General features: G+C 61.5%; 82 protein-coding genes, 1 tRNA gene and 1 pseudogene (1 of these 84 cut by a window edge). 22 read left to right on the top strand and 62 right to left on the bottom strand.

Features of this window, described 5'->3' with window-relative positions:
- Window positions 1–381 precede the first annotated feature (381 nt).
- Window positions 382–1,125, top strand: a complete 744-nt coding sequence (locus BMY52_RS07450; RefSeq protein ID WP_090252863.1) for a hypothetical protein — start codon at window positions 382–384, stop codon at window positions 1,123–1,125.
- A 154-nt stretch (window positions 1,126–1,279) separates the two neighbouring features.
- Here BMY52_RS07450 and BMY52_RS07440 read toward each other — a convergent pair whose 3' ends face one another.
- The gene (locus BMY52_RS07440; protein ID WP_177169887.1) at window positions 1,280–2,152 is read right to left on the bottom strand and encodes a Fic family protein; all 873 of its coding nucleotides are present in this window, start codon (window positions 2,150–2,152) and stop codon (window positions 1,280–1,282) included.
- A 182-nt stretch (window positions 2,153–2,334) separates the two neighbouring features.
- Between BMY52_RS07440 and BMY52_RS07435 the strand changes: the two genes are divergently transcribed.
- A complete protein-coding gene (locus BMY52_RS07435) occupies window positions 2,335–2,982 on the top strand; it encodes a DUF938 domain-containing protein (RefSeq protein WP_090252860.1) in 648 nt (215 codons plus the stop codon).
- 18 nt (window positions 2,983–3,000) lie between these two features.
- Here BMY52_RS07435 and BMY52_RS07430 read toward each other — a convergent pair whose 3' ends face one another.
- The 22 genes from BMY52_RS07430 to BMY52_RS07325 form a co-directional block, all read right to left on the bottom strand.
- A complete protein-coding gene (locus tag BMY52_RS07430) occupies window positions 3,001–4,113 on the bottom strand; it encodes a PQQ-dependent sugar dehydrogenase (protein ID WP_090252901.1) in 1,113 nt (370 codons plus the stop codon).
- 28 nt (window positions 4,114–4,141) lie between these two features.
- Window positions 4,142–4,858, bottom strand: a complete 717-nt coding sequence (locus BMY52_RS07425) for a DUF429 domain-containing protein (protein ID WP_090252858.1) — start codon at window positions 4,856–4,858, stop codon at window positions 4,142–4,144.
- Between the two features lie 44 nt (window positions 4,859–4,902).
- On the bottom strand, window positions 4,903–5,991 hold the full coding sequence (locus BMY52_RS07420) for an SO_0444 family Cu/Zn efflux transporter (protein ID WP_090252855.1): 1,089 nt from the start codon (window positions 5,989–5,991) through the stop codon (window positions 4,903–4,905).
- Between the two features lie 29 nt (window positions 5,992–6,020).
- Complete coding sequence (locus BMY52_RS07415; protein WP_090252853.1) at window positions 6,021–6,953, bottom strand: OmpA/MotB family protein; 933 nt, start codon at window positions 6,951–6,953, stop codon at window positions 6,021–6,023.
- Window positions 6,950–7,720, bottom strand: a complete 771-nt coding sequence (locus tag BMY52_RS07410) for a motility protein A (RefSeq protein WP_177169885.1) — start codon at window positions 7,718–7,720, stop codon at window positions 6,950–6,952. The genes BMY52_RS07415 and BMY52_RS07410 overlap by 4 nt, the downstream gene beginning before the upstream one ends.
- A gap of 514 nt (window positions 7,721–8,234) precedes the next feature.
- Window positions 8,235–8,372: a light-harvesting antenna LH1, beta subunit gene (gene pufB, locus BMY52_RS07405; RefSeq protein ID WP_090252848.1), complete on the bottom strand. Its 138-nt coding sequence runs from the start codon at window positions 8,370–8,372 to the stop codon at window positions 8,235–8,237.
- A gap of 26 nt (window positions 8,373–8,398) precedes the next feature.
- A complete protein-coding gene (gene pufA / locus BMY52_RS07400; protein ID WP_090252844.1) occupies window positions 8,399–8,599 on the bottom strand; it encodes a light-harvesting antenna LH1, alpha subunit in 201 nt (66 codons plus the stop codon).
- 327 nt (window positions 8,600–8,926) lie between these two features.
- Entirely contained in the window at window positions 8,927–9,373 is a 447-nt protein-coding gene (locus BMY52_RS07395) for a cache domain-containing protein (RefSeq protein ID WP_090252842.1), read from the bottom strand.
- A gap of 45 nt (window positions 9,374–9,418) precedes the next feature.
- The gene (locus BMY52_RS07390) at window positions 9,419–12,595 is read right to left on the bottom strand and encodes an efflux RND transporter permease subunit (RefSeq protein ID WP_090252839.1); all 3,177 of its coding nucleotides are present in this window, start codon (window positions 12,593–12,595) and stop codon (window positions 9,419–9,421) included.
- Complete coding sequence (locus BMY52_RS07385; protein WP_218140408.1) at window positions 12,595–13,725, bottom strand: efflux RND transporter periplasmic adaptor subunit; 1,131 nt, start codon at window positions 13,723–13,725, stop codon at window positions 12,595–12,597. The genes BMY52_RS07390 and BMY52_RS07385 overlap by 1 nt, the downstream gene beginning before the upstream one ends.
- A gap of 36 nt (window positions 13,726–13,761) precedes the next feature.
- Window positions 13,762–14,244, bottom strand: coding sequence for a hypothetical protein (locus BMY52_RS07380; RefSeq protein WP_143050443.1), 483 nt, complete (start codon window positions 14,242–14,244; stop codon window positions 13,762–13,764).
- The gene (gene brnA / locus BMY52_RS07375; protein WP_090252835.1) at window positions 14,241–14,480 is read right to left on the bottom strand and encodes a type II toxin-antitoxin system BrnA family antitoxin; all 240 of its coding nucleotides are present in this window, start codon (window positions 14,478–14,480) and stop codon (window positions 14,241–14,243) included. Before brnA ends, BMY52_RS07380 begins: the two co-directional genes overlap by 4 nt.
- Window positions 14,470–14,733, bottom strand: coding sequence for a BrnT family toxin (locus BMY52_RS07370; RefSeq protein WP_090252833.1), 264 nt, complete (start codon window positions 14,731–14,733; stop codon window positions 14,470–14,472). The genes brnA and BMY52_RS07370 overlap by 11 nt, the downstream gene beginning before the upstream one ends.
- Before the next feature lie 47 nt (window positions 14,734–14,780).
- Window positions 14,781–15,185, bottom strand: coding sequence for a hypothetical protein (locus BMY52_RS07365; protein ID WP_177169884.1), 405 nt, complete (start codon window positions 15,183–15,185; stop codon window positions 14,781–14,783).
- A gap of 172 nt (window positions 15,186–15,357) precedes the next feature.
- Window positions 15,358–15,448 (bottom strand) — tRNA-Ser (locus BMY52_RS07360).
- Window positions 15,449–15,594: 146 nt separating this feature from the next.
- The gene (gene csrA / locus BMY52_RS07355) at window positions 15,595–15,798 is read right to left on the bottom strand and encodes a carbon storage regulator CsrA (RefSeq protein WP_090252830.1); all 204 of its coding nucleotides are present in this window, start codon (window positions 15,796–15,798) and stop codon (window positions 15,595–15,597) included.
- 160 nt (window positions 15,799–15,958) lie between these two features.
- Window positions 15,959–17,188: an aspartate kinase gene (locus BMY52_RS07350; RefSeq protein WP_090252829.1), complete on the bottom strand. Its 1,230-nt coding sequence runs from the start codon at window positions 17,186–17,188 to the stop codon at window positions 15,959–15,961.
- Between the two features lie 141 nt (window positions 17,189–17,329).
- On the bottom strand, window positions 17,330–19,945 hold the full coding sequence (alaS, locus tag BMY52_RS07345) for an alanine--tRNA ligase (protein WP_090252825.1): 2,616 nt from the start codon (window positions 19,943–19,945) through the stop codon (window positions 17,330–17,332).
- The gene (locus BMY52_RS07340; RefSeq protein ID WP_245740677.1) at window positions 19,942–20,418 is read right to left on the bottom strand and encodes a regulatory protein RecX; all 477 of its coding nucleotides are present in this window, start codon (window positions 20,416–20,418) and stop codon (window positions 19,942–19,944) included. The genes alaS and BMY52_RS07340 overlap by 4 nt, the downstream gene beginning before the upstream one ends.
- Window positions 20,384–21,424 carry a recombinase RecA gene (recA, locus tag BMY52_RS07335; protein WP_090252822.1) on the bottom strand — a complete coding sequence of 347 codons (1,041 nt, stop codon included), beginning with the start codon at window positions 21,422–21,424 and terminating at the stop codon, window positions 20,384–20,386. The genes BMY52_RS07340 and recA overlap by 35 nt, the downstream gene beginning before the upstream one ends.
- A gap of 129 nt (window positions 21,425–21,553) precedes the next feature.
- Entirely contained in the window at window positions 21,554–22,057 is a 504-nt protein-coding gene (locus BMY52_RS07330) for a CinA family protein (RefSeq protein ID WP_090252821.1), read from the bottom strand.
- Window positions 22,057–22,338 carry a PilZ domain-containing protein gene (locus BMY52_RS07325; RefSeq protein WP_177169883.1) on the bottom strand — a complete coding sequence of 94 codons (282 nt, stop codon included), beginning with the start codon at window positions 22,336–22,338 and terminating at the stop codon, window positions 22,057–22,059. Before BMY52_RS07325 ends, BMY52_RS07330 begins: the two co-directional genes overlap by 1 nt.
- A gap of 135 nt (window positions 22,339–22,473) precedes the next feature.
- Here BMY52_RS07325 and BMY52_RS07320 point away from each other — a divergent pair, with 135 nt between their 5' ends.
- Window positions 22,474–23,133 (top strand): protein-L-isoaspartate(D-aspartate) O-methyltransferase, encoded by a 660-nt coding sequence (locus BMY52_RS07320; protein WP_090252816.1) that lies wholly within the window; start codon window positions 22,474–22,476, stop codon window positions 23,131–23,133.
- A gap of 64 nt (window positions 23,134–23,197) precedes the next feature.
- Here BMY52_RS07320 and BMY52_RS07315 read toward each other — a convergent pair whose 3' ends face one another.
- Both BMY52_RS07315 and BMY52_RS07310 read right to left on the bottom strand, forming a co-directional pair.
- Window positions 23,198–23,632: a host attachment protein gene (locus tag BMY52_RS07315; protein ID WP_090252813.1), complete on the bottom strand. Its 435-nt coding sequence runs from the start codon at window positions 23,630–23,632 to the stop codon at window positions 23,198–23,200.
- Window positions 23,633–23,803: 171 nt separating this feature from the next.
- Complete coding sequence (locus BMY52_RS07310) at window positions 23,804–24,589, bottom strand: DUF2189 domain-containing protein (RefSeq protein WP_090252810.1); 786 nt, start codon at window positions 24,587–24,589, stop codon at window positions 23,804–23,806.
- 236 nt (window positions 24,590–24,825) lie between these two features.
- On the opposite strand from BMY52_RS07310, the gene mutS reads away from it, so the two are divergent.
- Window positions 24,826–27,408, top strand: coding sequence for a DNA mismatch repair protein MutS (gene mutS / locus BMY52_RS07305; protein ID WP_090252808.1), 2,583 nt, complete (start codon window positions 24,826–24,828; stop codon window positions 27,406–27,408).
- Window positions 27,409–27,552: 144 nt separating this feature from the next.
- Window positions 27,553–27,876 carry a ferredoxin FdxA gene (gene fdxA / locus BMY52_RS07300; RefSeq protein ID WP_063465319.1) on the top strand — a complete coding sequence of 108 codons (324 nt, stop codon included), beginning with the start codon at window positions 27,553–27,555 and terminating at the stop codon, window positions 27,874–27,876.
- Between the two features lie 121 nt (window positions 27,877–27,997).
- Here fdxA and ispF read toward each other — a convergent pair whose 3' ends face one another.
- The 11 genes from ispF to BMY52_RS07245 all read right to left on the bottom strand — a co-directional run bounded on the left by ispF (window position 27,998) and on the right by BMY52_RS07245 (window position 36,502).
- A complete protein-coding gene (gene ispF / locus BMY52_RS07295) occupies window positions 27,998–28,477 on the bottom strand; it encodes a 2-C-methyl-D-erythritol 2,4-cyclodiphosphate synthase (protein ID WP_090252805.1) in 480 nt (159 codons plus the stop codon).
- Window positions 28,474–29,202: a 2-C-methyl-D-erythritol 4-phosphate cytidylyltransferase gene (ispD, locus tag BMY52_RS07290; RefSeq protein WP_090252803.1), complete on the bottom strand. Its 729-nt coding sequence runs from the start codon at window positions 29,200–29,202 to the stop codon at window positions 28,474–28,476. The genes ispF and ispD overlap by 4 nt, the downstream gene beginning before the upstream one ends.
- Window positions 29,199–29,492, bottom strand: a complete 294-nt coding sequence (ftsB, locus tag BMY52_RS07285; RefSeq protein ID WP_090252800.1) for a cell division protein FtsB — start codon at window positions 29,490–29,492, stop codon at window positions 29,199–29,201. Before ftsB ends, ispD begins: the two co-directional genes overlap by 4 nt.
- Before the next feature lie 64 nt (window positions 29,493–29,556).
- On the bottom strand, window positions 29,557–30,837 hold the full coding sequence (eno, locus tag BMY52_RS07280; protein ID WP_090252797.1) for a phosphopyruvate hydratase: 1,281 nt from the start codon (window positions 30,835–30,837) through the stop codon (window positions 29,557–29,559).
- A gap of 12 nt (window positions 30,838–30,849) precedes the next feature.
- Entirely contained in the window at window positions 30,850–31,701 is an 852-nt protein-coding gene (gene kdsA, locus BMY52_RS07275) for a 3-deoxy-8-phosphooctulonate synthase (protein ID WP_090252794.1), read from the bottom strand.
- The gene (locus BMY52_RS07270; RefSeq protein WP_090252792.1) at window positions 31,688–33,346 is read right to left on the bottom strand and encodes a CTP synthase; all 1,659 of its coding nucleotides are present in this window, start codon (window positions 33,344–33,346) and stop codon (window positions 31,688–31,690) included. The genes kdsA and BMY52_RS07270 overlap by 14 nt, the downstream gene beginning before the upstream one ends.
- Before the next feature lie 118 nt (window positions 33,347–33,464).
- Entirely contained in the window at window positions 33,465–34,241 is a 777-nt protein-coding gene (locus BMY52_RS07265) for an energy transducer TonB (RefSeq protein WP_245740672.1), read from the bottom strand.
- Window positions 34,242–34,249: 8 nt separating this feature from the next.
- The gene (locus BMY52_RS07260; RefSeq protein WP_090252787.1) at window positions 34,250–34,675 is read right to left on the bottom strand and encodes an ExbD/TolR family protein; all 426 of its coding nucleotides are present in this window, start codon (window positions 34,673–34,675) and stop codon (window positions 34,250–34,252) included.
- 6 nt (window positions 34,676–34,681) lie between these two features.
- On the bottom strand, window positions 34,682–35,080 hold the full coding sequence (locus tag BMY52_RS07255; protein ID WP_090252784.1) for an ExbD/TolR family protein: 399 nt from the start codon (window positions 35,078–35,080) through the stop codon (window positions 34,682–34,684).
- Window positions 35,070–35,828, bottom strand: a complete 759-nt coding sequence (locus BMY52_RS07250; RefSeq protein ID WP_090252783.1) for a MotA/TolQ/ExbB proton channel family protein — start codon at window positions 35,826–35,828, stop codon at window positions 35,070–35,072. The genes BMY52_RS07255 and BMY52_RS07250 overlap by 11 nt, the downstream gene beginning before the upstream one ends.
- 131 nt (window positions 35,829–35,959) lie before the next feature.
- Window positions 35,960–36,502 (bottom strand): flavodoxin, encoded by a 543-nt coding sequence (locus BMY52_RS07245; RefSeq protein ID WP_090252781.1) that lies wholly within the window; start codon window positions 36,500–36,502, stop codon window positions 35,960–35,962.
- A gap of 881 nt (window positions 36,503–37,383) precedes the next feature.
- Between BMY52_RS07245 and BMY52_RS07240 the strand changes: the two genes are divergently transcribed.
- From BMY52_RS07240 to metK, 3 genes are read left to right on the top strand one after another with little or no spacing between them, the layout of a single operon-like run.
- The gene (locus BMY52_RS07240; RefSeq protein ID WP_370642776.1) at window positions 37,384–38,193 is read left to right on the top strand and encodes a glycine/sarcosine N-methyltransferase; all 810 of its coding nucleotides are present in this window, start codon (window positions 37,384–37,386) and stop codon (window positions 38,191–38,193) included.
- Window positions 38,193–39,029: a methyltransferase domain-containing protein gene (locus BMY52_RS07235; protein WP_090252778.1), complete on the top strand. Its 837-nt coding sequence runs from the start codon at window positions 38,193–38,195 to the stop codon at window positions 39,027–39,029. Before BMY52_RS07240 ends, BMY52_RS07235 begins: the two co-directional genes overlap by 1 nt.
- 57 nt (window positions 39,030–39,086) lie before the next feature.
- Window positions 39,087–40,244, top strand: a complete 1,158-nt coding sequence (gene metK, locus BMY52_RS07230; RefSeq protein ID WP_090252776.1) for a methionine adenosyltransferase — start codon at window positions 39,087–39,089, stop codon at window positions 40,242–40,244.
- Between the two features lie 170 nt (window positions 40,245–40,414).
- On the opposite strand, the gene hypB is transcribed toward metK, so the two are convergent.
- The 3 genes from hypB to BMY52_RS07215 are packed head-to-tail and all read right to left on the bottom strand — an operon-like array spanning window position 40,415 to window position 43,968.
- Window positions 40,415–41,221: a hydrogenase nickel incorporation protein HypB gene (gene hypB, locus BMY52_RS07225; RefSeq protein ID WP_090252774.1), complete on the bottom strand. Its 807-nt coding sequence runs from the start codon at window positions 41,219–41,221 to the stop codon at window positions 40,415–40,417.
- Between the two features lie 2 nt (window positions 41,222–41,223).
- Window positions 41,224–41,583: a hydrogenase maturation nickel metallochaperone HypA gene (hypA, locus tag BMY52_RS07220; protein WP_090252771.1), complete on the bottom strand. Its 360-nt coding sequence runs from the start codon at window positions 41,581–41,583 to the stop codon at window positions 41,224–41,226.
- A gap of 24 nt (window positions 41,584–41,607) precedes the next feature.
- A complete protein-coding gene (locus tag BMY52_RS07215; protein WP_090252768.1) occupies window positions 41,608–43,968 on the bottom strand; it encodes a Tex family protein in 2,361 nt (786 codons plus the stop codon).
- A 159-nt stretch (window positions 43,969–44,127) separates the two neighbouring features.
- Between BMY52_RS07215 and BMY52_RS07210 the strand changes: the two genes are divergently transcribed.
- Together BMY52_RS07210 and pdxH are read left to right on the top strand one after the other, a co-directional pair.
- Window positions 44,128–45,606, top strand: a complete 1,479-nt coding sequence (locus tag BMY52_RS07210) for a phytoene desaturase family protein (protein ID WP_090252766.1) — start codon at window positions 44,128–44,130, stop codon at window positions 45,604–45,606.
- A 6-nt stretch (window positions 45,607–45,612) separates the two neighbouring features.
- Complete coding sequence (gene pdxH, locus BMY52_RS07205) at window positions 45,613–46,251, top strand: pyridoxamine 5'-phosphate oxidase (RefSeq protein ID WP_090252763.1); 639 nt, start codon at window positions 45,613–45,615, stop codon at window positions 46,249–46,251.
- A 237-nt stretch (window positions 46,252–46,488) separates the two neighbouring features.
- On the opposite strand, the gene BMY52_RS07200 is transcribed toward pdxH, so the two are convergent.
- The 5 genes from BMY52_RS07200 to BMY52_RS07180 all read right to left on the bottom strand — a co-directional run bounded on the left by BMY52_RS07200 (window position 46,489) and on the right by BMY52_RS07180 (window position 51,687).
- Window positions 46,489–47,841 (bottom strand): vWA domain-containing protein, encoded by a 1,353-nt coding sequence (locus BMY52_RS07200; RefSeq protein ID WP_090252761.1) that lies wholly within the window; start codon window positions 47,839–47,841, stop codon window positions 46,489–46,491.
- Window positions 47,838–48,938, bottom strand: coding sequence for an ATPase (locus tag BMY52_RS07195; protein ID WP_090252758.1), 1,101 nt, complete (start codon window positions 48,936–48,938; stop codon window positions 47,838–47,840). The genes BMY52_RS07200 and BMY52_RS07195 overlap by 4 nt, the downstream gene beginning before the upstream one ends.
- Window positions 48,938–49,930 carry a hypothetical protein gene (locus tag BMY52_RS07190; protein WP_090252754.1) on the bottom strand — a complete coding sequence of 331 codons (993 nt, stop codon included), beginning with the start codon at window positions 49,928–49,930 and terminating at the stop codon, window positions 48,938–48,940. The genes BMY52_RS07195 and BMY52_RS07190 overlap by 1 nt, the downstream gene beginning before the upstream one ends.
- Window positions 49,931–50,005: 75 nt before the next feature.
- On the bottom strand, window positions 50,006–51,145 hold the full coding sequence (locus BMY52_RS07185) for a DUF5610 domain-containing protein (protein WP_090252751.1): 1,140 nt from the start codon (window positions 51,143–51,145) through the stop codon (window positions 50,006–50,008).
- A gap of 122 nt (window positions 51,146–51,267) precedes the next feature.
- On the bottom strand, window positions 51,268–51,687 hold the full coding sequence (locus BMY52_RS07180; RefSeq protein ID WP_143050442.1) for a hypothetical protein: 420 nt from the start codon (window positions 51,685–51,687) through the stop codon (window positions 51,268–51,270).
- Window positions 51,688–51,793: 106 nt separating this feature from the next.
- Between BMY52_RS07180 and BMY52_RS07175 the strand changes: the two genes are divergently transcribed.
- Window positions 51,794–52,735 (top strand): sodium-dependent bicarbonate transport family permease, encoded by a 942-nt coding sequence (locus BMY52_RS07175; protein ID WP_090252746.1) that lies wholly within the window; start codon window positions 51,794–51,796, stop codon window positions 52,733–52,735.
- A gap of 40 nt (window positions 52,736–52,775) precedes the next feature.
- Here the strand turns inward: BMY52_RS07175 and trpB are convergent, their stop codons facing one another.
- Window positions 52,776–54,005, bottom strand: coding sequence for a tryptophan synthase subunit beta (gene trpB / locus BMY52_RS07170; protein ID WP_218140407.1), 1,230 nt, complete (start codon window positions 54,003–54,005; stop codon window positions 52,776–52,778).
- A 162-nt stretch (window positions 54,006–54,167) separates the two neighbouring features.
- Here trpB and zapE point away from each other — a divergent pair, with 162 nt between their 5' ends.
- On the top strand, window positions 54,168–55,256 hold the full coding sequence (gene zapE / locus BMY52_RS07165) for a cell division protein ZapE (RefSeq protein WP_090252887.1): 1,089 nt from the start codon (window positions 54,168–54,170) through the stop codon (window positions 55,254–55,256).
- 27 nt (window positions 55,257–55,283) lie between these two features.
- On the opposite strand, the gene tilS is transcribed toward zapE, so the two are convergent.
- The 4 genes from tilS to rnhB form a co-directional block, all read right to left on the bottom strand.
- A complete protein-coding gene (tilS, locus tag BMY52_RS07160) occupies window positions 55,284–56,570 on the bottom strand; it encodes a tRNA lysidine(34) synthetase TilS (RefSeq protein ID WP_090252744.1) in 1,287 nt (428 codons plus the stop codon).
- Between the two features lie 6 nt (window positions 56,571–56,576).
- Window positions 56,577–57,533: an acetyl-CoA carboxylase carboxyl transferase subunit alpha gene (gene accA / locus BMY52_RS07155; RefSeq protein ID WP_090252741.1), complete on the bottom strand. Its 957-nt coding sequence runs from the start codon at window positions 57,531–57,533 to the stop codon at window positions 56,577–56,579.
- An 87-nt stretch (window positions 57,534–57,620) separates the two neighbouring features.
- Complete coding sequence (dnaE, locus tag BMY52_RS07150) at window positions 57,621–61,148, bottom strand: DNA polymerase III subunit alpha (RefSeq protein WP_090252738.1); 3,528 nt, start codon at window positions 61,146–61,148, stop codon at window positions 57,621–57,623.
- A 117-nt stretch (window positions 61,149–61,265) separates the two neighbouring features.
- A complete protein-coding gene (gene rnhB, locus BMY52_RS07145) occupies window positions 61,266–61,868 on the bottom strand; it encodes a ribonuclease HII (protein WP_245740671.1) in 603 nt (200 codons plus the stop codon).
- 184 nt (window positions 61,869–62,052) lie between these two features.
- Between rnhB and BMY52_RS07140 the strand changes: the two genes are divergently transcribed.
- The 7 genes from BMY52_RS07140 to BMY52_RS15390 all read left to right on the top strand — a co-directional run bounded on the left by BMY52_RS07140 (window position 62,053) and on the right by BMY52_RS15390 (window position 68,766).
- Complete coding sequence (locus BMY52_RS07140) at window positions 62,053–63,015, top strand: Gfo/Idh/MocA family protein (RefSeq protein WP_090252736.1); 963 nt, start codon at window positions 62,053–62,055, stop codon at window positions 63,013–63,015.
- Between the two features lie 53 nt (window positions 63,016–63,068).
- Window positions 63,069–64,163: a DegT/DnrJ/EryC1/StrS family aminotransferase gene (locus BMY52_RS07135; RefSeq protein ID WP_090252733.1), complete on the top strand. Its 1,095-nt coding sequence runs from the start codon at window positions 63,069–63,071 to the stop codon at window positions 64,161–64,163.
- Window positions 64,156–65,328, top strand: a complete 1,173-nt coding sequence (gene lpxB / locus BMY52_RS07130) for a lipid-A-disaccharide synthase (RefSeq protein ID WP_425429226.1) — start codon at window positions 64,156–64,158, stop codon at window positions 65,326–65,328. Before BMY52_RS07135 ends, lpxB begins: the two co-directional genes overlap by 8 nt.
- A gap of 51 nt (window positions 65,329–65,379) precedes the next feature.
- The gene (locus tag BMY52_RS07125) at window positions 65,380–67,251 is read left to right on the top strand and encodes a Na/Pi cotransporter family protein (RefSeq protein ID WP_090252727.1); all 1,872 of its coding nucleotides are present in this window, start codon (window positions 65,380–65,382) and stop codon (window positions 67,249–67,251) included.
- Entirely contained in the window at window positions 67,226–67,525 is a 300-nt protein-coding gene (locus BMY52_RS07120; protein WP_090252724.1) for a hypothetical protein, read from the top strand. The genes BMY52_RS07125 and BMY52_RS07120 overlap by 26 nt, the downstream gene beginning before the upstream one ends.
- Window positions 67,526–67,702: 177 nt before the next feature.
- A complete protein-coding gene (locus BMY52_RS07115) occupies window positions 67,703–68,560 on the top strand; it encodes a PH domain-containing protein (RefSeq protein WP_090252721.1) in 858 nt (285 codons plus the stop codon).
- Window positions 68,561–68,589: 29 nt separating this feature from the next.
- Window positions 68,590–68,766: a hypothetical protein gene (locus BMY52_RS15390; RefSeq protein WP_177169881.1), complete on the top strand. Its 177-nt coding sequence runs from the start codon at window positions 68,590–68,592 to the stop codon at window positions 68,764–68,766.
- A gap of 24 nt (window positions 68,767–68,790) precedes the next feature.
- Here the strand turns inward: BMY52_RS15390 and lpxA are convergent, their stop codons facing one another.
- The 13 genes from lpxA to rpsB all read right to left on the bottom strand — a co-directional run bounded on the left by lpxA (window position 68,791) and on the right by rpsB (window position 81,426).
- Window positions 68,791–69,579 carry an acyl-ACP--UDP-N-acetylglucosamine O-acyltransferase gene (gene lpxA, locus BMY52_RS07110; RefSeq protein WP_090252719.1) on the bottom strand — a complete coding sequence of 263 codons (789 nt, stop codon included), beginning with the start codon at window positions 69,577–69,579 and terminating at the stop codon, window positions 68,791–68,793.
- A complete protein-coding gene (fabZ, locus tag BMY52_RS07105) occupies window positions 69,576–70,025 on the bottom strand; it encodes a 3-hydroxyacyl-ACP dehydratase FabZ (protein WP_090252717.1) in 450 nt (149 codons plus the stop codon). The genes lpxA and fabZ overlap by 4 nt, the downstream gene beginning before the upstream one ends.
- Before the next feature lie 62 nt (window positions 70,026–70,087).
- The gene (lpxD, locus tag BMY52_RS07100) at window positions 70,088–71,134 is read right to left on the bottom strand and encodes a UDP-3-O-(3-hydroxymyristoyl)glucosamine N-acyltransferase (protein ID WP_090252715.1); all 1,047 of its coding nucleotides are present in this window, start codon (window positions 71,132–71,134) and stop codon (window positions 70,088–70,090) included.
- 5 nt (window positions 71,135–71,139) lie between these two features.
- Window positions 71,140–71,622 (bottom strand): OmpH/Skp family outer membrane protein, encoded by a 483-nt coding sequence (locus BMY52_RS07095; RefSeq protein WP_090252881.1) that lies wholly within the window; start codon window positions 71,620–71,622, stop codon window positions 71,140–71,142.
- Window positions 71,623–71,719: 97 nt separating this feature from the next.
- Window positions 71,720–74,023 (bottom strand): outer membrane protein assembly factor BamA, encoded by a 2,304-nt coding sequence (gene bamA / locus BMY52_RS07090; protein WP_090252712.1) that lies wholly within the window; start codon window positions 74,021–74,023, stop codon window positions 71,720–71,722.
- A 6-nt stretch (window positions 74,024–74,029) separates the two neighbouring features.
- Window positions 74,030–75,391, bottom strand: a complete 1,362-nt coding sequence (rseP, locus tag BMY52_RS07085) for an RIP metalloprotease RseP (protein ID WP_090252710.1) — start codon at window positions 75,389–75,391, stop codon at window positions 74,030–74,032.
- Window positions 75,391–76,602: a 1-deoxy-D-xylulose-5-phosphate reductoisomerase gene (ispC, locus tag BMY52_RS07080; RefSeq protein WP_090252708.1), complete on the bottom strand. Its 1,212-nt coding sequence runs from the start codon at window positions 76,600–76,602 to the stop codon at window positions 75,391–75,393. The genes rseP and ispC overlap by 1 nt, the downstream gene beginning before the upstream one ends.
- 108 nt (window positions 76,603–76,710) lie before the next feature.
- Window positions 76,711–77,532, bottom strand: coding sequence for a phosphatidate cytidylyltransferase (locus BMY52_RS07075; RefSeq protein WP_090252706.1), 822 nt, complete (start codon window positions 77,530–77,532; stop codon window positions 76,711–76,713).
- 3 nt (window positions 77,533–77,535) lie between these two features.
- Window positions 77,536–78,282 (bottom strand): polyprenyl diphosphate synthase, encoded by a 747-nt coding sequence (uppS, locus tag BMY52_RS07070; RefSeq protein WP_090252705.1) that lies wholly within the window; start codon window positions 78,280–78,282, stop codon window positions 77,536–77,538.
- A gap of 26 nt (window positions 78,283–78,308) precedes the next feature.
- Window positions 78,309–78,866: a ribosome recycling factor gene (gene frr, locus BMY52_RS07065; protein WP_090252702.1), complete on the bottom strand. Its 558-nt coding sequence runs from the start codon at window positions 78,864–78,866 to the stop codon at window positions 78,309–78,311.
- 5 nt (window positions 78,867–78,871) lie between these two features.
- Window positions 78,872–79,600, bottom strand: coding sequence for a UMP kinase (gene pyrH / locus BMY52_RS07060; RefSeq protein ID WP_090252699.1), 729 nt, complete (start codon window positions 79,598–79,600; stop codon window positions 78,872–78,874).
- An 80-nt stretch (window positions 79,601–79,680) separates the two neighbouring features.
- Window positions 79,681–80,559 (bottom strand): translation elongation factor Ts, encoded by an 879-nt coding sequence (gene tsf / locus BMY52_RS07055; RefSeq protein WP_090252697.1) that lies wholly within the window; start codon window positions 80,557–80,559, stop codon window positions 79,681–79,683.
- 72 nt (window positions 80,560–80,631) lie between these two features.
- Entirely contained in the window at window positions 80,632–81,426 is a 795-nt protein-coding gene (rpsB, locus tag BMY52_RS07050) for a 30S ribosomal protein S2 (protein ID WP_090252695.1), read from the bottom strand.
- Between the two features lie 206 nt (window positions 81,427–81,632).
- Here rpsB and map point away from each other — a divergent pair, with 206 nt between their 5' ends.
- The 3 genes and pseudogenes from map to dapC form a co-directional block, all read left to right on the top strand.
- Window positions 81,633–82,403: a type I methionyl aminopeptidase gene (gene map, locus BMY52_RS07045; protein ID WP_090252693.1), complete on the top strand. Its 771-nt coding sequence runs from the start codon at window positions 81,633–81,635 to the stop codon at window positions 82,401–82,403.
- Window positions 82,404–82,413: 10 nt separating this feature from the next.
- Window positions 82,414–85,123 (top strand): annotated as a pseudogene (glnD, locus tag BMY52_RS07040) ([protein-PII] uridylyltransferase).
- An 85-nt stretch (window positions 85,124–85,208) separates the two neighbouring features.
- Window positions 85,209–86,009: the 5' portion of a succinyldiaminopimelate transaminase gene (gene dapC / locus BMY52_RS07035; protein ID WP_090252691.1), read on the top strand. It continues 393 nt past the right edge of the window; only the first 801 of its 1,194 coding nucleotides appear in the window; it begins with the start codon at window positions 85,209–85,211; its stop codon lies beyond the right edge, outside the window.

Here is an 86,009-nt window from a genome sequence, read left to right as displayed (position 1 = left end):
TCATACCGGCACACCCCTCTATTGCTTGAGATCGTGCCGGTGATGATGTGGGATTAGCGGGGACTATGGAATATGGGGGCTACCGGACGGATACGGCGTTGTCACCTTGTGCTGACTTGCCCGGGTACTGAGCCATACATACGATTTCTGTCCGTCGACTCACAGTTTTGCGCTCGGGCTTCCTTCAGACATTCCCTCTGGGGTTTGCCCTTGCCGTCGGCTAGTAGTTCAGAGTGGACATCACAGGTGCTCCTACAGGGGGCTTTCACCCCATCAGTTCATGACCATGTCGGCCGTACACATCCCAATCCACTGGACCGTCAAAATGCTTCGCCTTTTACCGTCCGATGATTTGCCACGTTCGGTCAGGGAGAAAAATCAATGCCATCAACACTCCAGAACGTCATGATCGGTGAGGAGTTGCTCTCTGCAATGCGTCTGATCAAGACGGGACTTCGCGAACTCAACCGCATGGATGGATCTACCGACTTCTTCCACCTCCCGATATTGCTGCTCGCGTCCGGATTTGAGCGGATGATGAAGACGGCTTGCTGTTGTCATCATCTAGAAACAACCGGCAACTACCCGGACAGACGCCACTTCTCAAAAAACCCGAAACGCTCAGGGCAGCCTACACACGATCTGATGTGGTTGTTAGACAAAAGGGTTCGGCAGTGCTTTTCGGATAACTATCACGCGGGCCTCCCTGCAGCCCAGTCCGATGTCGAGTTCCTCGAGAAGGACAAACGCATGAGAAGGATGGTTAAAATCCTTTCAGATTTCGCGAAGAGCGCCAGATACTACAATCTCAACATCGTTTTCGGAGACGCCAATCCAGGGCCTTCTCCAGAGGATGAGTGGAAGAAACTGGAAATGGAAGTCCTTCGGGAAGATCCGTCTTGGACACGTCGAATCGGTGATCAAAAGGACGGCGACTCATTCCATAGACAGATCAACACGGCCTTGACCATCCAGTGCGAAAAGCTGGCACGTGCTCTTGCCCGCCTCTTCACCATCGGTGGCCTTGGAGCGCAGGCGAAGCAGATATCCCCACACACGCATCATTTCCTGTTTTTAATGGACGACCAGCTCGGCAAGACGGACTATGAAAGGATCCATATCTGAAAACCGAATCGGGGAAGGGCGGGTGTTTAGCCCACCGCCCTCGGAACAGGTGCCACGTCAGCCCTCCGGGCCGGCAAAGGCGCTCATCGAGATTGCGTTTCGGCATCCGGAGGTGATTCGGGAAGACCTCGAACTCAGGGGGTGATGGAGCCAGTCATTCGTCATCCCGATCTGGGTGCGGTTTGTGAGCGCTGTGCCGAAGGTTGCGCTTCGCCTGCTGCTCACTCGCCTGTTCAACCAGTTGCCGCGTTGCCTGGTAGGACCGCTGGCAGAACGCACGGAAGGGTGCCTCCTGGGCCTCGGCGGGCCAGACACCGGTTTCGGCTGTGAGCTGCCCGCTTGCCAGCTCGTATTGGGCCAGGATGTCGATGTATTCCTTGCGGTCGCGCACGTCGATCACCACCGGCAGATGGCCGGAGCGCAGCATCGGGATGTTGCTCAACAGACGCGCCAGGCGCCCGTTGCCGTCCCAGAACGGATGCACGTGGACGAACCCCAGGTGCAACCGGGCATAGGCATCGACCGCGTCCGTCTCGCTCAGGAATTCGTCAGCGAGCCGATTGAGCTCGGCCAGCCACCCCGCCATCAATGCGGGCACGTCTTCGGGCGAAGCGTACTCGATGAAGGTCTGGCGCTCCTCCTCGGTGACGGCATAGGTGCCGTTGGGCTCCACTTTCCAGGCCCCGCAGGGCTTGTAGATGTCCGCCACGAGTTCTGATTGCACCGCCCGGTGCAGGTCAAACAAGTGCGATTCGGTGACCGCCCCGCCCAGCGCGTTGTAGACCAGTTCGATGGCGCGGGCATGCCCCATCACCTCCTGATGATCCTTCAACGGCTTGCCGGAGACCGTCAGCCCCTCCTCGATGATGAACTTGGTCTCGCCCAGGGTGAGGCTGTTGCCCTCCAGAGCGGTGGAGGTATGGGTCCAGAGGTCGCGGATCTGGCTCAACAACGACTGTTGCAGATCGCGGTCGAGTCCACCGAGGGCTTTGAGCTTGGGTATTGGCAGCGCTTGAGGAGGATGCATGCACGGGGCCCTGCCCAATGGGGTTCCTGGTCAGTGAATCCGGATTGCGCGACGGGTATCCACCCGATTGGGAGCGTTGGGGGTATGATGCCCTGACTGGGGCGATTTTTCGAGGTTCCCTCATGCTGATTGCCCCAGTCGCCGCACACGCCCCACACCAATGAGCCCTGGAGCCTGACTTCATGTCCGCCAACGCTCGCCTGGATTCGCCCTCCTACCACGAAAACATCACCCCCATTCTGGGCGTCCTGCGGGATGCCCATGCGGATGTGAGCGGCCACGTGCTGGAGGTGGGCAGCGGCACTGGCCAGCATGTGGTGGACTTTGCCCGCGCATTCCCCGGGATCACCTGGTGGCCCACCGATGTGGATCCGCATCACCTGAGCAGTATTGCGGCTTGGCGGGAGAGCGCGTCCCTGCCCAACCTCAAGGCGCCGGTGCGGCTGGATGCGGGTCAGGCGGATTGGGGGCTGGGGCAATCGGATCGCCCGCCCGCGGATGGGTTTGCCGCGATGGTCTGCATCAATGTGACGCACATCTCGCCATGGGCCACCGCGGAAGGTCTGATGAGAGGTGCTGGCCAGTACCTTACACCCGGCGGTCTACTCTACCTCTACGGCCCCTACTCCCGCGACCGGACGCACACAGCGCCCAGCAACCAGCGGTTTGACCAGTACCTTCGGGCCCAGAACCCGGACTGGGGCGTGCGAGACATCGCAGACATCGAAACCTTGGGGCGGGAACACGGGCTATCGCTGCAATCCGTGATCGACATGCCGGTGAATAATTTCTCCATCATCCTGGAGCGCGTACCGGACGGTGAGTCTTAATCCAGCCCATCAGCGCCATCACCGGGCCGGCGGTGCATCCACCCGCAGCACGCGCCCATCCGCCTTGTCCGTAAGCAGGTAAAGGGCACCATCGGGCCCTGTGCGTACATCCCGGATGCGCTCACCCACCTCTTCGAAGAGGATTTCTTCGTCCACCACCTGCACCCCATCCAGGGTCAGGCGCCGCACGTGGTGTTCCACCAGCGAGGTGACAAACAGGCTGCCTTGCCATTGGGGAAAGCGATCACCGCGATACAGGGTCATCCCGGCAGGGGCAATGGACGGAGTCCATTGATGTACGGGATCTTCCATGCCCGGCAAAGATGTATGCGGGCTGATGATGGCACCGGAATAGTCAATCCCATGGGTGGCGGCAGGCCAGCCATAGTTGGCGCCAGGTTCGATGATGTTGAGTTCATCGCCACCGCGCGGACCATGTTCATGAGACCACAGGATGCCTGTCTGCGCGTCCCACACCAGGCCCTGCACATTGCGATGGCCGTAGCTGTAGATTTCTGGCAGGGCATCGTCGCGGTCAACGAAGGGATTGTCGGTGGGGACACTGCCGTCTTCAGGATTCAGTCTCACAATCGTGCCAGTATGACTGTCCAGTCGTTGGGCGTCCTCGCGATGATCATAACCATCGCCTAACCCGAGCACTAAGGTGCCATCTTCCAGGAAGGTCATGCGCCCCCCGTAATGTAACGGCCGAGATCGCCGCGGCGCCGCCTCAAACAGTATCTCCACATCCGTGAGCGTATTGGCTTTCAGTCGCCCCCGTATCAAACGTGTGGCATTGGCCCGCGGTGCTCCTACGGATTGAGTGAGAAACAGGTAGGGATGACGCTCGAAATCCGGATGCGGTAGTACCTCCAGCAAACCACCCTGTTTGCGAACGAGGGAATCCGGCACGCCCTCCACAGGCGCCGCTAAAAGCTGCCCATTCTCGATCACCCGCAGGCGCCCTGCCCGTTCGGTCACCAGCATGCGACCATCCGGCAGAAAGGCCAGGGACCAGGGATGCTCCAGCCCCGAGGCGACCGTCTCGATCCGGTAATCCCCGGCGCTGATAGGGGTGGCCAGCAGCATCAGGATCAGGATCAGTACCTTTTGGGTCAGTTGCGTGATCATGGTATCCACGTGTTCCGGGTAGGGTTCATTAAAACATTATTTCCATCCGTAATCCGGTCGCGTCCTTCTCGGGCATCTCGGGCAGTTGGATGGCGCGCCCTTGCGCAATCCGCGCCGCGGTCCAGAACACGGCGAAGGCATCCAGCAAGTCGTCCGGTGCGTAGCGTTCGTTGACCAGATCACTGCAGGCCGCCTCGTAGGCTCCTGGAAACGTCGCTTCCACTAACTGGTGTCGCTCCTGCCGCCCGACAGGGGTCTTCTTGTTGTGGGTCATGGCCAGCCCCTGATTCCAGGCCTGAAAGCTCAGTTCAGGATGCACCTCCCGTACCCAGGCCTGACGGTCATTACCCGCCTGCAGGAAGTCGTCCATGGCCCGGATCATGGGAATGATGTTCCAGGCCTGCCGGGACAGGGCCCGCCCCGCTTGCTGGCGACCAATGAGGCAGGCCTGCTCGTAGGATGGAGCCTTCATCATCACCCGCAAGGGTGCCGGGAATACGCTGCTGCCGCGCGGGCGACCCAGGCGCTGACGGGCCTCCCTATCGGCACGGCGAGGCGCCGCGTCTGCCAGGCCAATGGGGATGTCCGCACCCACCACCTGGGGACGGGGATCCAGGCGCAGGAGATCGCCCGGGTTCTCCAGGATCAGGGCGCGGATCGTCTCAGGGCACTGGGGATCACCCATTACGCACAACCATCGCCCCCGGCAACCATCCAGGCCCGCCACTTGCCCCTGATCTAGCATGTGAGTGGTTCAATCAGGTCCATCCCTTCATGTCTACACATGGCTCAGCTCCAGCGAGGCATCAGGACTCGGCGTACCGGGCGAATTGCCACAGCCAGAAGGATCACCAGAGCGGTGATTTCCAGCCACATGGGTGTCAGCTCACGGGCTGCCCCCAGTTGCTGAACAAGATCCAGGCCACTGGCCTTCACAATCAGATCCAATGTCAGCCCCAGTGCGATCGTGGTGGTCACGATGCCGGTCATGTAAAGTGCCAGAGCCTGATTGCCCATTTCCCGGCGCAAAACCCCCAGCGTGGCCATGCTGGTGATGGGTCCCGCCAGCAGGAAGACCAGCGCCGTGCCAGGGGAGACACCGGCCATCAGCATTCCCGCCGCCACCGGTGTGGCTGCGGTAGCGCAAATGTAAAGCGGCACCCCGATCAGAGCCATCACCAGCATGGCCAGCGGCCCACTACCCCATTGTGAGAGGGACTCCGGGGGCACCAGGGCCACCAGCGCACCGGCAAGGATCAGCCCAGCCAGTATCCAGGTGCTGATGTCATCCAGTAGATCGGAGAAGGCATAGCGCATGCCGGAGGCCAGGCGAACCCGCCACCCTGCCACGCCTGCCGCTGCAGCCTGTGGTTCAGGCTTGGGATCGCCGTCGCAACCCGTGTTGCAACAACCGCTGGAACAGCTGTCTTCCGTCGCGCTTGAATCAGGAGATTCGGGGCTCGGCGTCACAGTGGGGCGACTCAGGTTGACCAGCAGTCCAGTGGTCACGGCCGTTGTGACCGCACCCGCCGCCCTTGCCACCATCATGAAGGGGCCGAGCAAGGCATAGCTGATGGCCAGCGAATCCACCCCGATCCCTGGCGTGCCAATCATGAAGGCGGTGGAAGGCCCTCGCCCTGCCCCACCCCGGTACAAGGCAAGGCCAGTGGGGATCGCCCCACAGGAGCACAAGGGCAATGGCGCACCGATGACGGCAGCCCGGGAAATGCCCTTGAAGCCTTCCCCACCCACCCAACTCTTCATTCGGGCCTCGGAGAGAAACCCTTTGATAAGGCCTGCGATCAACAGCCCCAGGAGCAGCCATGGGGCGGCCGTCAGCGCCAGGTCCATAATGGTATTGAGTATTATCATGCCCATCAGTATAGGCAAGAATAAAACAAATCTCTTTACTGGGGCACCTCAAGCACCAGGCTCACGCGGCGGTTCAGGGCACGATTTTCCGGCGTGTCGTTAGCGACCCTGGGGCGTGTGTGGGCATGACCCGCAACGCGCAATTGCTCGGCAGGTATACCCAGTTCAATGAGTTGCCGGGCCACCGTGGTAGCGCGCAGGGAGGATAGCTCCCAGTTGGAGGGAAATCGCTCCGTATTGATGGGGACATTATCCGTGTGCCCCTCAACGATAATACTCAATGGCTCCTGGGCAAGAACCTGATAGACCTCCGCCAGAAGATCCAGGCCCGCCGCACTCAACTGGGCTGCACCAGAAGGGAACAGGATGTCATTACCCACTTCCAGACGTACCTGATGATCCTCGATGACCAGCTCCAGCGATTGTTCTGCCCCTTGGCTCGCCACCAGGCTGGCCAGCGCCTCGAGTTCCGGCGGCATCCGCAGGGGCTCGACAGGTTCAAGCAGGATAGGCGCCGGTACCGACTCAATACGAACAATCGGAGCCTCCTCCACCGTGGCCAAAGCCGGGAGGGTCTGGGTCAACAGTTCAGGCGCGGGATGGGATGCCGATGATATCGGCGGCGGGGCCGACTCCTCGAGCCATACGGGCATCCCAGCCTTTGAGGCGATGCCCGGAAAAGCGACCGGCATCACCGGATCCACCAGGGTTTGCTGGTATGCGGCTTCCGGTTCACCTTCCACCTTGGCGAACTGCTCCTTTAGTTCATCGATCTGCAGATAGGCCGCAGCCAGCAAGGCGGCAAACAGCGTTACCAGCACCAGCAACACATCCAGGTAGCCCACTGTCCAACCGCCATCCCCTCCCTGCCCTGGTTCTTCGAACTCAACGCGTTCCTGACCCCGGTAAGAGACCTCGGCGAGGCCATTCCGGTGGTCTGCAGTCGTGCGCCAGACAGAAGTCGTCATGCCCTCAGCCTCTCCTGTGATAAGGCTCTGAGCGGTGCCCTTGCCGGTTCAACGGCTTCATCGCGGGGAACGGACTCCAGAAATTCGTTGATCATGACGGGATGTTGACGCTCATGGAGCATCAGCACCGCATCCAGCAGGAAATTCATGTAAAGCAACTGGTGCCGGGATCGATCCTCCAATTTGAGGGCCAGAGGCTTGAAGAGGAGATTGGCCGCCAGCAGACCATAGAGCGTGCTCATTAAGGCAAACCCCATGGCCAGTCCCACGTATTCCAGGCCGGAGGTACCCAGGTTGCCCAACAAGGCCACCAGCCCCACCAGCGTACCAAGCATGCCGAATGCCGGGGCGAACGTGGCCATGGTGCGCAGGATGCGGATATCCCGATGATCCGACTCTTTCTGGCGGCGGATGCGCCATTGCAGCATGCGCAGCAGTTCGTCACCGCTATGACGGTCGAGGGCCAACCGGGCCCCGGCTCTGAGAAAAGGGTCCCCGATATCCTTGGCAGTATTCTCGGCGCTGCGCACCTGACCACGGCGACACAAATCGGCCACCTGAAGCAGACGTTTATGATCCTGGGTGGGCAGATGGACAACCGGAGGCTGTCTGAACAGTTCAGGCAGACGCTTGAGCAGGTCCATGACCGGTTTCGGGGAATGCCCGATGACGGAGGCTAGCCAGGTTCCACCCACCACAAGCAACAGCCCAGGGAGGTTGGCCCAGGCCAGACCCACGGTGGAGGCCAACAGGGTCATCAGGGCCATAAAGCCCAAGCCACCTAAAACCCAGAGAATTTTCTTGCGCATCGGTGCACCCGTTTGATGTTGTTTGGAACATCCGATGCACGGTGCATGCCATCTCGATCAGATCCTTCTCGGGTGGCAACCAATGGCCGCTCAGGATCGTCGATCAAGTTTTGAAGCTGCGTGAAGCGGCCAGGCCTTGCCGGTTTTCGGCCGCGCAGAAGAGGGACCGGCACCGATGAGAGGTGCAGATTTCACGTGGTGTCAGGGATTTGACGAAGTAGAGGCCGGTGGCGTCGGGGAGACACCGGAAAATTCGGGGGGCTGGAGATAAAGCATGCGCAGGGGGTTGCAATACCTGATGCTTTTAGTCAAACTCCTACCTACGCCCTCATCTCGCCACATGTAGGGAATACAAGGAAAGAAACGGAAAGAAAGTGGGAAGGTGGAGGAAGCCGATGGGCCCGATCAACCACGGGTACACCGGTCACTCCTCCACCTGTACCGCTGCCTCAAAAAGACAGCCATTCCGTTCTTAGTAGAACGGTCTCCACAGATACACCAGAAAGTGGGCCACAGCGGCCAGCACCATGAACACGGTGAAAGTGGTCTTGAACTGTTCGTGGAATTCTTGTGCCTGCTCTTCGCTCAGGCCGGAAATGCTGTCATACATGGTATAAACCCTCCAATTACGTCAGATTATTCAGCAACGGCTTCCGCGGACACTTCGTACGTCAGCGGGTTGTAGCTGTCATTGCTGTAAACAAAGGCGTGCACTACCAGAGCCACCACCAGCACGGTCATCAGGATCGGCATCAGCCAGGTACCTGGATTGACTACCAGCCACAGCTTCCAGTCGTCAGCGGGGTTGCTCGGCTTGCTCGCTCTGTATTCGCTCATGGGTAAAGCCCTCTAGGTTTAAAAACCGGATTTCTTGAGGAAATCGGTGATCTTCCAAGCACTGCCACAGTATTCGCGTTGCTGAATCTCGACTGCCTGAATCACCCGAACTGTAGCCTGGATGTAAGTCTACGTTGACGCGAAAAGATGTCAAGCAAACGATACAGCTTCCCGGGGCGAAGGCGAAAAAGCTTGCGCGAGGTCAAGTCCCGACCGGAGTGAGGCTGACTTGACTTGTATAACGAAAGGATGGGGCAGCACGTCCTGTGCCACCCCATGCTAGGTTAGCGCCGGCCCCAGAACGTTTCCCGGGGCTGGGCAATCAGGTTATTTGTAGGCGCCGACCCCGCAGAAGAAGCCCTCGTCGTTGCTCGCGATGTAGCTCGTCTTCTGCTTGATCTCATCAGTGCCAGGATAAGGCCAGTTGTAGTCCACCCAGCCTTCGCCGGACTCCTGGGCCAGAGTGACCATATCCTGGAACAGCAGATCGCCGTATTCGTTGAAATCGAGCAGGTTCTTGCCGGCCAGCTCGGGCTTCACCGCGTGCGACAGCATGACCCCATCCATGTCCATGCAGAACACGTAGAGATCCTTCTCCTGGAAGTCACCGTCCGGATCGGCGAAGGCTGCGAAGGCTGCCTCGCTACCCATCTCGTTGACGGCGCTCTGTGCCTTCTCGCTCATCGCCTTGGCTTCATCAGGGGTGGCCATCTCGTCGGCGAAGGCCGGGGCCATCAGGGCAGCGGCGGCAATACCTATCAGGATCTTCTTCATTTTTGTCTCCTCGATCTTCTCACTTTGTTGGCATGACAGACGGTATTACAAGTCGTGGCGTACGTCCATCGCTCGATGACTGCCCTTTGTCAAGACAAAGACAGAGAGGGCTGGCAGGAAGGTCAGGGTCACCACCGCAGCCCCCATCAGGCCGAACAGGACGATCACGCCGACGCCCCGGTACAGCTCTGTTCCCTCACCGGGCAGAAAGACCAGCGGTGACAACCCACATACAGTGGTCAGGGTGGTCATGGCAATCGGTCGCAACCGGGTCTGCACCGCCCGGGCCACGGCTTCCACCACGCTCATCTCAGCGCGCCGAAGATTCATCCGGGCTTGATCCACCACCAGGATCGGGTTGTTTACCACCGTCCCCAGCAGGATCAGAAAACCGAGCATGGTGATCATGTCAAAGGGCTGACGCAACGGCTGCAGACCGATGACGGGCAGCATGGAACCCACCAGATTCATCAGGGCGAGGCCGACGATACCACCGGCAATACCCAGAGGAATGGCCGTCATGATCAGCAACGGGAAACCCCAGTGAGAGAAGATGGCCACCAGCAGCAGATAGACGATGGACAGGGAAATAAGAAAATTGCCACTGAGGGCATTCCGGGTGGCCTCTAGCTGATCACTGGCACCGGACAGGGTCATGGTGATGCCCGATGGCACCTCACCTGCGTCGCGCATGGCCTGCACCAGATCGTCGCGGACCCGCTCAACACCGGCTTCCAGGGCCACGTCATCGGGCGGGATGATATTCAGTGTCACGGTGCGACGGCCGTCGACCCTTCGCACGGTGCTGCTAGCCACGGTTTCCTCGATACTCGCCAGGCTGGACAACGGCAGGGTCGCCCCCTGTTCCGTGTGCACCAGGACATTGGACAGCCGCACAAGACCTGGATCCCGCCCCTGCTCCCCGTAGAGGTAGATATCGATCTTGTCATCGTCAAGGAAAAAGTCATCCACGTAGGCGCCTTCCGTCATGGAGGCCACAGCAAAGCCAATCGCCTCGGTATCCAAACCCAGTTCCGCGGCCTTCTCATAATCGGGCCGAACCTCTATGAGCGGCTGTCCCAGGGTGAGTGCCGAAGGTTGGGTCTGGATACGGGGGCGATCGAAGATATCCTGCGCCCGCTCATACACACGGTTTGCCGTTTGGTAAATATCCTGCAGGTGGGTGCCGGATACATCCACGTTGATACTGCGGGTTCCGCCGTCATTGCTGGAGATGATCGAGCCCTTGGAGGCAAAGGCCCGCATTCCCGGGAAACCCTCGTAAAACCGGGTGATCTCATCCATCAGGGCCTCGATGTGCGTCGGGTCGAGGGTTTCCGAGATGATCCGCACATGGGTGGGCTGGACCTGCATATTCAGGTTGCGCAAAGGGGGTACGCTGGTCTCGCCCCGGGCATAGGCCTCGCCATCGGCGCCTACGTGCGGCAGGAAGTGTGCCTCCACTTCCTTGGCGTAGGATTCCATTTCCCGCAGGTTGTAACCGGGCGGTGCGTTCATCACCGCAAAGGTCTTGGGTTCCTCACCCTCGGGCAGGTATTCCGCCGGGGGCGTCAAAAAGACAATGATCAAGGCGCTGCAAGCCACCGTCAGGACGATTGCCGCAAGCCGCCGCACCGGTGTGGCGATCAGCCAGCGAACCCGGTGGATCACGAACCGCTCCCAGCGGGCGCCCAGCACATTGCCATCCTCATCCATCGGCAGATGGCGATCGTCACTGGCGAACTTCAGGCGGGAACTGAGGGTGGGAATCAGGGTGACCGCCACCACCATGGAGACAATGATGGCCGAGGAGATGGCAATGGCCACGTCCGAATAGAGCTGCCCGGCCTCTTCCTGGATAAACAGGATCGGCAAGAACACCAGCACCGTGGTGCTGGTGGAAGCCAGCACGGCTGGCCAGACCTCCTGGACCCCTTGCAGGGCCGACCTGAACCGGTCCAGCCCCAGGCGGCGATGACGCTCGATGTTTTCCAACACAACGATGGTGTTGTCCACCGTCATACCGATGGCAAAGGCGATGCCCGCCAGGGAAATCACATTGATGGTACGACCCGTGATCATGAGCCCGAGAAATGCCGCCAGGGCACACAGCGGGATGCCCACCACCCCCACAAAGGTCGCCCTGGATGAACGCAGGAAGGCATACATCACCAGGGTTGCAAAGACCGCCCCAATGCCCAGGTTGGTCCAGACATTGACGATGGAAGCCTCCACATAACGCACGTCATCGGTGTTGAGCGTGAGTTGCAAACCCTCGGGCTCGAGCAGTTCCCGATTGATTCGCTCCACCTCGGCGATCATGTTGCGCTTGATATCGATGACGTTGGAGCCGCTCTCTCGGCGCACCTGAAGGCCGATGACCCGCTGCCCGTTCACATAGGAAACCGCCTGCTGACGGGCCTGCCCCTGCTCCACTCTGGCCACATCAGACAGACGCAGAACGCTGTCTCCAGTGCGAGCGATCACCAGCGACTCAAGCTCCCGGGCAGTCTCGAAGCGACCCACAGTGCGCAGCAAGTACCGACGCTTGCCGGAATCCACTTCACCGCCGGAGATATCCTGGTTGCGCGCGGTGATGGCATCGCGCAACTGCAGCAGGCTGACACCCCGCTGGGCGAGTTCCTGCTCATCCACAATGATCTGCATCTGGCGATCGGCGCCACCACCGACCGTCACTTCCGAGACACCGGAGACGCCCTCCATGCGGGGACGCACCTCATCCTCGACAAAGTCCTTCATCAGGTCGATATCGAGATCCTTCGGGTTGCCCTCCAGCGTGGACACCCGGTAGTACATGAAGGCATTGGCGGAGAACGAGGCCGCCACCACCCGCGGTTCGTCCACGTTCTGAGGGTAGTCCGGTACCTGGGTCAGGGCATTGTTGATCTGGATCAGGGTTTCGGTGATGTCGACACCGAATGGAAATTCCAGCTCGATCTCGGATGCGCCGCTGTTGGCGCTGGAAGACATGCGGCTGAGGTTGGGCACATTGCGCAGATAGCGCTCCTGCTCGATCAGGATTTCCTTCTCGATATCCTGGGGCGTGGCACCCGGCCAGCGGGTCTCGATCGTCACGGTGCGGACCTCCAGATCCGGAATCATCTGCACCGGAATGCGCAAGGCAGCCGCCACGCCGAGAATCACCAGGATCAGGGTGATCACCGTCACCAGGATACCGTGACGGATAATGGCGGCGAACATCAGTTGCCTTCCCTTTCAGACAGCCTCACCCGCATACCTTCCTCCAGCACCTCATTGCCCCGCGAAACCACCCATTGGCCTTCCTTGAGGCCGTTGGTGACCACCACCCGCTCATCGTAACTGACACCAAGGCGGACGCGCTGTTCGGTCACACGGTAATGCCCCTTATCCCCGTCGTCCTGTTCGGCAACCCAGACCGTGGTGCGGCCCTCGGGATACCGGTTGATCGCATCCCGGGGTATCGACAAACCTTCCTCCCCCTGACGAATCCTGAGGAGGCCCGAAAGGGCGGTACCCGGCGGCAGGTCCCGTCCCTCCGGCCTGGCGGCCCGGATCAGGAAGGTCCGTGCCTGGGCATCATTCACCGGCACCACCGTGCGAATCTCTGCTTGCAGCGCTTCCTGGGCCCGGCCACGCAGCCATACTTCCAGCATGGTCCGCTCATCGAGCCGCCCATGAAATTCCTGAGGTACCCGAAAGTCCAGCCGCAGGTTCTCGGTGTCCACCAGTTGCAGGAGCTCAGATCCCGGATCCACCCACTCGCCCAGATCGCTGTAACGTTCGGTCACCACCCCATCAAAGGGCGCATCGATGCGATGGTATCGGACCACCGCCTGCTCGCGCCTCTCGGCTGCCTGCAGACGAGCCACAGTGGCCTCGGCGGTGGCCACTTCACTCTCGCGGGTGCCGATTTCGGTGCGGGCAATGTGGCCACCTGCTCCGACACGCTCCGCCTCCTCCAGTCGGCGACGCGCTTCGGCAAGTCGGGCCCGCGCCTCGCGTGTCTCGGCGCGGGCACTCTCCAGGGTCAGTTGCGCCAGTTCCGAGTCCAGTCGGATAAGGGGATCCCCCTGGTGAACCCGGTCACCTACTTCCACCATCACTTCATCCACTTGCCCCGGGACCAATGTAGACAGGGCCGAAGTTCTCAGGGCATTGACCGTGCCATTCAGACGCACCTCCTCAATGACCTCGGACTTCTCCACCCGTGCCAACTCAACTCCAGGCACATTGGCCAGTGCCGTCTGGGACAGCAGCATCAGGCACCCAAAGACCCAAAAGTAATACTCCTTGTTCTTTTCAAGGAAGATCACCACGGGTTCTACTGCCGCCACCATCGCCTGTGCCATCTGGCCTCCTCAAAATGAATCTCGTGCGCCGCATCCCTATTTTACGGCATGGATCGAGTCGCTCTTCCGTTTGGCTGTGCCGCTGGACCGGTCCAGCAGGGCATCCAGCACCGGCTGGCGGGCCAGGTCCTCGAAGAGGCTGAGCAGGTACTCCCGCTCCCCATGGGTGGGGTGTTCATTGAAATAGGCGGTGAGCCGCTCCCGGGCCAGTTGCAGGGGGTGGCTGCCGTCGTCGCGCTCCACCGGGCCGGCCAGCAGCGGCTCGTCCAGCAGTTGGTTGTCTTCCAGAAAGCGCACGAACACGCAGGTGATCACCCAGGCCACGGCGGCCTGGGTGATCTGGGCGTCGCGCCAGGCCACCGGATGCTCGGCGGTCCGGCCGGCCTCCACCGCCTTCTGGTATTCCGCTTCCAGATGGGCGGTCAGCTCGGGCTGGCTTTCCAGGTACTGGGCAATGTCCTGCTCGATAGGGGGCAGTGCCCGCTGCAGGGACTGGAGCAGGTTCTGGGGGTGGATCATGACTTATGCGCCGATTCTGCCTGCAGCCGCTCGACAAGCCACACCTTTATGATTGACTGCCGCGTGACGCCCACTCGTGCCGCCTCCCGGTCCAACGAATCAACCACCCATGCCGGAAAGTCCACGTTGATTCTCTTTTGCTCCAGATTCACGCGACGCGCGGTGGAAAGCTCCAGGTCATCAAGGATATCCTCTTGGCCATCATCGAATTTTTTTTCAAACTCCTTAGGCTTCATACAACTCCACCTCTGTTTTGCGGGAACGCCTGACTGAAATCAGACGGATACGCCCCTCCCGGTATGTCACAACAGCTGACCAATGCTTACCGTCGATCATGCCGATAAGGACAAATCGTGCCTCTCCCTCGGATTTTGCTTTTATTTCAAGGAGATATGGATCTCGCCAAAGCGCCTGAGCCGCTTCGAAATCGATGCCGTGCTTGTGCAAATTGGAGTTGCTCTTATTCTCGTCGAATTCAAACTCACACATGAGTATTAATTATTCCTTTTTTACTCTCAATGCAACTCGAACTCTGGTCAAGCAACCGGGCTGTCCAGCCACAGGGCCGGTATCCGCGCCCATTCCCGGGCGCCGGCGCCGTGGGGGACGGTGACGCCATCGATGCGGGCGCCGTCGTGCTGGGCGTCGGCGGCGATGAGCAGGATGAGAGCGTGGGGCTGTGCCCCTTCCAGCAGATGTCGGCGCAGGTCGTTGAGCCAGGTGTTCACCAAGCCATAGCGGGCCAGCAGGCCCGGTTCGGTGAGCAGGATGGGCTCGTCGATGGCCTGCAGCTCCTCGGTCATGGCGGGCAGGGTCCGGGCGATGAGTCGCTGCAGGTTCTGCCAGTCCCGTGAACCTGGGTCGGCGGCGTCGGCGCGCAGTACCAGGGACCAGTTGGGCGGGCGGGCCATGCCGTCGCAGACCCGGTGCAGATGACTCAACAGCAGTGCATCAAAGCTGATCCGTCTGAGACTGTAGTGGGCCGACCGTGGTGGACACAAGCTTGCGCCGGGGCCTGTTGGATTGAATCGCTGCGAGGGGAGTAACTGGGGGGACCAGTACCTGCGACTTCAAAAAAAAAGCCCCTGAATTCAGGGGCTTATATGCATCATATGGCGGAGAGAGAGGGATTCGAACCCTCGATGGGCTTTTGACCCATACTCCCTTAGCAGGGGAGCGCCTTCAGCCGCTCGGCCATCTCTCCGGGAGGGGGACTTCATTGAAGGCCAGTATGGTACCTTCTTGATAAGCTCCCGTAAAGACCGGAGTACACCGCCACCCGGAAAGGTTGGACGCCCTGCGAATCGCCCGCCCTGCCCCGTCCGGGTACGGTCACTCCACCGGCACTTTTCAGGGCTGGTCGTTACCAGCCACGTAATCATCGGGATCCTGCTCGCGCTGAATGCGCTCGTAGATTTCTTCCCGATGCACAGCCACATCTTTAGGTGCATTGATGCCGACGCGAACCTGGTTACCTTTCACACCCAGCACGGTCACGGTGACTTCATCACCGATCATCAGCGTTTCGCCTACCCGACGAGTAAGAATCAACATTTCCTTTTCTCCAATCTGAACTTCAATCACCTTGGTTTTATAGTAAACCAGACTCTATGGCCTGGTGCCGGTCGGCCATCATGTGCCGACTTCAACCTGGATAGACCTCAGGAAAGTGGATATATCCTCTGTCCACCCTCCCGGGCCCAGTCAAAACGCATTACGCCGCAGGTGCCCGCTCCAATTCAAAGGCATCGTGCAGTGCGCGCACCCCCAACTCCAGGTATTTCTCGTCCACCACCACGGAGATCTTGATTTCCGAAGTGGAGATCATACGAATATTGATGCCCTCTCCCGCCAGGGCCTCGAACATCTTGCTGGCAATGCCGGCATGCGAGCGCATGCCCACGCCCACAATAGAGATCTTGACGATTTTTGGATCTCCGGAGACCTCGCGGGCACCCAGGGCCTCGGCCCGGGCACGCACGATGCCCATGGCCTTGTCGAAATCGTTGCGGTGAACGGTGAAAGTGAAGTCGGTGGTGCCGTCGGCCCCCACGTTCTGCACAATCATATCCACCTCGATGTTGGCCTGAGCGACCGCACCAAGAATGCGGTAGGCCACGCCGGGCTGGTCGGGAACCCCCGTCACCGTCAGCTGGGCTTCGTTCTGGTTGAAGGCGATTCCGGAAATGAGCGCCTGTTCCATGCTCCCTTCCTCAAAGGTGATGAGCGTGCCGTCTCCTCCTTCCTGAAAGGAGGATAGAACACGCAACGGTACATTGTATTTTCCTGCAAACTCCACAGCGCGGATCTGCAGGACCTTGGATCCCAGGCTGGCCATTTCCAGCATCTCCTCAAAGGTGATGCGGTCCAGTCGCCGGGCCTGGGGTACGACACGGGGATCGGTGGTATACACCCCATCCACGTCGGTGAAGATCTGACATTCCTCGGCCTTGAGGGCGGCCGCCAGGGCCACGGCTGTGGTGTCGGAGCCACCACGGCCCAGGGTGGTGATATTGCCCGACTCATCCACGCCCTGGAAACCGGCAACCACCACCACCTTGCCGTCAGCCAGATCACGGCGCACCCGGGCACCATCGATCTCCTGGATCCGTGCCTTGTTGTGGGCACTGTCAGTACGGATGTGCACCTGGGCACCGGTATAGGAGCGGGCTGGGCACCCCTTGCTCTCCAGGGCCATGGACAACAGGGCGATGGTCACCTGTTCACCGGTGGACAGCAGCACATCGAGTTCTCGACCGTCGGCGTCACTGCGGATACTGCGGGCCAGCCCCAGCAATCGGTCGGTCTCCCCGCTCATGGCGGATACCACCACCACCACATCGTGGCCCTGGCGACGCGACTGACTCACGCGATCGGCCACGTGCTGGATACGCTCCACGCTGCCTACCGAGGTTCCGCCGTATTTTTGAACGATCAATGCCATATTAATTTACTTGGGTATAAGGTTGACATTAGACAACAGGCAGCGGGGTACACGAAAGCAGTATGTCCGCACCAGGCGCTGAAGTCCTCCATCCAGCCGAGGAACTGAGCCAAAAAGGGTGGCAACGCTCAAGACCAGCCATTAAAGACGTGACTCCACCCAACCCTTCACGGAAGCCAGGGCCTCGTCCAGTGCCTCCGGGCGATTACCGCCCGCCATGGCCATATCAGGCCGACCACCCCCCTTGCCACCCACCTGCTGGGCCACCTGGTTCACCAGTTCGCCTGCCTTGATGGTGCTGGAATGGCCTGCCGTCACGCCGGCCACCAGGCTTACCTTGCCATCGCGGGCCGTGGCCAGAACGATGATGGCCTCGCCCAGTTTGTTCTTGAGTTGATCCACGGTATCCCGCAAGGATTTGGGATCGGCCTCGTCCATACGCGCTGCCAGCACCTTCACACCATTCACCTCCACCGCCTGATCGGTGAGGCTGGAACCCGCCTGGGAGGCCAGTTTGGCCTTCATGGCCTCCAGTTCCTTTTCCAGGCTACGGTGTCGATCGAGTACCTGCTGAATCTTTTCGGTGAGGTCACCCCTACCAGCTCGCAGCATCCGTGCGGCCTCGTCCAGTTGCTTTTCGGTATCGTCCATATGGTCCAGGGCATTGTCGCCGGTGACGGCTTCGATGCGACGGATACCGGAGGCCACTCCACCCTCGCTGATCACCTTGAACACACCGATATCTCCGGTACGCTGCACATGAATTCCGCCACAGAGCTCCACCGAAAAGTCGCCCAATGAAAGCACTCGCACCTCGTCGCCGTATTTCTCGCCAAACAGGGCCATGGCCCCGGCTTCCAGTGCCTCCTTGATCGGCATGACGCGAGCCTCGGCTGGGGCATTGGCGCGAATGGCATGATTCACCATGCGCTCAATACGGGCCAGTTGCTCACTGCTGATGGGCTCGAAGTGGGAGAAGTCAAAGCGCAGGCGATCCGGGGCCACCAGGGAGCCCTTCTGCTGCACATGCTCGCCCAGGACCTCGCGCAGGGCGGCGTGCAGCAGATGGGTGGCCGAGTGATTGAGCACTACGGCGCGACGGCGTTCACCATCCACTCGGGCAGACACGGTCGCGTGGGTCTCCAGAGTCCCGCGCAACATGGTACCGCGATGGATGAACACTCCACCCTGCTTCACCGTATCATTCACTTGGAAGAGCCCATCCGGCCCTTCAATGAAACCGGTGTCACCCACCTGACCACCGGACTCCCCATAAAACGGGGTGACATCCAAAACCACACTGCCTTCGCTGGACCCGTTCAGGCTGTCCACGGGCTTGCCATCACTACCGGCCAGGCGCAAGACACGGGCCTGCTCCTCAATATGCTCATAGCCCACAAAGCGGGAGTCGGATATGCCCTTGGCCACCGTGCCGGCATCAGACATACGGAAGCTGCTGGCGGCCCGGGCACGATCACGCTGCTGCTCCATCTCGTGTTCAAAGCCGGCCATATCCAGTTCCAGACCCTTCTCCCGGGCGATGTCGCCCGTCAGATCCACGGGGAAGCCGTAGGTATCATAAAGCTTGAAAATCAGGCCACCGGGAATGGTCTTGTCAGAGACCTTATCCAGGCCCTCTTCCAGGTGCTTGAGGCCATGCTCCAGGGTTTCACGGAAGCGCTCCTCCTCTTGCAGCAGCACCCGCTCCACCTGCTTTTGCGCCTTGGCCAGTTCGGGATAGGCCTCCCCCATCTCTCGCACCAGGGGCTCCACCAGCCGGTGGAAGAAGGGATCGGTCATGCCCAGCTTGTGCCCATGGCGGGCGGCGCGACGAATGATTCGGCGCAGCACGTAACCACGGCCCTCGTTGGCTGGCATGACGCCGTCGGTAATGAGGAAGCTGCAGGAACGAATGTGGTCGGCAATCACCTTATAGGAGGGGGCATGGGTGTCGTCACTGCCCATGATGCGACCCACGGCATCCAGAAGGTTTTGGAACAGGTCGATTTCATAATTGGAGTGAACACCCTGCAGTACTGCAGCCAGACGTTCCAGGCCCATACCCGTGTCCACGGAAGGCTTGGGCAGGGGGGTCAGGGTGCCTTCGCTGTCCCGGTCGTACTGCATGAAGACCAGGTTCCAGATCTCGATGTAACGATCCCCGTCAGCCTCGGGCGAACCCGGGGGACCACCCCAGACACCCGGGCCATGGTCATAAAAAACCTCGGTACAGGGTCCGCAGGGGCCGGTATCCCCCATTTGCCAGAAGTTGTCGGAACCGCCACCCGGTTCATCACCAATACGGGTCACACGGTCCGCGGGAACGCCGATCTCCTTCACCCAGATGTCGTAGGCCTCGTCATCTGTTTCGTAGACTGTCACCCAAAGCTTGTCGGCGGGCATCTTGAGCACCTGAGTGAGGTACTCCCAGGCGTAGTGAATGGCATCACGTTTGAAGTAATCGCCGAAACTGAAATTGCCCAGCATCTCGAAGAACGTGTGATGCCGTGCGGTATAACCCACGTTTTCCAGGTCATTGTGCTTACCGCCAGCGCGCACACAGCGCTGCGAGGACGTCGCCCGCTGGTAGGCACGCTGCTCAAGCCCCAGGAAGGTCTCCTTGAATTGCACCATGCCTGCATTGGTGAACAGCAAGGTGGGATCATTTCCGGGCACCAAGGGGGCCGAAGCCACCACTTCATGACCCTTGGAGCGGAAGTATTCGAGGAAACTCGTTCTGATATCGGCGCTTTTCATATCTTGCCTACTTCATTCATGACCCGGCGGATGATTTCCGCGGAAAAACCCCGGCTCTGCAAAAAACGCATCTGCCGGGCGCGTTCCCTGTAGTCCCGGGGTGGCTCGCCGGCAAAGCGGCGCTCGTACACATCAAGGGCCTGAACCTGCCAGTCCACCTCTGCTGCTTGCAGGGCCTGGCGGGCCTGCGCCTCATCGATACCGCGGTGGCGAAGATCGGCGGTGATGCGCAAAGGGCCCTGGCCCTGGCGGATTCGGTAACGTACAAATTCACTGACGAAACGCGAGTCGCTGAGCCAGCCCTCGGATTCGAGATCATCCAGCACCGTTTCCACGCTATCCCTGGCAAAACCCCGTGCGGCCAGCTTGCCTGCGAGCTCATATCGACTGTGTTCGCGGCGTGCCAGCAGGCGCAGGGCGCACTCCTGAGGATCCTGTTCAGCCTTCGGCGGCTTCGCTTTCGCTGCTGTCACTCTCGACCGGTTTCCGCTTGGGCATGTGCTTCTCACGGATCTGGGACTCGATATCCGCGGCTATCTCGGGGTTTTCCTTGAGGAAGTTACGGGCATTATCCTTGCCCTGCCCGATGCGTTCCCCCTTGTAGCTGTACCAGGCGCCGGCCTTGTCGACAATGCCATCCTTCACACCCATGTCGATGACTTCAGCCAGACGCGAGATGCCCTCACCATAGAGGATTTCAAAGTGCGCCTCACGAAACGGCGGGGCTGTCTTGTTCTTGACCACTTTTACCCGTGTTTCGTTGCCAACCACCTCGTCGCCTTTCTTGATGGCGCCGGTACGGCGGATATCCAGTCGAACGGAAGAGTAGAATTTCAGGGCGTTGCCGCCGGTGGTGGTTTCGGGGTTACCGAACATCACACCGATCTTCATGCGGATCTGGTTGATGAACACCACCAGGGTGTTGGAACGCTTGATGTTGGCGGTGAGCTTGCGCAGGGCCTGAGACATGAGGCGTGCCTGCAGGCCTACGTGGGTGTCACCCATCTCGCCTTCGATTTCGGCCTTGGGGGTCAGCGCAGCCACGGAGTCCACCACCACCACATCCACGGCACCGGAGCGCACCAGCATGTCGGCAATCTCCAGAGCCTGTTCCCCGGTGTCGGGCTGGGATACCAGGAGATTGTCCACGTCCACCCCCAGTGCCTGAGCATACGTGGGGTCGAGGGCGTGTTCCGCGTCCACGAAGGCTGCAGTGCCGCCCTCCTTCTGGCACTCGGCAATCACCTGCAGGGTGAGGGTGGTCTTGCCTGAGGATTCGGGCCCGAAAATCTCCACCACACGGCCACGAGGCAGACCGCCCACGCCAAGAGCAATATCCAGGGCCAGAGACCCGGTGGACACCACCGACACATCGCGCACCACGCTGGAATCGCCCATGCGCATCACAGCGCCCTTGCCGAACTGCCGTTCGATCTGGCCCAGTGCCGCGCTCAACGCCTTTTTACGATTCTCGTCCAAGATCCTGCCCTCTCGATCATCCCTAGTCATGTGGTAAGGCGCCATCCACGGCGCCCCCTGAAACCATTCTGGAAAGCGTGGAAGTATCTCACACTCCCGCCCTCCGTCGCCAATCCCTGACACGGGGCTTCATCGGCTTTCCAACAGGGTTTGCAGGCCCTCCAGCACCCGGGCCACAGTCTGACGTCGTATCGCCTCGCGCCCCCCGTTCAGATGCAGGCACTCAGCATGCATGGACCGCCCCCTCGCGCCCCAGGCCACCCAGACGGTGCCCACCGGCTTGGCGGGCGTCCCGCCCCCAGGGCCAGCGATACCGCTGACCGCTGCGGCAAGATCGGCACCACAATGGCGAAAGACCCCCTCCACCATCGCCTGAACCGTCTCGCGACTCACGGCACCGGCGGTATCCAGGATCTGCTGGCTTAGCTGCAACTGCTCCCGCTTGGCGGCGTTGCTGTAGGTCACAAAACCCCGATCAAACCAGGCTGAGCTACCTGGAATATCGGTCATGACCTTGGCAATCCAGCCCCCGGTGCAGGACTCGGCCAGCGCCACCTGCCAGCCATGGGCCAGCAGGGCATCCCCGAGAACCCTGGCCCGGCGCTCCAGGATGGCATCATCGCAACTGATCATCACAGCATGCGCTGGATCTTGGTGGCCACCACGTAACCCAGACCTTCCGGGTCCACCCGCAACACCTCCACTTCCGCATTGAAAGGCGCCACCAGGGCCTTGATCGGTTCAATCGCTACCGTGAGCTGAGCCCCCAGCGGCAGTGGATCATCCAGATAAAAGGACAGGCCATTCGGGCTTAGGTCCCGCCCCAGTCCCTGATGCTCCCGGCCCGAATCCATTTCCTTCACCTTGACCGGATGATCCACCTGCAAACGCTGGAAATCACGTTTTTCATCCATTCCCATGTTCATGCATGCCCCCAGTTCATTGATGGATCGGTACGGGCCTCTACAGCGCGCCTGCGAAATACTATCATGCCGTGAGACACGAGCCTCCCCAGGCTCGATTCAGGCGTCAATGGGAGGTGCCGCACGATGAAAGACCCAGCCACCCGGCTCATTGAGCAGATTCGCCTCGATTTTGAGGCCACCGCCGACACCACGGGCCTTCAATCCCTCGCGCCCGAGGTGGAAGCGGCCCTGACCCGGGTGCCCCGACACCATTTTGTGCCGGCCAGACAACAGAGCCAGGCATGGGATAACACCGCCCTGCCCATTGGCCACCAGCAGACCATCTCGCAGCCATTCGTGGTGGCCTTGATGACACAACTGCTGAACCTCTCCCCCAAGGCGCGGGTGCTGGAAGTGGGCACTGGATGCGGTTACCAGACCGCCATACTGGCGGAACTGGCCAGGGAGGTCTTCACCATTGAGGTCATCCCGGAACTGGCCGAGAGTGCTCGCGAACGCCTGCGAACCCTGGGCTATGACAACGTCCATACCCGAGTGGGCGATGGTCATGCCGGTTGGCCGGAGGAGGCCCCCTTCGATGCCATCATCGTCACCGCCGGCGCCCCTCGCATTCCCGCCAGCCTTGAAGAGCAGTTGCGCCCCAACGGGCGGATGGTGATCCCGGTGAATTCCGACTGGCAAAGCCAGGATCTGGTGGTGGCCACCCGCAACGAGAGCGGAGAACTGGATTGCCAGCGCGTGCTGGCAGTGCGCTTTGTCCCCTTGGTAGGAAAAAAGTCCTGAGCACACCCCCACCGCCACGGGATGCCCCCGGGCGTGGGGGCACGGCCCCGGCAGGGCCGTTGGCTCAAAGGAACTGCGGTAGCTGCCGGCGGATATCCTCCGGATCCTGAGTGGTGAGGTTCTTGTCGATCTCACCGGCGATGGACTTCTGCGTGACCGCGTTCATGCAGCCGCGCAGCGCCCCCAGGAACGACGGGGCGGCAATGATGTAGAGTTTGGTGAACTGCCCCTTGGCACGGGCCACATTGAGCCGCTCACACAGTTCCCTTGCAAACCGATTGGCCTCGTGCTTTTTGGGCGGCGTCTCCTTCCCCATGGCGTGACGCCCGTCGCCGCTGCTGTCAAATGTTCGCCCCATCCGGTCGGCTTGCAGGTCATGTTCGTGTAATCGGGCCTCGGGATGCGTGAAATCTGCCTCTTCGACCAGGGGGCTGAAGGACTTTTCGGCACTGAATACTCTGGCCCGACTCGCATCCGCGACAATGACCCATGTTGTCATGGACGAACCTCCTATCTGCGTGACTGAAAAGGCCGGGCCGGAGCCCGATCCCGCAGCACCCGGCTGCGTCGTGAACGGGGATTGCGCGGGCTGCAAGAGCCGCCAACCACCCCCTAGGGAGAGACTAGACGATCCTGACCCGCTGGACAGCACCTTCAGCCAGACGGGCGCTTAAGCCGGCCACTGCACAAGATCCCGGTACGCACGCCACGTTGCATGCCCCAAGATTGGCAGAATGACCACCAGACCCAGCATCAGTGTACTCAGACCCACGGCAGTCAACCCCACCAGCAGGGTCGCCCATACCGCCATGGTGGCAGGGTTGCGCCGCACCACGCCCACACTGGTTGTAATACCCTCGATCAGATCACCACGACGATCGGTCACCACGCAAAGGGTCACCACACCGGTCACGAAGACCAGAAAAGCCGCTGCCGCACCGCTGACAACGAAAACACCCAGGAACATGAGACCTTCCAGGCTGGTGAACAAGGGAGACCACCCGGTTTGCAATCCCGCGGGCAGGCGATCAAACAACAGGGCCAGCATCAGAGACGTGAAACGAATCCAGGCAATCATCACCACTGACAGGAAGGCGATGTAAAGCCCTATCGTTACGGGGTTTTCACGCCATACCCGCCATGTGGCGATAAAACCGACGGATTGACCCTGTTCCAATAATCGACTGCTCTCGTAGATGCCCAGAGCCGACAAGGGGCCCACCAGCAGAAAACCCGCCACAAAGCTGAGAATAAGGAAAGGTTCGGCCCGCACACCCCAGAGGATCAGATAGCCTGCTCCACTGGCGATGAGGCCATAGATTAATCCGGGCAACGGGGCCTTCAGGAAATCTCGCATCCCCTGCGTGAGCCATTGGATCGGCCGGTCCGGTGGCACTTCGGGCAAGGCGGGTTGGGCAGGTGGGGTATCCTCACCGGTATTGATCGATCGGTCCATGTCATGGCCTCACTTCGCAAGGATCGGTGAATGCAACAGCGCTGATATCGTTATATAGACATAAATACTCAGGTTTGCTCATCCCTCCTATCCACTCGCTTCACGGCAGGGCCATTTAAGGGCATCATCCCGCCCATTGCGGTCCGCGGGCCACCGATGGCTGGACATCCTTCAGAACCTTTAACAACAAAAGGCATTAAGTGACCGAAGTAAAGAATCATTCTGCACACACCCCCATGATGCAGCAGTTCCTTCGCATCAAGGCTGAGCATCCGGATATCCTGCTGTTCTACCGCATGGGGGATTTTTATGAGCTCTTCTTTGATGACGCCACCCGCGCGGCAAGGCTCTTGGACATCACGCTCACCCGCCGCGGACAGTCCGCCGGGGCTCCCATTCCCATGGCAGGGGTACCGGTGCATGCCGTGGAGTCGTATTTGGCCCGGCTGCTGCGGCTGGGAGAGTCGGTCGCCATCTGTGAGCAAGTGGGCGACCCAGGGAGCAGCAAGGGTCCGGTAGAGCGCAAGGTGGTGCGCGTCGTCACACCCGGCACGGTGACCGAGGATGCCCTGCTGGAGGAGCGCCGGGACAATCTACTGGTGTGCCTTGGGGGCGATGGCGAACACACGGGGCTGGCCGCCCTGGATCTGAGCACGGGGCGCTTTCAGGTTCAGGAACTCACGGGTACGGAACCCCTGCTGGGTGAACTGGAGCGCTTGCGCCCGGCAGAGATCCTGATTCCCGAGGGCATGACCCTGCCAGGACCCGAGCGGACGGGCGTGCGCCGTCGGCCGCCGTGGCATTTTGAGGTGGATGCTGCCCGCGAATTGCTCACCCGCCAATTTGGCACTCGGGATCTGGCCGGCTTTGGCTGCGAGGAGATGCATCGGGCGGTGGGGGCTGCGGGCGCCCTGCTACAGTACGTCAAGGACACCCAGAAGACCGCCTTGCCCCATATCGATGGCCTGAGCGTGCAGAGTCGGGACGCTGGCATCATTCTGGATGCCGCCAGCCGGCGCAACCTGGAACTGACCGTCAATCTCTCCGGGGGCCAGGAAAATACCCTGGCCTCGGTGCTGGACCGCACGGTCACGGCCATGGGCAGCCGCCTGCTGGGGCGTTGGCTGCATCAGCCCCTGCGGGATCGTTGCACCCTGCAGGAGCGTCACGGCACGGTGGGGGAACTGCAGGAGCGACAGGCCTTTGAATCGCTCCAGATTCAACTGCGTGGGATTGGCGATCTGGAACGCATCCTCACCCGGGTAGCCCTGGGTTCCGCCCGCCCCCGCGACCTCACCACCCTGCGTGACTCATTGGCGGAACTGCCCAGTCTGCAGTCAGAACTGACCACCCTGGTGTCGCCACGCATCACGACCCTGGCTGGGCAGATCGGCGAACACCCCCAGGTGGTGGATCTGCTGCGCAGCGCCGTGATCGACCAGCCCCCGGTACTGATTCGCGACGGCGGCGTCATTGCACCGGGATATGATGCCGAGCTGGATGAATTACGCGGCCTGTCGGAGAACGCCGACCAGTTCCTGGTGGATCTGGAGCAGCGTGAGCGAGAACGCACGGGCATTGCGAATCTCAAGGTTGCCTACAACCGTGTGCATGGGTATTACATCGAAATCAGTCGCAGCCAGTCGGACAAGGCCCCGGAAGATTACACCCGTCGCCAAACCCTCAAGGGAGCTGAGCGCTTCATCACTCCGGAACTCAAGCGTTTCGAGGACAAGGTTCTGTCGGCGCGGGAACGATCGCTGGCGCGGGAGAAACAACTCTACGAGGCCCTGCTCACCCGCTTGCATGCCCCCCTGCCGGCGCTGCGGCAAACTGCCGAGGGGTTGGCGGAGTTGGACGTCCTGACCAATCTGGCGGAGCGAGCCGAGACGCTGAACTATCGCGCCCCGGAACTCACCGACACGCCGGGACTGCTGATCGAGGAGGGACGTCACCCCGTGGTGGAACAGGTGCTGGATGAGCCGTTCGTACCCAATGACCTGAAGATGAGCGACCAGCGCCGCATGCTGGTGATCACCGGCCCCAACATGGGTGGTAAATCCACCTACATGCGGCAGGCTGCCCTGATTGTGCTCATGGCCCATGTGGGCAGCTTCGTACCCGCCCGTCATGCCCGGCTGGGGCCCGTGGATCGCATCTTCACTCGCATCGGTGCCAGCGACGACCTGGCCTCGGGCCGCTCCACCTTCATGGTGGAAATGACCGAGGCCGCCAATATCCTCAATCATGCCACCGACCACAGCCTGGTGCTCATGGACGAGATCGGGCGTGGTACCAGTACCTTTGATGGCCTCTCCCTCGCCTGGGCCTGCGCTGAACATCTGGCGCGCAAAAACCGGGCCTTTAGCCTGTTTGCCACCCATTATTTCGAGCTCACCGCCCTGCCTGAGCAATTCCCGGCCATCGTCAACGTGCATATCGATGCCATTGAGCACGGTGAACGCATCGTTTTTCTGCATGCCTTGAAGGAGGGGCCAGCCAATCAAAGTTATGGCCTGCATGTGGCTGCGCTGGCCGGCGTACCCCGCAGCGTGATCCAGCGTGCCCGCGAACGCCTGTCGGAACTGGAACAGCAGAGCCTGGCAGGCACGGCGACAGACAGCCCCCAACTCAGCCTTTTTGGCGCCAACGGCGGATGCGCCTCCCCGGCACCGGAGCCCGAGGACCCGGCCGCAAAGGCGCTGCGCGAGGCGGTTGAAGCGCTGGACCCGGATGATCTCACCCCCCGGCAGGCACTGGAGACCCTTTACCGGCTGCAATCCCTGATCAAGCACGAAACCACGGGGTCGGTCAGTTAATGCCCCCTGGCAAAACCCTGTTTTCATGGGGGTAACGGCACCGAAATGAGGGGATATTGACGTTAAGCCAACTCAGGCCTCAGGCTTGACACACTGGCTGTTCTTAGCCTGCTCCAATCCCACCCATCAGAAGGGAGATGCGCGATGACATTTGTAGTACTGGAGAACTGTATCCGCTGCAAGTTCACGGATTGCGTGGAGGTGTGCCCGGTGGACTGTTTCCATGAGGGCCCCAACTTCCTGGTCATCGACCCGGATGAGTGCATCGACTGTTCCCTGTGCGAGCCAGAATGCCCTGCCGAGGCCATCGTGCCGGAGGATGAGGTGCCCGAAGGGCAGGAACATATGCTGGAACTGAACGCTGAACTGTCCCAACAATGGCCAGTGATCACCCGGCGCAAGGATCCACTACCGGATGCGGAGGAATGGAACGGAAAACCGGACAAACTGAAACATCTGGAACGTTAGCGCGCCCCCCCGTCAACGTGAAAGAACCCAGGTTCAGCGACAGAAGCGCCCTTCTCCCCCGAGGGGGAGAGGGCCCTGGCACGTGCCTCCCACCGTCTTTGCTCCCGGGTGGGACAGGGATTCAATCCCTGGTGAGCAGGACCACTGCGTGGGCCTCAATGCCCTCCTTGCGCCCCACGAACCCCAGACGTTCGGTGGTGGTGGCCTTGACGTTCACCCGGTCAACTTCCAGATCCAGATCCTCGGCGATGTTCGCCCGCATTCGATCCACGTGGGGTGACATTTTCGGGGCCTGGGCAGCGATCGTGGCATCCACATTGCCCACTTGCCAGCCACGCGCCCGGATCTGCCCCATCACCTGACGCAGCAAGTCACGACTGTCCGCGCCCTTGAAGGCCGGGTCCGTATCCGGAAAATGTCGACCGATGTCCCCCAGAGCCAACGCGCCCAGGATGGCGTCACTGATCGCATGCAACAGGACATCGCCGTCGGAGTGGGCCTTGAATGCCCGGTCATGGGGGATGCTGACCCCGCCAATCACCAGATGATCGCCCTCCATGAAGGCATGTACATCATAGCCGTGTCCGATACGCAGGTTCATGTCTCTTCCCGAATAGTGGATGCCCGTCTGCGCTCAGCCAGGTAGAACTCGGCCAGGCGCAGGTCCTCGGGGCGAGTGATCTTGATATTTTCGGCGCTGCCTTCCACCAACCGGGGGGCATGGCCTGCATGTTCCAGGGCCGAAGCCTCGTCGGTGACCATGAAGCCGTCCTCCAGCGCCTTTTCCAGGGCGCTGGCCAGGGTGGCCAGGCGAAACATCTGTGGGGTGAAGGCACGCCACAAATCGGCGCGGTCCACCGTGGCGGCGATGTACCCGTCAGGGGTAGCCCGCTTCTTGGTGTCCCTGACCGGGGTTGCCAGGATGCCACCCACGGGATCGTCGCGCAGGGTCTCGATCAGCCTCTCCAGATCGTCATCACTCAAGCAGGGACGTGCGGCATCGTGAACCAGCACCCAGTCCTCAGGGTGAGCCAGTGCCTCCAGCCCCCGCAGGGCATTCAACACCGAGTGGCAGCGTTCAGCGCCCCCGTCCACCACCTGGAGGGGTTTGTCGGTCACGGGGCACAGGGATGGGAAATAGGCATCGTCATGACTCACGGCCACGACCACACCCGCAATGCGCGGATGACGCAGGAAGATGTCCAACGTCTGCTCGATCACAGTGCGACCATCCAGCGGCAGGTATTGCTTGGGTCGGTCTGCCTGCATCCGGCTGCCGACACCTGCGGCGGGAATGACCGCCCAGAACTTTGGCTCAGGTTTCATCGATACTCAGGAAAGCGGTCACGGTCCACCACCTGGAAGAAGACCTCATCTTCGCCAATCATGCCCAGCTCACGTCGGGCGCGTTCCTCGATGGCGTCCAGTCCGGTCTTGAGGTCGATCACCTCGGCCTCCAGGGCCTCATTACGGCTACGCAATTGCTGGTTCTCCGCCTTTTGCGCCTCCAGGGTCTCGCGCAACTGCCAGACCTCGGGCGGATTGCCCTCGCCGAACCAGAGTTTGTACTGCAAGCCCACCAGCAAGACCAGCAGCAGTACGGTCAACCACTTCATGTTACTGTCCAGGCGCGGGGCGCCCCCACTTCCGCAAGCGCGGGAATGGGGGCGGGTGAAGGCTTTACTTCAGATGCGGGAAAGCCTGCCGACCGGCATAGCGCGCCGCCGAACCCAGCTCCTCTTCAATACGGATCAACTGATTGTACTTGGCCACCCGATCGGAACGTGACAGGGAACCGGTCTTGATCTGCCCGGCGTTGGTGGCGACCGACAGGTCTGCAATGGTCACATCCTCGCTCTCGCCAGAACGATGGGAGATCACGGCGGTGTAACCGGCGCCCTGGGCCAGACGGATGGCCTCAAGGGTCTCGGTGAGGGTGCCAATCTGGTTGAGTTTGATGAGGATGGAGTTGCCGATCCCCTTATCAATGCCTTCCTGAAGGATCCGGGTATTGGTCACGAACAGGTCATCACCGACCAGCTGCACGCGGTTGCCCAGTTTCTCCGTCAGCAGCTTCCAGCCGTCCCAGTCGCCCTCGTCCAGCCCATCTTCAATGGTGATGATGGGGTACTGGTCCATCCACCGGCAGAGGTACTCCACCATGCCGGCGGCATCCAGGCTCTTGCCCTCGGAGGCCAGTTCATAACGACCATTCCTGTAAAACTCGGAAGCGGCGCAATCCAGGCCCAGATGGATATCCTTGCCCGGGGTGAAACCGGCCTGATGGATGGCTTCCAGTATGGCCTCAATGGCCGCTTCGTTGGAATCCAGATCCGGGGCAAAACCGCCCTCATCGCCCACGGTGGTGGACAGGTGACGGGCACCCAGCACCTTCTTCAGTGCGTGGAACACCTCTGCCCCATAGCGGATGGCATCGGCCACATTGGGGGCGCCTACGGGCAGGATCATGAATTCCTGCATGTCCACATTATTGCTGGCGTGCGCCCCGCCATTGATGATGTTCATCATGGGCACGGGCAGCAGGTTTGCGCCCTCCCCGCCCAGATGTCGATAAAGAGGGTAACCGTTCTCCTGGGCATTGGCATGGGCAGTGGCCATGGACACCGCCAGCAGGGCATTGGCACCCAGACGCCCCTTATTATCCGTGCCATCCAGTTCGATCATTCGACGGTCGATGACCTCCTGATCATCCGAAGCAACGCCCAGCAAGGCTTCGCGAATCTCTCCATTGACGTTGGCCACCGCCTTTTGAACACCCTTGCCGCAGTAACGGTCGCCACCGTCACGCAGTTCCAGGGCCTCGCGGGACCCGGTCGAGGCGCCAGAGGGAACAATCGCGCGACCGGTCGCACCGGAAACAAGCTTGATGTCCGTCTCAACAGTAGGATTGCCGCGGGAATCCAGCACTTCGCGGGCATGGATATCGACGATCTCGGTCATGAGTGTCCTCTACTAATCTTGGGATGCGATCAGGAACTGATCTTCAATGAAACCCTGGCGCTTGGTGACTTCATCCAGCGCCTTGAGGGTGATCAACAGGTCTTCCAGCAGGGGCATGGGCCAGGCATTCGGGCCGTCGGAGAGGGCCTTGTCCGGATCGGGATGGGTCTCCATGAACAATCCGGCCACACCCGCCGCCACCGCCGCCCGGGCCAGCACCGGAACAAACTCCCGCTGACCACCGGAACTGCTACCGCGTCCCCCAGGTTGCTGCACCGAATGCGTGGCGTCGAATACCACCGGACACCCCGTCTGGCGCATGACTGCGAGGCCACGCATGTCGGAGATCAGCGTGTTATAGCCGAAGGAGACCCCACGCTCGCAGACCATGATGTGCTCATTACCCGTGGCTCGGGCCTTGTCCACCACGTTTTGCATGTCCCACGGTGCCAGGAACTGGCCCTTCTTGATATTCACCGGCAAACCCTGAGCTGCCACCTTCTGGATGAAGTTGGTCTGACGGCACAGGAAGGCTGGCGTCTGCAGCACATCCACGACGGCGGCAACGGCCTCCATGGGAGTGTCCTCGTGGACATCCGTGAGCACCGGCACCCGGATCTGCTGTCGTACCTTTTCCAGGATTTTCAGGCCCTCATCCATCCCTGGGCCGCGAAAACTTGTCACAGAGGACCGATTCGCCTTATCGAATGAGGACTTGTAGATAAACGGAATGCCGAGGCGATCCGCCATCTCCTTGAGCTGCCCAGCGGTGTCCAGCGCCAACTGTTCGCTCTCGATCACGCAGGGGCCGGAGATCAGGAACAGCGGCTGATCATTGCCAGCCTGGAAGTCACACAGATTCATAGTGCTCACTCAGGTTGGCCTTTTTTTCGTGCTGGAGCCGCGCGGCACGCACGAATCCGGAAAAGAGTGGGTGCCCATCCCGAGGGGTGGAGGTGAATTCCGGGTGGAACTGGCAAGCCAGAAACCAGGGGTGATCATGGAGTTCCACCACTTCGACCAGGGCATCATCCATGGATTTTCCCGAGATCACCAGACCCGCCTGGGTCAGGGTATCCAGGTACTGGTTGTTGAACTCATAGCGGTGCCGATGACGCTCGCTGATGATCTCGTTCCCGTACACGCGGCACACCAGGGTCTTGGGATCAAGACGCGCCTGCTGACCGCCCAGACGCATGGTGCCGCCCATGTCATCGTCCTCGGCGCGACGCTCCAACTCACCCTCGGCATTTTGCCATTCGGTGATCAAGGCAATGACCGGATGCGGTGTATCAGGCCGGAATTCGGTGCTGTGAGCATTTTCCAGGCCGGCCACATGACGGGCATACTCAATCACGGCCGCCTGCATTCCAAGGCAAATGCCCAGATAAGGCACTTGACGCTCCCGGGCATAACGCACGGCGGCAATCTTGCCCTCAACGCCCCGCTCGCCGAAACCACCGGGCACCAGGATGGCATCCACCTCGCCCAGCACATCATCATCGGAGTTCTCCAGCTTCTCCGAGTCGATATAACGGATATTCACCTTGGTGGACGTATGGATACCCGCATGGGTCAGGGCCTCGTTGAGGGATTTGTAGGACTCGGTGAGCTCCACATATTTGCCGACCATACCGATGGTGACCTCGGCCTCCGGGAACTCCATGGCATTGACCACGTTCTTCCAGTCGGAAAGATCTGCAGGCCGGGCCTCCATGTGCAGTTTGCGCAGGACAATCTCATCCAGCTTTTGGGAGTGCAGCCACAGAGGGATCTTGTAGATATTATCCACATCCACCGCCGAGATGACTGCCTTTTCCTCCACGTTGGTGAACAGGGCGATCTTGCGCCGTTCTCCCTCAGGCAAGGGGTGGTTGCTGCGGCAGAGCAGAATGTCGGGCTGAATGCCGATGGACCGCAGCTCCTTCACCGAATGCTGGGTTGGCTTGGTCTTGATCTCACCGGCGGCCGCAATGTACGGAACCAGGGTCAGGTGCATGAAAAGGGCATTCTCATGGCCCAGTTCCACTCCCATCTGGCGAATGGCCTCCAGGAAAGGCAGCGACTCAATATCGCCCACGGTTCCGCCGATCTCCACCAGGGCAATATCGGCCCCCTCGGCACCGGCCCGGATGGAGCGCTTGATCTCATCGGTGATGTGGGGAATGACCTGTACGGTCCCCCCCAGATAGTCGCCCCGGCGTTCCTTGCGGATCACGTTCTCGTAGATCTGACCGGTGGTGAAGTTATTGCGGCGGGTGGTACGGATCCGCACAAAGCGCTCGTAATGGCCCAGGTCCAGATCGGTTTCGGCCCCGTCTTCGGTGACAAAGACCTCTCCATGCTGAAACGGACTCATGGTGCCCGGATCCACGTTGATATAGGGATCGAGCTTGAGCAGGGTGACCTTCAGGCCGCGCGCTTCGAGGATGGTCCCCAGAGAGGCAGCAGAAATGCCCTTGCCCAGGGAGGAAACCACACCCCCGGTAATGAATACGTATCGAGTCATGAGTTGGTCATTGGATATGGGGTGACGGCGGCGAATCGCGCCGAATGGCACGCAAGGATACCAGAGGGGTCATACCCCCTCAACGCGACTTGCTCGAGTCACCGTCGGGACGAGGCCTTCACCAAAGGTTGAAGGAGACCGGGAGCGAGAACGTGAACGTGGATTCTCCCACATCGGCCGGCATGGCGGGCAAGGGATCGGCACGACGGATCATGTCCTCCACAGCTTGATCCAGCAGGCGATACCCGGAACCCTGCGCGAGCTCGTAGGAAAGTACGTGACCTTGCCGATCGATGGTCACACGCACCGTGGCCACCCCTTCCTGTCGCCGACGCTGAGCCTGGCGCGGATATTCCTTATGCCGTTCCAGCCAGGCGCGTAGCTCCCGGGCATAGTCCTGCTCCGCAGCGGGGTCTCCCCCGCCCTGATGGGCGACAGGAGCGTCGCGGGCCTCCTCAAACGGCGCCTCGTGCTCACTTTCCTCACCCTGGACGATTGCATCCTGCGGCTGATCCTCCTCGGACTCACTGAGTTGAGGCGCGGATTCGGTTTCAGGCTCAGGCTCAGGCTCAGGCTCAGGCTCAGGCTCAGGCTCGGGCTCGGGCTCGGGTTCAGGCTCGGGCTCGGGCTCGGGCTCGGGCTCGGGCTCAGGTTCAGGTTCAGGTTCAGGTTCAGGTTCAGGCTCGGGCTCGGGCTCGGGTTCAGGCTCGGGCTCTATCAACGCCTCCGGATCACCGAGGGTCTGGCCTGCGGGAGCCAGATCAATGACCACACCGGATTCACCCGGTGCTTCAGCACCATCGGGATCCATATCGGTGCGCGCCAGGTAGGCAATGACCGAGGCATGCAGCCCCACCGCCAGAGCCAGCGCAACAACCCATGGAAAACCTCGCATCCGCATGATCAATGATCACCAAGCACGGTGAGAAGCTGGACTTTTTCAACGCCAGCGTCCCTCATGAGTTCCATCAGATCCAGCAGGTCATGGGTGGTAGCGTCCTGATCGGCCTTGATGCGCACGGCGGGCAGGGAATCCGAGCCTTGGGCTTGCCGTTCCTCCTTGGCCTCCGCCAGACGCGCCTTCAGGGTTTCACTGTCCAACTCCTCATTTTCCAGGGCCAGGCGCCCGCCTTCGCCCAGCAAGACCAGCCAGCCCTGATCATCCATCGACTCATCGATATTCGAGCCGGGCGCCTCGACCTCAAAGACATCCTGGGAAGACAGGGCGCCAGCCACCATGAAAAAGATCAACAGCAAGAAAACAATATTAATCAAGGGGATGAGATGATTTTCATCCGCCTCGCGTGATGGTAACTCGGGAAGGTTCATCCGTCTTTACTCGCGGGCCAGCCGCATGGAGCGCGGATTGGCATGACGTATTTCGTCCAGCACATTCACCACCTGTTGCAAGGCCACACCACCTTCGGGCTGCACCACCACGGTGCGCCCGGGGTGTTCATCCAGATACTGCCGAATCACACCCTCGATCGCGCCATGCTCAACGGCCTCCCCTTCGATCCGCACGCCGGACCCAACCGCGATGCGCACCGATAGCGGGGGGTCATCCACACTGGTCGGTGCCTGCTGAGCGGAAGGTGTGCTCAGGGGAACCGCGCTCCAGTCGAGAAAGCTGGAGGCCAGCATGAAAAAAATCAGAAGGATGAAGACCACATCGATCAGTGGCGTCAGGCTGATCAGCGCCCGCCGACGCCGTGGTGGGGACTCAATCTGCATCGGAGGCCGCCCGCCCCTTCCAAAGTTTGATGCGGGCCTGTTGAACCGGGGTATCTGCCTTCTCCCTGTGGGCCTCCTCCCCGTGGGCGATGGATTCCGGTTGCCGCACGGTAAAGACCTGGGTCACGGCATCCTGCAGGCGGTGACGGAAACGCTCCAGCCATCGCTCCAGGCCATTGAGCACGGCTACCACGGGGATGGCAACGCCCAACCCTACAGCAGTGGTCATCAAGGCCACCCATATGCCCCCGGAGAGGACGGATGGATCCACCCGGTTGCCCGCTGCCTCCAGTTGCTGAAAAGCCACAATCATGCCCAGGACGGTGCCCAGGAGTCCCAGCAGGGGGGCCAAGCTGCCGATCACTTCCAGTACCCGGAAGTGCCCACGCAAGGTCTCCAACCAGCGACTGGCAACACGACTCACTTCTTCCCGAAGCAGGGGCTCAGACAGGGTCGGGTCGCGTCGGCCCTGGATGGCCACTTCCATCACACGGGCCGCGGGACTACGAGATCGGGCAAGCACCTCCAACGCCTGATCGCCCTGATGCTGACGCCAATGCGCCAACGCCTCATCAAGGCTGCGCTGATCTCCCAGACGCCACCAGTTGAATTGCCAAAGCTTGACAAGGATCACGGTGAGCGCAACAACAGACATGAGCAGCAGAATGACCACCACGGGGCCGCCAACGTCAGTGACCGTCTGCAGGGCGTGGAGAATGCCACCTGGGGTTGTATCATCTGAATTCATCGGAGTAAGACCTCGCGGAACCCGCCATCGCTTCGACAACGCAAGTCCGGCATGCTAATGGTGTTGCGAATCATTATCAACTATCAGGGTAAAAAAAACCGCCCCAGGAAACACCGGAGCGGCACAGGTTATCAAACCGTCAAGTCAAAGTCCGAAGCGATCTGTTTGAGCCACTGTTCCAGACGGGCCTCGGTCTGATCGCTCTGATTGTCCTGGTCCAGCACCAAGCCCACGAACTGGTCATCCACCACTGCCTGAGAGGTGTTGAAGGTATACCCCTCCGTGGGCCAGTGCCCCACCACACGACCACCGCGATCCGTGACCACGTCATGGATCTCCATCAAGGCATCCACGAATTCATCCGGGTATCCCACCTGATCCCCCAAGCCGAATAGTGCGACCGTCTTTCCGGAGAAATCCACCTCCTCAAGCGTTGGCATGAATTCCTCCCAACTCTCTTCCTCGCAATCAGCCGACAGGCCCGGTAACTGGCCGGAACCCATGGTGGGGGTTCCGAATATCAGATAGTCATAACCCGCAATTTCATCGGCAGAGACCCGGTTTACATTCAGGGGCTTTGCCATGGTTTCATCGTCGAACTTCTTCTTGATCATCTTGGCCACCTTGCGCGTGTTGCCAGAGGTGGTACCGAAAAAAATGCCGATGCGCGCCATACAGTTGCCCTCTTGGTAAAAAACGAATGACGGAGCGAAACAGAGCCTGGACATGCGTCCTGGAAACGTATCACCCGGAAGACCTCACTGAAGATAGGGGCAATTCCCATGCCAACCCTGGCAATAAGCGGGCCAGTCCCGTATGATGCTGTTTCCGCAGGTGATTTATTTCGCCAATGCAGTATCTGACGCTGGCGTGAGAGCGCACCACAACGGGGCATTTGTCTCAATGTCGGCTTCACGACATGGCGTATTCCAAGCCGCGTGCATGCACTTGGCACGGGGGTGAAATACGGGAACTTCCGCGTGAAGATTCAGTGAAACTCAGGGGGTCGACTTGCATTCTTCGGTAAAGTCCCCCAAGGTATTAGGGATGCATCAGCGCATAACCTTCAAGGTGCATACGGTGACCGCCACGCAATGCAGTGTGGTAATCAGCCGCGACCCGGCAGGTCTTTGGCGCGAGCAATAGCGTAGTCGACATTTACATGTATTTTGTCGCCTTATCGGGCGACCACCTGCCACCAAGGCGTCCACGGTTTTTCCGCACCCGGGCTACCTGCCCCGGAGGCCAACGAAACGATCGTGCCCCACGATCCGGCCGCGGCAACCGTCGCAAAGAAGACGCGCCCCGGCACCCATTGGGTGAATGCAGTCATCCGGGTCATCGCGACGCTTCACGGGACATTGCAACAAGTCAGCACAGAATGGATGGTGAGGGCGGACACCATCTCCGGCAAGCATCACGCCGGCCACACACCGCAGACAGGGTCTAACTCATTGGCCCGGTCATGGCGGTGTGGTCGATATCGTGAAGGCGCTCAAGCGCCGCACGATGCAACGCAGCAAAATCAAACACCTCAATGGCGGGGAACATCATTATGTCCAACACCATGTCAGACCAGGATTTCGGCGAGAAGCCGGTAGAACGTCGCGACACCGACAACTACGTGAACGAATACACCGAATCATTCGTCGACAAATGGGACGACCTGATCGACTGGGATAGCCGCGCGAAGAGTGAAGGCGACTTCTTCATCCAGGAGCTCAAGAAGCGTGGCGCCAAGCGCGTGCTGGATGTGGCCACCGGTACCGGCTTCCACTCCATCCGACTGCTCGAGGCTGGCTTCGATGTGGTCAGCGTGGATGGCGCACCCGAGATGCTGATCAAGGCCTTCGAGAACGGCCGCAAGCGGGGCCACATCCTGCGTGTCACCCAGGCCGACTGGCGCGAACTCAATCGCGACATCTATGGCCGCTATGATGCCGTTGTCTGTCTTGGCAACTCCTTCACCCATCTGTTCAATGAAAACGATCGCCGCAAGGCCCTGGCCGAATTCCATGCCGCCCTGAACCACGACGGCGTATTGATCCTGGACCAGCGCAACTACGACGCCATCCTGGATCACGGCTATTCCAGCGCCCACACGTTCTACTACTGCGGCGACAATGTGTCCGTGCATCCGGAGCACGTGGATGACGGCCTGGCCCGCTTCCGCTACGCCTTCCCGGACAAGTCCGTGTTCCATCTGAACATGTTCCCGCTGCGCAAACCTTACGTACGCCGCCTGATGCGCGAAGTGGGTTTCCAGAAGATCGAAACCTATGGTGACTTCAAGGAAACCTACCACGACACTGAGCCGGACTTCTTCATCCACGTAGCCGACAAGAAATATACGGGGAACGAATAATGACGAATCAGTATGAAGGTGCCGTCGCCACTGCCCGCGACTACTACAACAGCGAAGACGCCGACAACTTCTACCACCGCGTGTGGGGCGGCGAGGACATCCACATCGGCCTGTACGAGTCCGACGAGGAGGCGATTCCCGATGCCAGCCGTCGTACCGTGGCCCACATGGGCGACCTGCTGGGCGAGCCGACCCGCGACATGAAGGTACTGGACATCGGCGCCGGTTACGGTGGCGCAGCCCGCTATCTGGCCTCCACCTTCGGTTGCCACGTCACGGCACTGAACCTGAGCGAAGTGGAGAATGAGCGCGACCGGCAGATGAACAAGGCCCTCAAGCTGGATCACCTCATCGACGTGCTCGATGCCAGCTTTGAGTCCGTGCCGGCCGAAGACAACAGCTTTGACGTCGTATGGTCTCAGGACGCCATCCTGCACAGCGGTAACCGCGCCAAGGTCATGGAAGAAGTGGCCCGCGTGCTCAAGCCCGGTGGCGTGTTCATCTTTACCGATCCGATGCAGACAGACGATGCGCCCAAGGAGAAGCTGCAGCCCATCCTGGACCGCATTCATCTGGAGACCCTGGGCTCTCCGGGTTTCTACCGGGATACCGCCAAGAAAGTGGGTCTTGAGGAAATCGGCTTCGAGGATCACAGTCACCAGTTGCCGCGCCACTATGGGCGGGTGTTCAAGGAGCTTGAATCCCGTGAAGAGAGCCTTAAGGGCCTCATCTCCGATGACTACATCGCGCGCATGAAAAAAGGTTTGCAACACTGGGTTGATGGCGGCAAGGCCGGACATCTTTGCTGGGGCATTTTCCGCTTCCGCAAGGTCTGATTTCGGGCGATTATCCGACTTCAATCCTGAAAGACCATTACTAGGAGAAACCATTACATGAGCAAGACCTATCTTTTCACCTCCGAGTCTGTTTCCGAAGGCCACCCGGACAAGATGGCCGACCAGATCTCCGATGCGATCATTGACGCCTACCTGGCGCAGGATCCCAAGGCCCGCGTGGCCGCGGAGACCGTGACCCAGACGGGTATGGTGCTGATTGCTGGTGAGGTGAAGTCCACTGCCGTTCTGAACCTGGAAGACCTGGTACGTGAAGTGGTGCTGGACATCGGTTACGACAGCTCCGACAAGGGCTTTGATGGCAACACCTGTGCTGTGCTCAATTCCCTGGGCGCCCAGTCCATGGACATCAACCAGGGTGTGGATCGCAGCCGCCCGGAAGAACAGGGTGCTGGCGACCAGGGCCTGATGTTCGGTTATGCCTGTAGCGAAACCGACGTGCTGATGCCCGCTCCCATCCACTTCTCCCATAAACTGGTGCAGCGTCAGGCCGAAGTGCGCAAGAATGGCACCCTGCCCTGGCTGCGTCCCGACGCCAAGAGCCAGGTGACCTTCCGCTATGAAGGCGGCAAGGCCGTGGCTGCCGACGCCGTGGTGCTCTCCACCCAGCACGCTCCCGAGATCGAACAGAAGGATCTGCAGGAAGCCGTGATGGAAGAGATCATCAAGCCTGTGCTGGGCGAGAAGTGGCTGCACAAGGACACCAAGTTCCACATCAACCCCACCGGTCGCTTTGTCACCGGCGGCCCACTGGGCGATTGCGGCCTGACCGGCCGGAAGATCATCGTGGACACCTACGGCGGCATGGCCCGTCACGGTGGCGGTGCCTTCTCCGGTAAGGACCCCTCCAAGGTGGACCGTTCAGCTGCCTACGCCGCCCGCTACGTGGCCAAGAACATCGTGGCTGCCGGCCTGGCCGAGCGCTGCGAAGTTCAGGTCTCCTACGCCATCGGCGTGGCCGAGCCCACCTCCATTGCCGTGGAAACCTTCGGCACCGGCAAGATCGACGAGACCCGTCTGACGGAAATCGTCCGCGACGTCTTCGATCTGCGCCCGTTCGGCATCCTGACCATGCTGGATCTGGAGAAGCCGATCTACCGTCCGACCGCTTCCTACGGCCACTTCGGTCGCGAAGACCTGGGCGTGAGCTGGGAGCGCACCGACCGCGCCGACGCGCTGGCCAAGGCTGCCAAGTAAGCATCTGGCACCTGGCGCATCGGGCATCGCCCGATGCGCATTCAAGGCCGGGAGAGGGCAACCTCTCCCGGCTTTTTTGTGTCTGGCATATCTGGCCGCCCCTTCAGTGGCCCTGAACACGGCCCTGGATACACAGGTGCAAGCGAACGCCCCCCCGAGTCACAGGCCCCTCAGGACTTCATCAGTCCCGCCTGTTGCAGGCGGGACTCCAGTTCGGCCACGCGCTGGCGCAAGGTCTCCAGTTCCTGTCCATCCGATATCGCTCCCCGCCCGGAACACTGGGCCTCGAGCCACTGCACCCAGGCCTCCATCCCCTGCCCCGTGCGGGCCGATAGCTGAAAGACCTCCATCCCGGGATTGAGCCGACGGGCCTGTTCAATGCAGGCATCCATGTCGAAGTCCACATGGGGAAGCAGGTCCAGCTTGTTCACGATCATCACGTGGGCAGATTGAAACATGTCCGGGTACTTGAACGGCTTGTCATCCCCTTCGGTGACCGACAGGACCACCACCCGGCGGGCCTCGCCCAGATCAAAGGCTGCGGGGCAAACCAGATTGCCCACGTTTTCGATGAACAGGATGCCGCCCCGGGGTGGCTCCAGGGCTTCACAGGCGTGGCCCACCCCGTGGGCATCCAGATGGCAGCCCTTGCCGGTATTGATCTGCACGGCGGGCACCCCAGTCTGACGAATGCGATCGGCGTCGCGACGGGTCTGCTGATCCCCTTCGATCACCGCCATCGGCAGGCGATCCCGTAACCGCTCGATGGTCGCTGTCAGCAGGTGGGTCTTGCCAGACCCTGGGCTTGAGACCAGGTTCAGGGCCAGTACCCGTTCGCGCTCGAACCAGGCCCGGTTGTCTCGGGCATGGGCATCGTTGCGGGCAAGAAGGTCGGTTTCAACGGACACCTGGCGGGTATTCCCGCCATGACCTTCATGCTTGTGTTCCTCGTCACCACAGCCACACACCGTGCACATGATTATCTCCTCCGCATGCCCTCATCACTGACCTGAAGGTCCTTGACCTGCATCTCCTGGCCACCTTCGGCCTGCGCGGGACCGCCGCAGTGAGGACAGGGGGTCAGCCATGAGTCCATGGTGAAACAGTGCCCGCAGTGTCGGCAACACCCTCGGGCAGCAGGATGCTCCATATGCAGTTCGGCCCCTTCCGCCAGCGTCCCTTGGGTCACGGCTTCGAAGGCGAAATGCAGGGCCGGGCCATCCACCGCCGCCAGCGGGCCTATGGTCACTGTGACCGCATGGACCCGGGAAAATTTCTGCAAACGGGCCTGGTTTTCCAGGATGTGCAACACCTCACGGGCCAGGGACATCTCATGCATGGTCTCCCCCCCGGAGGGCGGATATCAGCCCTTGCCTGCGGCCGCCTTCAGGGCCGCGGCCAGGGCGCCCTCCGGCTCGGGCTCCCGTGATTTGCCACGAGGCGCGCCCTGCCCGGGGGCACTCTTGCCCTTTCCCTGGCCCTGGCGACCGGGCTGGGAGGCCTTCGGGTCCCGAGATGCCTTGCGCCCGCCGCGGCTCTCCTGCCCGGGTTCATCCCCCAGGCGCATGGTGAGGCCAATGCGTCGACGCTCCGGGTCCACCTCCATGACCTTGACCTTCACCACGTCCCCGGCCCGCACCACATCCCGGGGGTCCTTGACGAAGCCCTCGGCCAGGGCGGAGATGTGCACCAGGCCATCCTGATGCACACCCACATCCACAAAGGCCCCAAAGTTGGCCACATTGGTCACCGTACCTTCCAGCACCATCCCCGGCTCCAGATCCTCCAGCTTGTCCACCCCCTCGCGGAAGGCGGCCGTGCGGAACTCGGGCCGGGGGTCGCGGCCGGGCTTGGCCAGTTCGGCGAGGATATCCCGCACCGTGGGTTCACCAAAGGCGTCATCGGTGAAGTCCCGCGGGTCGAGGCCCTTGAGGAAGGCCTCGTCTCCGATCAACTGCCTCACATCCCGCTGGGTCTTGGCCATGATGCGCTTGACCACGGGATAGGCCTCCGGGTGCACCCCCGAGGCGTCCAGCGGGTTATCCCCGGATGGCACACGCAGAAAGCCCGCCGCCTGCTCAAAGGCCTTGGCCCCCAGGCGAGGGATGGCCTTGAGGGCCGTCCGGTTCCTGAAGGCCCCGTTCTCGGTACGGTGCACCACGATGTTCTCCGCCAGCGTCGGGCCCAGGCCGGACACCCGGGCCAACAGGGGCACGGAGGCGGTGTTCACGTCCACGCCCACGGCGTTCACGCAGTCCTCCACCACGGCATCCAGCTTGCGGGCCAGTTGGCTCTGGTTCACGTCATGCTGATACTGACCCACACCGATGGCCTTGGGCTCGATCTTCACCAGTTCCGCCAACGGGTCCTGCAGACGCCGGGCAATGGACACCGCGCCACGCAGGGAGACATCCAGATCCGGCAGCTCGCGGGAGGCACTCTCCGAGGCGGAGTACACCGAGGCCCCGGCTTCGGACACGATCACCTTGCTCATCCCGGGCCGTTTCAGGCGCTTCAACAGTTCCGCCGCCAGGGCATCCGTCTCCCGGGAAAAGGTCCCGTTACCGATGGCAATGAGCTCCACCTGATGACGCTTCACCAGCGTCTCCAGGGTGTGCAACGTGGCATCCACCTGATTCTTCGGCGGGAAGGGATACACGGTCGCGGTATCCACCACCGCACCCTCCGTATCCACCACGGCCACCTTCACACCGGTGCGCACGCCCGGGTCCAGGCCCATGGTGGCCCGGGATCCTGCCGGCGCGGCCAGCAGCACGTCCTCCAGGTTGGCGCCGAAGACACGGATCGCCTCTTCCTCCGCCAGTTCCCTGATACGGCGCTTCAGGGCCACATCCAGGTGGATGGAGAGTTTGGCCCGCCAGGCCAGACGGGCGTGCCGGGCCAGCCAGGCATCGGCGGGCCGCCCCTGGTCCGAGAGGCCAAAGCGACGCACCACGGCGCGCTCGCCGGGGGAGGCACCGGGCTCTTCCTTCTCACCCCGGGCCTGGGCCTGGCTCCAGGCCACCTCCAGGCGCAACACCTCCTCCGCCTGCCCCCGGAACATGGCCAGGGCCCGGTGGGAAGGCACCTTGCACAAAGGCTCCACATGATCGAAATAGTCACGGAAGCGGGCACCGGCCTGTTCCTTGCCCTCCACCACCCGGCTGACCATATAGCCCTTCTCCCAGCCGAATTGGCGCATCTCTTCAATGAGATCGGCATCCTCGGCAATGCGCTCCATGAAGATATGCCCGGCCCCTTCCAGGGCGGCCTCCACGGTGATCTCATCACGGGTGAAGCCGGCGGCCACCGCCTCCGGGGATTGAGCGGGATCCTCCAGCAGGGTATCCAGCAGCGGCTCCAGGCCATTCTCCCGGGCGATCTGCGCCTTGGTGCGGCGCTTTTTCATGTAGGGCCGGTAGAGGTCCTCAAGACGGGTCTTGGTCTCGGCGGTGTCGATGGCCTGTCGCAGGGTGTCGGTGAGCTTGCCCTGCTCCTCGATGGCCTTGAGCACCACCTGACGACGTCCCTCCAGCTCCCGCAGGTAGATCAGTCGCTCCTCCAGGTTACGCAGCTGCGTATCGTCCAGGCCGCCGGTGGCCTCCTTGCGATAGCGGGCCACGAACGGCACGGTGGAGCCACCGTCCAGCAGTTCCACGGCAGCGTTGACCTGGCTGGCCTGAACGCCCAGTTCCTGGGCAATACGGGAGGGTATGGAAGTCATGGGGCGCCATTACTTGAACAAAATGAGGGGGCAATCATAACCCACCCACGGCCCGGGTCCCATGGGCGGGTCTTCATGGAAGGGCGCGGGGCGGTACACCTTGCCAGCCACGGGCCGCCGGGGTAGCGTACCCATTCACCGTCATCTCCCGAAGAAATCATGAAGAAAAACAAGATCGTCATCATCGGCGCCGGCTTTGCCGGGCTGGCCGCCGCTGCCACCTTGGCCCGCGAGGGCATGGACGTCACCGTCATCGAGCGCCACGACATCCCCGGCGGCCGGGGGCGGCAGTTCTCTGCAAAGGGTTTCACCTTCGACATGGGACCGAGCTGGTACTGGATGCCGGACGTCATCGATGGGTTCTTCGCCGAATTCGGGCGCAAGAGTTCTGACTACTTTGAACTCAAACGCCTGGACCCCTCCTACCGGATCTACTTCGGCAAGGATGACTATGTGGAGATCCCGGCGGACGTGAAACAGACCGTGGAGTTGTTCGAGAGCATCGAGCCGGGTGCCGGTTTCCAGCTGGAACGATTCCTGGACGAGGCCGAGGTGAAATACACGGTGGGCATTGGCGAGTTCGCCAACAAGCCCTGCCTTTCCTTCATGGAATTTGCCCAGCTGCGGCTGTTGCGTTATCTCTTCTCCATGCATCTGCTGCGTTCCTACCGCAGCCATATCACCCGTTTCTTCAAGAGCCCGCGCCTGCATCGGATGCTGGAGTTCCCCATCCTGTTTCTGGGGGGCACGGGCCGCACCACACCGGCCCTGTACAGCATGATGAATTACGGCGATCTCAAGCTGGGCACCTGGTACCCCATGGGCGGGATGTATGAACTGGTCAAGGCGATGCATCAGTTGGCCGAGGAGATGGGTGCCCGCTTCCAGTTCGGCACCGAGGCCACCGGCATCGAAACCCGGGATGGCAAGGTGGTGGCCGTGAACACGGACCAGGGGCGTTTTGAGGCCGACTATCTGATCGGCGCCGGGGACTATCACCACGTGGAGCAGGATCTGCTCCCCGAGGCCGACCGCATGTACTCACCGGCCTACTGGGATAAACGGGTCATGTCACCCTCCTCCATCATCTTCTACATGGGCGTGGACAAGAAGCTGGAGGGGCTGCCGCATCATACCCTGCTGTTCGATGCCGACTTCGAGGCCCATGCGGCGCAGATCTACCAGGATCCTGCCTGGCCCACCGAGCCTGCCCTGTACGTGAGTGCCACCTCGCAGACCGACCCCTCGGTGGCCCCGGAGGGTCAGGAGAACCTCATGGTGCTTATCCCGGTGGCCGCTGGCCTGGAGGACACCCCCGAGACGCGACGCCATTACCAGAAGCTGATCCTGGAACGGCTGGAAGCCATCACCGGCCAGTCCATCCGCGATCACGTGGTGTTCTGCCGATCCTACGCCCACAAGGATTTCATCCACGACTATCATGCCTTCAAGGGCAATGCCTACGGCCTGGCCAACACCCTGATGCAGACGGCCATGCTCAAGCCCAGGCTGAAGAGCCGCAAGCTGGACAACCTCTACTATGCCGGCCAGCTCACGGTGCCCGGTCCTGGCGTGCCCCCGACGATCCTATCCGGCACCATCGCCGCCGAACAGATCCTCAACCAGTGCAGGAGTTGACGGCCCATGTCGCCCATTGACCATCGCCAGACCCGCCGGTCGTATCAGCGCGCCAGCCTGCGCCGTGCCGACCTGGCCCTGGACCCTTTTGAACAGCTGGCCGACTGGCTCAAGGACGCCGAAGGCGAGCCCGACGCCACGGCCATGGTGCTGGCCACGGCGGATGCCAAGGGTCGCCCCTCGGCCCGGGCGGTGCTGCTCAAGCACGTGGATGATCGGGGGCTGTGCTGGTACTCCGATGGTCGCAGCCTCAAGGGTCGGCAATTGGCAGAGAACCCCATGGCGGCCCTGCTGTTTTACTGGGCCGGGCTGGAGCGTCAGATCCGTGTGGAGGGCTACGTGGAACGCCTGCCCGCAAAGGATGCGGATGCCTATTTCCGGTCCCGCCCACGGGGCAGCCAGCTGGCTGCGGCCGCCTCGGAACAAAGCGGCCCGGTGAAGAACCGGGAGGCCCTGGAGCAACGTCTTGAGCGGGTGCAACTGCGCTATCCCCATGGGGATGTGACCCGCCCCGAGACCTGGGGGGGGTACCGGCTGGTCCCGGATACCTTCGAGTTCTGGCAGGGGCGGGACAACCGCCTGCATGACCGGTTTCAGTACCGGCTGCAGTACGAGACCTGGGAGATCCAGCGGCTGATGCCCTGACGCTCATCCATCACGGTGATGACCACACTGAGCCCTTCTCACCTTGACGTGAAAGCCCCCAGGTTCAGCTACGGAAGCTCCCTTCTCCCCTCGGGGGAGAAGGGCCGGGGATGAGGGGGTGAGGCAGGCACTGTGCTGGCCCTCGCCCCTCACCCCAACCCCTCTCCCCACAGGGGAGAGGGGCTCGTAACGTATCTTTCATCATCGGGGGTGCCTCACCGATGTGATGCATGAGAGTTAGTCCACCAGCACCAGCTTGCGGCCAAACGGTGCTGGCGTGGACTCATGCTCGGCTGGGACAACCCAGAGCACCGGCCAGTCCGGGCGGTACCGGGCCGGGCCCTGCAGGTCGGTGAGCACCACGCCCATGTCCGGGCGTTGCCGGTCCGCCTCCTTGAGCAGCGGCGTGAAATCGGTCCCCGCGCCCCCCTCGAAGACCAGATCCCGCAACGAAGACACCCCGGGCTCGAAGCGCTGCACCGAGCGCACGGCCAGATCCCCGATCACCAGGATCAGATTGGCGTCGGTGCGGCGCGTGATGGCCTCGATCTCGGTGGCAAAGCGCCCCAGCAAGCCCTCGTCGATGGACCCCGAGACATCCACCACCAGCACCAGCCGGGGGACGGCACGGGAGCCCACCATGCCCGGCTCCCAGGGCATGCGACGCCCGCCCGCCGTGCGCCCCTGATTGGCCAGGTAGGAGCGCGACGGGCGGGACCAGGACAGCTCGGGATGCCGGGTCAGACCACGGGTCAACTGGGTGCGCAGCACCTGCTCCCAGGGCACCCGCACCCTGGGCAGATCCGCGAGCAGGGAGCGCAGCATGGAGAAGGCACCGTCACCCGCATGGGCCCGGCTGATGCGCTCGGCCCACTCCCGGCTCTGCTCCGCCGCCGCCTCGGGTCGGCTCACATCCTCATCACTGGGAAGCAGATCCCGCGACTCCGCCCCATCCAGGCGCCGCGCCTGCTCGGCCCGGGGGCCATCTTGTCTCGGCCGGGCCTGTGCCTGGGCGCTGTCACGGGCATCCTCACCACCTTCACCCCCCGATGCCCCTTGATCCCCGCGCTGGCCCTGCCCTGAATCCCCGTCCTTGCGGCGATCATCCACCTGGCGATAGAGCCGTTCCACATCCCACTCCAGCAAGGCCTGTTCCGGGCCATAGCGTATCCCGAGCGACTCGCGCAGAAGGCGTTCCAGGGTCACTGCATCCCGGGGCAGTTCGAGCCAGTCCAGGTGACTCAGGCTGGTATTGACGATGGCATCGGCGCAGATGTTATAGAGCTGGGCGTCTACATCGCCCACCAGGCGTCTGAGTTCCTCCCGGCGCTGGGCATGGCGCAGGGCCACGTGCAGCACCTGGTGTGCCACCAGGCCCACCTGGCGCGGCAGGGGCAGATCCCCGAAGCCGGGCCCGTAATAGATGGTCTGACCATCATTGGCCGCCCTGACCGACTCCGGGAGTTCGTCCACGTCCTGGTGTTGCATCCACAGGGCCAGCCCCCCCGTGGACGGGGCGTACTCCACCATGGTCTGCACCGCTCCGGTCCCCCGGTGGCCAGCATGAACCGGGTCGTCGTAGCCCTTCATGCCCCTTGTTCCCGCTGGGCCATGTAGCGCTCATAGGCCGGGCTGGCCAGGATGGTGTTCTCCAGCCCCCGGGCCAGGCCCTTTTGCAGCAGCAGTTCCATGGTGAGGGTCTGGGCCTCGCGAATGGGCAAGGCCACATCGGCGCGGATATCCGGATACTGCTCGATGATCTCCAGGGCGCGGTTCATGGCTGTGGCATCCTCCACGGCGGCCAGCAGGCCATAGATCATGCCGTACAGGCCATCCAGGGAGCGCGGCAGCAGTTCCGCAGTGTCCGGCCCCGCATCCGCTGCCAGCAGCCGGGTGACGTCCACCCCCGACTGGATCTCCCGCAACACCCCGAAGAACTCTGCGGCATTGGCGGACCCGATGCGCCCCTGGACGAACAGACGCTTGGCCGTGTCGGAGATATCCGAGTGCAGCACGTTGGAGATATCCTCCCAGCCCCGCGGGCTTGCGCCGATCAGATAATCATTGGCGAGCTGGGTCTGGGTGTCATCCAGCTTGTCGGCCCGCACCTTCAGGTAGGCCATCACCTCCGGGGCAAAGCCACGCTCCAGGGCGTGTTCCAGGAAGGCGTCGATGGCTGTCTGCACGTTGAAGTGGAACATGCGATCGGCCAGGGCGGTGCCCATGTCGTGACTCACTGCCCCGTGAAAGCGGGCATTTCCTGCTGCCACCACCTGCCAGCCATCAGGCAAACGGTAGTGCCCCACGCGACGATCCAGGATGAGGGAATAGGCGGAGATCTGCAGGCGCTGATCGGCGGCGGTGAGTTCATCCAGGAACAGGATGCCCTCGGGCTGATCCGGCCCGGGCAGGAATTCCGGGGGAAACCAGACCGTACGGGATTGTTCCTCGTCGGCATAGATGGCCCCGCGGATGTCCACCGGCTCAATGGTGGTCAGGCGCAGGTCCACCAGGGGAACCCTGTAGTGCTCGGCCACTTGGGCGATGATGGAGGATTTGCCCACTCCGCGGGTGCCCCAGAGCATGGAGGCACGAAGCCGCAGTACCGGATCCGCGTATTGCTCGATCAGTGCCTGCTTGGCGGCGGCGATGGACACCGCCGGGATGTTCATGGGATTGCCCTGCATCAGTCGGGGACTCCTTCAGTGGATGGGCCCTGTTCCCAGGCGGTGGCCACCAGTGGCTTGGGCAGCGGCGGGATCTCCATCACCGGCACCTCGCGGGACCAGCTCAGGAAGATGGCCAGCAGCATCACGGGTGGCACGCCGGTGGTCCACAGGGGCACCTGACCATCCTGCCCGAAATCGCCCCAGTACAGGATGGGGATGGCGGACAGAATGGCCAGCATCCCCTGTATGGCCAGGCTGCGCTGAAAGACCACCCGCCAGCGCTGCCACTTGAAGCGTTCATGAAAGTGCGCGGGGGATTGGGACAGGGTCTGTTCCAGGTGTGCCACCGTGGCCAGGAAGCGCTCCTCGGCCTCGCGCGAACGCTCCGGCTCCCGTCGGGACAGCTTCACGGTGGCCTTCCAGCCGCCGGGCATGAGTTGCAGGGGTCGCCAGGCCCAGCCCTGCACCGCCAGCAGGTCACCGGGCAAATGAATATCACCTTGGGGGTGCCAGTCCAGGGTCAGCTTGGCAGGCAGACCCGGGACGGTGCGGGCATCAAACTGCAGGCGTCGCCCGCGTACGTAGGCCTCACCCAGGGTAAAGCGCCGCCTCCAGCCCGGCTCGGCATTGGGTGCAGGGCGGCGATACTCCAGGGCGTAACTGAGGGCCGCCAGCGTACCGGCCTGGTGCCGAAAGTGGTCATCTAACGGCACACGGGCGCACTGGGCGTACACCGAGGCCGCGTCTTCACCGATGACCTCCAGCGTGGCGCTCAGGCCCGACGCATCGGTCAGTGTGCGCCGCAGACAGAAGCGGCCACGGGCCGGGTTTTCCAGTTGCAGGTGTTCGGTGAGCGACAGGCTGGAAGGATCTTCGGGATGGTCATGGGTGCGGGGCTCGAACACCACGCACCGGTTCTGGCGATCGGTGGCCGCCAGATCCACCCGCCACTCGTCGCGGGCGAAGGGGCCAACCAGGGTGAGGATTTCGTGATGGGTCAGCGGGGTCACCGGGCCTCCAGTGGTGGTTACCTGGAATTATGACCGTGAAGTGACCCGAATATTCCCCGCCGTGTGTGCCCGATGCTACTGCCCCACCGCATCCAGCAGCCGCGCCATGTTCTCCTGGAATCGCTGTTGTTGCTCGGTGTCGGCTTCCTTGAAGCGGGTATCCTGCTCCACCAGTGTCTTCATGATCAGTCCGCCATCGTCCATGGGATTGGCCAGGAACTGCAGCGACGGCAGGTTGAACCGTTCCTGCATGGCCTCCATCAACTGGCCCAGACGTCGTCCCGGCATGGAGCGCTCCGGGGACTCCATCTGCTGGGTCTGCTCATAGCTCTGAGCCATACGGTAGGTCTCGGTGCGGGTCATGTTCAGATCCATGGACTGCAACTGGCTGGTGTCGAAGCGAAGATCCGGCAACATCTCGAAGGCCTGTTGCACATCCCCATTGAAGAACTGATCCGCCAACTGCCCCACATCACGCACCAGGTCCTCCACGGCCCGGAGTTCATCCGGGTTCAGGTCGCCCTGGATCGAGAAGCTGTAGCCGCTTTGCTCGGTTCGGCTGACATCCAGCCACCCCCGTGAATCCCCGCCCTCCATTCGGGCCTCGGCCTGGACACGGTTGTCCTGGGCACTCTGGAACTGGATGCTCACCTGGGCACCCGATTGCGTGGTGATATTGAGCTCCAGGCTCTCGGCGCGCTGATAGCGTTCCATCATGGACAGGCGGGTCATGCCAGCCAGATCACGATCCTGGGGGTCGAGCGCGAGGTTCTTCAGAGCCGCGAAGGTCAGCGCCTCGGTCTCATCCACGTCCGCCTTGATCTTTCCATCGAGCAGATTGAGACCACCCAGGATCTCACGGGCCTCCTTGAAGCCCTGCTCGACACCGCGTGTGGCCTGCTCCTTCAGCGTTTGCAGTTGCTCTTCACTGGCGCCTCGAGCTCGGGCATTGGCCAGCCCCATCTCCACAAAGCCAGCGATGCGCTCGGCCACCTTTTCGGGAGTGAAGTCATTGGCATCCAGACGCTTCATGCCCCCCAGGCTTTGCCCGGGGATCTGCTTGGCCAGGTTCTGCAGAATCTTGTTCTGCAATGCATTCAGGCTACGAGCGGAGCCATTGTCACCCGAAGCGATGCCCTGTCCCGCACCCTTGGCACCAGGACGGAAATCGGGGGTCTTGAGTGAGACCGGGAAGACACTGTGATCGATAGCCACGGCGACACACTCCTGCACTGGGGGGTATGGACGTGGTATCGGCAGCCGGGAGGGATTCTTTAGGGTGATCTGCGCCCTTAGCCGCGCACCAGGTCACCGGCCCGCGACATTGACTGAACAGATCAGCGCAGGACGCGGGCGCGCTCCCGCTGGCACGTCCTCGCAAAGTCATCAAATTGCTCACAGCGAGTGTGTACGAATACATGCTGATCCGCGTGGTAATCACAGCGCGTCTCAAAATTGCAGGTGTTTGAAAAATCATCCCAGTGCTGGCATTCCTCGACACACTCCTGCCCACCGACCCGGTGGATGCGTCGTTCAAATAGGCAGGCGTTATCAAAGTCGTCCCAGAACTGGCATTCCGTGATCACGATGGGACGCACACTGGATGGGGGGGGACCACACCAGACACGCACATCACCGCGCTGCCAGGACTCCCCCTCTTGAAGAATGACGGTCTGGGCCTGAGATGAGGCCACCACCCCAAAACTCAACGCTGCCGCAAGCAGCGGAATGATCGTGATGCGCAAGGAAGGTTTCATGGCCAGAGAGTGCCACCCGGTCGGGAAGGACTCAAGCCCCAGCACTGGCATCTAGCGGCCATTGGCCTCAAAATTCGCATCCCCTGAAGCTATCGCACCAACAACCATGCCAGATATTGTCGTCATGTTTTTCCTGCTTGGCCTGGTGGCCGGCTTGCTGAAATCCGATCTGACCATTCCCAAGGCCGCCTACGACACCCTCAGCTTGCTGCTGATGCTGACGATCGGCCTCAAGGGAGGGATGGCGCTGCATGGCAATATCAGCCTCTCGGTCATTCAGGATCTGCTCGCCGTGGCCGCGCTGGGAGCGCTGATCCCGCTGATGCTGATGCCCTTGTTGATGCGTGTCATCTGCCTGTCGGCGGCCGACAGCGCCAGCATGGCTGCCCATTATGGTTCCGTGAGCGCAGGCACTTTCGCCGTCGCCCTGGCCTTCGCAGAGGGGCTGAAGCTGCCTGTTAGCGCCGAAGTCACCCTCTATCTGGTGATGATGGAATTACCCGCCATCATGGTGGCCATCTTCCTTTATCGCCGCTACGGCGGTGCCAGCACGAGCGTCGGCATGCCCGGGCTGTGGCATGAAACACTGACAAACCGGGGTGTCATTCTTCTGGTGGGCGGAGTCATCATCGGCCTGCTCTACGGCCCCCAGGAAGGGGCGGCAGTCACCGACCTGCTCACCAACTCCTTTAAGGTGGTACTGGCTCTGTTCCTTCTGGAGATGGGCCTGACGGCAGCCGAGACCCTACGCCCTGTCCCCTGGCACCATTGGAGACTGCTGTGCTTTGCCGTCTGTGCCCCGTTCTTGCTGGCGGGTGTGGGCCTGACCACGGGACTGCTGCTGGGTCTGCCTGCAGGCTCTCTGCTCATCCTCACTGCGCTGACCGCCAGCGCCTCCTATATTGCCGCGCCAGCGGCCATTCGCGCCGCCATCCCCAAGGCCAATATCGGTCTGGCCATGCTGGCCGCCCTGGGACTCACCTTCCCGGTGAATGTCCTCGTGGGCATCCCCCTGTATTACCAGTGGGTGCAGTGGGTGGGCAGGTGAGCGTTTTCATGGCACCCCCACAGAGGAGATCAGGAAGACCTCAAAGCCCCAGCCTTTCAGCCACGAAGTCCGCGTCCTTGTCGCCGCGACCGGACAGGTTGATCAGGATGCGCGTGCCCGGCTTGGCCGCGCGTGCCGCCTGCATGGCCCAGGCCAGTGCATGAGAGGATTCCAGTGCGGGGATGATGCCCTCAAAACGGGAAAGATCCATGAAGGCCTTCAGACAGGCCTCGTCATCCATCGCATGGTACTCGGCGCGACCGATATCCTTCAGATAGCTGTGCTGAGGGCCCACGGAAGGGTAATCCAGGCCAGAGGCGATGGAATACACCGGCTGGGGCTGGCCTTCATCATCTTGCAGCATGTAGGAGTGGAAACCGTGCATGGTGCCGGGCTTGCCATAGGTCAACGTGGCGGCATGCTCGCCCAGACCCAGGCCACGACCGGAGGGCTCCACACCCACCATCTTCACTTCCAGGTCGTGCAGGAAGGCCGTAAACAGACCCAAGGCGTTGGAACCGCCCCCCACACAGGCCACCACGTAATCGGGCAGTTCGCCCTTCATGCCAAGGAACTGCTCGCGTGCCTCGCGCCCCACCACGGACTGGAAGTCACGCACCATCATGGGGAAGGGATGGGGGCCAACCACGGAGCCGATGGCATAGAAGAAGTTGTCCGGGTCCTTCATGTATTCCTCAAAGGCGCTGTCCACGGCATCCTTCAGCGTGCGTGTCCCTCGGTCCACGCTGATCAGGGTGGCCCCGAGAATCTTCATCTTGACCACGTTGGGGTGTTCCTTTTCGATATCGATCTCCCCCATATGGATCTCGCAGGGTAACCCCACCAGGGCACAGGCCGTGGCCATGGCCACCCCATGTTGACCCGCTCCGGTCTCGGCGATCACCTTGGTCTTGCCCATGTGCTTGGCCAGCAGGGCCTCCCCAAGCGCGTGGTTGATCTTATGGGCCCCTGTGTGATTCAGGTCCTCCCGCTTGAGATAGATCTCGGCGTTGCCACCGCAGTGCTCACTGAGCCGCCGAGCCAGGTAGATGGGGCTGGGACGGCCCACATAGTAGGTATACAGCTCGGCCAACTCATCCTGGTAAGCCCGGGTCTCACGGATGGCGAGATAGGCCTCGGCGATGGAATCCATGATGGACTTCAACTGAGGAGGCACGGCCTGCCCGCCATAGGGCCCGAAATGCCCATCACGGTCGGGCATGGGCTGGTCAAGCAGGGCGTGAAGATCAGTTTCCGGGGCTTTATTCATGGATCACAGCTCTCATTCACCAGATGACGAAACGGATAACCGCAATGCTAAACCCCAGCCCGGCCTCTGACCAGTCCTTTCCCATGGGATTCGCGGGGTTGGGTCTGCCGGTGGCTATGCTATGCTGCGATGCCGTAGTCCGGTCCCGATACAGCCATGCCCATGCCCCATCACGGTCGACTGCAACCCGAACACGCAGCCGGGCTCCAACTGGACCCCGGCCAGGAACGGGCCCTGGCGCGTCTGCAACGCATCACAGATGAGCTGGCGGCCACGCCCCGACCCAGGCGGCCCGGCCCGCTGGCCCGCCTGCTGAGGCGCAGGGAGGTACCGCAACCCGTACCCGGCCTTTACCTTTGGGGGGATGTGGGTCGCGGCAAGACCTATCTGGTGGATCGCTTCTTCGATGAATTGCCCTTCGAGGACAAGACCCGACTGCATTTTCACCGCTTCATGCAAAAGGTGCATGCCGAGCTTCGCGAACTCAAGGACCAGAGCGACCCCCTTGCCATCGTCGCCCGCCGCATGGCCCATGCCCGCCTGCTGTGTCTGGACGAGTTTTTCGTCTCCGACATCACCGATGCGGTCTTGCTGCACCGCCTGCTGGCAGGCCTGATGGAGAATGGGGTCTGTCTGGTAACCACCTCCAACCTGCCACCGGATGAACTCTACAAGGACGGCCTGCAACGGGACCTGTTCCTGCCCGCCATCCGGCTGATCCATGAGCACCTGGAGGTATTTCATCTGGATGGGGATGTGGATTATCGGCTGCGCAATCTTCAACAGGCGCAGATCTATCACACGCCCTCAGATGAGGCGGCACGTGAACAACTCGTGAACACCTTCGATACCCTGGCACCCGATGCGCCTCACGATTGCCGCCACATCCAGGTGGAGGATCGCAAGATCCCGGTTCAGCGGTGCGCGGATGGCGTGGTCTGGTTTCGCTTTGCCGATCTGTGCGAGGGTCCGCGCAGCCAGATGGACTACGTGGAGATTGCCCGGGAGTTCCATTCGGTGCTCATCGCCGATGTGCCGGTCATGGATCACACCATGGACAACGCCGCCCGGCGTTTTCTGGCACTGGTGGACGAATTCTACGACCGCAGGGTGAACCTGATCATCGCCGCCGAGGATCGACCGGAGGCACTGTATCAGGGCCAGCGGCTGCGCTTCGAGTATCAGCGTTGTGTGAGCCGGCTGCTGGAGATGCAATCGGAGGACTATCTGGCACAGCCCCATCGACCTTGAGGGCAGCCCGATATTCGCTCAGATGCTTCACCGCCTGCCCGCCCCAGCCGGGAGATCACAACACCACAGGCCCCAGACCACGGCAAGACGATCACCGGCATGAATCAAGGGGATGCGGTCCCGCTCCCAGGGAGGGATGCCTGCCTCCTGAAACAGCTTCTTGAGGATTCGGGTCTGCCCGCGCAGACGGCAGGTCTCGCCCCCACGGCGCAGGCGCACCGTCAGCGGAGGCTCCAGGAGGGCAGGCTCCAGCCCATGCAAACGCAGCATCTCCTGGGCCGATAGAGTGATCCCCAGCTCCGGCAAGGCCAGGTCCCGAATGCCGTCCCATGACCAGACACTGGCCGGGTCCAGGAGCGGCAAAGGCGCCATGGCATGAAGGCTGTCCCGATACCCCCTCACCTCGGCTCCAGGCCAGGTCACGAGCAATCCGCTGTCAGGGCCCACGTCCCGGATCTGCTGCAACAGGGCTTCCAGCCGGTTCTGATTGGGCGCAGGCAGCCCCTTCTCCCGCCACCATTCTCGCAAGGCGTTGCGTTGTCGGGGGCGGCGCAGGGCACGGATCGCCGGAATTGACAGTGTGCCTGCCGCCTCGCCTCTCAGGGTCTGCAGGTCCTCCCGCGCACGCTCCGCCAGCAGTTCCTGGGCCTCTGCCTGCAGTCCCGCAGCTCGAGCCAGCGTGGTATCCAGGGACGGCCAACGCTGGCGCAGTCGGGGCATCACCTCATGACGCAGCAGATTGCGGTCCAGCCCCAGGTCGCCATTACTGTCATCTTCCACCCAGACCAGACCATTTTCGCGGGCGTGGGCCTCAAGCATGGGGCGATCCATATCCAGCAGCGGCCGCCCATGCCAGCCCGACCCGTGGGGCTGCCAGCGGGGCATGGCCGAGAGTCCGGCCGGGCCGGCACCACGCAGGAGCTGGAGAAGCAGGGTTTCTGCCTGATCGCGGCGGTGATGGGCAGTGAGCAGGGCGTCACCGGGGGCCATCTGGTCGGCCAATGCCTGATAACGTGCGTGGCGAGCCGCGGCTTCAGGGCTTTGACCTCGATGCGGCCGGGCATCCACCCTCACCACATCCAGGGGCACTTCCAGAGCATCGCAAAGCACCTGGCAGTGTTGGGCCCAGGCATCGGCACGGGCATGAAGCCCGTGGTGCACATGCACCGCGCGCAACCCGGGGGAACCCACCCGCCCCCCCAGCTGTGCCAGCCCGTGCAACAGGACCACGGAATCCAGCCCCCCGCTCAATCCCACCAGCCATCGTCGTGCCGGCGGCAAACGTTCCACGGCCTGGGCAAGGGCCCCGAGCATGGGGAGTTACTCCTTGAACTGCCCGTACTTCATGATGCGTTGGTAACGACGCTCCACCAGTTCATCCACATCCATGCACTGCAACTCGTCCAGTGTCTCCTGAAGAGTCGCCTTCAGTGTCTGTGACATGGCTTCTGGATCCCGATGCGCCCCACCCAGCGGTTCGTCAATCACCTGGTCGATCAGGCCCAATTCCTTGAGCCGGGTGGAAATGATGCCCATGGCCTCCGCGGCTTCGGAAGCCTTTTCGGCGCTCTTCCAGAGGATGGAGGCACACCCCTCAGGCGAGATCACCGAGTAGGTGCTGTATTGCAACATTTGAACCTTGTCACCCACTCCCACGGCCAAGGCGCCCCCGGACCCCCCCTCGCCCACCACGGTACAGACGATGGGGGTGCGCAATTCAGACATCTCCATGAGATTGCGGGCAATGGCTTCGCTCTGCCCCCGTTCCTCGGCGCCCACGCCGGGATAGGCGCCTGGGGTATCGATGAAGGTGATCACCGGCAGTGAGAATCGCTCCGCCATCTGCATCAGGCGCAGGGCCTTGCGATAACCTTCCGGGCGCGGCATGCCAAAGTTGCGGACGATCTTCTCCTTGGTGTCGCGGCCCTTCTGGTGGCCGATCACCATGACGGGTCGATCACCCAGGCGTCCGATGCCGCCCACAATGGCCGGGTCATCGGCAAAGGCGCGATCCCCATGAAGTTCCTCGAATTCCGTGAGCATGTGCCTCACGTAATCCAGGGTGTAAGGCCTTCGTGGATGGCGGGCCAACTGGGCGATCTGCCAGGCCGTGAGCTTGGAGAAGATCGACTCGGTGAGGCTCTTGCACTTGCTCTCCAGACGGGCGATCTCGTCCTGGATGTTCACTTCCGCATCATCACCCACGAACCGGAGCTCTTCGATCTTGGCTTCCAGTTCGGCGATAGGCTGCTCAAATTCAAGGAAATCCGGGTTCATTCGATGACTTGTCGGTTGGTGTGGGAAAGGGGCATTGTACACGCGGGAAACTGACTCGTCTCAAGTGCTGTCTTCTGCCTCGAGACCTCAGCGGTAAACGATCCGTACCGCCTCCTCCCCCAGCAACTCCCGCAGGTGATGGATGAGTTCCTCATTCGGGCGCACCTGCCAACGGGCCCCCAGACGAAAACGGGCACTGGCCTGGTCGTTACAGTAGCTCAGGAATATGGGACACGGCCCCTCGCAAAAGGGCACCAGGTGCGCATGCAATCCCTCCAGCAACCCCGGGCTGGCATGACCGTTGACGGCCAGTTCCACCCGTTTGGCAAATTGTTCGCGGGCCTGATCCAGGTCCATGATCTGACGACAGCGCATGCGCACGTTCCCGCTGAACTCATCAATGCCGGCACTGCCCTCCACCACCAGCAGACGATCCTTGACCAACAGGCTCTGGTAGCGTCGGTAGTCGTCCCCGAACAACCCAACTTCCACTCGGCCGCTGCGATCGTCCAGGGTGAGGAAGGCCATGCGCCCGGAGTTGCCGTTACGGGTCCGGATGGCCACCACCAGGCCGGCAACGATCACGGTCTGCTCCCGCTGCCGGCCCCGACCGTAACCCCCCCCCTCCCCGTTGCCACCGCCGTTGCTGGGGGCACTATCGGCCAGATCGCTGAGCAGATCGGCGATGCGCTTGCCCGTAATCTGTGCCAGTTCAGCCTCATAGCGGATGATGGGATGCCCGGTGAGGTACAACCCCAGGGTTTCCTTCTCCGCCAGAAGACGGCTTTCTTCGTCCCATTCCGGCCACTGTTCGGTCGGGGCCACTTCCGGAGCCGGTATGACCAGATCCCCGAACAGATCCTCCTGCCCCATGCTCTGGTTCCGCAGGTGTTGTTCAGCGCGGGACAGGGCCTGGGGCAGCGTGTGCATCAATGTGGCCCGATTAGGACCAATGGAATCCAGGGCGCCGGCGCGGATCAGGGCCTCCAGGGTGCGCCGGTTGATCTTCTGGGAATCGGCACGCATGCACAGGTCATCCAGACTGGCGAACGGGCCGCCCTGGCTGCGGCTGTCCAGGATCACCTGGATGGCGGATTCGCCCACCCCCTTGATGGCGCCTAACCCATAAACGATGGTGCGCGCATCGCGCACGGTGAATTCATAGCTGGAGGCATTCACATCCGGAGGGATCACCTCCAGATTCATGGAGCGGCACTCGTCGATCAGGTTCACGATCTTGTCGGTGTGATCCAGATCGGCAGAGAGCACCGCCGCCATGAAGGCCGCAGGGTAATGGCATTTGAGCCAGGCGGTCTGGTAGGAGAGCAACGCATAGGCGGCCGAGTGGGACTTATTGAACCCGTAGCCGGCGAACTTCTCCATGAGGTCAAAGATGTAGGTGGCGGTCTCCGCCTGCACCCCCTTTTCCACCGCGCCCTTCTGGAAAATCTCGCGCTGCTTGGCCATCTCCTCGGGCTTTTTCTTGCCCATGGCGCGCCGCAGCAGGTCCGCGCCCCCCAGGCTGTAGCCGGCCAGCACCTGGGCGATCTGCATCACCTGTTCCTGGTAGAGGATCACCCCATGGGTAGGCTTGAGGATGGGCTCCAGGGCCGGATGGGGATACTCCACCTTGGCCCGACCGTGCTTCCGGTTGATGTAGTCATCCACCATGCCCGATTGCAGCGGGCCAGGACGATAGAGGGCCACCAGGGCGATGATGTCCTCAAAATCATCAGGTTCCAGGCGCTTGATGAGATCCTTCATGCCCCGCGATTCCAGCTGGAAGACCGCCGTGGTCTCCTGGCGCTTGAGCAGGCTGAAGGTGGCCTGATCCTCCAGGGGCACATCGTTGATGTCCAGCAGGGCCTCGCCCGCCTCCTGGCGTCGGGCATTAATGTTGTGCACCGCCCAGTCAATGATGGTCAGGGTGCGCAGGCCCAGGAAGTCGAACTTCACCAGGCCGATGGCTTCCACATCGTCCTTATCGAAGTGGGTGACCACCCCCTGCCCCCCCGGTTCGCAGAACAGCGGCGAGAAGTCCGTGAGCGTGGTGGGGGCAATGACAACCCCACCGGCGTGCTTGCCGGCATTACGTGCCACGCCTTCCAGCTTCAGCGCCAGGTCGATGAGGTCGCGCACCTCTTCATCGTCCTGATAGCTCTGGCGCAGGTCCTCTTCCTGCTCCAGGGCCTTGTCCAGGGTCATGCCGATTTCCATGGGGATCTGCTTGGCAATGCGATCGACAAAGCCATACGGGTGCCCCAGCACCCGACCCACGTCGCGCACCACGGCCTTGGCGGCCATGGTGCCGTAGGTGATGATCTGCGAAACCTTGTCTCGACCGTAGCGCCGCGCCACATAGTCGATGACGCTGTCCCGTTTCTCCATGCAAAAATCCACATCGAAGTCGGGCATGGACACCCGCTCGGGATTCAGAAATCGCTCAAACAAAAGCTCATAACGGATTGGGTCAAGGTCAGTAATTTTCAGTGCGTAGGCCACCAGTGAGCCTGCACCGGAGCCACGACCCGGCCCTACCGGCACACCATTGTCTTTAGCCCACTGAATGAAATCCGCCACGATCAGGAAGTAACCGGGGAACCCCATCTGGCATATCACGTCCAGTTCCAATTCCAGACGGTCCTTGTAGGCCTGAATACGAGCCTCCCGATCCGGGTCATCCTCAGCCACCAGACGCACCAGCCGCTGGTCCAGCCCCTTGCGGGACTCACTGCGGAAGTACGCATCGGTGGTCATCCCCTCGGGGATGGGAAACTGGGGCAGATAGTTCTCGCCCAGTGTCAGTGTGAGGTTGCAGCGCCGGGCAATCTCCACCGTATTTTCAAGCGCTTCCGGAATATCGCTGAAAAGCTCTGACATCTCTTCGGGGGTGCGTAGATACTGCTGTCGGCTGTACAGGCGTGGACGTCGTGGGTCATCCAGCACCCGGCCTTCATGGATGCAGACCCGGGCCTCGTGGGCGTCGAAATCCTCAGCCTTGAGGAAGCGCACATCGTTGGTGGCCACCACTGGCAGGCCCCGGGCTGCGGCCAATTTCACCGCGGCGTGCAGATAGTCCTCCTCGCCCTCTCGTCCGGTACGCACCAGTTCCAGGTAGAAACGCCCCGGAAACAAGCCCGCCCAATGGTCACACAGTGGCTGGGCCGTCTCCGGCTGGCTGGACAGCAGGGCGCGGCCCACTTCCCCCTCGCGCGCCCCGGACAAGGCAATCAGCCCACGACAGGTCTCCTGCGTGAACCAGTCCCGCTCCAGGATCGGGGCACCGCTTTGCTGACCTTCCTGATAGCCCCGACTGATCAGGCGGGTCAGGTTGCCGTAGCCGGCATTGTCCTGGCAGAGCAGGACAATGCGTGTTGGCGCTTCTCCAGGCTGTGGTGCCGTGACCCAGGCATCGGCGCCGATGAGGGGTTTGACTCCGGCCTTGAGGGCAGCCTTGTAGAACTTGACCATGCCGAAAAGATTGTTTTGGTCCGTGACCGCACAGGCTGGCATGCCATGGGCTCGCGCGGCGTCCACCAGGGCACCGACGCGCACCAGGCCGTCCACCAGAGAAAATTCGGAGTGCAGATGGAGATGAACAAAACTGGGTGTCATGGGTGCCGCGGAGCTGGTGAATCGAGCTGAACAGGCCAGGAGTATAAGGCCAGAGGGGGGCCTGTGATCCACCCTTGAGACCGACGGCATGCACGGCCGGGGGCCGCTCCCCACGGATCATCGCAAACGGGCGGCTTCCCGGACGGGCGCGAAACTGCGGCGATGACAGGGGCTGGGGCCCAGCCTGACCAATGCCTCGCGGTGGGCGCGTGTGGGGTAACCCTTATGGGAAGCCATTCCGTAACCGGGATAGATCTGGTCCAGGTCAGCCATCAGCGCATCCCGATGAACCTTGGCGATGATGGAGGCGGCGCTGATGCAGGGAACCCGGCCATCCCCCTTCACCACGGGATAGGCGGCACAGGTCAGTTCAGGACAACGGTTGCCATCCACCAGGGCGATGGACGGCGGCCGGCCCAGGGTGGCCACGGCCCGACGCATGGCCTCGAAGGTGGCATGCAGGATATTCATCTCGTCGATCTCCCCCGGCGTGCACAGGGCCACGGACCAGGCCAACGATTGCTCCCGAATCAGGGCCGCCAGGGCCTCGCGGCGCGCCGGACTCAGGGCCTTGGAGTCCATCAGCCCGGCAATGGGGCGGGCCGGATCCAGGATCACGGCAGCGGCCACCACGGGGCCCGCCAGGGGGCCGCGACCCACTTCGTCCACTCCTGCCACATCCGCTTGCGCCAGGCATTCCACAAGTTCTGCTTCCGTCACACAATGCCCTCACGATCCAGTAAAATGGAGAAACTCAATACCACTTAAGCAGGTCAGCCGAGGCAAAGCCAGCCCCGCGGGCATCAGCGGCAGGGATGCATGACCAAAGGGCCCGCCGTTCCGTGACGGTGTATCCTGGCACCCCAAGACTGGCCATTTCATACGCCCCGTTCCTGGAAAACCCATGACTCCAACCCGATGCGCCGTCATCGGCGTCGGCTATCTCGGCAAGTTTCACGCCCAGAAGTACGCCGCCTTCTCTCACGCTGACCTGATCGCGGTGGCCGACACTGACGCCGAGGCCGCCGCCCGGGTGGGCGCGGATTGTGACTGTCGCGCGGTGACCGATTACCGGGAGTTGCTCGGTGAAGTGGATGCGGTGAGCATTGCCGTGCCCACCACCCTGCACTATCAGGTGGCACGGGACTTCCTGGAGCGGGGCACCCATGTTCTGGTGGAGAAACCCATCACCAGCACCGTGGCCGAGGCCGCGGAGCTGAACCGCATCGCCCGCGAGCACGATGCCATCCTGCAGGTAGGCCATCTGGAGCGTTTCAACGCGGCCCTGCTGGACCTGGCTGGCCAGCGCTGCGCGCCCCTCTTCATTGAGTCCCACCGGCTGGCCCCCTTCAAGCCACGGGCCACCGACGTGAACGTGGTGCTGGATCTGATGATCCACGATATCGACATCATCCTGGACATGGTGCGCTCGCCGGTGAAAGCCGTAGCGGCCAGCGGGGCCAAGGTGCTGTCCGAGGCACTGGACATTGCCAACGCCCGCATCGAATTCGAAAATGGCTGCGTGGCCAACGTGACCTCCAGCCGGGTGAGCCTCAAGAGCGAGCGCAAGATGCGCATCTTCCAGAAGAACGCCTACGTCTCCGTGGACTTCCAGAATCGCGGACTGTCCATCCACCGCCTGGGCGAGCGGGAAATGTTTCCCGGCATCCCGGAAGTCACCACCGAAACCAGCATCTTTGAAGAGGGGGATGCCCTGAAGACCGAGATCGCCGCCTTCCTGGAAGCCATCACGAACGGCGGCCCGGTCATTGTCTCCGGTGAGGATGGGCAACGTGCCCTGGAGACCGCCATCCGTATCACCGAACAGGTGCGCCAAGGCGCCCATGTGCTGGGCGAGGACGGCTGACCTCTCGCCCGAACGCCCCCCAACCCCCGATTCGTTTGCAGAAGGACCCCACCATGATCCCCATGGTCGACCTCAAGACCCAATACCACCAGCTCAAGACTGACATCGACGCCGCCGTGCAAGGCGTGCTTGACACGACCCACTTCATCCTCGGCCCGAACGTGCAGGCCCTGGAGCAGGAACTGGCCGATTACCTGGGTGTGGAGTACGCCATCACCTGCGCCTCGGGCACCGACGCCCTGCATCTGGCCCTCAGGGCCGCCGGCATCGGCCACGGTGATGAGGTGATCACCAGTGCCTTTACCTTCATTGCCACCGCCGAGGCCATACGCTACGTGGGGGCCACGCCGGTCTTCGTGGATATCGATCCTCACAGCTTCAATATCGATGTGGCCCAGGTGCGTGACGCCATCAATGACCGGACACGGGCCATCATGCCAGTGCACCTGTTTGGGCAGCCTGCCGATCTGGATGCCCTGCAACAGATCTGCCAGCAAAACGACCTGATGCTGCTGGAAGACTGTGCCCAATCCTTTGGCGCCCGGGTGGGGGGGCAGCAGACCGGCGGTGTGGGAGATTTCGGCTGCTTCAGTTTCTTTCCCAGCAAGAATCTGGGGTGTTATGGCGACGGCGGCCTGGTGACAACACGGGACGAGGCCCACGCTGCGCTATTGCGCAATCTACGCAACCATGGCAGCGATGTGCGTTACCACCATGACCGCATTGGCTACAACAGCCGCCTGGACGAGATTCAGGCTGCCATTCTGCGCGTCAAGCTTCCCCATATCGATGACTACAACTTCAGCCGCCGTCGGGTGGCCCATCGCTATAACGAACTGCTGGCCGGCACCGCCGTGACCACGCCCTTTGAAGATGGCGTGGGTACTCACGTCTTCCACCAATACACGATCCTCAGCGATCAGCGTGATGCCATCATGAAGGCCCTGCAGGCCCAACAGATCGCCTGCGCCATCTACTACCCCATTCCCCTGCACCGTCAAAAGGCCTTCGCCGACACCACCGCCGGGGTCAATCTACCAGTGACCGATTCGATTGCGTCGCGCTGCCTGTCCCTGCCCATCTATCCGGAGTTGCCCGATGCATCCATCGAGCGCATCGCCCAGGTCATCCGGGGCGCCCTTGACTGAACCTAACGGCCACCCCCTGCACGTCATGGTCGTGGCCGGAGAAGCCTCCGGTGACCAGCACGCAGCCGCCATGGTCCGCGCCCTGGAGGATCTGAACCCGGGCAACCGCTATACAGGCATGGGCTGCAATGCACTGCGCGAGGCCGGCGTGGAGCTGGTGGTGGACGCACGGCGGCTGGCGGTGGTGGGTCTGTGGGAGGTCATTGCCCAGTATCGGGAGATCCGTCGCGCCCTGAACGTTCTCAAGGAGCGCCTGCGCAGCGATCCGCCGGATCTGCTGGTCCTGGTGGACTATGTGGAATTCAACCTGCGCCTGGCCCGGGCCGCCAAACAGCACGGCATCCGCGTGCTCTTTTATGTCAGCCCGCAAATCTGGGCCTGGCGCCCGCATCGGGTGAAACGCATCGGCCGCGTCATTGATGCCATGGCGGTCCTCTTCCCCTTCGAAGTGGAAGTCTACCAGCGCTACGGCATCCCCGTGCGCTACGTGGGCAATCCACTGGTGGACAGCGTCCGGCCTTCCGGCAGTCGCGAAGAGATCATGGCCTCCCTGGGCCTTGATCCCCTGCGACCGGTGATCGGTCTGTTGCCTGGCAGTCGCTCGGGCGAATTGCGTCGTCACCTGCCCATCATCATGGAGACCTGCCGCTGGCTGCGGGCACGCCACCCTGACATCCAGTTCGTGATGCCACTGGCGCCGGGGGTGGATATCGAGGGGGACATCACGCCTCAAATAGATACCTCCCTGGGCATCCATCAGCTTGTGGGGCAGGCTCACGACGTGATGTCGGTGAGTCGGGCCCTGATCATTGCCTCGGGCACGGCCACCCTGGAGGCCGCTTTGCTCAAGACGCCCATGGCCATCATCTACCGCGTCTCGCCCATCACCCATGCCATCCTCAAGCGCATGATCCTCATTCAGGATATCGGTCTGGCCAACATTGTGGCCGAGCGGCGCGTGGTCAGGGAATTCGTACAGGATGAGGCCAGCGCGGAGCGCATTGGTGCCGAACTGGATCGCCTGATCAACGATGAGGCCTATTATCAGGATGTCGTGGACTCTCTGGGAGAGATCCGCGAGCGGCTTGGCGAGGGGGGAGGATCGGAAAAGGTCGCCCGCATGGCCCTCGAGTTGATACGTGAGGGAAGACTGACAGGAGAATGACCTCACCCTTCCCCAAAGGCCCACTACCGTGAGGACAGCCACATCCCGAAGATGAACATCAGCCTGCTGGACCCTCGCCGCTACTGGCTCCCGGTGGTGTTCATCATTCTGGGCTATGGCTTCTGGGTCAGTCCGCACTTCAAGGAGATCGCCGCTGGCGTGGCCCTGTTCCTGTTCGGGATGATCTCCCTTGAGAAGGGATTCAAGGTCTTCACAGGCGGGGCTCTGGAACGCGTATTGCGTCGTTCCACCAATCGGCTCTGGAAGAGCATCGTCTTTGGCATCGGCTCCACCACGCTGATGCAATCCAGCACCCTGGTATCACTGATCAGCATTTCCTTTGTCAGCGCCGAGATGATCACCCTGGCTGCGGGGATCGGCATCATCATGGGGGCCAACCTGGGCACCACCACGGGGGCCTGGCTCATTGCCGGCCTGGGGCTTCGGGTGGATATCGCCGCTTATGCCATGCCCGCCCTGGTATTCGGTGTGGTCATGCTGCTGCAGCGATCCAAGCAGGTGAAAGGTCTGGGATACCTGGCCATGGGCGTAGGCTTTTTATTCCTGGGCATCCATTACATGAAAGAAGGCTTCGAGGCGTTCCAGCAGGCCTTTGAGTTCTCGGCCTACGAAGTGCCCGGCCTTGGGGGTGTGCTGCTGTTTACCGGGATCGGCATGGCCATCACGGTGGTCATGCAGTCCAGCCATGCCACCTTGCTTTTGATCATCGCGGCCCTCGCCGCCGGCCAGATCACCTATGATGCCGCCCTCGCCCTGGCCATTGGTGCCAATCTGGGCAGCGCCGTCACCACCGCCATGGGCGGCATGACCGCCAATCTGGGCGGCAAGCGCCTGGCGTTGGCCCATGTGGTCTTCAACATCATGACGGCCCTGGTGGCCATCACCCTGATTGAACAGATGGGCTGGGTGGTGGAACAGCTGAGCGAACTGATGGGCATTGAGGATGACCTGCTGCTCAAGCTGGCCCTGTTCCATACGCTGTTCAATCTGCTTGGCGTGATTCTACTGGCGCCTTTCATCAGGCAGCTTGAATGGTTTCTGCTACGTTATGTCCAGTTCACGCCCAAGTCCCGGGCCCAGCCCCTTTACCTGTACCCGGGCGCCCTGGAGACGCCCGCCAGTGCCCTTAATGCCCTGCGCAAGGAGGTGGGCCATTTGTATGACAATGCCCATGATCTGATCGCCCATGGAGTGAGCCTGCGCCGATCGGTGATCGCTTCGGAAGACTCCCTGTCAGAAGCGGTGAAAAAAACCCACCGGATCATCCCGCTGGACCTGGATGACCTCTACGAACACAAGGTAAAAAGCCTGCACAACGAGATCATCGCCTTCTCCAGCGAGATCCAGGGGCGTGAGATGTCCAAGTATGCCATCCATCAGGTCGATGCCCTGCAACAGGCCAGCCGGGATATCGTCGAGGCGGTGAAGGCCACCAAGCATCTGCACAAGAACCTCTCCCGCTACGGCATCTCCTCCCATGCCGCCGTGCGGGAGAGTTATGACAGCATCCGCCTGCGCATCGCCCGTGTATTGCGGGAGATTCGGCAATTAAGGCTTCAGGATCCGGACACTGTCACAAGCCTGTCATTGGATGCGCTTAGGCTATCCGTGGAGAAATCCGGTCGCCGATTCACCTCGGATATCAACCGGATGGTCCGCAGCCGGTTGTTGTCTCCCGCTATCGCCACATCCATGCTAAACGATGAGAAGTACGCCTCGGAGATCTGCGAAAATCTCTTGGAGGCGGCGCAAGCCCTGCTCCAGACTGGCAGCACGCTGGCCGAGCAGGCGGCAGAGGGGGCACTGGCTCTGGACGAGAACGATATCGAGCGGATGACCCGTGCCGAACCTGACTCAACCCAACTGGATCATACCCATGGCGACCAAAAAACTGCTCGCTAAGCTGAGCAGGTTTCTGGATGCAGACCGAGCCTCGCAGCAAAAGGAGATTGAGTCCATCCGCAAGGTGCTCAAGAAGCTCAAGCACAAGGAGCGGGATCTGCACGAGAAGTTGCCCAAGACCCCCGAGGGCGAGGAACGTGACAACATCACCGCCAAACTGGAGGTCATCTATGCGCAGCGGCGCAAAGGCGTGGATCGGGTGAAGGAACTACGTGGCGGTCACGAATCCGCTGAACCCGAGAATGACCCTGGCAGCCGGACGCAGAACTCCTGAGTCCCCAGTGGCCCGTTGGCCACTCAACCTGTACGGGATTGCCCTGGTACGGCCCAAGCGCCCATTCACAGCCTTCGCGTTGCTCTATTACAGGGACAATCCGGTGGTGCCTCAGGCAAAATAGGGGGAAATCCCCATTGAGGGAATCACGCTGACGATGAATAATGGAGTCTGTCCTTGAACGACAAGCCCAAAAAAAGGAGTTTCTGGAGCCGCTGGCTTCCCCACATCCTGTTCTGGTCCACCCTGCTCAGCCTCATGGGCTCGTTGGTCTTTCTGGGACGAGCAGCGCTGTTCTCGCTGACCCTTTTCATCGTCCTGTTCCCCGTCACGCTGATCGTCATGCTGGTCCGCTGGTGGCCGTCGCGCCCTTGCCAATCCCTGCCCAACAGTCGACGGTGGAAACGCCGCCTGAATTTCACCTCCGCTGGCGTGCTGGTGGCAGCCGCCATCAATGTATTCTCAGGGTTGAATTTTTTTGGTACGCCACTCGGCACGACACTCCTGGTAGCCGGCACCCTGCTATTGCCCGCCGCCATGGTAGCCGCCTTGGTCTCCTTCTCGCTGAGTCGGGAGGAGGTTACCGAGGACCTGCTGGAGCCTGACGAGGACATCCTGTTTCGCGCCGACACCCACTGGGCCATTTTCTTGCCACCCATCCAGCTCCTCACCCTCTGCATCCTGCTGTTGCTGGGGCCATTTGGCCTGGGAGGCGAAGTGATTGCCGCAGTGGTATATGTGGTGATCGTGCCGGGCGTGATGGCACGGGCTCTGGCCATTTTCCTCAATACGGAGGTGTCCGTCACCGACCGACGATTGATTACGGTCACCGGCACGCTGCTGCGCAGAAAGCACATTGTGGACCTGGAGAACATCAAGGCAGCCGGGGTGTCTCGGGGCCGACTTGGCCGACTCCTGGACTATGGCAAAGTCGGCATCATTGATCGCGATGGCAACAGCATCAAGCTGCCGGGGATTGCCGATCCATCGAGCCTGCAGGCCATGCTGGATCCAACCCACTCGGCCACGCTCTGAAGCCTGGCTGAAGCGAGGAGGTAACAACCGTGAAAGTGGAAGTCACCGTGGAATTGGACGTCAACCTGAGCAAGGTCAAACTGTCTGACGTCAAGACCCTCGCCGAGCGCCTGATCGCCCCCAATCAGGTGGAGGCGGTTCAAAGTGTGCGCATCCTGGATGTGCGCCTCAAGGACAAGAACGCTGGATCGGCTGGATCCGGGTAACGGGGTCTATACCGATATCGTGACTCAGTTCTCGCTGCGACGACCCGAGCGGATGATGCCACGCTGGCTGTTCTGGATGAAATCGACGAACTCGGCCACCTCAGGATGGATGCGCGCCAGCGGTTCCACGGCTTTCAGACCCTGAGCGCGGTCACGGCCTCTCACCAGCAGCTTGAAGGCTTGATGCAGGGCACGCACTGTCTCCGTCGAGACGCCGCGGCGCTTCAGACCCACCTTGTTGATGCCCACCGCACGGGCGTAGTTACCCGTGGCCAGGCAATACGGTGGCAAATCCCGGTTCAAGGCAGCACCCATACTGGTGAAGGCCTGGGTACCCACCCGGCAGAATTGGTGCACCAGGGTGAACCCACCCAGGATCGCCCGGTCTCCCACATGGCAGTGGCCTGCCAGCGAGGCGGCGTTGGAGAACACCACATGATTGCCGACCTCGCAATCATGGGCGATGTGCACGTAAGCCATGATGAGATTGTCCGAGCCCACCCGTGTGCAGCCACCACCTTTGGGCGTCCCGCGACTCAGGGTTGTAAATTCGCGAATGATGTTGCGATCCCCCACCTCCAAACGGGTGGGTTCGCCACGATAGCCAATGTCCTGCGGGGCCTCTCCCAGAGAGGCGAACTGGAATATCTGGCAGTCCTCACCCAAGGTGGTGTCACCGCTGATCACTACATGAGGGCCGATCCAGGTGCCTCGACCAATCTTCACATCGGGGCCAATGACGGAGAAGGCCCCGATGCTGACGCCTTCATCTATCCGCGCACCGGGATCCACTACGGCACGGGGATCAATCATGCTTCTACATCCTTGCCCGCACACATCAGCACAGCAGTGGCCACCACCTTGCCATCCACCTTGGCCTCCGCCTCAAAACGCCAGATGCCGCGCACGGTGCGCACATGTTTCACGTACAGATGTAACTGATCCCCGGGCTCTACCTGGCGGCGAAACCGGGCTTCATCGATGCCCACAAACAGGTACAGCTGTTGTTTGTCTCCGGACTCGCCCCGCTGTTCCTGCGTCTTGAAGGCGAGCAGACCCGTGGTCTGTGCCAGGGCTTCAAGAATGAGTACCCCGGGCATCACCGGTCGGATGGGGAAATGGCCCTGAAAATAGGGCTCATTAAAGGAGACATTCTTGATGGCGTTCATGTATTCCCCGGGCTGGTAGTCCAGCACTCGGTCCACCATCAGGAAAGGAAAACGGTGCGGCAGATAACGCAGCACCTCATGTATGGTCATTTGATCCACTTTATTATCCTGTTCTTATCCGAGAAAAACCGTCGTCGCGGCGGCGAAAGACCTCAACGACGCTGCCTGGCCCCTGGATCGCCCTCCTGCTCCAACCCTCTCACCCTGCGAAAGAGTTCCCCCAGTCGGCGCAGATGGGCCAGGCTGCGGTTCCATTCCCGCGCCGGTGCCTGGGGGACCCCGGAAGAATAGACCCCCGGTTCGCGGATGGAATGGGTTACCAGCGTCATGGCGGTCACGGTGACATCATCCGCGATCTCCAGGTGCCCCAGTATACCTGCACCGCCACCGATACCGCAGCGGCGACCAATGCGGGCACTACCCGCAATGCCCACACAACCAGCCACGGCGGTATGGGCGCCGATATGAACGTTGTGCGCCACCTGTATGAGGTTATCCAGCTTCACCCCATCCTCGATGATCGTGTCATCCAGGGCACCTCGATCAATGGTGGTATTGGCGCCCACTTCCACGTCATCGCCAATACACACGCTACCCACCTGCGGCACTCTCAACCAGGCTTCACCCTGGCGGGCAAAACCAAAGCCATCCCCACCGATGACGGCCCCCGGCTGGACCAGAGCGCGCCGCCCCAGCCGCACCCGGGGGCCCAGGGTGACACGCGCCACCAGACGCGAATTCTCCCCCACCTGGCATCCTGCCTGGAGAAAACACCCGGGCCCCATGATCACACCCGGACCGATTTGACAATCGGCCTCCACCACGCACTGCGGTCCCACCTGAGCCGTTGGGTGCACCACGGCCTGATCACTGATAGAGGCGCTGGGGTGAATGCCGGGGACGGCCACAGGATCCGGGTGGATCCGTCGCGCAGCCTGCGCATACGCCACGTGGGGATGTTCACAGACCAGCGCCGGCACCGGGCAATGGGGCAAGTGCGCCGGAGACAGGATCACTGCCCCGGCCTGGGTGTCAATCAGTGAGTCCCGATATCGATCATGCGCCATGAAGGCCAATTGACGGGGGCCTGCCCGATCCAGAGGCGCCAGTGACTCAATGGGCGACCGCGAGTCGCCCCCATGCAATTCGACCTGCAGAAACTCGGCCAGGTCCGCCAGTGTGATGACCGTGCCTGTCATCCCCCTCAGCCGCCAGCCTGATGCTGCCGGCGTAATTCTTCCAGCACCCCATCGGTGATATCGATACGATCGCTGGCAAACAGAACCGTGCGTTCGGTGACCACGAGATCCACCCCCTGCTCTCGGGCAATTTCCAGGATCACGTTATGCACCAATCGCTGCAGACGTGCCAGCTCATCATTGCGCCGAACGTTCAGGTCTTCCTGAAACATGTCCTGGGCACGCTTGAACTCCCGCGACCGGTTGCGGAATTCCCGCTCCAGATCCAGGCGCTCCTCGGAACCCATGATATCGGTGTCACGCTCAAGACGCTGCTGCAACCGGCGCAGCGCATCGCGTTCAGCCACCAGTTCGGCGTCCCGAGGCGCAAACTCCTCCTCCAGGGCACTCAGCGAGGCCTCCGCCTGGGGGGATTGCTCCATGACTCGATTGATGTTCACGAAGGCGACGGAGTCCGCCGCCAGCACGCTCCCAGGCAGCATCCCCATCAGGACCAGTAGCAGTCCGGCGACAACTCGCGAGATATGGCTCTTCAAACGTGTTCTCCGCGGCAATGGGGACTCCCGTACAGTGACTCCCCGTATCTCAGAAGGAAGCGCCAATATTGAATTGGAAGGACTGGAGCTTGTCACCGGGTTCGTCATTTAAAGCCTCGGCCAGACTGAAAGTCAACGCGCCCACCGGCGACAACCAGGTCATGCCCACCCCGACCGAGGCGCGGATCTCATCGGCCTCAAAGTCCTCGTAACTGGGGTAGACCTGACCGGCGTCCAGGAACAGGCTCATGCGCACATTGGCGGCCTCCTCCATGAAGGGCGGCGGAAAGATCAACTCGGCCCCACCCAGCACACGGAAATTACCGCCAAAGGGGTCATTGCGGCTATCGCGGGGACCCAAGCTAAGATCCCGGTAACCGCGCACGGAGCGCGTACCGCCCGCGAAATACTTCTCGAAGAACGGCAGATCCCCGGTATCCCCATAGGCCTCTCCATAGGCCACTTCCCCGGAAAGCTTGAAAGTGATCTTTTCCCGCACCGGCGTGAACAGTTCGTTGCGATAGTCGATCTTGTAGTACTCCAGATCGCTGCCAGGCACGGAGAACTCCAGCGTCCCCCGCTGCAAATTCCCCTTCTCGGCGAATACTGTACGATTGCGGGTGTCGTGACTGAGACTGGCCGTCAAGGTGTACAGATCAAACTGATCTCCCTCGGTGTCCAGGTACTCGAAGATCTCGTCGGGCGTATTGTCCGAGGTCAGGATCTCGATACTCTCGAATCCGGGCGTGATACGGAACGTATCGTACTCGGTCAGCGGAATACCGTAGGTGAGGTTGGCTCCCAGTCGGTTGGACGAGTAACGGGAGATATCCGCCCGGAATGCATCGGTCTCCCGATAAAACACATTAAAGCCACGGCTTACACCATCAATGGTGTAATAGGGATTGGTGTAGGACAGGCTGTAGAGCGTACTGACCTGACTGTTGTTCACCGCCAGCGATACGCGATTGCCCGTGCCGAAGAAGTTTTCCTGCGAGACGCTGGTGTTGAAAAGAACCCCCTGACTCTGGGAATAACCTGCACCAATCATGAAGTTACCCGACAGACGTTCACGCACGGAGATATCCAGGTCCACCTGGTCTTCGGTACCGGGGACACGGCGTGTCTCCACATTCACGTCCTCCACGTAGGAGAGACGCTGTAAACGCACCTGGGAACGGTCCACATTGGACGCGGAATACCACCCACCCTCCATCTGTCGCATTTCGCGGCGGAAGACTTCATCGCGGGTGCGGGTGTTGCCACTGAAATTGATACGTCGCACGTAAACCCGCTGCCCAGGATCCACAAAGAAGGTCAGCGCTACAGTGCGGTTGTCTTCATCCAGTTCGGGAATGGGGTTCACGTTGGCAAACGCATAGCCCTCGTCTCCCAGCCGATCGCTGATGGCATTGGCACTGCGGGTAATGCGGCTGCGCGAAAAGGTGTCGCCGGACTCAACCTCCAGCAACGCGCGCAGTGCCTCCTCCCCCACGACCAGATCACCCGCCAGACTGACCTCACTGATGGCGTACTGCTCACCCTCATCAATATTGATGGTGACGTAGATATCCTTGCGATCCGGGGTCAGCGTGACCTGGGTGGAATCGATATTGAAATTCACAAAACCCGAATCCAGATAACGGGAACGCAAGGCCTCCAGGTCCCCGGAGAGGCGCTGGCGTGAATAGTGATCGCGACGGCTGAAGGGGTTGTACCAGGGGGGGTCTCCGGATTCGAAGCGACCGGTCAGTTCCTGGTCGGAATAGGTCTCGTTACCCACCAGGTTGATTTGCTGGATGCGAGCCACCCGCCCCTCGGCAATATCAATCACGACATCCACGCGATTACGGGGCAGTTCATCCACATCCACGTCCACCTGGACGTTGTATTTGCCCCGTGCGAAATACTGCTGAAGCAGTTCGTTCTCCATCCGCTCAAGCACGCTGCGATTGAAGACACGGCCGCGGGCCATTCCCACCTGCTGCAGGGCGTCCATCAACTGTTCGGTCTTGATGTCCCGGTTACCACTGATGCGAATCTCGTTGATGGCTGGCCGCTCCTCAACTGTCACCACCAACACCCCATCACGCCGCAGCAGGGAGACATCCGAAAAGAAGCCGGTACGGTAAAGGGCACGAATGACATCGGCACTCTGGGCCTCGTCGAAGGTGTCACCCACCCCCACCGGCAGATAGCTGAAGACGGTACCGGCAGCGATGCGCTGCAGGCCCTCCACCTCAATGTCTTCAATGACAAAGGCATCATTGCTGGCATGCAGGATGGTCGGTGTACTCGACAAGGCAATGGCCAGGCCCGTACCGGCGATCAGACGTCGCACCTCAAGGAACATTCAGATTCAACCCAGGATTCGCATGAAATCGTTGTAAAAGGCCAGCGTCATGAGCATGGCGATCATCACCAGGCCAATGCGCTGGCCGATGGCTTCGGCGGTCTGTGAGACCGGACTGCCTTTGATGATCTCCACCACGTAGTACAGCAGATGCCCCCCATCCAGGATGGGCACGGGCAGCAGATTAATAATGCCCAGACTCAAACTGACTATGGCCAGAAAGCTCAGAAATGCCGACAAACCAATGACGGCGCTCACACCGGCATACTCAGCAATGCTCACGGGGCCAGCAATGTTACTGGCCGCCGCCTCTCCGGTGATCAGACGCCACATCACGCGCAGAGTCAGTACCGACATATCCCAGGTGCGTTCCACCCCCAGGGCGATGGCCTGGAATGGACCGTAACGCACCTGGCGCTGCATGGCCTCGGCGGCCTCGTTATCCACATGAGGCCAGGCGCTGATTCGGCCGATACGCTCCCCTTCTTCCTCGTGAACTTCGGTCTGCAGGGTCAGTGTGACAGGTGAACCGTCCCTCTCCACACGGACTTCCAGCGTCTCACCCGGACGCGCGCGGACATGATCGACCCAGGCGGCCCAACTGGAGAGGGATACCCCATCCACACTCAGGATACGGTCTCCCGTTTGCACGCCGGCACGGGCGGCCGGCCCCTCGGCCAGCACCTCGCCAAAGACCGGTTCGGACCAGGGCCGCCAGGCCTCGATCCCCAGTTTATCCAGGAGGGCACCGTCAGCCAGCAACTGGCGCCGATCGGTCAGGTCCAGTGTTCTCCACACCTCCTGCCCCCCGGCGGTGCGCACGAGCACCTCCACCTCCCGGGCATCCAGCCCCTTTTCGAGCAGATTGAGCGCCACGAGTTCCCAGGTCGGCGTGGACTGATCTTCCACTCGCAGGACCTCATCCTGGCGTTCGAAGCCCGCCTGATCGGCCAAGGACCCGGGCATCACCTCGCCCACCAGCGGCTTCACTCCCGTGACACCGACGATGAACATCAGCGTGAAGGCAGCGATGGCGAAGAGGAAATTGGCAGTGGGGCCGGCAATCACGATCGCCATGCGGCGCCAGACGCTCTGGCGGTTGAAGGCACGAGGTAAATCCTTATCGGCAACCGGTTCCTCGCGCTCGTCCAGCATCTTTACGTAACCACCCAGCGGGATGGCGGCGATCACATATTCGGTGCGGTCCCGACCGGCTACGCGACGCCATAGCGGTCGCCCGAAGCCCACCGAAAAACGCAGCACCTTCACGCCACAGCGACGTGCCACCCAGTAGTGACCGAACTCATGCACGGTAACCAGCAAACCAATGGCCACGACAAAGGCCAGAACGCTGATCAGAAAGGTCATCAAGCCGTGACCCGCCGATCAAGCCCGCCAGCCGTGATGCTTGCATAGGCCACTGCACGGGCCGCCTCATCAGCTGCCAGAACCTCTTCCAGTGTATCGGCCGCACCCAGCTCCATGGTCTCCAGGCAGTGAGATATCACCCGCGGAATATCGGTAAAGCGGATACGCGCATCCAGGAAGGCCTCGACAGCCACTTCATTGGCGGCGTTGAGAATCGCGGTGGCCGTCCCGCCCGCCTCAAAGGATTCGTAGGCCAGACGCAGACACGGGAAGCGGTCCATATCGGGACGCTCGAAGTCCAGCCGGGCCACCTGCACGATATCCAATGGCTCCACACCTGAGGCAATACGTTCTGGCCAGGCCAGGGCATGCGCGATGGGGGTGCGCATGTCAGGATTGCCCAACTGGGCCAGTACCGAACCGTCGGAGTAGGAAACCATGGAGTGAATCACGCTCTGGGGATGCAGCACCACCTCCACCTTGTCCGGCGTGGTATCGAACAGCCAGCACGCCTCGATCAGTTCCAGCCCCTTGTTCATCATGGAGGCGGAGTCCACTGAAATCTTTCGCCCCATCACCCAGTTGGGATGCGCACAGGCCTGCTCCGGGGTCACCGCCTCCAGATCCGAGGCGGCATAGGCACGAAAGGGCCCGCCAGACGCAGTCAGCAGGATGCGTTCAACACCCACCCGGTTCAGGCCCCGGTCGAAATCGCCGGGCATGCACTGAAAGATGGCATTATGTTCGCTATCGATGGGCAGGAGTTCGGCGCCACTTTGACGGATCTGATCCATGAAGATGCGCCCGGACATGACCAGGGCTTCCTTGTTGGCCAGCAACACCCGTTTACCGGCCCGCGCCGCGGCCAGGGAAGGCAGCAGGCCAGCGCCGCCGACGATGGCTGCCATCACGTAATCGGTCTCGGGCAATGAGGCCACGTGTGCCAGAGCTTCGGGGCCTGACATCGCCTCTGTCTCCAACCCGGCGGCCTTCAATCCGGCGACCAGCATCCCCTCCTGAGCAGGATCAGCCACCACGGCATAGGAAGGCCGATGGATACGGCACTGTTCCACCAAGCGGTCCACGTTACCGTTGGCAGTGAGCGCCACGGCCCGGTAGAGCTGAGGATGACGTGCCATCACGTCCAGGGTGTTGACGCCGATGGTGCCGGTGGCGCCGAGAACGGTTACGCCCTTGGGGGAAGCAGCCATGGAAAGACTCCAGGTACTCATACAGTCATGTTGACGCTGACGGACATCGCCGGCGCGTGCAGGATCCTGGATCGGAGACATCAAGAAACCCCGACCCCTTGCCGTGGGCTATCTTGCCATAATTCCGGCCCACAGGAGACCGATCAGGAAGACCGGCGCGGCGGCGGTCAGGCTATCGATGCGATCCATGACCCCACCATGCCCGGGAAGAAGGGTGCCGCTGTCCTTGGCCCCGGCCTCCCGCTTGACCAGGCTCTCGAATAGATCACCGGCCACCGAAATCAATGCGGTGATCACACACAGGGCCACGAAATAAAACCACCATCCCGGCGTCACCCCGAACCCCCAGGCACCCAGCAGCCCGAAGGGTATGATGGCCGCAACAGCCCCGAGCAGCCCCTCTCGGGTCTTGCCCGGGCTGATGGAGGGCGCCAGTTTCACCCGACCAAAGCGTTTTCCAGTGAAGTAGGCTGCCGTGTCGGCGGTGGCGGTGAGCAACACCAGGTACAACACCCACAACGGCTGGGATTGATGAAACCAGACCAGTGCGATCCAGGCCGGGATCAAGGTCAGCGCCCCCGCCAATCCCAGCCCGTAACGGCGCAGTGCCTCACGCTCCCCCTGCCCCGGCGTGTACAGGGCAAGCACGCCCAGCACGCAAGCCCACCACACCACACCAACCGCCACGGGCCACAAGTGCGCCTGAACAAAGACGAGCCACCAGGTCACCCCTCCCAATATCGCCAGGGACCCCACATAGGCGGCCCGAACCGGCGCTTCATCCAGCCCGCACAGGCGACTCCATTCCCAGGCCCCAAGCAACGTGACTGCCAACATGGCCACCGCAAACACACCACTGGGCAGCAACAGGACGGTCGCCACCACGGCTGCCGCCAGGAATATGCCGGTGATCACCCGCTGCCTAAGCATCCCCTACTCCCGTCCCGCGATCTGTTCCTGGATATGCCCAAAGCGCCGTTGACGCCCGGCATAATATTCAAACGCCCGGCCCAGTTCCTCTTCCTTGAAATCCGGCCATAGCACGTCAGTGAAGAACAACTCGGTGTAAGCCAGTTGCCACAAGAGGAAATTACTGATGCGCTGCTCGCCACCGGTACGCACAAACAGATCCGGCTCGGGCAGGCCCGCCGTGGACAAGTGCGCCTCCATCACCTCAGGGGTAATGTGCTCCGGATCCAGTTCACCACAACGCACCCGTTCGGCCACCGCGGCCGCGGCATGGGCGATGTCCCAGCGGCCCCCATAGCTGACCGCCACCACCAGGTCCATCCGCTGGTTTTCACGGGTGCGCTCCTCGGCATCGGCCATTCTTTTCTGGAGCTTTGAGGAGAAGGCCGCGCGATCGCCAATGAAGCGCAGGCGGATACCCTTCTCCACCAGTTCCGGCACCTCGCGACCGATGGATCCAATAAAAAGATCCATCAACGTGCCCACCTCCTGACGGGGGCGACGCCAATTCTCGCTGCTGAAGGCAAACAGGGTCAGAACACGAACACCCTGTTCAGCACAGTAGCGTACCGCCATACGGGCGGAATTCACGCCCTGACGGTGACCTTCGGTTCGGGGAAGCATGCGCGAACGGGCCCACCGGCCATTACCATCCATGATGATGGCCACATGGCGCGGCGTGCCCGCCGTATTCACAGGAAATGGTGTCACTGCGTTATCGTGTCCATCCGTGAGAATCAGACGGCCATGAGTTCTTTTTCTTTCTGGGCCAGCACCTTGTCCACTTCGGCAATGTACTGATCGGTCAGCTTCTGCACAATCTCCTGACCCTGGCGATCATCATCCTCAGTGATGGACTTGTCCTTGAGCAGCGACTTGAGCTCGCTGTTGGCATCCCGCCGGATATTGCGGATCGCCACCCGGGCATTTTCCGCCTCATGGCGCACCACCTTGACCAGCTCCTTGCGCCTTTCCTCGGTGAGGGCCGGCATGGGCACGCGGATCACGGTGCCGACCGACGAAGGGTTCAGGCCCAGATCCGAATTCATGATGGCCTTTTCCACCTTGCTCACCATGTCCCGTTCCCAGGGTGTCACGGTCAGGGTACGCGCATCCTCCACGTTGACGTTGGCCACCTGATTGATGGGCACATTGCTGCCGTAGTACTCCACCTGTACATGGTCCAGCAGGCTGGTGTGGGCACGGCCGGTGCGGATCTTGGCCATTTCCAGCCGCAGGGAATCGATACTCTTGCCCATGCGGGTGGCGGCATCTTCTTTTATGGCATCAAGCATGTCACTCAACCTCTCTCGACCAGGGTACCCACGCGCTCACCCATGACGAGCCGCATGAGTTCCCCCTCCTTGAATATGTTGATCACCCGAAGGGGCATATCGTTATCCCGACACATGACAATGGCTGTGGCATCCATGACCCCCAGACGCGCGGTCAGAACCTCGTCGAAGGTCAACCGCTCGTAACGCTTGGCATCGGGATTGTGCATGGGGTCGGAATCGTAAACACCGTCCACCTTGGTGGCCTTGATCATGACATCGCAGTTCATCTCGATGGCACGCAGGCTGGCGGCAGTATCGGTGGTGAAAAAGGGATTGCCGGTACCGGCGGCGAACACGACGATGCGACCCTTTTCCAGATGACGCACCGCACGGCGACGGATGTAGTCCTCGCAGACCTGATTGATCTTGAGCGCTGACATGACCCGACAGAATTTACCGACCCGCTCCAGTGCATCCTGCATGGCCAGACCGTTCATTACCGTGGCCAGCATGCCCATATGATCGGCGCTGACCCGATCCATACCGGCCTGGGCCATGCCGGCCCCCCGGAAGATATTGCCTCCGCCGATCACGATGGCCACCTCGACGCCGAGTCGGCTCAGTTCAGCCACCTCGCGAGCCACCCGCCCCAATACATTTGGACAGATCCCGTATTCCAGATCTCCCATCAGAGCCTCGCCACTCAGCTTCAGCAGGATTCGCTTATAGGCAGGGCGGGTGTCGTCAGTCATGGGTAACCTTGATGGCTGGATTGTCGGTCCCCGGGGCCACGGGCCCCGGGTTCTGGGGCGGTGTTTTCTTTAAAACAATATCAGGAGCCCTTCGCTTGGGCCATGACCTCTTCAGCGAAGTTTTCCGTCTTCTTCTCAATCCCTTCGCCCACTTCGAAACGAGCGAACTGTCTTACCTGGGCACCAGCGGCCTTGAGCATCTGACCCACCGTCTGGTCAGGATCCTTGACGAAGGGCTGACCCAGCAAGGTGACTTCGCTCAGGTATTTCTTGATACGCCCGGTAATCATCTTGTCAATGATTTCAGCCGGTTTACCGCTTTCCTCGGCCTGGGCGCGGAAAACAGCCTCTTCCTTCTGGAGCAGGTCCTGAGGGACCTGACTCTCGTCCACGCACACGGGGTGGCTAGCGGCGATATGCATGGCCACGTCGCGAGCCAGATCCTGATTGCCGCCGACCATTTCCACCACAACACCGATGCGGGTGCCATGGAGGTAATGGGCCAGCTCACCATCTTCACTGGCGAAGAGTTCGAAGCGGCGCACCTGGACATTCTCGCCAATCTTGGCCACCAGGGCTGCGCGAGTCTCCTCGAGGCTGCCTTCGGGGCCGGACAACGCCATCAGGGCGTCCACGTCGGCAGGCTGCTGGGCCAATGCCTGTTCGGCCACCTGGGCAACAAATGCCTTGAAGTTCTCGTCCTTGGCCACGAAGTCGGTTTCGCAGTTGACTTCGACGATAGCGGCACGACGATGATCGTCCGAGTTGGCCACCATCACCTGCCCTTCGGCAGCGACCCGATCGGCCTTCTTGACCGCCTTGGCGGCACCGGACTTGCGCATCTGCTCAATGGCGGCGTCCATGTCGCCATTGGCGGCTGTCAGGGCCTTCTTGCACTCCATCATGCCTGCGCCGGTGGTCTCGCGCAGTTCTTTGACCATGGATGCGGTAATCTGCATGGGGATACTCCTGAGAATTCGTTTGCAGCGCCCCGCCGATACCCGATGGGCATCGGCAGAGCCCGGGAAGAGTTACCTGGCCTCAGCCTGGCCGGCTTCGGGGGCTGGGGCTGGCGTGGGTTCAGCGGCCGGGGCGGGCGCCTCGCCCTTCTCCTCGACGAACTCTTCGCCGGCACCGGCACGGGCCACATTCAGGGCGTCATTGATGGCATCCGCCGCAGCGCTGACGTACAGCTGGATGGCGCGCATGGCGTCATCATTACCGGGAATCACGTAATCAACGCCATCAGGGGAGTTGTTGCTATCCACCACGGCCACCACCGGAATACCCAGCTTGCGGGCTTCGCTGATGGCAATGCGTTCGTAACCCACGTCGATCACGAACAGGGCATCGGGCAGGCCGGGCATATCCTTGATGCCGCCCAGGCTGCGCTCGAGTTTTTCCATCTCGCGCATGCGCATCAGGGCTTCCTTCTTGTTCAGCACATGCAGGCTGCCATCTTCCTTCATGGCCTCCAGATCCTTCAGGCGACGGATGGATTGGCGCACGGTCTTGAAGTTGGTGAGCATGCCGCCCAACCAACGGTGGTTCACGAAGGGCATCTTGCAGCGTCTGGCGTGCTCCGCCACCAGGTCACGGGCGGAACGCTTGGTCCCCACGAACATGATGTTGCCGCCATTGGCAGCCATCTTGCCCAGGTAGTTCATCGCGTCGTTGAAGCACGGAACCGTCTTCTCGAGGTTGATGATGTGGATCTTGTTGCGGTGGCCGAAGATGTACTGATCCATCTTCGGGTTCCAGTAACGGGTCTGGTGTCCGAAATGGACGCCTGCTTCGAGCATCTGACGCATGGTCACGTTAGGCATAATGATTCTCCTGAGGGTTGAGCCTCCATACGCCCCGCATGGCAACCCGAAAAGGGCACCCAGCCATGAGTGACGGCGTATGTGTGGATTCGATAGAGTGGACGCTCCCGGCGGTCTGGTTTGCATGGAGCGCGGGCGCTTTATACCATAATCGGTCTTTCACAACAAACGCATAGCGCGTCACAACCCGCCATGGACCCCACCTGATGCCCGTATCCATCAAGACCCCGGAAGAGATCGAAAAAATGCGCGTGGCCGGCCGTATGGCCGCCGAAGTTCTGGAGATGATCACGCCCCATGTGCAGGCCGGGATCACCACCGGCGAGCTGGACGAACTCTGCCATCACCACATTGTCAACGTACAGAGGGCAATACCTGCGCCATTGAACTACCGGGGTTTTCCCCGCTCCATCTGTACCTCACTGAACCACCAGGTGTGCCACGGCATTCCCGGGGAACGTCGCCTGAAGGATGGGGACATCCTGAACATTGACATCACCGTGATCCACGACGGCTACCATGGCGACACCAGCCGCATGTTCATCATTGGCAAACCCTCGGTGAAGGCACAGCGCGTGGTGGATATCGCCCATGAGGCCCTGTGGCGAGGCATCCGGATGGTGCGTCCCGGCGCCCGCCTGGGTGACATCGGCCATGCTGTGCAAACCTACGCCGAGGCTGAACGGTGCAGCGTGGTGCGCGAATACTGTGGTCACGGCATCGGCCGGGAATTCCACGAAGATCCCCAGGTGCTGCACTTCGGTTCGCCCGGCGAAGGCATGGAACTGCAACCGGGCATGACCTTCACCATCGAGCCCATGGTGAATGTCGGCAAACGTCACACAAGACTTCTGGCCGACGGCTGGACAGTGGTCACCAAGGACCACAGCCTGTCGGCCCAGTGGGAACACACCATCCTGGTGACCGAGGAAGGCCACGAGATCCTGACCCTGCGCAAGGACGAGCGCATCAGCTGAGAGCCAGCCCATGCCCACCTTGAGGCCCCTGCCGGAATCCATTCAACAGCGTCTGGACTGGGAGGCGCAAGAGCAACGGTTGCGTGCCCATTCCCCGCCGCACCGGCAAACCTATGTGGATACGCTCAACCACGTACGCCAGGCGCTGGAGACCGCCTTCGCCGAAGGCTGCGCCGTGACCGACCTGGTGCAGGCCCGGGCCGCCACCATGGATCGATTACTGATCACCGCCTGGGAGGCCATGGACCTGCACCGGGAAAAGGCGCTGGGCCTGGCCGCCGTGGGGGGGGTATGGACGGGGCGACCTGCATCCGGGATCGGATGTGGATATCGTGATCCTGTATGAGAATGAGATCTCCCCGGCCACCGAGGAACGCCTGGGCGCCTTCGTGACGTTTCTTTGGGACATTGGCCTGGAACTGGGGCATAGCGTGCGTAGCCTGGAGGACTGCAGCCGTGAAGCCGCCGCCGATATCACCGTGGCCACCAACCTGCTGGAATCACGCGCCCTGACCGGCCCGGACACCCTGTTCTCGGAGCTGGAATCACGCATCAGCCCGGAGCGCATGTGGAACAGCCGGGCCTTTTTTGCCGCCAAGCTGGATGAACAGGAGGCCCGTCATCAGCGCTTTGGCGAGACTGCTTATCGCCTGGAGCCCAACCTCAAGGAAAGCCCCGGGGGGCTGCGCGATATCCAGATGATCGGCTGGGTCACCCAACGCCACTTCGGCTCCAGCGCCCTGGCGGAACTGGTGGCCCACGGCTTTCTCACCCAGGCCGAATACCACGACCTGATGGATGGCCAAGCCTTTCTGTGGCGGGTGCGTTTTGCCCTGCACATGCTCAGCGGCCGCAAGGAGGATCGACTGCTGTTCGATTATCAGCGCCGCCTGGCCAACCTCCTGGGCTTTAGTGACCACGACCACAATCTGGCGGTTGAACAGTTCATGCAGCAGTACTTCCGCACCGTGATGGAACTGGAACGGCTCAATGAAATGCTCTTGCAGCATTTCAGCGAGGCCATCCTGCTGGATGACACCGATGATGATATCGTGCCCATCAACCGGCGTTTCCAGGCAAGGCGCGGCTTTCTGGAGATCACCCACCCCCGGGTGTTCCGGCAGTACCCCCCTGCCCTGCTGGAAGTCTTCCTGCTGCTTCAGCAGCATCCGGATCTCAAGGGCATCCGCGCGTCCACCATCCGCGAGATCCGTGCCCACCGCGGCCTGATCGATGACAAGTTCCGCCAGGACCTGGCCTGCCGCAGCCTGTTCATGGAGATTCTGCGTCAACCCCATGGCGTCACTCACCAGCTGCGCCGCATGAACCGCTACGGGGTACTGGCCGCCTACCTGCCCACCTTTGCCCTGATCGTGGGACGCATGCAGTACGACCTGTTTCATGTCTTCACCGTGGACGAACACACCCTGGCTGTCATCCGCAACCTGCGGCGCTTCGCCAACAGTGAGCATGATCACGAACTCCCCGAGTGCTCGCGCATCTTTCGGCGCATCCCCAAGCCGGAACTGCTTTACCTGGCCGGTCTGTTTCATGATATTGCCAAGGGACGCGGCGGTGACCACTCGGAGCTGGGCGCTGAAGAAGCACGGGAATTCTGTCTGCGTCATGGGCTGGCCCTGTACGATGCCAACCTGGTGGGCTGGCTGGTTCGCGCCCACCTGCTCATGTCCCTCACCGCCCAGCGCCGGGACATCTCGGATCCGGACGTGGTCATGGAATTCGCCTCCCAGGTGGGCAATACCATGCGCCTGAACTATCTCTATCTGCTCACCGTGGCCGATATCCGGGGCACCAATCCCAAGTTATGGAACTCCTGGAAGAACTCCCTGCTCTCCAACCTGTATGCCTCCACCCAGCGCATGCTGCGTCGCGGGCTGGACAATCCCCCGGACCAGGATGAGCTGGTAGGCGAGGTGCAAACCCACGCACTGGAGCTACTCAAATCTCGCGGCGTGGATGAGGCACACTGTTTCGCCATCTGGAATGACTTTGACGTGGACTATTTCCTGCGTCACTCTGCCGATGAGATTGCCTGGCATACCCGGGCCATCCATGAGGTGGACGAAGAGGATCTGCCGCTGGTCCAGGTGCGTCAGGAGACGGCCCGGGGCAGCACCGAGATCTTCCTCTATACAGAAGACCACCCCCACCTGTTCGCCCTGACCAGCACGGCGCTGACCCAACTGGGCCTGGACATCGTGGATGCCCGCATTATTACAACCAGCAGCGGCCGCACCCTGGATACCTTCCTGGTACTGGAAGATATCGGCCAGCCCATCGACAACCCTTTCAGGGTCCAGGAAATCGGGCGTCTACTCAAGGAACGCCTGAAGGAGCCTGACCGCCGCCCCGGCATGGTGCGTCGCTCCACCCCCCGTCAGCTCAAGCACTTCGACGTCCCCACTGAGGTGAGATTCGCGCCGCATACGCATCATTTGCGCACCGTGTTGAACATCAGCACGGCGGACCGTCCGGGCCTGCTCTCGCGTATCGGCATCATCCTCACCGACTGTCAGGTGAAGGTCCACAATGCCAAGATTGCCACTGCCGGCGAACAGGCCGATGACGTGTTCTATATCTCCAATCTGGATGACACCCCCATCAGCGACCCTGCACAACAGGCGCTGATCGCCTCACGGCTGACAGAAGCGCTGGAGATCGGTTCGGCTGAACAGCCCCCCAAGGAGTTGGCGATCTAAACCCGGGCCTGTGCCGCCGCAGGCTGCCCCTTCATCGTGGTGTCATCTGCCGTATACTATGGCGCCCTTTTCGTGCCCCCAAGACATGAATCCCGATCTGGATCGCCTGCAGCCCTATCCCTTTCAGAAGCTTGCGGCCCTCAAGCAGGGTATCACGCCTCCCGCGCATCTGAGTCCCATTCCACTTTCCATCGGCGAGCCAGCCCACGCGCCTCCGGAGATCGCCCTGCAGGCATTGCAGGCCAGCCTGGCGGGCCTGGGCCGCTATCCCATGACCCGCGGCGGACTGGAACTGCGCCAGGCCATTCGCAACTGGGCCGTGCGGCGCTTCCAGTTGCCATCGGCAAGCCTGGATCCGGAGCGTCAGGTACTGCCGGTCAACGGCACCCGGGAGGCCCTGTTCGCGCTGGCCCAATGCGTGGTGGATCGCACCCGAAGCAACCCCCTGGTGATGATGCCCAACCCCTTCTACCAGATCTATGAAGGCGCAGCCCTGCTGGCGGGGGCCCGGCCGTTCTTCATGAACCTGGAGGCGGATCAGGGGTTCCTGCCGAACCTTGATGCCATCTCCGAGGATCAATGGCAGGACTGCCAGCTCCTTTATATCTGCAATCCCGGCAACCCCAGCGGCACCGTCATGGATGAGGCCTTCATGCAGCGACTGCTCACCCTGGCCCACGCCCATGATTTCATCATCGCCGCTGACGAGTGCTACTCGGAGATCCATTTCACCGACACCGCCCCGCCTCCGGGGATGCTGGGCGCCGCGGTACGAGCCGGTTACACGGATTTTGAGCGGGTGGTGGTCTTCCACAGCCTGTCCAAACGCTCCAATCTACCCGGCCTGAGATCGGGCTTCGTCGCGGGGGATGCCCGGCTTCTGGAG

The organism is Ectothiorhodospira marina, from assembly GCF_900109495.1.
Taxonomy (GTDB): domain Bacteria; phylum Pseudomonadota; class Gammaproteobacteria; order Ectothiorhodospirales; family Ectothiorhodospiraceae; genus Ectothiorhodospira; species Ectothiorhodospira marina.
Note: the sequence above shows the minus strand (reverse complement) of the source record. Positions and strands in the feature narration are given on the sequence as shown.

Bases quoted from the DNA above. Each gene is read 5' to 3' on its own strand.
- BMY52_RS07450 (WP_090252863.1), top strand. From the start codon at position 382: ATGCCATCAACACTCCAGAACGTCATGATCGGTGAGGAGTTGCTCTCT.
- BMY52_RS07440 (WP_177169887.1), bottom strand. From the start codon at position 2,152: ATGCATCCTCCTCAAGCGCTGCCAATACCCAAGCTCAAAGCCCTCGGT.
- BMY52_RS07435 (WP_090252860.1), top strand. From the start codon at position 2,335: ATGTCCGCCAACGCTCGCCTGGATTCGCCCTCCTACCACGAAAACATC.
- BMY52_RS07430 (WP_090252901.1), bottom strand. From the start codon at position 4,113: ATGATCACGCAACTGACCCAAAAGGTACTGATCCTGATCCTGATGCTG.
- BMY52_RS07425 (WP_090252858.1), bottom strand. From the start codon at position 4,858: ATGCTAGATCAGGGGCAAGTGGCGGGCCTGGATGGTTGCCGGGGGCGA.
- BMY52_RS07420 (WP_090252855.1), bottom strand. From the start codon at position 5,991: ATGGGCATGATAATACTCAATACCATTATGGACCTGGCGCTGACGGCC.
- BMY52_RS07415 (WP_090252853.1), bottom strand. From the start codon at position 6,953: ATGACGACTTCTGTCTGGCGCACGACTGCAGACCACCGGAATGGCCTC.
- BMY52_RS07410 (WP_177169885.1), bottom strand. From the start codon at position 7,720: ATGGCCCTGATGACCCTGTTGGCCTCCACCGTGGGTCTGGCCTGGGCC.
- pufB (WP_090252848.1), bottom strand. From the start codon at position 8,372: ATGTATGACAGCATTTCCGGCCTGAGCGAAGAGCAGGCACAAGAATTC.
- pufA (WP_090252844.1), bottom strand. From the start codon at position 8,599: ATGAGCGAATACAGAGCGAGCAAGCCGAGCAACCCCGCTGACGACTGG.
- BMY52_RS07395 (WP_090252842.1), bottom strand. From the start codon at position 9,373: ATGAAGAAGATCCTGATAGGTATTGCCGCCGCTGCCCTGATGGCCCCG.
- BMY52_RS07390 (WP_090252839.1), bottom strand. From the start codon at position 12,595: ATGTTCGCCGCCATTATCCGTCACGGTATCCTGGTGACGGTGATCACC.
- BMY52_RS07385 (WP_218140408.1), bottom strand. From the start codon at position 13,725: ATGGCACAGGCGATGGTGGCGGCAGTAGAACCCGTGGTGATCTTCCTT.
- BMY52_RS07380 (WP_143050443.1), bottom strand. From the start codon at position 14,244: ATGATCCACCCCCAGAACCTGCTCCAGTCCCTGCAGCGGGCACTGCCC.
- brnA (WP_090252835.1), bottom strand. From the start codon at position 14,480: ATGAAGCCTAAGGAGTTTGAAAAAAAATTCGATGATGGCCAAGAGGAT.
- BMY52_RS07370 (WP_090252833.1), bottom strand. From the start codon at position 14,733: ATGTGTGAGTTTGAATTCGACGAGAATAAGAGCAACTCCAATTTGCAC.
- csrA (WP_090252830.1), bottom strand. From the start codon at position 15,798: ATGTTGATTCTTACTCGTCGGGTAGGCGAAACGCTGATGATCGGTGAT.
- BMY52_RS07350 (WP_090252829.1), bottom strand. From the start codon at position 17,188: ATGGCATTGATCGTTCAAAAATACGGCGGAACCTCGGTAGGCAGCGTG.
- alaS (WP_090252825.1), bottom strand. From the start codon at position 19,945: ATGAAAAGCGCCGATATCAGAACGAGTTTCCTCGAATACTTCCGCTCC.
- BMY52_RS07330 (WP_090252821.1), bottom strand. From the start codon at position 22,057: ATGATCAGTTGCGATGATGCCATCCTGGAGCGCCGGGCCAGGGTTCTC.
- BMY52_RS07325 (WP_177169883.1), bottom strand. From the start codon at position 22,338: ATGGATGAAAAACGTGATTTCCAGCGTTTGCAGGTGGATCATCCGGTC.
- BMY52_RS07320 (WP_090252816.1), top strand. From the start codon at position 22,474: ATGAAAGACCCAGCCACCCGGCTCATTGAGCAGATTCGCCTCGATTTT.
- BMY52_RS07315 (WP_090252813.1), bottom strand. From the start codon at position 23,632: ATGACAACATGGGTCATTGTCGCGGATGCGAGTCGGGCCAGAGTATTC.
- BMY52_RS07310 (WP_090252810.1), bottom strand. From the start codon at position 24,589: ATGGACCGATCGATCAATACCGGTGAGGATACCCCACCTGCCCAACCC.
- mutS (WP_090252808.1), top strand. From the start codon at position 24,826: ATGATGCAGCAGTTCCTTCGCATCAAGGCTGAGCATCCGGATATCCTG.
- fdxA (WP_063465319.1), top strand. From the start codon at position 27,553: ATGACATTTGTAGTACTGGAGAACTGTATCCGCTGCAAGTTCACGGAT.
- ispF (WP_090252805.1), bottom strand. From the start codon at position 28,477: ATGAACCTGCGTATCGGACACGGCTATGATGTACATGCCTTCATGGAG.
- ispD (WP_090252803.1), bottom strand. From the start codon at position 29,202: ATGAAACCTGAGCCAAAGTTCTGGGCGGTCATTCCCGCCGCAGGTGTC.
- ftsB (WP_090252800.1), bottom strand. From the start codon at position 29,492: ATGAAGTGGTTGACCGTACTGCTGCTGGTCTTGCTGGTGGGCTTGCAG.
- eno (WP_090252797.1), bottom strand. From the start codon at position 30,837: ATGACCGAGATCGTCGATATCCATGCCCGCGAAGTGCTGGATTCCCGC.
- kdsA (WP_090252794.1), bottom strand. From the start codon at position 31,701: ATGAATCTGTGTGACTTCCAGGCTGGCAATGATCAGCCGCTGTTCCTG.
- BMY52_RS07270 (WP_090252792.1), bottom strand. From the start codon at position 33,346: ATGACTCGATACGTATTCATTACCGGGGGTGTGGTTTCCTCCCTGGGC.
- BMY52_RS07265 (WP_245740672.1), bottom strand. From the start codon at position 34,241: ATGCGAGGTTTTCCATGGGTTGTTGCGCTGGCTCTGGCGGTGGGGCTG.
- BMY52_RS07260 (WP_090252787.1), bottom strand. From the start codon at position 34,675: ATGAACCTTCCCGAGTTACCATCACGCGAGGCGGATGAAAATCATCTC.
- BMY52_RS07255 (WP_090252784.1), bottom strand. From the start codon at position 35,080: ATGCAGATTGAGTCCCCACCACGGCGTCGGCGGGCGCTGATCAGCCTG.
- BMY52_RS07250 (WP_090252783.1), bottom strand. From the start codon at position 35,828: ATGAATTCAGATGATACAACCCCAGGTGGCATTCTCCACGCCCTGCAG.
- BMY52_RS07245 (WP_090252781.1), bottom strand. From the start codon at position 36,502: ATGGCGCGCATCGGCATTTTTTTCGGTACCACCTCTGGCAACACGCGC.
- BMY52_RS07240 (WP_370642776.1), top strand. From the start codon at position 37,384: ATGTCCAACACCATGTCAGACCAGGATTTCGGCGAGAAGCCGGTAGAA.
- BMY52_RS07235 (WP_090252778.1), top strand. From the start codon at position 38,193: ATGACGAATCAGTATGAAGGTGCCGTCGCCACTGCCCGCGACTACTAC.
- metK (WP_090252776.1), top strand. From the start codon at position 39,087: ATGAGCAAGACCTATCTTTTCACCTCCGAGTCTGTTTCCGAAGGCCAC.
- hypB (WP_090252774.1), bottom strand. From the start codon at position 41,221: ATGTGCACGGTGTGTGGCTGTGGTGACGAGGAACACAAGCATGAAGGT.
- hypA (WP_090252771.1), bottom strand. From the start codon at position 41,583: ATGCATGAGATGTCCCTGGCCCGTGAGGTGTTGCACATCCTGGAAAAC.
- BMY52_RS07215 (WP_090252768.1), bottom strand. From the start codon at position 43,968: ATGACTTCCATACCCTCCCGTATTGCCCAGGAACTGGGCGTTCAGGCC.
- BMY52_RS07210 (WP_090252766.1), top strand. From the start codon at position 44,128: ATGAAGAAAAACAAGATCGTCATCATCGGCGCCGGCTTTGCCGGGCTG.
- pdxH (WP_090252763.1), top strand. From the start codon at position 45,613: ATGTCGCCCATTGACCATCGCCAGACCCGCCGGTCGTATCAGCGCGCC.
- BMY52_RS07200 (WP_090252761.1), bottom strand. From the start codon at position 47,841: ATGAAGGGCTACGACGACCCGGTTCATGCTGGCCACCGGGGGACCGGA.
- BMY52_RS07195 (WP_090252758.1), bottom strand. From the start codon at position 48,938: ATGCAGGGCAATCCCATGAACATCCCGGCGGTGTCCATCGCCGCCGCC.
- BMY52_RS07180 (WP_143050442.1), bottom strand. From the start codon at position 51,687: ATGAAACCTTCCTTGCGCATCACGATCATTCCGCTGCTTGCGGCAGCG.
- BMY52_RS07175 (WP_090252746.1), top strand. From the start codon at position 51,794: ATGCCAGATATTGTCGTCATGTTTTTCCTGCTTGGCCTGGTGGCCGGC.
- trpB (WP_218140407.1), bottom strand. From the start codon at position 54,005: ATGAATAAAGCCCCGGAAACTGATCTTCACGCCCTGCTTGACCAGCCC.
- zapE (WP_090252887.1), top strand. From the start codon at position 54,168: ATGCCCCATCACGGTCGACTGCAACCCGAACACGCAGCCGGGCTCCAA.
- tilS (WP_090252744.1), bottom strand. From the start codon at position 56,570: ATGCTCGGGGCCCTTGCCCAGGCCGTGGAACGTTTGCCGCCGGCACGA.
- accA (WP_090252741.1), bottom strand. From the start codon at position 57,533: ATGAACCCGGATTTCCTTGAATTTGAGCAGCCTATCGCCGAACTGGAA.
- dnaE (WP_090252738.1), bottom strand. From the start codon at position 61,148: ATGACACCCAGTTTTGTTCATCTCCATCTGCACTCCGAATTTTCTCTG.
- BMY52_RS07140 (WP_090252736.1), top strand. From the start codon at position 62,053: ATGACTCCAACCCGATGCGCCGTCATCGGCGTCGGCTATCTCGGCAAG.
- BMY52_RS07135 (WP_090252733.1), top strand. From the start codon at position 63,069: ATGATCCCCATGGTCGACCTCAAGACCCAATACCACCAGCTCAAGACT.
- BMY52_RS07125 (WP_090252727.1), top strand. From the start codon at position 65,380: ATGAACATCAGCCTGCTGGACCCTCGCCGCTACTGGCTCCCGGTGGTG.
- BMY52_RS07120 (WP_090252724.1), top strand. From the start codon at position 67,226: ATGGCGACCAAAAAACTGCTCGCTAAGCTGAGCAGGTTTCTGGATGCA.
- lpxA (WP_090252719.1), bottom strand. From the start codon at position 69,579: ATGATTGATCCCCGTGCCGTAGTGGATCCCGGTGCGCGGATAGATGAA.
- fabZ (WP_090252717.1), bottom strand. From the start codon at position 70,025: ATGACCATACATGAGGTGCTGCGTTATCTGCCGCACCGTTTTCCTTTC.
- lpxD (WP_090252715.1), bottom strand. From the start codon at position 71,134: ATGACAGGCACGGTCATCACACTGGCGGACCTGGCCGAGTTTCTGCAG.
- BMY52_RS07095 (WP_090252881.1), bottom strand. From the start codon at position 71,622: ATGGGGATGCTGCCTGGGAGCGTGCTGGCGGCGGACTCCGTCGCCTTC.
- bamA (WP_090252712.1), bottom strand. From the start codon at position 74,023: ATGTTCCTTGAGGTGCGACGTCTGATCGCCGGTACGGGCCTGGCCATT.
- rseP (WP_090252710.1), bottom strand. From the start codon at position 75,391: ATGACCTTTCTGATCAGCGTTCTGGCCTTTGTCGTGGCCATTGGTTTG.
- ispC (WP_090252708.1), bottom strand. From the start codon at position 76,602: ATGGCTGCTTCCCCCAAGGGCGTAACCGTTCTCGGCGCCACCGGCACC.
- BMY52_RS07075 (WP_090252706.1), bottom strand. From the start codon at position 77,532: ATGCTTAGGCAGCGGGTGATCACCGGCATATTCCTGGCGGCAGCCGTG.
- frr (WP_090252702.1), bottom strand. From the start codon at position 78,866: ATGCTTGATGCCATAAAAGAAGATGCCGCCACCCGCATGGGCAAGAGT.
- pyrH (WP_090252699.1), bottom strand. From the start codon at position 79,600: ATGACTGACGACACCCGCCCTGCCTATAAGCGAATCCTGCTGAAGCTG.
- tsf (WP_090252697.1), bottom strand. From the start codon at position 80,559: ATGCAGATTACCGCATCCATGGTCAAAGAACTGCGCGAGACCACCGGC.
- rpsB (WP_090252695.1), bottom strand. From the start codon at position 81,426: ATGCCTAACGTGACCATGCGTCAGATGCTCGAAGCAGGCGTCCATTTC.
- map (WP_090252693.1), top strand. From the start codon at position 81,633: ATGCCCGTATCCATCAAGACCCCGGAAGAGATCGAAAAAATGCGCGTG.